Origin of the sequence: Micromonospora peucetia, from assembly GCF_900091625.1 — a bacterium.
GTDB classification, from domain to species: Bacteria; Actinomycetota; Actinomycetes; order Mycobacteriales; family Micromonosporaceae; genus Micromonospora; species Micromonospora peucetia.
Genome location: NZ_FMIC01000002.1, coordinates 4,793,357 through 4,908,699 on the forward strand (window position 1 = coordinate 4,793,357; position 115,343 = coordinate 4,908,699).

Annotated in this window: 80 protein-coding genes (2 of these 80 running past the window's edge); 52 read left to right on the plus strand and 28 right to left on the minus strand. The window is 73.1% G+C overall.

All coding sequences use genetic code 11. From position 1 onward, the window contains the following. From GA0070608_RS21830 to GA0070608_RS21850, 5 genes are all read left to right on the plus strand, one after another. A protein-coding gene (locus GA0070608_RS21830) for an AfsR/SARP family transcriptional regulator (RefSeq protein WP_091630388.1) crosses the window boundary here: on the plus strand, nucleotides 1-1,302 show its 3' portion. 522 nt of this gene lie to the left of the window's left edge; only the last 1,302 of its 1,824 coding nucleotides appear in the window; its start codon lies beyond the left edge, outside the window; it ends in the stop codon at nucleotides 1,300-1,302. Nucleotides 1,303-1,380: 78 nt separating this feature from the next. Then, entirely contained in the window at nucleotides 1,381-1,815 is a 435-nt protein-coding gene (locus tag GA0070608_RS21835; protein WP_091630389.1) for a VOC family protein, read from the plus strand. A 91-nt stretch (nucleotides 1,816-1,906) separates the two neighbouring features. After that, complete coding sequence (locus tag GA0070608_RS21840) at nucleotides 1,907-2,272, plus strand: ApeI family dehydratase (protein ID WP_091630390.1); 366 nt, start codon at nucleotides 1,907-1,909, stop codon at nucleotides 2,270-2,272. Between the two features lie 5 nt (nucleotides 2,273-2,277). Continuing rightward, nucleotides 2,278-2,811 (plus strand): 3-hydroxyacyl-ACP dehydratase FabZ family protein, encoded by a 534-nt coding sequence (locus tag GA0070608_RS21845; protein WP_091630391.1) that lies wholly within the window; start codon nucleotides 2,278-2,280, stop codon nucleotides 2,809-2,811. Then, the gene (locus GA0070608_RS21850; RefSeq protein WP_091630392.1) at nucleotides 2,808-3,554 is read left to right on the plus strand and encodes an SDR family oxidoreductase; all 747 of its coding nucleotides are present in this window, start codon (nucleotides 2,808-2,810) and stop codon (nucleotides 3,552-3,554) included. The genes GA0070608_RS21845 and GA0070608_RS21850 overlap by 4 nt, the downstream gene beginning before the upstream one ends. Here the strand turns inward: GA0070608_RS21850 and GA0070608_RS21855 are convergent. Continuing rightward, the gene (locus tag GA0070608_RS21855; RefSeq protein WP_091630393.1) at nucleotides 3,526-4,362 is read right to left on the minus strand and encodes an SDR family NAD(P)-dependent oxidoreductase; all 837 of its coding nucleotides are present in this window, start codon (nucleotides 4,360-4,362) and stop codon (nucleotides 3,526-3,528) included. The genes GA0070608_RS21850 and GA0070608_RS21855 overlap by 29 nt on opposite strands. 179 nt (nucleotides 4,363-4,541) lie before the next feature. On the opposite strand from GA0070608_RS21855, the gene GA0070608_RS21860 reads away from it, so the two are divergent. The 14 genes from GA0070608_RS21860 (at nucleotide 4,542) to GA0070608_RS21925 (ending at nucleotide 44,292) form a co-directional block, all read left to right on the plus strand. Further along, nucleotides 4,542-5,498 carry a beta-ketoacyl-ACP synthase III gene (locus GA0070608_RS21860; RefSeq protein WP_091630394.1) on the plus strand — a complete coding sequence of 319 codons (957 nt, stop codon included), beginning with the start codon at nucleotides 4,542-4,544 and terminating at the stop codon, nucleotides 5,496-5,498. A 23-nt stretch (nucleotides 5,499-5,521) separates the two neighbouring features. Continuing rightward, on the plus strand, nucleotides 5,522-5,761 hold the full coding sequence (locus GA0070608_RS21865) for an acyl carrier protein (protein WP_091630395.1): 240 nt from the start codon (nucleotides 5,522-5,524) through the stop codon (nucleotides 5,759-5,761). Continuing rightward, nucleotides 5,758-7,119 (plus strand): condensation domain-containing protein, encoded by a 1,362-nt coding sequence (locus tag GA0070608_RS21870; RefSeq protein WP_091630396.1) that lies wholly within the window; start codon nucleotides 5,758-5,760, stop codon nucleotides 7,117-7,119. Before GA0070608_RS21865 ends, GA0070608_RS21870 begins: the two co-directional genes overlap by 4 nt. A 97-nt stretch (nucleotides 7,120-7,216) precedes the next feature. Next, entirely contained in the window at nucleotides 7,217-8,197 is a 981-nt protein-coding gene (sbnA, locus tag GA0070608_RS21875; protein ID WP_091630397.1) for a 2,3-diaminopropionate biosynthesis protein SbnA, read from the plus strand. Continuing rightward, nucleotides 8,191-9,228, plus strand: a complete 1,038-nt coding sequence (gene sbnB, locus GA0070608_RS21880) for a 2,3-diaminopropionate biosynthesis protein SbnB (RefSeq protein WP_091630398.1) — start codon at nucleotides 8,191-8,193, stop codon at nucleotides 9,226-9,228. Before sbnA ends, sbnB begins: the two co-directional genes overlap by 7 nt. Then, a complete protein-coding gene (locus tag GA0070608_RS21885; protein WP_091630399.1) occupies nucleotides 9,225-9,431 on the plus strand; it encodes an MbtH family protein in 207 nt (68 codons plus the stop codon). The genes sbnB and GA0070608_RS21885 overlap by 4 nt, the downstream gene beginning before the upstream one ends. Before the next feature lie 62 nt (nucleotides 9,432-9,493). Next, a complete protein-coding gene (locus GA0070608_RS21890) occupies nucleotides 9,494-14,506 on the plus strand; it encodes a non-ribosomal peptide synthetase (RefSeq protein WP_091630400.1) in 5,013 nt (1,670 codons plus the stop codon). Continuing rightward, nucleotides 14,503-37,824 (plus strand): non-ribosomal peptide synthetase, encoded by a 23,322-nt coding sequence (locus GA0070608_RS21895; RefSeq protein WP_091630401.1) that lies wholly within the window; start codon nucleotides 14,503-14,505, stop codon nucleotides 37,822-37,824. The genes GA0070608_RS21890 and GA0070608_RS21895 overlap by 4 nt, the downstream gene beginning before the upstream one ends. Then, a complete protein-coding gene (locus tag GA0070608_RS21900) occupies nucleotides 37,824-38,807 on the plus strand; it encodes an ornithine carbamoyltransferase (protein WP_091630402.1) in 984 nt (327 codons plus the stop codon). The genes GA0070608_RS21895 and GA0070608_RS21900 overlap by 1 nt, the downstream gene beginning before the upstream one ends. Beyond that, complete coding sequence (locus GA0070608_RS21905; RefSeq protein WP_176733795.1) at nucleotides 38,804-40,165, plus strand: MFS transporter; 1,362 nt, start codon at nucleotides 38,804-38,806, stop codon at nucleotides 40,163-40,165. The genes GA0070608_RS21900 and GA0070608_RS21905 overlap by 4 nt, the downstream gene beginning before the upstream one ends. A 97-nt stretch (nucleotides 40,166-40,262) precedes the next feature. Continuing rightward, nucleotides 40,263-41,198, plus strand: a complete 936-nt coding sequence (locus GA0070608_RS21910) for a TauD/TfdA family dioxygenase (protein WP_091630404.1) — start codon at nucleotides 40,263-40,265, stop codon at nucleotides 41,196-41,198. Nucleotides 41,199-41,225: 27 nt separating this feature from the next. Next, nucleotides 41,226-42,020, plus strand: coding sequence for a thioesterase II family protein (locus GA0070608_RS21915; protein WP_091630405.1), 795 nt, complete (start codon nucleotides 41,226-41,228; stop codon nucleotides 42,018-42,020). A gap of 53 nt (nucleotides 42,021-42,073) precedes the next feature. Next, on the plus strand, nucleotides 42,074-43,252 hold the full coding sequence (locus GA0070608_RS21920) for a class I SAM-dependent methyltransferase (protein ID WP_091630406.1): 1,179 nt from the start codon (nucleotides 42,074-42,076) through the stop codon (nucleotides 43,250-43,252). 236 nt (nucleotides 43,253-43,488) lie between these two features. Beyond that, nucleotides 43,489-44,292 carry an SGNH/GDSL hydrolase family protein gene (locus tag GA0070608_RS21925; RefSeq protein WP_091630407.1) on the plus strand — a complete coding sequence of 268 codons (804 nt, stop codon included), beginning with the start codon at nucleotides 43,489-43,491 and terminating at the stop codon, nucleotides 44,290-44,292. Nucleotides 44,293-44,475: 183 nt separating this feature from the next. Here GA0070608_RS21925 and GA0070608_RS21930 read toward each other — a convergent pair whose 3' ends face one another. Further along, nucleotides 44,476-46,086 carry an RICIN domain-containing protein gene (locus GA0070608_RS21930; protein WP_091630408.1) on the minus strand — a complete coding sequence of 537 codons (1,611 nt, stop codon included), beginning with the start codon at nucleotides 46,084-46,086 and terminating at the stop codon, nucleotides 44,476-44,478. A 245-nt stretch (nucleotides 46,087-46,331) separates the two neighbouring features. On the opposite strand from GA0070608_RS21930, the gene GA0070608_RS21935 reads away from it, so the two are divergent. After that, on the plus strand, nucleotides 46,332-47,507 hold the full coding sequence (locus tag GA0070608_RS21935; RefSeq protein ID WP_091630409.1) for a trans-sulfuration enzyme family protein: 1,176 nt from the start codon (nucleotides 46,332-46,334) through the stop codon (nucleotides 47,505-47,507). Between the two features lie 66 nt (nucleotides 47,508-47,573). Here the strand turns inward: GA0070608_RS21935 and GA0070608_RS21940 are convergent, their stop codons facing one another. After that, entirely contained in the window at nucleotides 47,574-48,503 is a 930-nt protein-coding gene (locus GA0070608_RS21940; RefSeq protein WP_091630410.1) for a diacylglycerol/lipid kinase family protein, read from the minus strand. A gap of 171 nt (nucleotides 48,504-48,674) precedes the next feature. On the opposite strand from GA0070608_RS21940, the gene GA0070608_RS21945 reads away from it, so the two are divergent. The 3 genes from GA0070608_RS21945 (at nucleotide 48,675) to GA0070608_RS21955 (ending at nucleotide 52,238) form a co-directional block, all read left to right on the plus strand. Further along, the gene (locus GA0070608_RS21945) at nucleotides 48,675-49,916 is read left to right on the plus strand and encodes an ROK family transcriptional regulator (protein WP_091630411.1); all 1,242 of its coding nucleotides are present in this window, start codon (nucleotides 48,675-48,677) and stop codon (nucleotides 49,914-49,916) included. 40 nt (nucleotides 49,917-49,956) lie between these two features. Next, nucleotides 49,957-50,577 (plus strand): acyl-CoA-like ligand-binding transcription factor, encoded by a 621-nt coding sequence (locus tag GA0070608_RS21950; protein ID WP_091630412.1) that lies wholly within the window; start codon nucleotides 49,957-49,959, stop codon nucleotides 50,575-50,577. Between the two features lie 68 nt (nucleotides 50,578-50,645). Beyond that, the gene (locus GA0070608_RS21955; RefSeq protein ID WP_091630413.1) at nucleotides 50,646-52,238 is read left to right on the plus strand and encodes an MDR family MFS transporter; all 1,593 of its coding nucleotides are present in this window, start codon (nucleotides 50,646-50,648) and stop codon (nucleotides 52,236-52,238) included. Nucleotides 52,239-52,383: 145 nt separating this feature from the next. On the opposite strand, the gene GA0070608_RS21960 is transcribed toward GA0070608_RS21955, so the two are convergent. From GA0070608_RS21960 to GA0070608_RS21995, 8 genes are all read right to left on the minus strand, one after another. After that, nucleotides 52,384-53,283, minus strand: a complete 900-nt coding sequence (locus GA0070608_RS21960) for an STM4011 family radical SAM protein (protein ID WP_091635782.1) — start codon at nucleotides 53,281-53,283, stop codon at nucleotides 52,384-52,386. Further along, on the minus strand, nucleotides 53,280-54,602 hold the full coding sequence (locus GA0070608_RS21965; RefSeq protein ID WP_245715878.1) for an STM4012 family radical SAM protein: 1,323 nt from the start codon (nucleotides 54,600-54,602) through the stop codon (nucleotides 53,280-53,282). Before GA0070608_RS21965 ends, GA0070608_RS21960 begins: the two co-directional genes overlap by 4 nt. Further along, complete coding sequence (locus GA0070608_RS21970; protein WP_091630415.1) at nucleotides 54,599-55,402, minus strand: STM4013/SEN3800 family hydrolase; 804 nt, start codon at nucleotides 55,400-55,402, stop codon at nucleotides 54,599-54,601. The genes GA0070608_RS21965 and GA0070608_RS21970 overlap by 4 nt, the downstream gene beginning before the upstream one ends. Further along, nucleotides 55,390-56,571, minus strand: coding sequence for an STM4014 family protein (locus tag GA0070608_RS21975; protein WP_176733796.1), 1,182 nt, complete (start codon nucleotides 56,569-56,571; stop codon nucleotides 55,390-55,392). Before GA0070608_RS21975 ends, GA0070608_RS21970 begins: the two co-directional genes overlap by 13 nt. Before the next feature lies 1 nt (nucleotide 56,572). Continuing rightward, nucleotides 56,573-57,523, minus strand: a complete 951-nt coding sequence (locus GA0070608_RS21980; protein ID WP_091630416.1) for an STM4015 family protein — start codon at nucleotides 57,521-57,523, stop codon at nucleotides 56,573-56,575. A gap of 6 nt (nucleotides 57,524-57,529) precedes the next feature. Next, nucleotides 57,530-58,402: an STM4015 family protein gene (locus GA0070608_RS21985; RefSeq protein ID WP_176733797.1), complete on the minus strand. Its 873-nt coding sequence runs from the start codon at nucleotides 58,400-58,402 to the stop codon at nucleotides 57,530-57,532. A gap of 234 nt (nucleotides 58,403-58,636) precedes the next feature. Then, nucleotides 58,637-59,428, minus strand: a complete 792-nt coding sequence (locus tag GA0070608_RS21990) for a shikimate dehydrogenase family protein (protein ID WP_091630418.1) — start codon at nucleotides 59,426-59,428, stop codon at nucleotides 58,637-58,639. A 147-nt stretch (nucleotides 59,429-59,575) separates the two neighbouring features. Further along, nucleotides 59,576-60,049, minus strand: coding sequence for an aromatic ring-opening dioxygenase LigA (locus GA0070608_RS21995; RefSeq protein ID WP_091630419.1), 474 nt, complete (start codon nucleotides 60,047-60,049; stop codon nucleotides 59,576-59,578). A gap of 209 nt (nucleotides 60,050-60,258) precedes the next feature. Here GA0070608_RS21995 and GA0070608_RS22000 point away from each other — a divergent pair, with 209 nt between their 5' ends. The 8 genes from GA0070608_RS22000 (at nucleotide 60,259) to GA0070608_RS22040 (ending at nucleotide 69,977) form a co-directional block, all read left to right on the plus strand. Then, nucleotides 60,259-61,161, plus strand: coding sequence for an alpha/beta hydrolase family protein (locus tag GA0070608_RS22000; protein WP_091635785.1), 903 nt, complete (start codon nucleotides 60,259-60,261; stop codon nucleotides 61,159-61,161). A 198-nt stretch (nucleotides 61,162-61,359) separates the two neighbouring features. Beyond that, a complete protein-coding gene (locus GA0070608_RS22005; protein ID WP_091630420.1) occupies nucleotides 61,360-62,145 on the plus strand; it encodes an ABC transporter ATP-binding protein in 786 nt (261 codons plus the stop codon). Next, nucleotides 62,142-62,864, plus strand: coding sequence for an ABC transporter ATP-binding protein (locus tag GA0070608_RS22010; protein ID WP_091630421.1), 723 nt, complete (start codon nucleotides 62,142-62,144; stop codon nucleotides 62,862-62,864). The genes GA0070608_RS22005 and GA0070608_RS22010 overlap by 4 nt, the downstream gene beginning before the upstream one ends. A gap of 26 nt (nucleotides 62,865-62,890) precedes the next feature. Continuing rightward, on the plus strand, nucleotides 62,891-63,769 hold the full coding sequence (locus GA0070608_RS22015) for a branched-chain amino acid ABC transporter permease (RefSeq protein WP_091630422.1): 879 nt from the start codon (nucleotides 62,891-62,893) through the stop codon (nucleotides 63,767-63,769). Next, on the plus strand, nucleotides 63,766-64,911 hold the full coding sequence (locus GA0070608_RS22020; RefSeq protein WP_411970724.1) for a branched-chain amino acid ABC transporter permease: 1,146 nt from the start codon (nucleotides 63,766-63,768) through the stop codon (nucleotides 64,909-64,911). The genes GA0070608_RS22015 and GA0070608_RS22020 overlap by 4 nt, the downstream gene beginning before the upstream one ends. 117 nt (nucleotides 64,912-65,028) lie before the next feature. Further along, nucleotides 65,029-66,309 carry an ABC transporter substrate-binding protein gene (locus tag GA0070608_RS22025; protein WP_091630423.1) on the plus strand — a complete coding sequence of 427 codons (1,281 nt, stop codon included), beginning with the start codon at nucleotides 65,029-65,031 and terminating at the stop codon, nucleotides 66,307-66,309. Between the two features lie 217 nt (nucleotides 66,310-66,526). Beyond that, nucleotides 66,527-67,138, plus strand: a complete 612-nt coding sequence (locus tag GA0070608_RS22035) for a TetR/AcrR family transcriptional regulator (protein WP_091630425.1) — start codon at nucleotides 66,527-66,529, stop codon at nucleotides 67,136-67,138. 85 nt (nucleotides 67,139-67,223) lie between these two features. Beyond that, nucleotides 67,224-69,977, plus strand: coding sequence for a helix-turn-helix transcriptional regulator (locus tag GA0070608_RS22040; RefSeq protein ID WP_245715879.1), 2,754 nt, complete (start codon nucleotides 67,224-67,226; stop codon nucleotides 69,975-69,977). Between the two features lie 6 nt (nucleotides 69,978-69,983). Here GA0070608_RS22040 and GA0070608_RS22045 read toward each other — a convergent pair whose 3' ends face one another. From GA0070608_RS22045 to GA0070608_RS22055, 3 genes are read right to left on the minus strand one after another with little or no spacing between them, the layout of a single operon-like run. Next, nucleotides 69,984-71,057: an alcohol dehydrogenase catalytic domain-containing protein gene (locus GA0070608_RS22045; protein WP_091630427.1), complete on the minus strand. Its 1,074-nt coding sequence runs from the start codon at nucleotides 71,055-71,057 to the stop codon at nucleotides 69,984-69,986. After that, nucleotides 71,054-72,472 carry an aldehyde dehydrogenase family protein gene (locus tag GA0070608_RS22050; protein ID WP_091630428.1) on the minus strand — a complete coding sequence of 473 codons (1,419 nt, stop codon included), beginning with the start codon at nucleotides 72,470-72,472 and terminating at the stop codon, nucleotides 71,054-71,056. Before GA0070608_RS22050 ends, GA0070608_RS22045 begins: the two co-directional genes overlap by 4 nt. A gap of 48 nt (nucleotides 72,473-72,520) precedes the next feature. Then, nucleotides 72,521-73,186 (minus strand): TetR/AcrR family transcriptional regulator, encoded by a 666-nt coding sequence (locus tag GA0070608_RS22055; RefSeq protein WP_091630429.1) that lies wholly within the window; start codon nucleotides 73,184-73,186, stop codon nucleotides 72,521-72,523. An 89-nt stretch (nucleotides 73,187-73,275) separates the two neighbouring features. Here GA0070608_RS22055 and GA0070608_RS22060 point away from each other — a divergent pair, with 89 nt between their 5' ends. The 7 genes from GA0070608_RS22060 to GA0070608_RS22090 all read left to right on the plus strand — a co-directional run bounded on the left by GA0070608_RS22060 (nucleotide 73,276) and on the right by GA0070608_RS22090 (nucleotide 80,045). After that, nucleotides 73,276-74,424 (plus strand): acyl-CoA dehydrogenase family protein, encoded by a 1,149-nt coding sequence (locus tag GA0070608_RS22060; RefSeq protein WP_091630430.1) that lies wholly within the window; start codon nucleotides 73,276-73,278, stop codon nucleotides 74,422-74,424. A gap of 14 nt (nucleotides 74,425-74,438) precedes the next feature. Next, nucleotides 74,439-75,197: a 3-oxoacyl-ACP reductase FabG gene (gene fabG, locus GA0070608_RS22065; RefSeq protein ID WP_091630431.1), complete on the plus strand. Its 759-nt coding sequence runs from the start codon at nucleotides 74,439-74,441 to the stop codon at nucleotides 75,195-75,197. A 34-nt stretch (nucleotides 75,198-75,231) separates the two neighbouring features. Further along, complete coding sequence (locus GA0070608_RS22070; RefSeq protein WP_091630432.1) at nucleotides 75,232-76,404, plus strand: acyl-CoA dehydrogenase family protein; 1,173 nt, start codon at nucleotides 75,232-75,234, stop codon at nucleotides 76,402-76,404. Further along, complete coding sequence (locus tag GA0070608_RS22075) at nucleotides 76,401-76,868, plus strand: MaoC family dehydratase (RefSeq protein WP_091630433.1); 468 nt, start codon at nucleotides 76,401-76,403, stop codon at nucleotides 76,866-76,868. Before GA0070608_RS22070 ends, GA0070608_RS22075 begins: the two co-directional genes overlap by 4 nt. Before the next feature lie 185 nt (nucleotides 76,869-77,053). Beyond that, nucleotides 77,054-77,869, plus strand: a complete 816-nt coding sequence (locus tag GA0070608_RS22080) for a SigB/SigF/SigG family RNA polymerase sigma factor (protein WP_091630434.1) — start codon at nucleotides 77,054-77,056, stop codon at nucleotides 77,867-77,869. Between the two features lie 201 nt (nucleotides 77,870-78,070). After that, nucleotides 78,071-79,264 (plus strand): M20/M25/M40 family metallo-hydrolase, encoded by a 1,194-nt coding sequence (locus tag GA0070608_RS22085; RefSeq protein ID WP_245715880.1) that lies wholly within the window; start codon nucleotides 78,071-78,073, stop codon nucleotides 79,262-79,264. Between the two features lie 139 nt (nucleotides 79,265-79,403). Then, a complete protein-coding gene (locus GA0070608_RS22090; protein WP_281186182.1) occupies nucleotides 79,404-80,045 on the plus strand; it encodes a nitroreductase family protein in 642 nt (213 codons plus the stop codon). A 53-nt stretch (nucleotides 80,046-80,098) separates the two neighbouring features. Here GA0070608_RS22090 and GA0070608_RS32760 read toward each other — a convergent pair whose 3' ends face one another. From GA0070608_RS32760 to GA0070608_RS22120, 7 genes are all read right to left on the minus strand, one after another. Next, entirely contained in the window at nucleotides 80,099-80,254 is a 156-nt protein-coding gene (locus GA0070608_RS32760) for a hypothetical protein (protein ID WP_176733799.1), read from the minus strand. A 164-nt stretch (nucleotides 80,255-80,418) separates the two neighbouring features. Continuing rightward, nucleotides 80,419-81,213 (minus strand): TIGR03084 family metal-binding protein, encoded by a 795-nt coding sequence (locus tag GA0070608_RS22095; RefSeq protein ID WP_245715881.1) that lies wholly within the window; start codon nucleotides 81,211-81,213, stop codon nucleotides 80,419-80,421. A 163-nt stretch (nucleotides 81,214-81,376) separates the two neighbouring features. Next, on the minus strand, nucleotides 81,377-83,065 hold the full coding sequence (locus GA0070608_RS22100) for a DHA2 family efflux MFS transporter permease subunit (RefSeq protein ID WP_091630437.1): 1,689 nt from the start codon (nucleotides 83,063-83,065) through the stop codon (nucleotides 81,377-81,379). Beyond that, nucleotides 83,049-84,143, minus strand: coding sequence for a carboxymuconolactone decarboxylase family protein (locus GA0070608_RS22105; protein WP_091630438.1), 1,095 nt, complete (start codon nucleotides 84,141-84,143; stop codon nucleotides 83,049-83,051). The genes GA0070608_RS22100 and GA0070608_RS22105 overlap by 17 nt, the downstream gene beginning before the upstream one ends. A 101-nt stretch (nucleotides 84,144-84,244) precedes the next feature. Continuing rightward, nucleotides 84,245-85,879 carry an FAD-dependent oxidoreductase gene (locus tag GA0070608_RS22110; protein WP_091630439.1) on the minus strand — a complete coding sequence of 545 codons (1,635 nt, stop codon included), beginning with the start codon at nucleotides 85,877-85,879 and terminating at the stop codon, nucleotides 84,245-84,247. Further along, a complete protein-coding gene (locus tag GA0070608_RS22115; protein WP_091630440.1) occupies nucleotides 85,876-86,445 on the minus strand; it encodes a DUF5987 family protein in 570 nt (189 codons plus the stop codon). Before GA0070608_RS22115 ends, GA0070608_RS22110 begins: the two co-directional genes overlap by 4 nt. A gap of 228 nt (nucleotides 86,446-86,673) precedes the next feature. Then, on the minus strand, nucleotides 86,674-87,744 hold the full coding sequence (locus GA0070608_RS22120) for an SDR family NAD(P)-dependent oxidoreductase (RefSeq protein WP_091635797.1): 1,071 nt from the start codon (nucleotides 87,742-87,744) through the stop codon (nucleotides 86,674-86,676). Nucleotides 87,745-87,939: 195 nt separating this feature from the next. On the opposite strand from GA0070608_RS22120, the gene GA0070608_RS22125 reads away from it, so the two are divergent. The 9 genes from GA0070608_RS22125 to GA0070608_RS22165 all read left to right on the plus strand — a co-directional run bounded on the left by GA0070608_RS22125 (nucleotide 87,940) and on the right by GA0070608_RS22165 (nucleotide 100,843). Then, a complete protein-coding gene (locus GA0070608_RS22125; protein WP_091630441.1) occupies nucleotides 87,940-89,013 on the plus strand; it encodes a carboxymuconolactone decarboxylase family protein in 1,074 nt (357 codons plus the stop codon). 115 nt (nucleotides 89,014-89,128) lie between these two features. Next, nucleotides 89,129-89,707 (plus strand): hypothetical protein, encoded by a 579-nt coding sequence (locus GA0070608_RS22130; RefSeq protein ID WP_245715882.1) that lies wholly within the window; start codon nucleotides 89,129-89,131, stop codon nucleotides 89,705-89,707. After that, nucleotides 89,704-90,300: a copper resistance CopC family protein gene (locus tag GA0070608_RS22135; RefSeq protein WP_176733800.1), complete on the plus strand. Its 597-nt coding sequence runs from the start codon at nucleotides 89,704-89,706 to the stop codon at nucleotides 90,298-90,300. The genes GA0070608_RS22130 and GA0070608_RS22135 overlap by 4 nt, the downstream gene beginning before the upstream one ends. Nucleotides 90,301-90,456: 156 nt before the next feature. Beyond that, nucleotides 90,457-91,452 (plus strand): DUF1702 family protein, encoded by a 996-nt coding sequence (locus tag GA0070608_RS22140; RefSeq protein WP_091630443.1) that lies wholly within the window; start codon nucleotides 90,457-90,459, stop codon nucleotides 91,450-91,452. 172 nt (nucleotides 91,453-91,624) lie between these two features. Further along, entirely contained in the window at nucleotides 91,625-92,587 is a 963-nt protein-coding gene (locus GA0070608_RS22145; protein ID WP_091630444.1) for a DUF1702 family protein, read from the plus strand. 77 nt (nucleotides 92,588-92,664) lie between these two features. Continuing rightward, nucleotides 92,665-98,487, plus strand: coding sequence for a type I polyketide synthase (locus GA0070608_RS22150; RefSeq protein WP_091630445.1), 5,823 nt, complete (start codon nucleotides 92,665-92,667; stop codon nucleotides 98,485-98,487). Between the two features lie 3 nt (nucleotides 98,488-98,490). Then, on the plus strand, nucleotides 98,491-98,931 hold the full coding sequence (locus GA0070608_RS22155; protein ID WP_091630446.1) for an acyl-CoA thioesterase: 441 nt from the start codon (nucleotides 98,491-98,493) through the stop codon (nucleotides 98,929-98,931). Nucleotides 98,932-98,951: 20 nt separating this feature from the next. Then, entirely contained in the window at nucleotides 98,952-99,485 is a 534-nt protein-coding gene (locus GA0070608_RS22160) for a flavin reductase family protein (protein WP_091630447.1), read from the plus strand. Then, entirely contained in the window at nucleotides 99,482-100,843 is a 1,362-nt protein-coding gene (locus GA0070608_RS22165; RefSeq protein ID WP_091630448.1) for a cytochrome P450, read from the plus strand. The genes GA0070608_RS22160 and GA0070608_RS22165 overlap by 4 nt, the downstream gene beginning before the upstream one ends. 798 nt (nucleotides 100,844-101,641) lie before the next feature. On the opposite strand, the gene GA0070608_RS22170 is transcribed toward GA0070608_RS22165, so the two are convergent. After that, nucleotides 101,642-102,418 carry a helix-turn-helix domain-containing protein gene (locus GA0070608_RS22170; protein ID WP_091630449.1) on the minus strand — a complete coding sequence of 259 codons (777 nt, stop codon included), beginning with the start codon at nucleotides 102,416-102,418 and terminating at the stop codon, nucleotides 101,642-101,644. A gap of 459 nt (nucleotides 102,419-102,877) precedes the next feature. Here GA0070608_RS22170 and GA0070608_RS22175 point away from each other — a divergent pair, with 459 nt between their 5' ends. The 4 genes from GA0070608_RS22175 to GA0070608_RS22190 all read left to right on the plus strand — a co-directional run bounded on the left by GA0070608_RS22175 (nucleotide 102,878) and on the right by GA0070608_RS22190 (nucleotide 108,159). After that, nucleotides 102,878-103,531, plus strand: a complete 654-nt coding sequence (locus GA0070608_RS22175; RefSeq protein ID WP_091630450.1) for a MerR family transcriptional regulator — start codon at nucleotides 102,878-102,880, stop codon at nucleotides 103,529-103,531. A gap of 436 nt (nucleotides 103,532-103,967) precedes the next feature. Then, nucleotides 103,968-105,875 carry a CRTAC1 family protein gene (locus tag GA0070608_RS22180; RefSeq protein WP_091635804.1) on the plus strand — a complete coding sequence of 636 codons (1,908 nt, stop codon included), beginning with the start codon at nucleotides 103,968-103,970 and terminating at the stop codon, nucleotides 105,873-105,875. Continuing rightward, the gene (locus GA0070608_RS22185) at nucleotides 105,872-106,927 is read left to right on the plus strand and encodes an enediyne biosynthesis protein (protein ID WP_091630451.1); all 1,056 of its coding nucleotides are present in this window, start codon (nucleotides 105,872-105,874) and stop codon (nucleotides 106,925-106,927) included. Before GA0070608_RS22180 ends, GA0070608_RS22185 begins: the two co-directional genes overlap by 4 nt. A 296-nt stretch (nucleotides 106,928-107,223) precedes the next feature. After that, nucleotides 107,224-108,159: a hypothetical protein gene (locus GA0070608_RS22190; RefSeq protein WP_218107559.1), complete on the plus strand. Its 936-nt coding sequence runs from the start codon at nucleotides 107,224-107,226 to the stop codon at nucleotides 108,157-108,159. 57 nt (nucleotides 108,160-108,216) lie between these two features. On the opposite strand, the gene GA0070608_RS22195 is transcribed toward GA0070608_RS22190, so the two are convergent. The 6 genes from GA0070608_RS22195 to GA0070608_RS22220 all read right to left on the minus strand — a co-directional run bounded on the left by GA0070608_RS22195 (nucleotide 108,217) and on the right by GA0070608_RS22220 (nucleotide 113,832). Further along, nucleotides 108,217-109,815, minus strand: a complete 1,599-nt coding sequence (locus GA0070608_RS22195) for a CotH kinase family protein (RefSeq protein WP_091630452.1) — start codon at nucleotides 109,813-109,815, stop codon at nucleotides 108,217-108,219. Then, nucleotides 109,815-110,492 (minus strand): DUF4956 domain-containing protein, encoded by a 678-nt coding sequence (locus GA0070608_RS22200; RefSeq protein WP_091630453.1) that lies wholly within the window; start codon nucleotides 110,490-110,492, stop codon nucleotides 109,815-109,817. Before GA0070608_RS22200 ends, GA0070608_RS22195 begins: the two co-directional genes overlap by 1 nt. Nucleotides 110,493-110,497: 5 nt before the next feature. Then, entirely contained in the window at nucleotides 110,498-111,424 is a 927-nt protein-coding gene (locus GA0070608_RS22205; protein WP_091630454.1) for a polyphosphate polymerase domain-containing protein, read from the minus strand. A 175-nt stretch (nucleotides 111,425-111,599) separates the two neighbouring features. After that, nucleotides 111,600-112,262, minus strand: a complete 663-nt coding sequence (locus tag GA0070608_RS22210) for a lysoplasmalogenase (protein WP_091630455.1) — start codon at nucleotides 112,260-112,262, stop codon at nucleotides 111,600-111,602. Then, nucleotides 112,259-113,110 carry a sterol desaturase family protein gene (locus tag GA0070608_RS22215; RefSeq protein ID WP_091630456.1) on the minus strand — a complete coding sequence of 284 codons (852 nt, stop codon included), beginning with the start codon at nucleotides 113,108-113,110 and terminating at the stop codon, nucleotides 112,259-112,261. Before GA0070608_RS22215 ends, GA0070608_RS22210 begins: the two co-directional genes overlap by 4 nt. Continuing rightward, entirely contained in the window at nucleotides 113,107-113,832 is a 726-nt protein-coding gene (locus tag GA0070608_RS22220) for a FadR/GntR family transcriptional regulator (protein WP_091630457.1), read from the minus strand. Before GA0070608_RS22220 ends, GA0070608_RS22215 begins: the two co-directional genes overlap by 4 nt. Nucleotides 113,833-114,000: 168 nt before the next feature. Here GA0070608_RS22220 and GA0070608_RS22225 point away from each other — a divergent pair, with 168 nt between their 5' ends. Further along, on the plus strand, nucleotides 114,001-115,343 hold the 5' portion of the coding sequence (locus GA0070608_RS22225) for a beta-N-acetylhexosaminidase (RefSeq protein ID WP_245715883.1). Its footprint extends 253 nt past the window's final position; only the first 1,343 of its 1,596 coding nucleotides appear in the window; the start codon lies at nucleotides 114,001-114,003; its stop codon lies beyond the right edge, outside the window.

Consider the following 115,343-nt stretch of genomic DNA (forward strand, 5'->3'; position numbering starts at 1 on the left):
GTTCCCGAGATCACCCAGCTCGTCGCCGAACACCCGCTGCACGAGGGGCTGCGAGGGCAGCTGATGACCGCCCTGGTCCGCTGCGACCGGCAGGCCGACGCGCTGGCCACCTACCACGAGGGGCGACGGGCGCTCGCCGACGAGCTGGGTGTCGACCCGGGGCCGTTGCTCACCGAGGCGTACCGGGCGATCCTCGCCGGCCCATCGGCCCCGGCCCCGGCAGTCGTCGCGGAGCCGAGCTGGCACGGTGTGCGGCCCGCGATGCTCCCGCCCGGTGTCGGCGACTTCGCCGGTCGGGACGAGGAACTGGGCCGGCTGATCCGGGCGCTGACCGCCGCGCCGGCGGCCCGCCAGTCGGTCGCGGTGATCACCGGGATGGCCGGGGTCGGCAAGAGCACGCTCGCCCTGCACGCCGCCCATTTGTCCCGGGCCACCTTCCCCGACGGCCAGCTCTACGCCGACCTCGGCGGCGCCCGGGGCAACGCCGTCGAGCCGTACGACGTGCTCGGCTGGTTCCTGCGCAGCCTCGGCCACGCCGAGTCGACGATTCCGAAAGGGCTCGACGAGCGGGTCCGGCTCTACCGCAGCCAACTCGCCGGCCGGCGGCTGCTGGTCATGCTCGACGGCACCGCGGACTACGCGCAGGTGGCTCCGCTGCTGCCCGGCGACCCCGGCTGTCAGGTCGTCGTCACCAGCCGGCTGCGGATGCCCGAACTGACCGGCGCCACGTCGATCGAGGTCGGCACCCTGAACCGGGAACAGGCGCTCGCGCTGCTGGGCCGCATCATCGGGGCGGATCGGGTCGCCGAGGAGGCCGACGCGGCCGACCGGATCGTCGAGCTGTGCGGTCGGCTCTCGCTCGGCGTACGGGTCACCGGTTCCCGGCTTCTGGCCCGCCCGCACTGGTCGCTCGGGTACCTGGCGGACCGGCTCGCCGACGAGCGGTACCGGCTCGACGAGCTGCGCCTGGGCTCGATGGACGTCCGGGAACGACTGGACAGCAGCTACCACCAACTGGCCGACCTGGGACAGCTCGCCCTGCGCCGGCTGGCGCTGCTGCGGGCGCCGGCCTTCCCGAGCTGGTGCACGGCCGAGGTGCTGGGAGTGTCCCGGCATGCCGGCGAGGAGGTCGGGGAGAACCTGGTCGACGCCCGGCTGCTGGAGATCGTCGAGTCCGACGGCGGCCGGCGACAGCGGTTCCGCTTCCACGACCTGGTCCGCGTCTTCGCGCGGGAGAAGGCCGACCAGGCGGACCGGATGCTGGTGGCCGGTGCCGGTGCGCTGAGCGGGGTGGGCAGCTGAGCCGGTGCGGAACTGCTCGCCGTGGGCCGGCCGGGCACCGCTGACCGCCAGCATTCGACGTTCAGGTATAGATGCTCCATGACTGTCGTCTGGGGCATGACTGTGGACTGTGCCGATCCGGCCCGCCTGGCCGCGTTCTGGCGCGAGGCCCTCGGCTACGTGGACGCCCCGGTGCCGGGAGGCTTCGCGAGCTGGGAGGAGTGGCTGGTCCGCTGGGAGGTGCCGCGCGAGGAGTGGAACGACGGCGCCTACCTGGTCGACCCGCGGGGGGTGGGACCGAGTGTCTCGTTCCTGAGGGTGCCGGAACCGAAGGTCGTCAAGAACCGGTTGCACATCGACATCAAGGCAGGCGGCCGGGACGAGCCGCAGGAGGTCCGGTGGCCCCGCGTCACCGAGACCGTGCGGCGGCTGACCGAGGCGGGCGCGACGGTGGTGAGTCAGGACGTGGTGGACGGCGTCCCCAGCCACGTCGTGATGGCCGATCCCGAGGGCAACGAGTTCTGCGTCGTGTGAACCGGCGCGGCAGCCGCTCGCCCGGGTGCCGTGCCTGATGTGACCCGCCGTGTTGTAGAGAAGATATAGCTGGTCGCCGCATGGTGACCGGGTGAACACCCTGACAACGGCCGACTGCGCGACGACGGTACCCGTCGACGTGGAGCATATCGCCCCTGACACGATCGTGGCCCGAATCCGCCCCGACCTTGACGATCCGGTCTTCGCCGGCCACTACCCCGGATTCCCGCTGCTGCCGGGGGTGCACATCTTCGAGTTCGTGCACCGGGCGGTCCGCGCGGTGGCCCCCGAGCTGGTGCTGACCGAGATCGTCAGCTGCCGCTTCCTGCTGCCCTTCCGGGGCGACGACGAACTCGTCGTGACGATCCGCCGGACCGGCGACCTGTGGCGCGGCGAGGTCGCGGTCGCGGCCGTACCGGTCGCCGAGGTGCTGCTGCGCTACGGGAACGAGGAGTGAGCCCCATGATGGGTATCGAGGAGATCAGAAAGATCATCCCCCACCGGCCGCCGATGCTGCTGGTGGACCGGGTCACCGAGCTGGTGCCCCGGCGGCGGCTGGTGGGTTCGCTCACCGTCACCGGTGACCGGCCGCTGCCGATGTCGCTGCTTCTGGAGTCCTGGGGGCAGGCGGCGTTGGTGCTTATCCGCCACGACCGGCCGATGCCGGACGTGCTCACCGACGGCGTGCCGGTGGCCGGGGTGTTCGAGCACATCCGGTTCGGTCGGCCGGTGCTGCCCGGGGAGACGGTGGAGCACCACGTCACCATGAACAGGCTGGTCGCCGACACCGCCTTCGTCACCGGTGAGAGCTTCGTCGGGGCCACCGTGGTGCTGCGGGTCGGTCGGCTGGTCGGGGCGATGCGGTCGGTGGAGTCGCTGCGCGCGTCCCTGGACGCGGCGGCCCTGGAACGGCAGGCAGCCGCGGATCGGGAGGCGGCCCCGGGACACCCGGCGGCGGTTGTCTCCGGGACAGCGACGTCCGGGGTGGCGCGGTGAGCGCCGGTGGGCGTCCGGTCGCCCTGGTCACCGGTGGCTCGCGGGGCATCGGCCGGGCGGTGGTGCAGCAGCTCGTCCGGGACGGCTACGACGTGGCCATGTGCTACCAGTCCAGCAAGGACGCCGCCGACGAGGTGGTCGCGGAGGCGGCCCTGGCCGGCGGGCGCGTGCTCGCGATGATGGTCGACGTCGCCGACCCCGCGGCCGTTCGGGAGTTCGTGTCGACCGCCGAGCGGGAACTGGGCGACGCCGACGCGGTGGTCAGCGTCGCCGGCATCATCCGGGACAAGCCGCTGGCCCTGATGTCCGACGCCGACTGGCGCTCGGTCATGGAGGTGAACCTGGACGGCACCTACCACCTCTGCCGCGCCGTGGTCCGCCGGATGATGCGCCGCCGCGCCGGGGCGATCGTCACGGTCTCCTCGGTGTCCGGGGTGGCCGGAAACCCGATGCAGACCAACTACTCCGCCTCCAAGGCCGGCGTCATCGGCTTCACCAAGGCGCTCGCGAAGGAGGTCGGCCGGTACGGCATCCGGGCGAACGTGGTCGCGCCGGGCTACATCGACACCGACATGATCGCCGCCCTCTCCGGCGAGCTGGGTGCCATCGCCCGGGACCGGGTGGCCCTGGGCCGGCTCGGACGCAGCGAGGAGATTGCCGAGGTGGTCTCGTTCCTGCTCTCGTCCCGCGCGTCGTACCTGACCGGACAGGTGATCACCGTGGACGGCGGCCTGTCGATGTGACCGGCCGCCGGCCACCACCGGCGACGACCCTCAGATACCAGGGGCCGAGCAGCCGGGTCAGGATGTCGGTGCGGTACGCGTCCGCCCCGATCAGGATCCGGGCCCGGTTGCGCGCCACCCCGCGCAGGATGGCCCGGGCGGCGTACTCCGCCGAGATGTCGACCGTCCGATCGAACTGCTCCCGGACGGCCTGGTAGTCCCGCTGCCCGTCGTTGCGGGCGTTGTGCATGATGTTCGTCCTGATCCGGCCGGGGTGCACGCAGCTCACCCCGACCGGCACCCCGTCGGCCCGCAGCTCCTGCGCCACCGCCTCCGTGAAGCCCCGGACGGCGAACTTGGCGGCGTTGTACCCGCTCTGCATCGGCGCGCCGGCCAGCCCCAGCACGCTGGAGACGTTGACCAGGTGACCGCGCGACTCGGTCAGCAGCGGCAGGAACGCCCGGGTGCCGTGCACGACACCCCAGAAGTCGACGTTCATCACCCATTCGAGGTCTTCCCAGGACCCGTCCGCGACCGAGGCGAGCAGGGTCACCCCGGCGTTGTTGACGAGCAGGTCGACGCGGCCGAAGTCGGCGCCCACCTGCTCGGCGTGCGCCAGCACCGCCACCCGGTCCGCGACGTCCAACCGGTACCCGTGCACCTGGCCCCCGTGACCCGCGCAGCCCCGCACGGTCTCCCGCAGCCCCTCGTCGTCCACGTCGGAGAGGGCGAGCCGGGCACCCCGGGCGGCAAGCTCGACGGCGAGCGCCCGGCCGATGCCGGACCCGGCGCCGGTGATCACGGCCACCTTGTCAGTGAAGTCTCTCATTATGGACCTTTCCGATCGCCTTCGGGCCTCGGCGGTCCGTGCCCGGCGCAGAGTTCCCCGGCCGGCTATGGCTTTCCTATGTCGGGTCGATATGTAGAGAAGCTATGAGGCGGATGCCCGAGCCTTTCTCCCGGCAGTCCTCGACCTGGCTGCCGGCCGGGTTGACGAAAGGGAGAACGATGTCGGACACCTTCGGTTCGGCGATCACCGGGCTCGGCGCCTACCGGCCCACCCGCGTGGTCACCAACCCGGACATCGCACTGCGTACGGAGGTGACCCCGGAATGGATCGAGGAGCGCACCGGGATCAAGACCCGGCACAGCGCCGGTCCGGGGGAGACCGTGCCGGTGATGTCGGCCGAGGCCGGCGCGAAGGCGCTGGCCATGGCGAACGTCGACCCCTCCGAGGTTGACCTGCTCATCCTGGCCACCGCCACCAAGCGGGACCGGATCCCGGGCGGCGCGCCGGAGGTCGCGCACCGGATCGGCATCCCGGCCACCGGCGCGTTCGACCTGAACGCCGCCTGCGCCGGGTTCGCCTACTCGGTCTCGGTCGCGTCCAACGCGGTCCGCCTCGGCGAGGCGCGCAACGTGCTGGTCATCGGCGCCGAACACCTCACCGAGTTCATCGACCCCGAGGACCCCGCGACCTACGTCATCTTCGGCGACGGCGCCGGCGCCGCGGTCATCTCCCGCTCCGAGACCCAGGGCATCGGCCCCGTGGTGTGGGGCAGCGACGGCCGCCGGGCCCCGATCCTCGGCACGAAGTGGGCGAAGGACGGCAAGGAGTACGCCTCGATGAACGGGCCGCTGGTCTACCGGTGGTCCACCAAGAACATCCCCCCGGTCGCGCGGGAGGTTTGCGCCCGCGCGGGAATCGACCTGTCGGAGATCGACTGGTTCGTGCCACACCAGGCGAACCTGCGGATCATCGAGCAGCTCGCCGAGATCCTGGAGATCCCGGAGGAGAAGGTCGCCCGGGACGTGGTCGACACGGGGAACACCTCGGCGGCCTCGGTGCCGCTGGCCCTGAGCCGGCTGCACGAGAGCGGCCGTACCAAGCCCGGCGACAAGGCGCTGCTGCTCGGGTTCGGTGCCGGCCTCGCCTACGCCGGCCAGATCGTCCGGATGCCCTGAACACCCTTCGAAAGGACACTGACATGACCGTTGACCAGGTGGCCGCCGACATCGAGCAGCTGACCCGCAAGCTGATGACCGAGGACCCGGAGCGGCCGATCTCCGCCGACGACACCTTCGTGGACCTGGGCCTCGACTCGCTCAAGCTGGTCGACCTTCTCGGCGCCGCGGAGGTCCACTTCGACATCGAGGTCCCGGACGAGGAGGTCGGCAACTTCGTCCGCGTCCAGGACCTGACCGACTTCGTGCTCGCCGCCAAGTGAGCGCCGGCGACGGGGACGCCCGGGAGCTGTCCGTCGGTCAGGCCGCGCAGTGGGCGCTGTACCGACTCGCGCCCGAGAGCTCGACCAGCAACGTGGTGACGGCCGTGCTCGCCGAGCCGGCTTTCGACCTCGATGTGCTGCGGGCCGCCCTCGTCGCCGTGCAGGATCGGCACGATCTGCTCCGGTCCCGGTTCACCGAGACCGGCGTGGAGCCGGTGCGGCTGGTCGACAAGGCCGGCTCGGGCGCACTCGAGGTACGTGACGTCGGCGACGTGGACGACGAAGCCCTGCGGACGTTGATCCGTGCCGTCGGCGAGCAGCCGCTCCGGCTCGGATCCGACGGCCCGCTGCGGGCGGTGTTGCTGCGCCGTCGCACGGACTGCGCGCTGGTGCTGGTGATCCACCACATCGCCACCGACGGGCTGTCCCAGCGGCTGATCTGGCGGGATCTCAGCGACGCGTACCAGGTGCTGCGGGGTGGCGGCGCGGTGGACTGGCCGACGCGGCCCAGCTACGACGAGTTCGTCGCGCGTGAGCAGGCCATGCTGGCCGGCCCCCGGCGCGCCGAACTGGCCGAGCACTGGGCAGGCACCTGCGCCGGGGCCACGGCCGCCACCCTGTCCACCGACCGGCCCCGCCCCGCCCTCCGGTCCTACCGGGGCGCGGCCGTCGCCCGGATGCTGCCGGACGAGGTCGCCCGGCAGGTGCGCGCCACGGCCGCCGACCTGGCGGTGACCCCGTTCAGCGTCCTGGTCGGCGTCTTCGAGGCGCTGCTGCACCGCTGCACCGGGCAGGGCGAGTTCACCATCGGCTGCCCGGTGTCGGTGCGGCGGGGGCGGGCGCTGCGGGAGGTGGTAGGGATACTGGTGAACCTGGTCGTGCTGCGGTCGTCGTTCGTTCCCGGCACCACCTTCGCGTCGGCGATCGCCGACGCGGGACGCCAGCTCTCCGACGGCGTGGCACGGGCCGCCTACCCGTTCTCCCTGGTCCAGGCGGCCCGCCGGGACCGGGACCCGCTGGTGCGGGTCACCATCACCCTGCTCACCCGGCAGCACGACGACACCATGTCCGACACCAGCAACGGTTTCGTCGGGCACCGGACCCGTCAGCTGATGGTGCCCTACGACGAGGGCCAGTTCGACCTCGCCGTGACGATCCACCAGCTGCCGGACCTGGCCCTGCGCACCGAGTTCAACTACGACACGGACCTGCTCGACCGGGCCACCGTCGAGCGGCTCTTCGACCAGTACCTGGCCCTGCTCGGCGCCGCCTGCGCCGACCCGGCCGCGATCGTCGCCGACGCCCCCATGGCGGGCGACTCCGAGCAGCGGATGCTGCTCGAACTCGGCATGAGCTGAGCACCTGGCAGACCCGGCACCCGTCTCGCGGCGCCGGCGACACAGCGCCCGCACGTGACTGCGGGCGGCATTCCGTCAGCCCGGAGAGGGGGTTGAAATGGATCAGGGAATTCTCTCCACGGTCGGCAATACGCCTCTGGTACGACTGGACCGGTTGTTTCCCGAGTTTCCCGCCCGGGCGTACGCGAAACTCGAACAGTTCAATCCGGGTGGGAGCATCAAGGACCGGGCGGCGCTGAACATGCTGCGCGGAAAGATCGAATCCGGTGAACTGGCGCCGGGACGTTCCGTGGTGGTGGAGTCCAGCTCCGGCAACCTCGCCATCGGCCTGGCCCAGATCTGCGCGTACTTCGGTATCCGGTTCATCTGCGTGGTGGACCCGAAGACGACCCGGCAGAACCTGGCGGTGCTTGCCGCGTACCAGGCCGAGATCGACATGATCGAGCACCCCGACCCGGTGACCGGCGAGTACCTCGCGGTCCGGCGGCGCCGGGTGCGCGAGCTGGTCGAGACGGTGCCCGGCGCCTACCGCCCGGACCAGTACACGAACCCGCTCAACGCCCAGGCCCAGCGGCAGACCATGGCCGAGATCATGACCGAACTGGACGGCCGGGTCGACTATCTGTTCTGCTCCACCGGCACCTGCGGCACCCTGGTCGGCTGCGCCGACTACCTGCGCGAGGGCGGACACCACACCCGGATCATCGCGGTCGACGCGGTCGGCAGCGCGATCTTCGGTCATCCGCCCGCCCCCCGGCTGATCCCCGGGCACGGCGCCTCGGTCGTGCCACCGCTGGCCGCCAGCGCCAGGCCGGACGAGGTGCTGCACGTGTCCGACCTGGACTGCGTGGTCGGGTGCCGGCTGCTGGCCGTCCGGGAGGCCATTCTCGCCGGCGGGTCGTCCGGGGCGACGGTGGCCGCGCTGCGCCGCCGGATGGCGGACCTTCCCGCCGGGAGCACCAGCGTCCTGATCTTCCCGGACAACGGCGACCGCTACCTCGACACCATCTACTCCGATCGCTGGGTGACCGAACAGTTCGGCGAGGTCAGCCACCTGTGGAAAGGCGACAAATGCTGATCATCGGCCATGCCGTGGTCCGGGACGTGCTCGACGGCGACGAGGCGCGGGTCATCGACATCGTCCGACAGGCGTACCTCCTGCACGAGCAGGGCCGCACGAGTGTGCCCCACTCGGTCTTCCTGCGCTTCCCCGACAACGCCCGCAACCGGATCATCGGACTGCCCGCGTACCTGGGCGCCGACCCGCCGGCCGCGGGCATGAAGTGGATCTCCTCGTTCCCGGCGAACATCGAGCGGGGCCTGGACCGTGCCAGCGCCGCCATCGTGCTCAACTCGCTCGACACCGGTCAGCCCGACGCGGTGATCGAGGGGTCGGTCATTTCCGCCGCGAGGACCGCGGCCGGCGCGGCCCTCGCCGCGCAACTGCTGACCGCCGACCGTCGCCCCGACGGCCTGGCGCTGATCGGCTGTGGGCTGATCAACCAGCAGGTGCTGCGCTTCCTGACCGTGGCTCTGGCGCCGCCGGCCTCGCTCGTGCTGCACGACTCCGACCCGCGACGGGCCGAGGCGTTCGCCACCAGGGCGGCAGCCCTGCTGCCGGCCACGACGATCAGTGTGGTGGGCAGCGCCGAGGAGGCTCTGGCCGCCCACCGGCTGGTCTCGATCGCCACCACCGCCAGCGATCCGCACCTGGAGCTGACCGCCTGCCAGCCGGAGAGCGTGGTGCTGCACCTGTCGCTGCGCGACCTGCACCCCCGGGCGGTCCTGTCGGCTCGCAACGTCGTCGACGACCCCGACCACGTGTGCCGCGAGCGCACCTCGCTGCACCTCGCCGAACAGCTCACCGGCGGCCGGGACTTCATCCACACCACCATCGGCCGGCTGGCCGGCGGTGCGGCGCTGCCCTCCGCCGACGTTCCCGGCCCGGTGGTGGTCTCGCCGTTCGGGCTGGGCGTCCTGGACATCGCGCTGGCCCAACACGTCCGCGACACGGCGGCCCGGCGGGGCCTCGGCGTGCGGATCGACGACTTCACACCCGTACCGGCCGCCGCCGTGGCGACCGCGGAACCTACGAGGGAGAAACCATGAGCGACGACGACCGCAGCTACCTGGTGGTGCTCAACGACGAGGAGCAGTACTCGATCTGGTGGAGCGACCGGGCGCTGCCGGCCGGCTGGCGGGCCGAGGGCACCGAGGGCACCAGGGAGCAGTGCCTCAGCCGGATCAACGAGCTCTGGACCGACATGCGGCCGAAGAGCCTGCGCTTGCGGATGGACGGCGCGTCCGTCTGACGGGCCCGCCGGAGGTGTGACTCCGGCCGTCCGCGCTCAAACCCCACCCCGGAGGAGCACCGATGAGCACCCCTCTGTCCACCCTGCCGGCCGCCGGAGCGGGCGCGGTCGATCCGATCGTCCTACCCGGACTGATCGCCCGTCAGGCCGCGGCGACGCCCGACGCGACCGCGGTGCTCGCCGGCGACGTGCGGGTCGGCTACGCCGAACTCGACCGCCGCGCCAACCAGCTCGCCCAGCACCTGGTCGGGCTCGGTGTCGGACCGGAGTCGACGGTCGGCGTGTACCTGCGCCGGGGGGTCGACCTCGTGGTCGCCCTGCTCGGGGTGTGGCGGGCCGGCGGCGCGTACCTGCCGCTGGACCCGGCGCACCCGGTGGACCGGCGACGGTGGATCGTCGCGGACACCGGGGTGGACGTCGTGCTCACCCAGGCCGACCTGCTCGACGACAGCCTGGCCGGGCCGTCGCACGTGGTCTGCCTGGACGCCGACCGGTCCCGGATCGCGGCCGGGCCGGACACCGCGCCGCCGGTGCGGATCGACCCCGACAACGCCGCGTACGTCATCTACACCTCCGGTTCCACCGGCCGGCCGAAGGGCGTGGTCGTCACCCATCGGGCCATCGGGAACCGGGTGGCCTGGACGGTCCGGCAGCACGGCCTGTCGGCGGCGGACCGGGTGTTGCAGAAGACCGCGGTGAGCTTCGACGCCGCCGGCTGGGAGTTCTTCGCCCCGCTGATCTGCGGGGCGACGGTGGCGCTCGCGCCGGACGGCGCCGAACGCGATCCCGCCGCCCTGGTGGCGGCGGTCATCTGGTCCGGGGCGACCGTGCTCCAGGGCGTCCCGTCGGTGCTGCAGCTGGTGACGGAGGAGCCGGACTGGCCGCGGTGCACCTCGCTGCGGCTGGTCTTCTCCGCTGGCGAGCCGCTGCACGCCGAGCTGTGTCAGCGGCTGGCGGCGGTGCCCGGGGTGCGGGTGTGGAACACGTACGGCCCGACCGAGTGTGCCATCGACGTCACCGCCCAGCCGGTCGACCTCGACCAGCGCACCGGCGCGGTGCCGATCGGCCGGCCGCTGGAGAACCTCCGCCTCCAGGTGCTGGACGCGAACCGGCGACCGGTGCCGATCGGCGTGGTCGGCGATCTCTACGTAGGTGGGGCGGGGCTCGGCCGCGGGTACGTCAACCGGCCCGACCTGACCGCCGAACGGTTCGTGCCGGACGAGTACGGGCCGGCCGGCGCACGGCTCTACCGCACCGGTGACCAGGTCCGGTGGCGCTCCGACCGGAGCCTGGAGTTCGTCGGCCGCGCCGACGACCAACTCAAGATCAACGGAGTGCGGATCGAGCCGGGCGAGGTGGAGGCCGCGCTGGCCGCCCACCCCGACGTCCGGCGGGCGGTGGTCGTCAGCTTCGCCGAGCCCGCCGGCCGTCCCCGGCTGGCCGCGTACGTCTCCAGCCGGCGCCCGCTGACCACCGTGATGCTGCGCTCCTTCCTGACCGACCGGCTGCCCGACGCCCTGGTGCCGGCCGTGTTCGTCCCGGTGGCGGAGTTCCCGCTCACCACCGGCGGCAAGGTCGACCGGGCCGCGCTGCCGCCGGTCGAGACCGTCGACGGCTCGGCCTACCTGGCCCCGCGCACGGATGCCGAACGCCTGGTCGCCCGGCTCTGGCAGGAGCTGCTCGACGTCGACCGGGTGGGGGCGCACGACGACCTCTTCCAACTCGGCGGCTCGTCGCTGGTGACCATCAGGCTCGCCAGCCGCCTCGCCGCCGAGTCCGGCGTGCGGATCGAGCTCAGGGAACTGCTCACCGCGAGCACCGTCGAGGCGCAGGCCGCCCTGCTGACCGGCGGAGCCCCCGCGACGTCGCCGGTGGTCCCGACACCCCGGACCGGAGCACTGCCGCTCTCTCCGGCCCAGCGGCGGCTGTGGCTGCTGGACCAACTGCACCCGAACAGCCCCGAGTGGGTGGTGCCGCTCTACCTCCGCCTACCCGGCTCGCTGACGCCGGACACCGTACGGTCGGCGCTGACCGCGCTCGAAGCCCGGCACGAGGCGTTGCGTACCCGCTACCTGACCCGCGACGGCGAGCCGCAGCAGCGGATCGCCCCGCCCGGCCCGGTCGACCTCACGGTCCGCGACGCGGCCGAGGTCCCGCTCGTCGACCTCGTCGACGAGCAGCTCGGCCAGGGCTTCGACCTGCGCACCGGGCCGCTGTGGCGGGCCACCCTGGTCACCTCGGCCGGGGCGGACCACCTGCTGCTGGTGGCGCTGCACCACATCGCCTCCGACGCCACCACCGCCGCCGTCCTGGAGCGCGACCTGCGGGAACTCTGCGCGGCCCGCGCCGCCGGCCGGGAGCCCGACCTGCCGGAGCTGACGGTGCACTACGCCGACTACGCGGCCTGGCAGCACCGGCACCTCACCGACGACCGGGTCGAGCGGGAACTCGGCTTCTGGCGCGAGCAACTGGCCGGGGTGCCCGAGCTGGCCCTCCCGCTGGACCGGCCACGGCCGGCCGAACGCGATCCGCGCGGCGCGCACGTCGAGTTCGAGGTGCCGGCGGAGCTGGCGGAGCAGCTGACCGCACTGGGCCGGCGCTGCTCGGCGACCCCGTTCATGACCATGCTGGCGGGCTTCGCCACGCTGCTGGCCCGCTACAGCGGACAGTGGGACGTCGCGGTCGGCGCGCCCACCTCCGGGCGACGGCCACTGGAGACGGAACAGATCGCCGGGGTCTTCCTCAACCCCGTGGTGGTGCGCTGCACCCTGGACCCGTCCGCCCCCTTCGAGGATGCCCTGCGGGCGGTCCGGTCCCGCACCCTGACCGCCCTCGCCCACCAGGACCTGCCCTTCGAGCGGGTGGTCAACGACCTCGTCGACGTCCGGGACCTTTCCCGCACCCCGCTCTACCAGGTGATGCTCAACGCCCAGGAGGGCGGCATCACCGGCCAGTCAACCGACGACGGGACCCTGCTGGACGCCCTGCGCCGGGCGGCCCGGATCGCCAAGACCGACCTCACCATGCACGTCTGGCCCCGCCCGGACGGCACGCTGGCCGGCAGCCTGGAGTACGCCACCGCTCTCTTCGACGAGCGGACCGTCCGGCGGATGGCCGACCACTTCGTCCGGCTGCTCGCCGCGGCGGTGGCCGAGCCGCGGACCCCGCTCGACGACCTCGACCTGCTCGCGCCGGCCGAGCGCCACCAACTCCTGCACGAGGTCCACGGGCCGACCGTGCCCCGCCCCGCCGCGACCGTCTGCGACCTCTTCGAGGCCCAGCGGCACCGTACGCCGGACGCGGTCGCGCTGCGGCACGGCGACCTCACCACGAGCTACGCGGCGCTGGACAACCGGGCCAACCAGTTCGCCCAACACCTGCGGCGCTCCGGCGTGAGCCGGGGCGCGGTGGTGGCCGTGCTGCTGGACCGGGGCGTCGACCTGGTCGCGGCGATCCTCGGCATCTGGAAGGCGGGGGCGGCCGTGCTGCCGCTCGACCCGTCGTACCCCGCCGAGCGGATCGGGCACATGCTCGCCACCGCCGGCGTGGAGCTGGGCGTCACCCAGGCGACGCACGCCCCGCGGTTCACCGTGCCGACCCTGCACGTGGACACCCACCGGCTGATGATCTGCGCCGGCCCCGGCAGCCGGCCGGACCGGGACACCGACCCGCTGGAGACGGCTTACGTGCTGTTCACCTCCGGCTCGACCGGCCGCCCCAAGGGCGTGGCCCTGCCGCACCGCGCGGTGTCCAACTTCCTCGCCTGCGCCGTGGAGACCGAGGCCCTGGGCGACCGGGGCGCACGGGCCGGGCAGGGTGACGGCGCACCGCTGTTCACCACCATCGCCTTCGACCTGTCCATCCCCAACCTGTTCAGCCCGTTGGTCTCCGGCCAGGCGGTGACCCTGCTGCCCGCCGCCCTCGACGTCGCCGAGCTGGGCGGCCTGCTCGCCAAGGCCGGTCCGTTCGACCGGTTCATCATGACCCCGCCGCACCTGGAGCTGCTCACCGAGCAGCTCGACGACGAGCAGGCGGGCCAGCTCTCCGGTCTGATCTGGACAGCGGGGGCGGCGCTGCACAGGGACCTCGCCAACCGGTGGCTGGACCGGCTCGGGCCGGGCGGCCTCACCAACAGCTACGGGCCGACCGAGACCACCGTGATCATGACGGCCCACCCGGTCGACACGCCGCAGACCACCGACATCGTGCCGATCGGCCGCGCGATGGCCAACACCACCGTCCGGGTGCTCGACGACACGCAGCGCCTGCTGCCCGTCGGGGTCGTCGGTGAGCTGTACATCGGAGGAGACTGCCTGGCCACCGGCTACGCCGGTCGACCGGACCTCACCGCCGAGAAGTTCGTGCCCGACCCGTACGGGCCGCCGGGCAGCCGGCTGTACCGCAGCGGGGATCTGGTCCGGATGCGCCCGGACGGGGTGATGGACTTCGTCGGCCGGGCCGACGACCAGGTCAAGATTCGCGGCTACCGGATCGAACTCGGCGAGATCCGGGCGGTCGTCGAGGAGCACCCCGGGGTGGACCGGTGCGTGGTCATCGTCCACGAGGACCGGCTGGTCGCCTTCCACCGGGGCGAGGCGCCCGACCTGGCCGCCCACTGCGCCCGGCTGCTGCCCGACTACATGACGCCGAGCCTGCTCGTACCGGTGTCCGAGATCCCACTCAACACGAACGGCAAGGTGGACCGGGCGGCGCTGCTCGACCTGCTCTCCCGCGCCGTGTCGACGGGTGTCGCCGGCACCGAGGACGCCCTCGTCGCGCCGCGCACGGTCGTCGAGGAACGCCTCTGCGCGATCTGGAGCGATCTGCTGGGCGTGCCCGTCGGCGTGCGGCACAACTTCTTCGCCATGGGCGGGCACTCCGTGCTGGCGGGCCGGCTGGCCGCCGGCATACAGGAGGAGTTCGACCTCGACGTGTCGCTGCGGCTCGTCTTCGAGCACCCGACCGTCGAGGCGATGGCGGGTGCGGTGGAGGACCTCATCCGGGCCGAGGTGGACGCACTCTCCGACGCCGAGCTGACCGACGACCTGCGCCAGACCAAGGAGCACCAGGCATGACCTCCACCGCGAACCAGCCGAACCTGCGCGAGTCGCTCATCCAACGCCGGCTGGCGGGCAGGGCCGCCGGTCGGCGCAACGTGATCCCGGCCGTCGACCGCTCGGGTGATCTGCCGCTCTCCTTCGGCCAGCAGCAGATGTGGTTCCTCAACCGGCTGGACACCACCAGCCCGGAGTACCTGGTCTCCTCGGCGCTGCGCCTGCGCGGCCCGCTGGACCGGGCCGCGCTGACCCGGGCGTGGGACGCCCTGATCGCCCGGCACGAGATCCTGCGCACCCGGTACGAGCTGGCCGACCTGACGCCGGTGCAGGTCATCGACGAGCCCCGCCCGCAGGAGCTGCCGCTGGTCGACCTGGCCGCCGTGCCGCAGGCCGAGCGGGAGGAGCGCGCCGCCGCGCTGCTGGCCGAGCTGGCCGCCACCGGCTTCGACCTGGCAGCCGAGTGGCCGGTACGGGCGACGCTGCTGCGACTGGGCCCGGCCGAGCACCTCCTGGTGCTGGTGATCCACCACATCGCCTGCGACGCGCCCTCCACGGCGGTGCTCCTCGGCGACCTGGCCGAGTTGTACGGCGCGTTCGTCCGCGACGAGCCGTCACCGCTGACGCCGCCGGCCGTGCAGTTCGCCGACTTCGCGGCCTGGCAGCGCGACCGGCTCCGCGGCGACCTGCTGGAGCGGCACCTGGAGCACTGGCGCGACCGGCTCGCCGGCATCGCCCCGTTGGAGCTGCCCGCCGACCGGCCCCGGCCCCGGGTACGCGACTGGCGGGGCGCGTCGGTTCCCTTCGCGCTCCCGGCCGACGTCTCGGCCGCGCTGCGCGAGATCGCCCGTGGCGCGGAGACCACTCTCTTCGTCACCCTGCTGACCGCCTTCCAGGCGCTGCTGTCGCGCTACACCGGCCGCACCGACATCCCCGTGGGCAGTGTGACGTCCGTGCGTGACCGCGCCGAGCTGCGCAACCTGGTCGGGTACGGGATCGACAATATGGTCGTCCGGGGCAGCTGGACGGGGGATCCGGCCTTCGCCGACCTGCTGCGCGCCAGCCGAGCCACCGTGCGGGACGCCTTCGCACACGCCGACGTGCCCTTCGCGCTGCTGGTTGACGAGTTCGAGCCGGAGCGGGACCTGTCCCGTACGCCGCTCTACCAGGTCGCCTTCACGCTGGGCGACGACACTCCCACCGGCACCTGGCCGGCCGGCCTCACCGCCGAGCCGCTCTGGCTGCCCACCCAGGTCGCCAAGGTCGACCTGCAACTGCACGTAGTCGAGGGCGCCGACGGCCAGCTGCGCGGGCACCTGGAGTACGCGACCGCGCTGTTCGACCCGGCCACCGTGCGGCGGATGGCCGACCACCTCGGCCGGCTGCTGCACCACGTGGCCGCTCACCCGGACGCCCGGATCTCCGAGCTGCGTATCCTCGACGACGCCGAGCTGGCGGCCGTCACCCCCGCGCCGGCCCGCCCCGCCGCCGCGGTGACCCGGACGGTGCACGGCGTCTTCGCCGCCACCGCCGCCGCCCACCCCGGCGCGACCGCTGTCGTGGCCGGCGCGCGACGCCTCACGTACGCCGAACTGGACGCCACCGCGAACCGGCTGGCGCACCACCTGCGGGCCCTCGGCGCCGGCCCGGAGCGGCTGGTCGCGGTCTGCCTGGACCGTGGCGCGGAGCTGGTCTGCACCCTGCTGGGCGTGCTCAAGTCCGGATCGGCGTACCTGCCGGTGGAGCCCGGCGTCCCGGCCGACCGGGTCGACTTCATGCTGGCCGACGCCGGCGCGCGGATCGTGGTGACCACCGAGGCCCACCGGGCGCGGTTCGCCGACTTCGACGGCGTCCTGGTGGTGCTGGACGACCCCGCGCACGCCGGGGAGATCGCCGGACGCCCCGGCACCGACCCGGGCGTCGCCGTCGACCCCGAGAACCTGATCTACGTCATCTACACCTCCGGGTCGACCGGCCGCCCCAAGGGCGTCTTCCTGACCCACGCCAACGTGCTGCGGCTGATGACCGTGGCGCAGGACGACCTGAAGTTCGGCCCCGCCGACGTGTGGCCGCTGTTCCACTCGTACGCCTTCGACGTGTCGGTGTGGGAGCTGTGGGGCGCGTTGCTGCACGGCGGTCGGCTGGTGGTGGTGCCCCGCGAGGTCACCCGTTCCCCCGGGGACCTGCTCGACCTGCTGGTCGAGGAGCAGGTCACCGTGCTCAACCAGACCCCGACGGCGTTCCGCGGCCTGGTGGGGCTGGCCCGCGACGGCGACCCGCGCATCGACCGGCTCGCGCTACGCGCGGTCATCTTCGCCGGGGAGAAGCTGGAGTACGGCGACCTCGGCCCCTGGGTGGCCCGTCGAGGGCTGGCCGCGCCCCGGCTGCTCAACCTCTACGGGATCACCGAGATCACGGTGCACGCCACCTACTACGAGGTGGGCCCGGACGACCTGGCCGGCACCGCCGCCAACCCGATCGGCGTCCCGCTGGCCGACCTGAGCATCCACCTGCTCGACCCGTACGGCAATCCGGTGCCGGTCGGCGTCACCGGCGAGATCCACGTCGGCGGCCCCGGCGTGGCCCGCGGCTACCTGAACCGGCCCGAGCTGACCGCCCAGCGGTTCGTGCCCGACCCGTTCGGCCCGGCCGGCGCCCGGCTGTACCGCAGCGGCGACCTGGCCCGCCGGCGCGCCGACGGCAGCCTGGAGTTCGTCGGCCGGATCGACGACCAGGTGAAGATCCGGGGCTACCGGGTCGAGCTGGGCGAGATCGAGGCCGCCATCTCGGCCCTGCCCGGGGTCCGGGAGGCGGTGGTCGTCGTCCGTGAGGACACCCCCGGCGACCGGCGGCTGGTGGCGTACTCGGTCGTCGACGAGCAGGTGGAGCTGCCCCGGCCGGGGCAGGTGCGCGCGGCGCTGGCCCGCACCCTGCCCGAGTACATGATCCCGTCGGCGTTCGTCCCGCTGGCCCGGCTGCCGTTGACCGTCAACGGCAAGCTCGACAAGCGGGCGTTGCCGGCGCCCGACCGCACGGTGACCGCCACCGACCGGCCGTACCTGGCGCCGCGTACCGAGGTGGAGGAGCGGCTCGCCGCGATCTGGGCCGAGCTGCTCGGCCTGGAACGGATCGGCGTCGAGGACGGCTTCTTCGACGTCGGCGGCGACTCGATCCGCGCCGTGGCGCTCGCCGGGGCCATCCGGGCCGCCGGCCTCGACGTGCAGGTGCGCGACCTCTTCGAGCGTCGCAGCATCGCCGAGCTGGCGGAGTTCCTCACCGGCCGCCCCGCACCGGCCGACCCGGAGCCGGCCGTCGCCCCGTTCGCGCTGATCGCCGAGGCCGACCGGACCACGCTGCCGGACGGCGTCGTCGACGCGTACCCGTGCACCCAGGTGCAGCTCGGCATGCTGGCGGAAATGCTCGCCGGGGAGCACAACCACTACCTCAACGCCACCACCTACCGGGTCCCCGACCGGGGCGAGTTCTCGTTCGACGCGTTCCGGGAGGCCGCCGCGCTGCTGGTACGGCGCCACGAGGTGCTGCGTACCTCGTTCGACCTGACCGGCTACTCGGTGCCGATGCAGCTCGTGCACGCGACCGCCGAGATGCGGGTCGGCATGGACCGGGCCCGCGCCGAGGACCGGGACGGCCTGGAGCGGGAGCTGCGCGACTTCATCGCCGCCGAGCGGGCCGAGATGTTCGACCTCGGCCAGCCGGCGCTGTTCCGGCTGCACGCGCGGGTCTGCGCGGACGGCAGCTGGTGGCTGACCCTCACCGAGTGCCACCCGATCATGGACGGCTGGAGCTACCACTCGCTGATGATGGAGCTGGTCGGCGCGTACCACCGGATCCGCGACGGGCTGGCGGTCGAGCCCCGCCCCGCCCCGCCGGTGCGGTTCGCCGACGCCGTCGCCGCCGAGCTGCGCTCGACCGGCGACGGGTCGGACCGCGCCTTCTGGCACGACAGGGTCGCCGGCCGGGACCGGTTCGTCCTGCCCGAGGGCTGGGGCGACCCGACCGCCGAGGAGGGCGCGCAGTACGACCACTGGGTGCCGCTGCACGACCTGGAGCCCGGACTGCGGGCGTTGGCCCGGGAGACCGGGGTGCCGTTCAAGTCGGTGATGCTGGCCGCGCACCTGAAGGTGATGAGCCAGCTCACCGGGTCGCAGTCCTTCTTCAGCGGGCTGGTGTCCAACATCCGTCCGGAGGTCGCCGGCGCGGACCGCGTCTACGGGATGCACCTGAACACGGTGCCGTTCGTGCACGACGTGGACGCCCGGACCTGGCGGGAGCTGATCGGCCGGACGTTCGCCGGGGAACTGGAGCTGTGGCCGCACCGCCGGTACCCGCTGCCGGTGCTGCAGCGGGAGGTCGGCGACGGTGGCCGGATGCTGGACGTCCGGTTCAGCTTCCACGACTTCCACCAGATCGACACCGACGAGATCGACTACACCGACTCCATCGACGACAGCCCGAACGAGTTCCCGCTGGGCGTGATCAGCCGGCTCGGCTTCATCACGCTGGAGGCCAACCTGCGCCACCTCGGCGTGCCGCAGGTGGCCCGCCTGGGTGGCATGTACCGGGCGGTGTTGGAGGCGATGGTCGCCGATGTGGATGGTGACGCGTCGGTGGTGTGTCTGCCGGCGGGTGAGGTGTCGGTGGTGTTGGCGGACGGGGTGTCGGCGGTGCAGCCGGTGTCGCGTTCGGTGTTGGTGGAGTTCGAGGCGCGGGTGGCGGAGACGCCGTCGGCGGAGGCGGTGTCGGTCCCGGGCGATCGGGGGGTGGACTTCGCCGAGTTGGACTCGCGGGCTGGGCAGGTCGCCCGGTGGTTGGCTGCCCGGGGTGTGGGTGCCGGTGCGGTGGTGGGTGTGCTGCTGGATCGGGGTGTGGATCTGGTGGCGTCGATGTTGGGGGTGTGGAAGGCGGGTGCGGCGTTCGTGCCGGTGGATCCGTCGTATCCGCCGGGTCGGATCGCCGCCATGTTGGCCGACGCGGGTGCCCGCGTCGCGGTGACCTCGGGCCGGTACGCCGACCGGTTCGCTCCCGTCGGGGTGGAGGTGGTGCGCGTCGAGGAGATCGGCGAGACCGACTCGCCCCTACCGGCCCGCGCCACGGATCTCGACGAGTTGGCGTATGTGATTTTCACGTCGGGTTCGACGGGGCGTCCGAAGGGTGTGCAGGTTACGCATCGGGGTTTGGCGAATCATGTGCGGTGGGCGGCGGGTGAGTTGGCGTCGCGTGGTGCGGGTGGTTGTGCGGTGTTTTCGTCGGTGGCGTTTGATTTGCAGGTGCCGAATTTGTGGGCGCCGTTGGTTGCGGGTCAGCGGGTGGTGATGGTGGGTCAGGATGTGGATCTGGCTGAGTTGGGTGTGGTGTTGGCGGGTGCGGGGCCGTTCAGTTTCTTGAAGTTGACGCCGGGTCATCTGGAGATTCTGGGTCGGCAGTTGTCGGATGAGGCGTTGGCGTCGTTGGCGTCGGTGGTGGTGGTTGCGGGTGAGGCGTTGCCGGCGGCGTTGGCGAACCGGTGGCTGACGTTGTTGGGTCCGGGTGGTCTGGTCAACGAGTACGGGCCGACTGAGGCGAGTGTGGGCACGTGCATCTTCCCGATCGAGGGGGAGCAGCCGGGTCCGGTGGTGCCGATCGGTCGCGCCCTGCCGGGCATGACGATGTACGTGCTCAACCGGGATCTGCAGCTGTCCCCGGTCGGTGTCGTGGGTGAGTTGTACGTGGGCGGCGTGGGTGTCGCCCGTGGCTATGCGAACCAGCCGGGTTTGACGGCGGAGCGGTTCGTGCCGGACCCGTTCGCCGGAACCGGAACCGCGGCCGGAACCGGAACCGGGGCGCGGTTGTATCGGACCGGGGACCTGGTGCGCCGGATGGCGGACGGGGCGGTGGAGTTCGTCGGCCGCGTCGACCACCAGGTGAAGATCCGGGGTTACCGGATCGAGCTGGGCGAGATCGAGTCGGTCGTCGAGGGCACCGACGGTGTCGCGGACGCGGTCGCCCTGGTCGGCGAGTCGGACCGGCTGGTGGTGTTCTACCGGCCGACCGCGCCGGGCACGGAGCTGGCGGAGCGGCTGCGGCAGCGGTGTGCGGAGCAACTGCCGGAATACATGATTCCGGCCGAGTTCGTCGCGGTCGAGGCGATCCCGCTGAACGCCAACGGCAAGGTCGACCGGGCTGCCCTGTGGGACACCTCGGTGCCGACGCACCGGGCGTACGTCGCCCCGGCGACCGAGTTGGAGACGCAGCTCGCCGGGATCTGGGGCCAGGTGCTCAACCTGGAACAGGTCAGCACCCAGGAGAGCTTCTTCGACCTCGGCGGGCACTCCATCAGCGCCATCGCGCTCGTCGGCGCGCTGCGCGGCGCCGGGCACGCGGTCTCGGTGCGTGACGTCTTCGTACACCGCACCGTCGCCGCCCTGGCCGCGCACCTCACCGCCGGGGACGGCGTCGAGGCGGCGCCCGCCTTCCAGGCGGTCGCCCCGTTCGGCCTGCTCGACGACGCCGACCGGGCCGCCCTGCCCGCCGGGATCGCCGACGCGTACCCGTGTGCGCAGGTGCAGCTCGCCATGCTCGTGGTCACCCTCTCCGACTCCGATCGACGCACCTACCACAACGTGTCCGCGTTCCCGATCCGCGACGAGCGCGCCTTTGACGGCGACGCACTGCGCGGGGCCGTGCAGACCGTGGTGGCGCGGCACGAGATCCTGCGTACCTCGTTCGACCTGACCGGCTACTCGGTGCCCATGCAGCTCGTGCACACCGAGGTGCCCGTCGACGTCACCGTGCTCGACCTGGGCGACGGCACGGACGAGGAGGCCGAGAACCAGCTGCGGGCATACCTGGCCGCCGAGCGGACTCGGCCGTTCACCCCCGACCAGGTCCCGCAGATGCGGGTCGCCGGAGCGGCCGGCCGCAACGACACGTGGTGGTTCGTGCTGACCATGTCGCACGGCATCCTCGAGGGCTGGAGCCACCACTCGCTGCTGATGGAGATCCTCGACAACTACCGCAGTCTGCGGGACACCGGCGCACCGGCCGCGTTCGAGGCCACGCCGGTCCGCTACGCCGACTTCGTCGCGGGCGAGCTCGAGGCGCTGTCGTCGACCGAGGACCGCGACTACTGGCAGGGCGTCGTGGCGCAGCCGATCTTCGAGCTGCCCGCCGGCTGGGGCGAGGACGAGTCCGTCCCCGAGTACGAGTGCGGCACCCAGGTCCCGCTGCACGACCTGATGGACGACCTGCGCGAGCTGGCCAGCCGGACCGACACGTCGCTGAAGAGCGTGCTGCTGGCCGCGCACCTGAAGGTGATGAGCCAGCTCACCGCCGAGCCGGTGTTCACCAGCGGGCTGGTCAGCCACGGCCGGCCCGAGGTGACCGGCGCCGACCGGGTGTACGGGATGCACCTGAACACGCTGCCGTTCGTGCACGACGCCGGCGCGCGGACCTGGCGGGAGCTGATCCGGGGGACGTTCGCCGGGGAGTTGGAGCTGTGGCCGCACCGCCGGTACCCGCTGCCGGCCGTGCAGCGCCTCGGCGACGGCCGACGGCCGATCGAGATCCTCTTCAACTACCTCGACTTCGAGCAGGTCGACACCGAGCGGGTCGACTTCGACGACGCCATCTACGAGGCCAGCGGCGAGTTCGGCCTGCACGTCTCCACGCTCGGCGGCGTACTCAACATCCTGGCCCGGCCGCACCAGGTCAGCTACCCCAACGTCCTGCGGCTCGGTGGCATGTACCGGGTGGTGTTGGAGGCGATGGTCGCCGATGTGGATGGTGACGCGTCGGTGGTGTGTCTGCCGGCGGGTGAGGTGTCGGTGGTGTTGGCGGACGGGGTGTCGGCGGTGCAGCCGGTGTCGCGTTCGGTGTTGGTGGAGTTCGAGGCGCGGGTGGCGGAGACGCCGTCGGCGGAGGCGGTGTCCGTGCCGGGCGGCCGGGGAGCCGGCTTTGCGGAGCTCGACGCCCGTGCGGCGGCGATCGGGCGGCGTCTGGTCGGCCGGGGTGTGGGTGCCGGTGCGGTGGTGGGTGTGCTGCTGGATCGGGGTGTGGATCTGGTGGCGTCGATGTTGGGGGTGTGGAAGGCGGGTGCGGCGTTCGTGCCGGTGGATCCGTCGTATCCGCCGGGTCGGATCGCCGCCATGTTGGCCGACGCGGGTGCCCGCGTCGCGGTGACCTCGGGCCGCTATGCCGACCGGTTCACCGGCGCCGGGGTCGACGTGCTCCGGGTCGAGGACGTCGAGGACGACGGTGACGTGCGTGCGGCCCTGCCCGGGCCAGCCGACCTCGACGAGTTGGCGTATGTGATTTTCACGTCGGGTTCGACGGGGCGTCCGAAGGGTGTGCAGGTTACGCATCGGGGTTTGGCGAATCATGTGCGGTGGGCGGCGGGTGAGTTGGCGTCGCGTGGTGCGGGTGGTTGTGCGGTGTTTTCGTCGGTGGCGTTTGATTTGCAGGTGCCGAATTTGTGGGCGCCGTTGGTTGCGGGTCAGCGGGTGGTGATGGTGGGTCAGGATGTGGATCTGGCTGAGTTGGGTGTGGTGTTGGCGGGTGCGGGGCCGTTCAGTTTCTTGAAGTTGACGCCGGGTCATCTGGAGATTCTGGGTCGGCAGTTGTCGGATGAGGCGTTGGCGTCGTTGGCGTCGGTGGTGGTGGTTGCGGGTGAGGCGTTGCCGGCGGCGTTGGCGAACCGGTGGCTGACGTTGTTGGGTCCGGGTGGTCTGGTCAACGAGTACGGGCCGACTGAGGCGAGTGTGGGCACCTGTATCTTCCCGATCGAGGGGGAGCAGCCGGGTCCGGTGGTGCCGATCGGTCGCGCCCTGCCGGGCATGACGATGTACGTGCTGAACCGCGACGGTGAACTGTCGCCGGTGGGCGTCGTCGGCGAGTTGTACGTCGGTGGAGTCGGCGTCGCCCGTGGGTACGCGAACCAGCCCGGTTTGACCGCGGAGCGGTTCGTGCCGGATCCGTTCGGGGCGGCCGGGGCGCGGTTGTATCGGACCGGGGACCTGGTGCGCCGGATGGCGGACGGGGCGGTGGAGTTCGTCGGCCGCGTCGACCACCAGGTGAAGATCCGGGGTTACCGGATCGAGCTGGGCGAGATCGAGTCGGCCCTGGAGGCAACCGAGGGCGTCGGCGACGCGGTCGCCCTGGTCTCGGGCTCGGCCGCCGACGGCGACGCCCGACTGGTGGCCTTCTACCGGCCGACCCCGCCGGCGACCCCCGGCCTGCTGGACCGGATCCGGTCGCGATGCGCGGAGCAGCTGCCGGAGTACATGATCCCGGCCGAGTTCGTCGCGGTCGAGGCGATCCCGCTGAACGCCAACGGCAAGGTCGACCGGGCTGCCCTGTGGGACAGCGCGGTACCGGTCGAGCGGGTGCACGTCGCCCCGGCGACCGAGTTGGAGACGCAACTGGCCGGGATCTGGGGCCAGGTGCTCAACCTGGAACAGGTCAGCACCGACGCCAGCTTCTTCGACCTCGGCGGTGACTCGCTGCGTGCGGTCGCCCTGGTCGGCGCGCTGCGCGCGGCCGGCCTCGGGGTGGCCGTGCGGGACGTCTTCCTGCACCGCACCGTCGCCGCCCTGGCCGCGCACCTCTCCGGCAAGGACGCCGCGCCGGCGGCACCGGCCTTCCAGGCAGTCGCGCCCTTCTCCCTGCTGTCGGCCGCCGACCGGGCCGCCCTGCCCGCCGGCCTCGTGGACGCCTACCCGGCTGTGCAGGCGCAGGTCGGCATGACCGTGGAGATCCAGAAGGATCCCGACAAGTCGCTGTACCACATCGTCCGCTGCTTCCGGGTGAACAGTGGACGGCCGTTCTCGGCCGACGCGCTACGGGCCGCCGTGCGGGACGTGGTCGGCCGGCACGAGACGCTGCGCACCTCGTTCGACTTCACCAGCTACTCGGTGCCGATGCAGCTCGTGCACGCCGAGGCGCCGCTCGACGTACGGGTGACGGAGCTGACCGGCGGGGACGTCGAGGCCCGGCTGCGGGCGTACGTCGACACCGAGCGGGCCCGGCCCTTCGAGCTGGACCAGCCGGCGCCGCTGCTGCGGGTCGCCGCGCACCGCACCGACGGCCACGGCTGGTGGCTCACCGTCGCGGTGAGTCACCTGGTCACCGGCGGCTGGGACCTGAACACCCTCCTGGTCGAGTTGATCGGCTGCTACGAGCGGCGCAGTGCCGGCATGGTGCCCGAGTCGCCGGAGCCGACCGCCGTCCGGTACGCCGACTTCGTCGCCGCCGAACTGACGGCGCTGAAGGCGGGCGAGGACGAGGCGTACTGGCGGGGCGTCGTCGACGGGTACGCCAGCTTCACCACGCCGGACGGCTGGGGCCGGACCGACGGCCCACGGGAGAGCCTGCGGACCCGGGTCAGCTACCAGGACCTGGAGCCGAAGCTGCGCGCGCTCGCGTCGACCCTCGACGTGTCACCCAAGTCGGTGCTGCACGCCGCGCACCTGAAGGTGATGAGCCAGCTCACCGACCAGGGGCGCTTCTACACCGGCCTGGTGTGTGACGCGCGTCCGGAGGTGCGGGGCGCGGAGCGGGTGCACGGGATGTACATCAACGTGCTGCCGTTCGCGTACGCCCGTGGTGCGGGCACCTGGCGGGAACTGGTGCGGTCGGTCTTCGACCGTGAGGTGGAGCTGTGGCCGCACCGGCGTTACCCGTTGCCGGCGGTGCAGCGGATGGCCGGTGCCGGGTCCCGCCCGATCGACGTCGTCTTCGACTACACCGAGTTCCGCCGGGCCGGGGCGGTCGCCGACGAGTCCGTCGACTTCGAGGCCATCGGCGGTGAGGGCGGCACCGAGTTCGCCCTCCAGGTGACCGCCGCCGGCGGCTTCCTCGACCTGGTCGGCGACAGCCACCTCTTCGGTTCCGCCGCGCTGGCCCGGGTGGGGGCGATGTTCCGTCAGGTGCTCACGGCGATGGTGGCCGACCCGGACGGCGACGCGGTCGCCGTCCGGCTGCCGGAGGCCGAGCGCGCCGAGATCGAGGGCTGGTCGGCCGGCGACACCGCCGAGGTCGGCGGGTACGTGCCGGCGGCGTTCGAGGCGCAGGCGGCCCGGCGGCCGGACGCGGTGGCGATCACCTGCGACGACATCCGGGTCAGCTACCGGGACCTGAACGGTCGGGCGAACCGGTTGGCGCATCACCTGCGTGAGCTGGGGGTGGGGCCGGAGGTCCTGGTCGGGGTGTGTGCGCACCGGTCGGTCGAGCAGGTCGTGGCGATGTTGGCGGTGCACAAGGCGGGTGGGGTGTATCTGCCGTTGGATCCGTCGTATCCGGCGGAGCGGTTGGCGTTCATGCTGGCCGACGCGGCGGCACCGGTGCTGCTCACCACCGCCGAGCTGCGCGGTCAACTCCCGGCGGCCGAGGCGGTCACCGTGCTGCTGGACGGCCCGGACACCTGGGCCGGCCTGCCGGCCACCGACCCGGCGCAGCTCACCGGGGCGGACAGCGGCTGCTACGTCATCTACACCTCCGGCTCGACCGGGCAGCCCAAGGGCGTCGTCGTACCGCACCGGGCCCTGGTCAACCGCTCGGCGTACGCCGGCCGGCAGATCAACCGCCTCGACGAGCAGGCGGTGCTGCTCCAGAAGACCGAGATCGGCTTCGACGTCTCCCCGGCCGAGGTCTACGCGGCCCTGTCGGCGGGCGCCCGGATCGTGGTGGCCCGCCCCGGCGGGCACCGCGACCCCGCGTACCTGCGCGACCTGATCGTCCGCGAGGGCGTCACCGCCGTGGAACTGGTGCCGAGCATGCTGTCGGCGTTGCTGGCCGAGGGGATCGGCGGCTGCCGGTCGCTGCGGTCGGTGGCGGTCGGCGGCGAGGAGATCGCCCTCGACGTGGCCCGGTCCTTCCTGGCCGCGCTGCCCGGTTGCGAGCTGCACAACACGTACGGTCCGGCTGAGACCACCGTCGACGTCACCAGTTGGCTGTGCAGCACCGACGCCCTGCGCGGGCTGTCCCGGGTGCCGCTCGGCACCCCGTTCACCAACCTCACCGTCCGGGTGCTCGACGAGCACCTGCAACCGGTGCCGGTCGGGGTGCGCGGCGAGCTGTGCATCGGCGGAGTGGGGCTGGCCCGGGGCTACCTCGGGGCGCCCGGACTGACCGCGCAGCGGTTCGTGCCGGACCCGTACGGCGCACCCGGGTCGCGGTTGTACCGCACCGGGGACGCGGCGGCGTGGCGGGCCGACGGCACGGTCGACTTCCTGGGCCGCATCGACTCGCAGGTCAAGCTGCACGGCGTACGGATCGAGCTGGGGGAGATCGAGACGGCCCTGCGGGCCTGCCCCGGGGTGACCGACGCGGTCGCCGCCATCCGCGAGCAGGACGGCCGGCGCACCCTGGTCGGCTACCTCGTCACCGACGGCGGGCCCGCGCCCACCCCCGGTGAGCTGCGGGAACGGCTGCTGGCCGAGCTGCCCGAGGCGATGGTGCCGGCCGCCTACGTCAGCATCGACGCCATCCCCGTGGATCCGCACGGCAAGGTCGACCGGCGGCAACTGCCGGCACCGGACGCGCGGTCCTACGCCCGGGGCCGCTACGAGCGGCCCAACGGCCCGGTGGAGTCGGCGATGGCCGGCGTCTGGTCGTGGGTGCTCGACCTCGACCGGGTCAGCGTCACCGAGAGCTTCTTCGACCTGGGCGGCGACTCGATGACGGCGGTGACCCTGGTCGGGTCGCTGCGGGCCGCCGGCCACGAGGTCACCGTGCGGGACATCTTCGCGCACCGCACGATCCGCCGCCTGGTCACCGCGCTCGCCGAGGCCGACACCGCCAAGGAGGGGGCCTTTCGCCCCGTCGAGCCGTACGCGCTGATCGGTGCCGCCGACCGGGCCGCCCTGCCGGCCGGGCTGGTCGACGCGTACCCGGCGACGCAGGCCCAGGTCGGCATGGCAGTGGAGATCCAGAAGGATCCCGGCAAGTCGCTGTACCACATCGTGCAGTCGATCCGGGTCGACGACGGCCGGCCGTTCGACGCCGACGCGCTCCAGGCGACGGTCGACGCGCTGGTCGCCCGGCACGAGACGCTGCGCACCTCGGTCGACCTGACCGGCTATTCGGTGCCGATGCAACTGGTGCGCGTGAGCACCGTCGTGCCGGTCGCCGTGCATCCGGCCGCCGGTTACGCCGAGCACCTGGCCGCCGAGCGGCGTACCCCGTTCGACCTGGAGTCGGACTCCCCGCTGCTGCGGGTGGCCGCGCACGTCGACGGCGCCGGAGCCTGGTGGCTGACCCTCGCGGTGAGCCACCTGGTCACCGGCGGCTGGGACCTCAACGCCCTGCTCGCCGAGCTGCTCGGCGGGTACGGGCGGCGCAGCCGCGGCGAGGCGCCGACGCAGGTCGAGCCCCCTGCCGTCCGGTACGCCGACCACGTCGCCGGCGAGTTGGAGGCGCTGCGTTCACCGGAGACCGCCGAGCACTGGCGGGCGGTGGTGACCGGCCGGCCGAAGCTGACCCTCCCGGACACCTTCGGCGACCGGTCCGGCGCGGCGGCGGTCTGCCGGTACACGGTGGACGTGCATGACCTGGACGCGGCGGTCCGACGCCTCGCCAGCGACACCGGCACCTCGGTCAAGGCGGTGCTGCACGCCGCGCACCTGAAGGTGATGAGCCAGCTCACCAACGAGTCCGCCTTCTACACGGGCCTGGTGTGTGACGCGCGTCCGGAGGTGCGGGGCGCGGAGCGGGTGCACGGCATGTACATCAACGTGTTGCCGTTCGCACACGCCCGGTCGGCGGGCACGTGGCGGGAGCTGGTGCGGTCGGTGTTCGACCGTGAGGTGGAGCTGTGGCCGCACCGGCGGTATCCGTTGCCGGCGGTGGCACGGATGGCCGACGCCGGGTCCCGTCCGATCGACGTCGTCTTCGGCTACGTCGAGACCCGGCAGGACGGCGGCGGGGCCGTCGAGGCGTCCGACGCCGTCGAGGTAGGCGGCCCCGGGGCCACCGAGTTCGGCCTGTCGGTCGGGGCCGGCGGCGGTACCGTCCGCCTGGTCAGCGACAGCCGGACCGCCGACCCGACCGCCCTGGTACGGATCGGGGCGATGTTCCGCGAGGTGCTGGCGGCGATGGTGACCGACCCGGGCGGGGACGCGGCGGCGCTGCGTCTGCCGGCCGGGGAGCGGGCCGACCTCGCCCGGTTCACCCCGGGCCGCACCGCCGAGGTCGGCGGGTACCTGCCGGCGGCGTTCGAGGCGCAGGCGGCCCGGCGGCCGGACGCGGTGGCGGTCACCTCCGAGGGCGTGTCGTTCTCGTACGGGCAGTTGAACGGTCGGGCGAACCGGTTGGCGCATCACCTTCGGGAGCTGGGGGTGGGGCCGGAGGTCCTGGTCGGGGTGTGCGCACATCGGTCGGTCGAGCAGGTCGTGGCGATGTTGGCGGTGCACAAGGCGGGTGGGGTGTATCTGCCGTTGGATCCGTCGTACCCGGCGGAGCGGTTGGCGTTCATGCTGGCCGACGCGGCGGCCCCGGTGCTGCTCACCACCGCCGAACTGCGGGCGCAACTGCCCCCGGTCGAGGCCACGGTGGTGCTGCTGGACGACCCGGACGCCTGGGCCGGCCAGCCGCCGACCGACCCGGAACCGCTCACCGACCCGGACAACGGCAGCGTGGTCATCTACACGTCCGGCTCCACCGGGCGCCCCAAGGGCTCGCTGATGTCCCACCGGGCCCTGGTCAACCGCACCGACCACGTCGGCGCGCAGGTCTACCGGTTGGCCGCCGACGCCGTCGTGCTCCAGAAGACCGAGATCGGCTTCGACGTCTCCCCGGCCGAGGTCTACGCGGCCCTGTCGGCGGGCGCCCGGATCGTGGTGGCCCGCCCCGGCGGGCACCGCGACCCCGCGTACCTGCGCGAGCTGATGGCCCGCGAGGGCGTCACCACCGTCCACTTCGTGCCGTCGATGCTCCCGGCGCTGCTGGCCGAGGGGCTGGCCGGGTGCCGGTCGCTGCGGTCGGTGGCGGTGGGCGGCGAGGAGATCGCCCTCGACGTGGCGCGGGCGTTCCTGGCCGCGCTGCCCGGCTGCGAGCTGCACAACACGTACGGCCCGGCCGAGGCCACCGTCGACGTGAGCAGCTGGCGGTGCACCACCGAGGCGCTGGCCGGGCTGTCCCGGGTGCCGCTCGGCACGCCCCACCCGAACCTGCGCCTGTACGTCCTCGACGAGCGCCTCGGCCTCGTACCGGTCGGCGTGCCCGGTGAGCTGTGCATCGGCGGGACGGGGCTGGCCCGGGGCTACCTGGGGCGACCCGGACTGACCGCCGAGAGGTTCGTGCCGGACCCGTACGGCTCGCCCGGCTCACGGCTCTACCGCACCGGGGACGCGGCGGCGTGGCGGGCCGACGGCACCGTGGACTTCCTGGGCCGGCTCGACTCGCAGGTCAAGCTGCACGGCGTACGGATCGAGCTGGGGGAGATCGAGACGGCCCTGCGGGCCTGCCCCGGCGTGACCGACGCGGTCGCCGCGGTCCGCGAGCACGACGGCCGACGCACCCTCGTCGGGTACGTGCTGCCGGCCACCGGCGACGCGCCGACCCCGGCCAGGCTGCGGGAACGGCTGCTGGCCGAGCTGCCCGAGGCGATGGTGCCGGCCGCCTACGTCACCGTCGACGCCATCCCGAAGGACCCGAACGGCAAGGTCGACCGCCGGCAGTTGCCGGCCCCCGACGCCAGCTCGTACGCCACCGGGGCCTACCAGGCGCCGGCCGGCGACGTGGAGGCGGAGATCGCCGCTATCTGGGCGCGGGTGCTCGGCGTCGCGCAGGTCAGCGTCACCGACAGCTTCTTCGACCTGGGCGGCGACTCGATGCTCGCGGTCACCCTGGTCGGCACCCTGCGGGCCGCCGGCCACCCGACCAGCGTGCGGGACGTCTTCGCGCACCGCACCGTACGCCGGCTGGCCGCCGCACTGGCCGACGCCGACGCCGAGGTCTTCCGGCCGGTCGCGCCGTACGCGCTGATCGGCGCCGCCGACCGGGCCAGGCTCCCGGCCGGCGTGGTCGACGCCTACCCGGCGTCGCGCACCCAGCTCGGCATGCTGGTGGAGTCGGCGGTCAGCGGGGACCGCGCCGTCTACCACAGTGTCCTCGCCCACCAGGTCCGCGACGGGCGGCCGTTCGACGCCGAGGCGCTGCGCGGCGCGGTCCGGGCCGTGGTCGCCCGGCACGAGATCCTGCGCACCTCGTTCGACCTGGTCAGCTACTCGGTGCCGATGCAGCTGGTGCACGCCGACGTCGCACCCGACGTGCACGTCGAGGACGGCCGGGGCATCCCGGCACAGCGGCACGCCGCGCTCTTCGCGGAGTTCGTCGCCGCCGAGCGGGCCCGCCCGTTCGACGTCTCCACCGCGCCGCTGCTGCGGGTCACGGCGCACGTGGACGGCGCCGAGAGCTGGTGGTTCACCTTCACCATCAGCCACGTCGTCACCGAGGGCTGGAGCAGCGCCCGGCTGGTCACCGAGGTGCTCAACGGCTACGCCGCGCTGGCCGACGGCCGCGCCCCGTCGTCGGCCGACCTGCCGGCCGTGCGCTACGCCGACTTCATCGCCGCCGAGATCGCCGCGCTGGAGTCGACCACCGACCGGGAGCACTGGCGGTCGGTGTGGGACGGGCGCGCGCCGTTCGCCCTGCCCGCCGGCTGGGGTGAGGCGGACACGCCGGACGCCACGGTCGACGCGACGGTCGACTTCACCGACCTGGACGAGGCGCTGCGGGCCCTGGCCCGTGACGGTGACGTGTCGGTGAAGGCGGTGCTGCACGCCGCGCACCTGAAGGTGCTCAGCCAGCTCACCGGTGAGCCGGGCTTCCACGCCGGTCTCGTCTGCGACGCCCGGCCCGAGGTGCTCGGCGCCGACGAGGTGCACGGCATGTACCTCAACACCGTGCCGTTCCCGTACGACCGGTCGGCCCGCAGCTGGCGGGACCTCGTCGCCGCGGTGTTCGACCGGGAGGTCGAGCTGTGGCCGCACCGGCGGTTCCCGCTGGCCGAGATGCAGCGCGAGGCCGGGCACCGGCTGCTGCACGTCCTGTTCAACTACCAGGACTTCACCCGCGCGGCGCAGGGCGACGGGTCCGCTCCGGTGGTCACCGGCGCCGCCGGCGAGGGGGCGACCGAGTTCGACCTCTCCTGCTTCGCCCAGCGGGGCCGCTACGCGCTCTCCGCCCGGGCGGGGCTGGTCAGCCAGGCCAACCTGGACCGGATCGCCGGCATGTACCGGGCGGTGCTGGAGGCGATGGTCGCCGACCCCGACGGCGACTGCCAGGCGGTCTGCGTGCCCGGCGGGGAACGCGACCGACTGCTCGGCGTCACCGACACCGGCGCGGACGAGCCGGTCACCGGCAGCATGGTCGCGCTGTTCCAGGCCCAACTGGCCCGGGACCCGCGGGCGGTGGCGGTGGTGGCCGGTGGGGTCGAGCTGACGTACGCCCAGGTCGACGCGGCGGCCAACCGGCTGGCGCACCACCTGCGGGCGGCCGGCGTTGGCCGGGAGACCGTGGTCGGGGTCTGCCTCGACCGGGACGCCGACCTGGTGCCCGCGCTGCTCGGCGTGCTCAAGGCGGGAGCGGCGTACCTGCCGCTGGACCCGGCCCAGCCCGCCGAGCGGATCAGCTACATGCTGGCCGACGCCGGGGTGCGGACCGTGGTCACCACCTGCGCGCAGGCGGACCCGCTCGCCGACTTCGACGGGCTGCGGGTGCTGCTGGACGCCGGCGACCTGGACGGGCACCCGGAGACCGATCCAGGGATCGTCCGTGACCCGGACGACCTGGTGTACGTCATCTACACCTCCGGCTCGACCGGCCGCCCCAAGGGCGTGTGCGTGAGCGACGCCAACGTGCTGCGCCTGCTCGACGCCGCGCAGGAGCACTACGCGGTGGACGAGACCGACGTGTGGGCGCTGTTCCACTCGTACGCCTTCGACGTCTCCGTCTGGGAGCTGTGGGGTGCGCTGCTGCACGGCAGCCGGCTGGTGCTGGTGCCCCGCGAGGTGGCCCGGGTGCCGCAGGACCTGCTGGACCTGCTGGTGACGCAGCGGGTCACCATGCTGGCGCAGACCCCGACGGCGTTGCGCGGGCTCGTCCGGCTCGCCGCCGAGGACGCCCCCGGCATCCGGGACCTGTCGCTGCGCGCGGTGGTGATCGCGGGGGAGAAGCTCGACTTCACCGAGCTCGCGCCGTGGGCAACCCGCCTCGGGCTGGCCCGGGTGGCGCTGGTCAACATGTACGGGATCACCGAGACCACCGTCTACTCCACCTACCACCGGATCACCCGGGCCGACCTGGCGCCCGGGGTGGGCAGCCGGATCGGCCGGCCGCTGTCCGGGGTCCGGATGTACGTGCTCGACCAGTACGGCCACCCGGCGCCCATCGGGGTGCCCGGCGAGGTCTACCTGGCCGGCCACGGGGTGGCGAGGGGCTACCTCAACCAGCCCGAGCTGACCGCGACGCGGTTCCTGCCCGACCCGTACGGCCCGCCCGGCAGCCGGATGTACCGCACCGGTGACCTGGCCAGCCGGCTGCCCGACGGCAGCGTGGAGTTCCTTGGCCGCCTTGACGACCAGGTGAAGGTCCGTGGCTACCGGATCGAGCCAGGCGAGATCGAGGCGGCGCTGACCGCCGTGCCCGGCGTCGAGGAGGCGGTCGTCGTGCTCCGCGCCGACGACCCGGCCGACCCTCGACTGACCGCGTACCTGGTGACCGGTGACGGGCACCTGCCGGAGGTCGGGCCGCTGCGCGCGCGGCTGGCGCTCGGCCTGCCGGAGTACATGATCCCGGCGGCGTTCGTGGTGCTGGACCAGTTGCCCCGCAACAACAGCGGCAAGCTGGACCGGCGGGCCCTGCCCGCGCCGACGGGCGGCACCCCGGTCTCCGGCCGGGACCTCGTCGGACCGGCCGGGCCGCTGGAAGAGCGGGTCGCCGGCATCTGGGCCGACGTGCTGGGCCTGCCGGCGGTCAGCGTCTGCGACGGCTTCTTCGACCTCGGCGGGCACTCGATCACGGCGCTCGTGCTGGCCAGCACGATGCGCGCGGCCGGGCTGGACGTGACGGTGGCGGACATCTTCCGGCACCCGACCGTCCGGGCGCTCTGCGAGGTGCTGGCGAGCCGGGACGCGCCGGAGCCGACCGAACGCCCGGTCGAGCCCTTCGAGCTGGTCGCCCCCGCCGACCTTCCGCTGCTGCCGGACGGGCTGGGCGACGCGTACCCGCTGTCGCGGGTGCAGCTCGGGATGCTGCTGGAGATGCTGGCGGACAACGGCCAGAACCACTACCACAACGTCGTCTCGTTCCTCATCCCCGACGGCGAGCCGTTCGACCTGGTGACGCTGCGGGCCGCCGTCAACGAGGTGGTGGCCCGGCACGACGTGCTACGTACCTCGGTGGACACCACCAGCTACTCGGTGCCCATGCAACTGGTGCACCGCACGGTGGACGTCCCGGTCCGCACCAGCGACCTGCGCGGGCTGGCCGAGGCGGACCGGGTGTCCCTGGTGCGCCGGCTCGTCGGTGAGGAGTACAACGAGCTGTTCGACGTCGAGCGGGCGCCGTTGCTGCGGTTCACCGTGTGCCTGGAGACGGACCGGAGCTGGCGGCTGGTGCTCACCATCTGCCACGTGATCATCGAGGGCTGGAGCCTGCACGCCCTGGTGATGGAGATCCTCGACCGGTACCACGCCCGACGGGCGGGCGCCGGCCCCGACGCCACCACCACCCCGCCCGGGGTGCGGTTCGCCGACTTCGTCGCCGGCGAGCTGAGCGCCCTGGCCTCGGCGGACGACCAGCGGTACTGGCAGGACGTGGTGGAACGCCACCCGAGGTTCCTGCTTCCCGCAGGCTGGACGCCGTCGGCGCCGGCCACCCGGGAGCCGTACACCGAGGTGGTGTCCTACGCGGACCTGGAGCCTCGGCTGCGGGCCCTGGCCTCGGCGGCCCGGGTGTCGCTCAAGGCGGTGCTGCACGCCGCGCACCTGAAGGTGCTCAGCCAGCTCACCGACGAGCCGGTCTTCTACAGCGGGCTGGTCTGCAACACCCGGCCCGACGTGGTGGGCAGCGAGCGGGTCTACGCCATGTCGCTGAACACCCTGCCGTTCCCGCACGACCGGCGGGCGACCAGCTGGCGGGAGCTGGTCCAGCGGGTACACGCCCGGGAGGCCGACCTGTGGCCGCACCGGCGCTACCCGGCGCCGGCCATCCGCACCCCCGGCCGCGGCGCCCGCCTCACCGACGTCTACTTCAGCTACCTGGACTTCACGCAGGTGGACGGCGGGCGCACCGCGCCGGTGCAGCGGATCGGCGCGAGCACCTCCGAGTTCGCGCTCGCCGTCGCCGCGGGCGCCGGCCGGCTCGAACTGAGCACCGACAGCCACGCCATGGGCCGGGCCGACGCGGCGCGGCTGGCCGGCATGTACCGGCTGGTGCTGGAGGCCATGGTGGCCGACCCCGACGGCGACCCCCGCGAGGCGTACCTGCCCGCCGGGGAGCGCGACGACATGCTGGTGGGCTGGAACTACTCGGCCACTCCGGGGTGCGTCGACCTGGTGCCGGCCCGGGTGGCGGCGCGGGCCGCGGCGACCCCCGACGCCGAGGCCGTCGACGGCACGACCTACGCCGAACTGGACGCGGCGGCCAACCGGATCGGCCACCACCTGCGCGGCGCCGGGGTCGGCCCGGAGCGGGTCGTGGGGGTGCTGCTGGAGAGGGGCGTCGACCTCGTCGCCGCCCTGCTCGGGGTCTGGCGGGCCGGCGGCGCGTACCTGCCGATCGATCCGGCACACCCGGCCGAGCGGGTGGCCGCGATGCTCGCCGACGCCGGGGCGACGGTGGTGGTGACCTCGGCCGGCTACGCCGACCGGTTCGCCGGGGTGGAGCTGGTGCTGCTCGACCGCGACGCCGACAAGATCGCGGGGCTGCCCGTCGACCCGCCGGCCGGCCGGCCCGACCCGGACCACCTCGCGTACGTCATCTTCACCTCCGGCTCGACCGGCCGGCCCAACGGGGTGCAGATCAGCCACCGGAGCCTCGCCAACTATCTCGGCTGGGCGGCGGAGGAACTGGTCGGGGACCGCACCGGCGGCGCCGCGCTCTTCTCGTCGGTGGCGTACGACATGGTGGTGACCAGCATCTGGGCGCCGCTGGTCACCGGGCAGCGGCTGTGGCTGCTGCCGCCCGACGCCGACCTGGACGAGCTGGGCCCACGGTTGGCCGACGCCGGCCCATTCAGCTTCGTCAAGCTGACCCCCGGCCACCTCGACCTGCTGACCAGCCAGCTCGGCGCGGAACAGGCCGCCGCCCTGACCCCGCTGCTGGTGCTGGGGGGCGAGGCGCTGACCCGGCAGGTCTGCGACCGCTGGCACGCGCTCGCGCCGGGCAGCGTGCTGCTCAACGAGTACGGGCCGACCGAGGCGACCGTGGCGGTCAGCCGGTACCCGGTCACCGGGCCGCTGCCCGGCGACGTCGCGCCGATCGGCCGGCCGCTGGGCGGGATGCGGACCTACGTCCTCGACGCCGACCTGCGACCGGTGCCGGTGGGCGTGGTCGGCCACGTCCACCTCGGCGGTCCTGGTCTCGCCCGGGGCTACGCCGGCCGGCCGGCCCTGACCGCCGACCGGTTCGTGCCCGATCCGTTCGACGCGGACGGTGGGCGGCTGTACCGCACCGGCGACCTGGGCCGCTGGTTGCCCGACGGGCAGCTGGACCTGCTCGGCCGGGTCGACGACCAGGTGAAGATCCGTGGTCACCGGGTGGAACCCGGAGAGGTCAGGGCGGTACTGGTCGCGCATCCGGCCGTACGGGACGCGGTGGTGACCGTCGAGTCGACGGGCCCGGGCGGGCCCCGGCTGGTGGCCTACCACGTCGGCGACGCGCCGGACCTGGCCGAGCACTGCGCCCGGTGGCTGCCGAGCCAACTGGTCCCGAGCGTCTTCATCCCGGTGCCGGCCATCCCGCTCAACGCCAACGGCAAGGTCGACCGTGGGGCGCTGCCCCCGGTGGACCTCGCCGGGGCGGCCGGCCACACCCCGCCCCGCCCGGGGCCGGAGCAGCTGATCGCCGACATCTGGGCCGGGGTCCTGGAGATCGACAGGGTCGGCCGGCACGACCGGTTCTTCGCCCTGGGCGGGCACTCGCTGCTGGTCGTACCGGTGGTCACGGCGGCCCGGCAGGCCGGTGTCCCGCTGACGCTGCGGGCGGCGATGCTCGACCGGACCCTGGCCGAGCTGGCCGCATCGCTCACCCCGGCCGATCCGGCGGCGTCCGTCGACCCGCCGACACCGGCCGATCCGGCGGTACGGTCCGGCGCGGCGCGTACGGCGGCGGTGCTGCCGCCGATCGAGCCGATGCTCGCCGCCCACCGGGTGCCCGGCGCGTCGCTGGCCCTGCTCAGGGACGGTGAGCTGGTGGAGGTCCGTGCCGCCGGGCACTGCACGGCCGGCGGCGGCGCTCCGGTGACTCCGGCGACCATCTTCCAGGTCGGCTCGGTCAGCAAGCTGGTCACCGCGGTGGGTGCGCTGGCCCTGGTCCGGCGGGGGCAGCTCCAGCTCGACGCGGACGTCAACGCGTACCTGAAGGGCTGGCAGTTGCCCACCGACCGGCCGGTGAGCCTGCGCCAACTGCTCTGCCACGTCGCCGGACTGACCCCGACGGGCAGCACCGGCCACCCGCGGGGCGGTCCCGTGCCGACGTTGTCGGACCTGCTGCACGGCCGTGGCGTGCCCACCGCCCCGATCCGGGCGCAGGACGGGCCCGACCCGGTCGCGGTGGAACGCAACAGCCACTTCGTGGTGGTGCAGCAGCTCATGGAGGACGCCACCGCGACGCCCTTCGCCGCCCTGATGGCCGAGCTGGTCTTCGAACCGTTGGGCATGACCGGCAGCAGCTTCGACCAGGGCTTCCCGGAGACATCCGGCCGGCCGGTGGCCGTCGGGCACGACGAGCGGGGCGAATCGCTCCCGGGCGGCTGGGAGGTGCGGGCGGATCCGGCGGCGGCCGGTCTCTGGACCACCGCGACCGACCTGGCCCAGCTCACCAGGGAGATCCATACCGCCTACCAGGGGCGCTCGGCCCTGCTGAACCAGGAGTTGGCCGTGGCGCAACTGACCGCCGGCCCGGGCGGGACCTTCGGTCTCGGCTGCATGGTGGACCGCATCGAGGGGCCGGCCGGAGCGCGGGTGGAGTTCACCCACCGGGGCCGGACCACCGGCTACCGGGCGCTCACCGCCGGCCGGGTCCCCGACGGGTCCGGGCTGGTGCTGCTGACCAACGGCGACGCGGGCTACGAGGTCATGTCCCGGCTGGCGTCTGACACCGGACTCACGGAGGAAATGTGATGACGACCGTATCGAGCACTCCCGCAGCGGTCACCGACCCGCCGGCCCGGCAGGTGCGGCACCTGGTGTCGATCCGCGACCTGGCCGACGACGATCTCTACTCGATCGTGGCCCGGGGGGCGAGGTTCGCCGCCGGCGAGTCCGCCAACTCGCTGGCCGACCGGGTGGTGGGCACCTATTTCGTGAAGACGTCGACCCGGACCCGGACCGCGTTCACCGTCGCCGCGCTGCGGCTCGGCGCGAAGACCATCCAGTACGGGCCGAACGACCTCCAGGTCAACACGGGGGAGTCCAGCGCGGACACCGGCCGGGTGCTGTCCGGCATGCTCGACGTGCTGGTGGCGCGTACCGCCGCCGACCCGGGGGAGATGCGCGACTGGTCGCAGCAGGACCGGATGGCCGTGGTCAACGCGATGAGCGCCGAGGAACACCCGACGCAGGCGCTGGCCGACCTGACCACGCTGCTGCGGCGCTTCGGCCGGATCGAGCACCTGCGGCTGCTCTACCTGGGCGAGGCGAACAACACCGCGACCGCGCTGGCCCTGGCGCTGACCCGCTTCCCCGGCGTGGAGCTGGAGCTGCGCACCCCGGCGGGGTACGGGCTGCCGGCCGACATCGCGGCTGACGCGCGGACGCAGGCGCAGCGCTGCGGTGCCCGGATCGTCGAACGGCACGACATGGACGACCTGCCGGGCGACGTGGACGCCATCTACACCACCCGCTGGCAGACCACCGGCACCAGCAAGCCCGACCCGGACTGGCGGGCGCACTTCGCCCCGTTCCAGGTGGACCTGGAGCTGTGGCGGCGTAGCCCGCACGCGGTCTTCATGCACGACCTCCCGGCACACCGGGGGGAGGAGGTGACCGCCGAGGTGCTCGACGGGCCGGCCAGCATCGCCTTCCAACAGGCGGAGAACAAGCTCTACAGTGCGATGGCCGTGCTCGACTGGTGCCTGGCCACGCCCGCCGGACATTCGTCGTGAGCGCGGTCGGGCACCCGACGGCCACGTCCGGGCAGCCGGGCCGCCTGACCGGCAACCGTGACTTCCTGCTGCTCTGGGTCGGCTCGGGGGTCTCCGCGCTGGGTTCCCGGGCCACCTCGATCGGCTACACCCTGCTGGTCTTCTGGTCCACCGGATCGGCCACGGCGGCCAGTCTGGTCACCTTCGCCGCGCTGCTGCCCAACCTGGTCACCCAACTGCCGGCGGGGGCGCTGGTCGACCGCTGGGACCGCCGCCGGACGATGGTGCTCTGCAACGTCGGGCGGATCATCGCGATCGGCAGCGTCGCGGTCGCCGTCGCCCGGGACTCGGTGTGGCTGCCGCACCTGATGGTGGTCGCGTTCGTGGAGGCCAGCCTGGGCATCTGTTACGCCCTGGCCGAACGCGCCGCGGTGTTCAACGTGGTGCCGTCCGACCAGTACGGCGCCGCCACGGCGGCCAACGAGTCGCGGGCCAACGCGGCCAGCATCCTCGGCCAGCCGGCCGGCACCCTGCTGTACGCGCTGACCCGCTGGGCGCCGTTCGGCTTCGCCGTGCTGATGCACGTGATCTCGCTGGTCACCCTGCTGTTCGTGCGGCGGGACCTGCAGGCGCCGAAGGCGCGCGCGGACGAGCCCGGTGGCCTGCTGGCCCGGGTGCGGGAGGGCTTCGTCTTCGTCTGGAGCCAGGTCTACCTGCGCCGCGCCCTCGGTCTCTTCGCGGCGAGCAACATCCTGTTCCAGGTGCTGGGCCTGGGCCTCGTGGTGATCGTCAAGAATCAGGGCGGCTCGCCACCCACGGTCGGCATCCTGCTGGTGGTGAACAGCGTCTTCGGCATGGCCGGCGCGATGACCAGCAACTTCTACCTGGGACGCTGGGGGATCCGCCGGATCATCATGGGGGTCAACATCGCCTGGGCGGTGCTGATGCCGCTGCTCGCGCTGGCACCGGGACTCGTCGTCATCGGTGCGATCTTCGCGTTGATCCACTACGGCGCCGGCATCAGCAACGTGGCCGGGATGTTGTACGTGCTCCAGGCCGCGCCGGACCACCTGCGCGGGCGGGCCGGCTCGATCGTCATGCTGCTCAGCTCGGGAGCCAACTCGCTGGGGGCGCTGTTCGCGGGCTTCCTGCTCGACTCGACAAGCATCACCAAGGCCATGCTGATCGTGGGCGGGGCGATGGGGGTGATCGCGGTGCTCGCGGTGCTCGGCTTCGGCGGTCGCGCCCGTGCCGAGGAGGAGCGGGCCGACGCCGAGCGGGCTGCGACTGAGCGGGCTGAAGCCGAGCGGGCCGAAGCCGCCGCCGAGGCTGGGCGGGCCGAGGCCGAGCCTGCGGTGGGGAAGACGCCCGCCGGGTGAGCCGGGCGGCCCCGGTGGCTGGCGATATCGACGAAATATAGCGACATGGCAGAGCCTGGGAGAGATCGTGGAGCCTGGGACGGTGAGGAGCGCTGGAATGAACGAGCACGCGAGCTGGAAGCCGTTGGAGATCACCCCGGAGAGCGCGGGCTGTGCGCCGAGCGCCGACGGCCTGGTCGGCCACCTGCGCGAGTTGAACCTGGCGGAGGTGCTCACCGCGGAGAAGGCGCTCGTCTTCCGTGGCTTCGGCGTCCGGCCGGAGACCCTGGACCCGGTGATGGACCTGCTGCTGCCGAGGCGACTGGCCTATGTGCACGGCAACTCGCCCCGCACCAAGGTGGGGCGCAACGTCTACACCTCCACCGAGTACCCGGCTCGGTACACCATCTCCATGCACAACGAGCTGTCGTACGCCGCGCAGTGGCCGGCCCGGCTGCTCTTCTTCTGCCAGATCGCCGCCGAGACGGGCGGCGCCACCCCGGTCGTCGACGCCGAGTTGTGGCTCAACTCGCTGGACCCGCAGCTGCGCGCCGACTTCGCCGGTGGACTGCGTTACCAGCAGAACCTGCATGACGGCATGGGGCTGGGCAAGAGCTGGCGGGACACCTTCGAGACCGACAGCCGCGACGAGGTCGAGGAGTTCCTCGCCGGCGCCGGTGCCACCTGGGAGTGGACCGCCGACGGGCTGCGCGTGATCCAGCTCCGCCCGGCCACCCTGCGGCACCCGGTCACCGGGGTCGAGGTGTGGTTCAACCAGGCGGACCAGTGGCACCCGGCCGGCCTGGACGACGACATCGCCCGGGTGATGACGCAGGTGATGGGCCCGGACGAGCTTCCCCAGTCGGTGACCTTCGCCGACGGCTCACCGATCCCCGACGAGTACGTCACCCAGATCCGCGACCGTGGTCTGGAGGCCGCGGTCGACGTCGACTGGCGGGTCGGCGACCTGCTGCTGATCGACAACGTGCTCACCGCGCACGGCCGGCGCCCGTACACGGGTGACCGTCGGGTGCTGGTGGCGATGTCGGACTGACGGGCGGGGCCGAGAGAGGTGACCCAGATGTCCCTGCTCCGCCGCCCGGTCGGCGGCGATCCGTGGCTGCGGGTGTTCCGGGGCGGCGGTGACGCCGGGGTGCGGTTGGTGTGTGTGCCGCACGCCGGCGGGGCGGCCGGCTTCTTCCAGTCGTGGGCGGCCCGGCTGCCGGACTCCGTCGACCTGCTCGCCGTCCGCTACCCCGGCCGGCAGGACCGGCTCTCCGAGCCGTGCGTCGAGCGGATGGACCCACTCGCCGACCGGATCACCGAATCGCTCACCCCGTACCTGGACCGCCCGCTCGCGCTGTTCGGGCACAGCATGGGCGCGTCGGTCGCCTACGAGGTGGCCATCCGGCTCGAGGAGCGGTTCGGGATCGTGCCGACCGTCCTGTTCGTCTCGGGGCACGGCGCACCACACGTCACGCGCATCGACCAGGATCCGGACGACTTCGACGACGAGGAGTTCCTCGCCCGGATCGCCGCGCTCGGCGAGGTGGACGCGGCGGTCTTCCGCTCGGCGAAGCTGCGGGAACTGGTGGTGCCGGCGCTCCGCGCGGACCTGCGGCTGATCCACGGCTACCTGCCGCGCGCGCCGCGAAAGGTGTCCGCGCCGATCGCGGCGTACCTCGGCACCGGGGACCCGGCCTGCGACCGGGAGTCGGTCTCCGCCTGGGCGGAGCTGACCACCGGCGGCTTCCGGCTGCGGGCGTTTCCCGGTGACCACTTCTACCTGGTGCCGGCGCAGGCGGACCTGCTCGCGGATCTGACCGCGCAGCTCGGCGGCCTGCTGACCGCACCACGGGCGGCGGCGCCTTGGTGACCGCCCGCCTGACCTGACCGGCACCACCGTAGTCGCACCATGGAGGGCACACCGTGACCGAACTGGACGTCGAGGCGACGCCGTCGCCGCTCGTTGACCTGGACCAGGATCGCTACGCGCGGTTCCGGATCTCCTTCGAGGCGGTGACAAACTTCGGCCGCCAGCTGCTGGCAGCCCGGTTGGCGGCGATGGACGTCCTGCCCGCTCACGGCGCCACAGCCGGCCGGGGTGAGATCCTGGCCCGGCTCGCGGTGGCTCCCGAATACCAGCGGCTCGGCGACGCCCTGCTCGACATCCTGGAGCGCGCCGACCTCCTGCGCCGGCACGGCGACCGGCTCGCCGTGACGGACCGGGTCGCCGAGGTGGCCGGGCTCGCCGAGGACGATGCGGTCGACGCGGCGGCGACGGCGCTGCGGCGGGAGCATCCGGAGGCGGCCGGGTACGTGCCGCTGCTGGTCGCCTGCCAGACGCAGCTGGTCGAGGTGGTCCGGGGCGAGCGGCCGGCGAACGAGGTGCTCTTCCCGGGCGGCTCGGCGGACCTGGTCTCCGCGATCTACCAGGACAACATCCAACTGGACTTCTACAACCGGCTCTGCGCGGCGCGGGTGCACGAACACGTGGGGCAGTTCCTCCGGCGCTACCCCCGCTCCTACGCCCAGGTCCTGGAGGTGGGGGCGGGGACCGGTGGCACCACCGGCCCGGTGCTGGACGCACTGGCTGACCGGGCCGAGCGGTTGCGCTACTTCTACACCGACGTGGGCCCGGCGTTCCTGCGGCTGGGGCGGAGGAGCCTCGGCGCCACCCGGCCCTACCTGGACTTCGCCCGGTACAACGTGGAGAGCGCGCCCGAGGAGCAGGGCTTCGAACCCGGCTCCATGGAGGTCGTCCTGGCCAGCAACGTCCTGCACGCCACCCTGCGGATCTCCACCGCGCTGCGGCACTGCCACTCGCTGCTCAAGCCGGGCGGCATCCTGGTGGTCAACGAGATGACCAGCCGCCTCGACTACAACACGTCGACCTTCGGGCTGGCCGAGGGCTGGTGGCGGCACGCCGACGACGAGCCGCGCGTCGAGTCGTCCCCACTGCTGGACGTGGCCGGCTGGCAGGCCGCCCTGCGCGAGGCGGGCTTCGTCGACGTGCGGGCGCACGGTGTGCCGGGACTGGACGACGGCGAGCAGGTGCAGACCGTGTTCGTGGCGACGGCCACCGGCCAGGCGGGGCCGCCCCGCTGACGTTCCGACCGCTTCGCACGCCCCGGACCCGGGCCGCGTCCGTCGCGCCGTGACCGCTGGTCGGCGTACGGTCGGGGCCCCGGGCCGGGGCGCGCGCAACCCCTGCCCAGGGACCTACCGGTACGGGAACCGGTAAGTCGTTGCCAGCACCCCTAACTTACTCGGCAAGATCTTTCGCTCGTTGATATTTAGTGATATCAATCTCGCACTCGATTCCCCAACCCCCGGAGTGCGACGTGCGGAAGACCCGTCTCGTTTCCCTCGCCCTGAGCCTGGCCACGGCTCTCGGCGTCAGCCTCACCCTGGCCGCGCCCGCCCAGGCCGCGCCCGCCGACCGCTACGTGGCGCTCGGCGACTCGTACGCCTCGGGCGTGGGTGCTGGCAGCTACACCAGCGAGAGCGGCTCCTGCCAGCGCAGCACCAACGCCTACCCGGCGCTGTACGCCGCCGCCGTCAAGCCCGCGTCGTACCGTTCGGTCGCCTGCTCCGGCGCCACCACCACCAGCCTGATCAACACGCAGCTCTCGGCGCTCAGCTCCACCACCACCCTGGTCAGCGTCACGGTCGGCGGCAACGACGTCGGCTTCTCCAGCATCCTGAGCACCTGCGTGCTCCAGGGCACCACCCAGTGTGTCGCCGCCGTGCAGGCCGCCCAGGACAAGGCCCGCGCCCAGCTTCCCGGCCTGCTGCGCAACGTCTACAACGGAATCAAGACCCGGTCGCCCAACGCCCGCGTCGTGGTGGTCGGTTACCCCGTCTTCTACCAGCTCGGCACCGTCTGCGTCGGGCTGAGCGCCACCTCGCGCGCGAAGATCAACGAGGGCATCAACCTGATCGACAACCTCACCCGCACCGCCGCCGTCTCCGCCGGCTTCACCTTCGCCGACGTGCGTTCCTCCTTCGTCGGGCACCAGCTGTGCAGCTACGGCGAGAAGTGGATGCACGCCCTCAACTTCGCCACCCTCGGCGTCTCCTACCACCCCACCGCGGCCGGCCAGGTCGGCGGCTACCTCCCGGTCTTCCGCGCCGCCGCGGACTGACCGGCGCGCTCCGCGTCCGGGTGGACCTCGCCCCGCCCCTCGGGCCGGGACCGCCCGGGCGAAAGGACGGGGCGCGGTTCGCCCGCCCGGCGTCCGCGCCCCGTCCGATCGTCTGGCACCCTGGTCGACCGAGATGCCGGACGATCGGCCGCCCCGCCGGACGACAGCGCCGGGACGGCCCGGTCAGCAGCGGCTGATCGTGGAGTTGCTCAGGCCGACGTTGCTGATGGTCAGGTTGTCCGCGCAGGGGTTCTCCACGATCCGGCTGTTCACCAGGGTGAAGTTGCGCAGGGTGATGTCCCGGTTGCCGGGGAACTCGGTGCGCTCGGCCAGCCGCACCTCACCGCCGCGGCTGATCGTGCCCCCGCCGGCCGCGATGTCGACCCCCTGGCAGTTCTCGATCAGGATCGCGTTGTTGCCGGTGTCGGCGATGTCCACCCGGTCGATGACGGCGCCGCCGGACTCGGAGACGCAGAAGATCCCCCGGCCCCCGCCGCGCGCCCGGACGGTGCCGACCCGGATGTTGGTCGGGTAGCCGGAGCCGACGCGCCCGTTGCGGTTGGCCATCCGGAATGCGGCGTACCCGGTGCCGGTGCCGGCGTTCTCGGCGTCGACCGTGCTGACCGTGGCGTTGATGGTCTGGTTGAGCAGCAGGCCCGACTCGCCCACGTCGCGGGCGGTGACGGTGCCGACGGTCAGCCCGTCCACGCCGTACGTCTCGACCGCGTGGGAACTGGCGCCGGAGACGTACGCGTTGTCGATCCGGACGTTGCGGCTCCACTGGCTGGTGTCCCCGCGGTTGTCGATCCGGATGCCCAGTCCGCCGTCGAGCCGCATGTCGATCCGGCCGAGCACGACGTCCGTGACGTTGCGCAGGAAGATCCCGTAGAGCGGGGTGCCGGTGACGGTGAGGTGCCCGACCTCGACGTGGCTGGTGCCGCGGGAGTAGATCGGCGCCTGGTCGCCGCTGCCCGAGCCGGTGACGTCGATGGTGCCGCACACGTCGATCGCGGTGTAGCTCGGCAGCGAGATCCGCGAGCCGGCGCTGATCGAGCCGGAGCCGCGTACGACGACGCGCTGCTTGCTGGTCCGCCCGGCGCTGAGGCTGTTCACGGCGGCCTGGACGGCGGCGCGCATGTCGCTGCCGGTGTGCACCGTGCTGCCGCCGTTGCGGGCGGTCCAGGTGCCGCCGCTGAAGACCGCCTCGGCGTGGAACGCGCCGCTGCCGCAGCCGCCGCCCGAGCCGAGGCTGATCAACCGCCACTGCTGGTTGGCGCCGCCGAGGTCCTGGTACTGGGAGATCATCGCGCCGTCGGCGGTCGACCACTGCCACACGTCCAGCGCCTTGTTCGAGTGCCGGTTGACGAGGCGGACGTGACCACCGTCGGAGTCGGCGAGCCGGAAGTGCTGCCGGGTGTTGCCGCTGGCGGCGGTGTTCTGCACGAGTTGTGCCCCGTCGTCGGCGTTCGGCAGTTCCAGCACCTTGCCGCTGTGTACCGAGCGGATCTGGTGGTAGCCGCCGCCCACGTCGACGAACCGCCACTGCTGCACGGCCAGGTCGTTGCGGGTGAACTGGTTGACCGGCGTGCCGTCGGCGGTGGACCGGCCCCACAGGTCCATCGCCTTGCCGCTGTGCCGGTTGACGAGAACGTAGTTGGCGCCGGGGTCGACCGTGGCCGCCAGGGCGGGTCGTGGGCCGACGGCCACGGCGGCGCCGAGGAGCGCCAGGACGGCCACGACCACCAGCGGGAGGTGCCGGCGGTGGAGGAGTATGTTGCTGGTGGAGGGGATCATGGGGCTCCTTCGAAAGAGCGCTGTCCGGCGGGGATGGCGCGACCGAGCCGCCTCGTCGAGGCCCGTCCACAATTCACGGACATCGATGTCAATGGCTATGGTAAGCGCTTTCCTTCGCCGTCCGGAAGGTCGTCCCGACGTCGGGATCCCGTCCGACCCCGGCGTCGCCGCCGCCGGGGCGCGCCGGCCCGCGCTCGCTTTGACCCGCCGGCCCCGGCGGACGCCCAGTACGTGAGGAGAACTCTGTGACCGGCACCAGCACGATCGCTGTCCACGGCGACGACGGGTTGAATCCGGGCGGGGCGGTGTCGCCGCCGATCGTGCAGAGCGCCACCTTCAGCGCCGAGTCGGACGAGCGGTTCACCGCCGTCGCCACCGAGACCCGGGGGCAGGCCTTCTACACCCGCTACGGCAACCCGAACCACGCGCAGGTCGCCGCCGTGGTCGCCGAGCTGGAGGGCGCCGAGGCGGGCCTGGTCACCGCCTCCGGGATGGGCGCGATCAGCACGATCGCCCTGGCCCTGCTCTCCGCCGGGGACCACGTCATCGTCCAGCGCAGCACGTACGGCGGCACGACGTCCCTGGTCACCGGCCTGCTGGCCCGGTTCGGGGTGGCCTTCACCCAGGTGGACCAGACCGACACCGACGCCTTCGCCCGGGCGTTGCGCCCGCAGACCCGGCTGGTCCTGGTGGAGACCCCGAGCAACCCCCTGCTCGAACTGACCGACCTGGCCGCCGTCGTCGAGCTGGCGCACGCCAACGACGCGCTGGTGGCGGTCGACAACACCTTCGCCACCCCGGTCAACCAGCGACCGGCCGACTTCGGCGCCGACCTGGTGTGGCACAGCGGGACGAAGTACCTCGGCGGGCATTCCGACGTCTCGGCCGGGGTGATCGTCGGCTCCGCCGACCTGGTCGACCGGGTCTGGCAGACCGCCATCGTCACCGGCAGCACCCTCGGCCCGATCGACGCCTGGCTGCTGCTGCGGGGCATCCGGACCCTGTCGCTGCGGGTGGACCGGCACAACGCCAACGCGCTGGCCCTGGCCCGGGCGGCCGAGGGCCACCCGGCCGTGCGGCGGGTGCGCTACCCGGGGCTGCCGACGCATCCCCAGCACGAGCTGGCCGGCCGGCAGATGACCGGCTTCGGCGGGGTGCTCGGCATCGAGCTGCGCGACGGCCGGGCGGCGGCCGGGCTGCTGACCGGCCTTCGCCTGGCCAAGCGGGCGGCCAGCCTGGGCAGCGTCAGCACTCTCGTGGTGCACCCGCGCTCGATGTGGGCCGGGATCGTGGACGCCGAACAGTTGGCCGCCACCGGCATCGGCGAGGGCCTCGTCCGGGTCTCCACCGGCATCGAGGACACGAAGGACCTCGTCGCCGACTTCCTGGCGGCCCTCGACGCGGCGGACCGGCCGGAGTAGCTCCCGGACCGGTCGCAGCGGCGTCGCGGACCGGCCGGCCTGACGATCCGGCCGGCCGCGCCGGTGTCAGCGGTCCAGGCTCCCGGCCGGCGCCATCACCCGCAGGGCGTTGGCGTCCAGGCCGATCCGGATCGGCGTGCGGCCGCACAGCTCGCCGTCGACCTCGACGCGCGCCGGCCGGTCGGTCTCCAGCCACAGCTCCCCGACGGCGAGGAACGGCTCGTCGCCGACGGAGCGCCGGTGCCCGGTCGCCGCGTTGCGGGCGGTGTCCCGCACCAGCCCCCGGCGGTTCGCGCCGCCGACCGGGTACGCGACCAGCAGCTGGTCGTCGGCGTCGGCGTCGGCGGCGATCGGTCGGCCGGCGTGGAAGCCGCCGTTGGCCACGTACACCTGGTGGGTGACGAACTCGTGCCGGGCGTCCCCGGCGCGGACGGTGACGCGTAACGGGCGGTGCCGGGTGAGCAGGGCCAGGGCGGTGAGCGGGTACGCCAGCCGGCCGATGACCCGTTTCAGGCGCGGCGGCGTCCGGAGCATGATGTCGGCGGAGAGGCCGATGCCGACGTGGTTGGTGAACGGCATGTCGCCGGCCATGCCGAGGTCGACGTCGATCACCGTGCCGTCGGTCAGCACGTCGACGGCCCGGTCGAGGTCGAGCGGGACGCCGACGGTGCGCGCGAAGTTGTTGGTGGTGCCCAGCGGCAGCAGGCCGAGCGCCATGTCACGGTGGGCGAGCAGCCGCGCGGCGGTGCTGAGGGTGCCGTCCCCGCCCCCGGCCACGAGCAGGTCCGGCCCGAGGTCGACGGCCGCGGTGAGGACGCGTTCGAGCTGGCCGGGCTGGTCGACGGGGTGGTCGCCGAGCAGCTGGAAACCGGCGGCCGTCAGCCGTTCCCGGGCCCGCTCGTGCAGGTGGCGGCCCCGGCGGGAGTGGGCGTTGACGACGAGGACGGCCCGGCGGTCCCGCCGGATGGCCGCGCCCAGTTCCTGCTTCGTCCGCATGGGCCCGAACCCTATCGGCATCCCGGGCGGTGACACGACGACCGGGAGACCGTAGGGCAGACCCCAGCGACCAGACGAAGTAGCCGGCCAGCGGCACGCCCCGGCCGACCGTGGTCGTCAAGCACGGCGTCGTACAGTCGCTCCGGACGGCCGAGTGGATCGAGGTGGCAGGTGGAGTTGGGGCGCGCTACCAACCGGGGCGTCCGGCTGCGCAACCGGTCCGCCCTGCTGTCGAAGGTCTTCCTGGACGGTCCGCTCACCCGGCAGGACCTGGTCCGCAGCACGGGGTTGAGTCAGCCGGCGGTGAGCAACGTGGTCGGCGACCTGATCGACGAGGGGCTGGTCGTCGAGGCGGGCGCCGCCGAGTCCGACGGTGGCCGGCCCAGCATGATGCTGCGGGTCGCACCGCGGTTCGCGTTCGCCGTCGGGGTGGACGTCGGGGAGACCCGGGTCCGGGTGGAGCTGTTCGACTTCGCGATGACCCAGCTGGCCAGCGCCGCGTACCCGCTCGACCCGCGCCGGACGGAGCCGGCGGAGGTGGCCGGGCACGTGCTGGCCGGGATCGACGCGGTCACCGCCCGGGCCGGGGTGGCCGCCGACCAGGTGCTCGGCGTCGGCATCGGCGTCTCCGGGGTGGTCGAGCAGGGCCGGGAGGCGGTGGTGCACGCCCAGTCGCTCGGCTGGGACCGGGTGCCGTTGCAGCGGCTGATCGCCGCGGGCACCGACCTGCCGCTGCACATCGACAACGGGGCCAAGACGCTCGGCCAGGCGGAGATGTGGTTCGGCGCCGGCCGGGGGGCCCGGCACGCCGTCTTCGCGCTGGTCGGCTCCGGGATCGGCGCCGCCGTGGTGACCAACGGGGTGACCTACCGGGGCGCCTCCAGCAGCGCGGGGGAGTGGGGACACACCACCCTCGTCTACGGCGGCCGGCCCTGCCGGTGCGGGGTCCGGGGCTGCCTGGAGGCGTACGTCGGGGCGGAGGCGGTCATCGAGCGCTTCCGGGAGGCCAGGGGTGGCCAGCCGGTGCCGGGCGAGGACGAGGAGTCCCAGCTCTCCGCCCTGCTCGACGCGGCCGGCACCTCGGCCGCCGCCCGGCGGGTGCTGGCCGAGACGGCCGAGTACCTCGGCGCCGGGGTGGCCAACCTGATCAACCTGTTCAACCCGGAGCGGGTCGTGCTCGGGGGCTGGGCCGGCATGGCGCTGGGCGGCCTGCTGCCGGCCGTACGGGAGTCCGCCGGCCGCCAGGCGCTGCGGCAGCCGTACGAGCAGGCCTCGATCGAACTGGGTCTGCTCGGCGTCGACGCGGTGGCGCTCGGCGCGTCGACGCTCCCGATCGCCCGGCTGCTCACGGCTGGCGGGGTCCGGATCGGCGAACCGGCGCCGCCGGATGGCCCGCGTCACTTCACCCGATAAAACATTGCAGAAGCTGCAAGATCGCTTGTAGCGTCTCCGCGTGACATCCGCCGGAACCGAACCCGCCCCCGGTCGGCGCGACCGCAAGAAGCGCCGCACCCGGGCCGCGCTGGCCGAGGCGGCGCTGCGCCTGGTGGCTGAGCGCGGCCTGGCCCAGGTGACGGTGGAGGAGATCAGCGAGGCGGCCGACGTCTCCCCGCGCACCTTCTTCAACTACTTCGCGTGCAAGGACGAGGCACTGGTCGGCGACCATGCGGGCGATGCGAAGCGGCTGGTGGCACGGCTGGCCGCGGTGCCGCCCGAGGTGCCGGTGCTGACCGCGCTGCGGACCGCGCTCGACGAGGTGGTCGACGAGGTGCGCGCCGAGCGCGAGCTGTGGTGCCTGCGGATGGACGTGGTGACGCGCAACCCCGCGCTGCTGCCCCGCCTGTTGACCGGCAACGCCGAGGCGGAGCGGGCCATCGTCGAGGTCGTCGCGGCGCGGGTCGGCGTCGACCCCGACCACGGCTATCCGGCGCTCGTCACCGCCGTGACGGGTGCGGCGCTGCGCACCGCGATGGCCAGGTGGGCCGCCCAGCCCGACCGGCCGGACCTGGCCGACCTCGTCGACGAGGCGTTCGCCGCCCTCGCCGCGGGGCTGCCGCAACCCGAGAAGCCCTGACCCCGCAAGCCCCTTCTGGGAAGGTATGCCCGGAAGGCCGTGAACCCCGTACCCGGTAAGGAAGGTCAATGACCGCCACCGTGCCCGCCGCGACCCCCGAGGTCGGCGCCGGCCGCATGTCCCGCCGTGAGGTGCTGCAGGCACTCTCCGGCCTGATGGTCGGCATGTTCGTGTCGATTCTCGCCTCCACGGTCGTGGCGAACGCGCTGCCGCGCATCATCGCCGACCTGAACGGCACCCAGACCGTCTACACCTGGATCGTCACCACCGAACTGCTTGCCATGACGGCGACCGTGCCGCTGTGGGGCAAGATGGCCGACCTCTACAGCAAGAAGCTGCTGATCCAGCTCTCCCTCGGCCTCTTCGCGGTCGGCTCGGTGATCGCCGGGTTCACCCCGAACGTCGAGGTGCTGCTGGCCAGCCGGGTCGTGCAGGGCATCGGCGCCGGCGGCATGACCGCCCTGGCCACCATCGTGATGGCGGCCATGATCCCGCCCCGCGAGCTGGGCCGCTACGCCGGCATCTTCGGCGCCGTGTTCGGCGTCGGCACCATCGCCGGGCCGCTGATCGGTGGCGTGCTCGTGGACACCTCCTGGCTCGGCTGGCGCTGGTGCTTCCTGATCGGTGTCCCGTTCAGCCTGCTCTCCATCGTCCTGCTCCAGCGCACCCTGCACCTGCCGGTGATCCGCCGGAAGGTGAAGATCGACTGGCTCGGCGCGCTGCTCATCATCACCGGGGTCTCCACCGTGCTGGTCTGGTCGTCGCTGGCCGGCAACAAGTTCGCGTGGGCGTCCGGCTGGACGGCCCTGATGGTCGGTGGCGGCCTCGCCCTGCTGGCGCTGGCCGTCTGGGTGGAATCCCGGGCGGAGGAGCCGATCGTGCCGCTGGACATCTTCCGCAACCGGACGGTCTCGCTGACCACCATCGCCAGCATCCTGGTCGGCGTGGCGATGTTCGGCGGCACCGTGTTCCTGTCCCAGTACTTCCAGCTCTCGCTCGGCAAGTCGCCGACGGTGGCGGGGCTGATGAGCCTGCCGATGATCTTCGGCCTGTTGGTCTCGTCGACCGTCGCCGGCCAGCTCATCACCAAGTACGGCCGCTGGAAGCGTTACCTGGTGGCCGGCGCCGCCACAATGGTCGTCGGCATGCTGCTGCTGGCCACCATCGATGCCGGCACGAGCATGCTGCTGCTCAGCATCTACATGGCGGTGCTCGGCGTGGGCGTCGGCATGCTGATGCAGAACCTCGTGCTCGCGGCGCAGAACGACGTGCCGGCGCACGAGTTGGGCGCGGCCACCTCCGTGCTGACCTTCTTCCGCAGCATGGGCGGCACGATCGGCGTCAGCGCGCTCGGCGCGGTGCTGGCCAACCGGGTCGCCACGCTGAGCGCGGAGAAGCTCGGCCCGCTGACCGGCGGTGCCACGGGTGGGGAGGGCTCCACCGAGGTGCCCGACCTGTCCACCCTGCCCGCGCCGGTGCTGAAGATCATCCAGGATGTGTACGGGACCGCCACCGGCGAGCTGTTCCTGGTGGCCACCCCCTTCGCGGTGCTCGCCCTGGTGGTGGTGCTGTTCATCCGGGAGAAGCCGCTGCACACCCTCAGCGGTGAGGAGCGGCGGGCTAAGGAGGAAGCGGCTGCCGTTGTGCCCGGCGCGCACTGAGTCACCCGCTGTCACGGGGGCGGTCCGGCCTACGCCGGGCCGCCCCTTCTCCGTGCCCCGGCAGCAGGCGCCGGGTGGTCCGCCGACGCGCGCTACGCCGGCAGCGGCCCGGCGTCGGGACTGCCGCCGGCCGGCGTCCGCCGGGCTACGGCACCGGCCGGCGGCGCGGCGCGGCCACCGGCACCGGTCGGCGTACCGACGGCCAGGCCGCCGGGATGCGTTCCAGCACCCCGCCGGCGAAGACGTCCCGCAGGCCGAGCGGCTTGAGGTGGACGTACCCGATGTGGCAGTCGCAGACCGCGTTGCCGCACGGCCGCGGTCGCAGAGCCGAGCGCCACGACCCGTCGTAGAGATTGCCGATCGGCTCGTCGATGAAGTGGCAGCGGCGCACCGTGCCGTCGCCGCGCACCGAGATGGCCGTCTCGCCCGCGTGGCACGGCCGGTCGAGCGACAGGTGCGGGCGGACGCTGTAGCCGAACAGCGGGTCCAGCTCCGTCCAGGTCGCCTCCTCGTCCGCGTCGTAGCGTCGGCCCTCGGCGGCGTTCACCCACAGGTAGACCCCGGCGGGCAGGGCGGCCCGCAGCGCCCGCGCCTCGGTGAGGTGCTCCGGCAGGCCGACCACCCCGACGGAGTAGCGGATGCCCAGCTCGGACAGCCGGGCGCAGCGGCGCAGGAAGCGGTCCCGGTCGACCTGACCGGGGTGGAAGGTCGTCCACAGGGCGGCGGCGCGCGGGTCGGCCTCGGCCAGCCAGTCCACCCGGGCGGCGAGGTTGGTCTGGATGACCACCCGGTCGACGTGCGGCAGATGGGACAGCGACACCATCGCGTCCCGGTACCAGCTGCGGGTCAGCCCCTCACCCCACGGCGTGAACAGCACCGACAGCCGCACGTCGGTGGTGGCCGCGACCCAGCCGGCGAACCGGTCCAGCGCCGCCCGGTCGGCGCGCAGCAGCTCCGGCGGATCGCGCCGCTTGGCGAACGGGCAGTACGGGCAGTCGTAGTTGCAGCTCGCCAGCGGCCCCCGGTAGAGGATCGCCAGGTTCACCTCGGCACGTACCCGGTCATCGCGTCGCGCACCCGGGCCGAGGTCAGCCACGGGCCGATCGCGTCGGAGCGGGCCAGCCCGGCGGGGGTCAGCCGCAGCCCGCCGTCGCCGGCCCACCCCCGGTCCACCAGCCGGCCCAGCTCCGGGAAGTCGTCGCCGGGCGGGCTGCCGAAGCGGGCCCGGTAGGCCGCCGGGTCGACCCCGTCGGCGCGCAGCAGCGACTTGAGCAGCCACCTGCGGCGCTGCTCGGCGCCGTCCAGGGTGAACCCGAACTCGGCGTACCGGAAGTCGTCCGCCGGCCGGGACAGGTAGTCGTCGAGCACCGCCCGCACCTGCGACACGCCGACCGCGTAGTCGAACGAATAGTGCAGGGACGTGGTGTAGGAGCGGGCGCCACAGCCGAGGCCCACCATGCCGTCGTCCTGGCAGCAGTAGTCCGGCCCGTCCGGGGTGGGCACGTCGGCGCGGCGGAACTGCCGCATCGACTCCTGCCGGTACCCGGCCGCGCCCAGCGTCGCCACCGCCTGCTCGTAGAGCGCCAGCCGCTGGGTGTCCCAGTCCGCCCGGCCGTGCGCCCGCCGCCCGAGCCCGGTCAGCGGGCGCACGTACAGCGGGTAGAGGTACAGCTCCTCCGGCCGCCACGCCAGGGCCGCGTCGAGGCTCTCCCGCCAGGTGCCGGCGGTCTGCCCGTCGATGCCGTAGATCAGGTCGATGTTGAGCACCGGGATCCGGGCGGCGCGGATCGCGGCCAGGGCCGCCTCCACCTCGGTGCGGCGCTGCGGCCGGCCGGCGGCGCGGGCCTCGGCGTCGAGGAAGCTCTGCACGCCGATGCTCACCCGGGTGGTGCCGTGCGCGGCGAGCACCGCGAGCCGGTCCGGCGTCGCGGTGGCCGGCGAGGTCTCCACCGACAGCGGTACGCCGGGCAGCCGGGCCCCCATCCCGGTGGCGATGTCGAACAGCTCGGTCAGCTCGTCGGCGGTCAGGTAGGTGGGGGTGCCGCCGCCGAGCGCCGCGCGGGCGTACCCGGCGTCGTCGCCCAGCGCGTCGGCGACCCGGCCGGCCTGCCGGCGCAACTGCCGCAGGTAGTCGGTCACCTGCTCGGCCGGCGCGTTGGCGCGGGTGAACAGGTTGCAGAACCCGCAGCGCATCTCGCAGAACGGCAGGTGGACGTAGAGGAAGAGCGCCTCGCGCGCCTCGGCCCGCCACACCTCCGCCAGCAACGGGCGCGGTCGCATCGGCCGGTACGAGGTCTTGTGCGGGTACGCGTAGAGGTACTGCTGGTACGGCGAGCCGTCGAGGCCCGTGTCGGTGCTGGTCACCATTCTCCCGGTTGCAGGACGAAGTGGGCGTACGGGACGGTCCACACCACGTCGTGGCCGATCCGGTGGCCGGTGTGGCCGTCCTCCCCGTACGCCGTGCCGTGGTCGGAGCAGACGATCGCGAACACCGGTCGGCCCCGGCCGGTGAGCAGGGCGAACAGCCGGTCGACCCGGCCGTCCACGTATTCCAGGGCGGCGGCGTGGCTGGCCAGGTCGTCGGCCTCGGCGCCGGGCAGGTGGTGCCGGTTGGGTTGGTGCAGGGCGGCGACGTTGAGGAACGTGAACAGTGGCTGGCGGGCCGGCACCCGCGGCAGCACCTCGGCCAGCCGGTCGAGCTGGGCGTCCAGGCAGGTGGGGGAGGTGACCCCGAACCCGGGCTCCCAGTGCGCCTCGGCGAACAGGCCCGGCAGCACCGCCCCGAGCGGGCCGCTCCGGTTGAAGAACCCGACCCCGCCCAGGCAGAGCGTGTGGTAGCCGACGCCGGCGAGGGCGGTCGGCAGGTCCGCCGCGTCGAACACCCAGGTGTCGGCGCCGGACGTCTCGCTGCCGGGGAACGCCGCCGCGTACAGCCGCTCGTGCCGGCCCGGGGTGACCGGGGTGGGCAGGAAACCGGCGAAGAACGCGTGGTGCGCGGCGTAGGTGAAGCTGGCGGGGGAGTGCCGGCGTTCCCAACGGCCGCCGGGCAGCGCCCGGGCCAGGTGTGGCGTGCGCCCCCGCGCGGCCAGGTCTGCGGCGACGTCGTGGCGCAGCGTGTCGAGGGTGAGCAGGAGCAGGTCGTGGCTGCCGATCAGGCTCCGCACGCAAGCATCTCCCGCCCCGTCGTGTCGCCGCGCGCCGGCTCCGGCCCCGCAGCCTGACCGCGCGCCGGCTCCGGCCCTGCTGAGCTGCCACCCGACGGCCCTCGGACGGCCGCCGCCCGCCAGCGGTCCCACCGGCCGTCGGCCAGGGCGCGCACCTGCTCGGCGTAGGTGTCCCGACCGTCGGTGAGCACCCCCGGCAGCAGGTCGCCGAAGGCGTTGACCTCGGCCACCGCGTGCCGCTGCCAGCCGACGAGGAACATCAGGTCGATGCCGACCTGGAGCGTGCGGGGGAAGCAACCGGCGACACGTTCGCAGGTCTGCATCGCCGCCGCCCACGCCGCCGGCCCGGCCGCCGCGCGCAGCTCGGCGAGGTCGCCACGCACGTTGCCGAGGTGCAGGTTGGTCAGCGGCCCCCGGGCGGCGCGCACCACGGCGTGGGTGGGCCGCCCCGCGACCGTCACCACCCGGACGTCGACCACCCGGTCGCCGAGCCCCGCCTTGGGCAGCCACCGCTCCACGTGCAGGCCCTCTCCGGCGATCCGGTCGACGATCCCGGCGACCTCAGCCTCGTCGGTGTAGCGGCGTGGGCGCAGCGAGTTGAACAGCCCGTCCGGGGTCGCCTCGATCGTGGTGACCGCCTGCACCCGCCGCCCGGCCACCGCCAGCGCGACGACCCCGGCGGCGGACGACCCGTGGGCGGGCTTGACGAACACCCGGCTCCAGCGGGCCGCCGCCATCGCCGCCCGCAGTTGCTCCCATCCGTGCACGGCGGGCAGCGCGGCCGGCACCGGCACCCCGGCGGCGGAGAGCCGCGCGTGGCAGCGTCGCTTGTCGCACAGCACCGCCACGTCCGCCGGGTCGTTGAGCAGCTCCGCGCCGCCGGCGGCGACCCGGTCCAGGCCCCGCAGCAGTCCGGCGTACGTGTCGGCCGAGCCGACCAGCTCGCCGTGCCGGGCCGGGGCGTCGGCCCGGCGCAGCAGCCGGCCCACCTCCGGGTCCTCGCCGGGGGAGTCGACCCGGACCAGCGCGCCGGCTGCCGGTGGCGCCGCCCCGGTCAGCACGTCGGCCCAGGGCAGCATCACCGGCCGGGGCAGGCCGGCTTCGAGAACCGCCCGGGTGAACAGGTCGACCCGCCGGTTGCCGGGGTTGCCGACGACAGTCAGGCGCACGTCACTCGCCCACCGCCGTGTAGCGGTAGCTCTCGCCGTCGTACTCGTCGGGCTCCTGGCGGTCGGAGACGTCCACCCGCACGCCCGGCAGCGCGGCGGGCACCGACGCGGCCACCTCCTCGGACAGGTAGTGGTGGTGCAGGTCCAGCTCGGCCAGGTGGGTCAACGGCTGCCCGGCGAGCAGGGCCGCCACGCCTTCGTCGCCGAGGGTGCCCAGCGACAGGTCCAGGCGTTCCAGCCGCGGCACCACCGGGGCCGATGCCAACGCCCGGGCGAGGTCGTCGGCGATCTCCGCGTTGCACAGGCCGAGCCGGCGCAGGGCGGCGAACCGCTCGCCGGCCAGCAGCGGGGCCAGGTCGACCAGCTCCGCGTCGCCGCCGTAGTCGGAGGTGCCGAGCCACAGCTCCAGGTCGGTCAGCGCGGGCAGGTCGGAGTCGAGCACCGCGCCGACGAACGCCCGGGACAGCCCGCCGCTCTGCACCGTCAGCTCCCGCAGCCGCGCGTGCCGCACGGGGGAGAATGCGAGGTCCTCGCCGCCTTGGACCCGCAGTACCTCCAGCGCCGGGTACGCCGTCAGCAGTGGGCTGACGTCGCCCACCTTCATCCAGGAGACCTCGCACTCCTCGCTGGTCATGTCGCCGAGGAACAGGGCGCGCAGGGCGGGCAGCCTCGACGCCGCCGCGCAGAGCTGCGCGATCGGGGCGGGGTGGAACGCCGCGTAGCCCCAGGCGCCGATGACGAGGGACTCCACGGACGGCCCGGCCTGCGCGACGAACCGGTCGAACGCGACCCGGAACTCGTCCGAGAGCTGGTGTTCCACGGTCGTCTCGTCGAAGTGCCAGACGGAAAGCCGCCACGAGACCGAACCGTCCACGGTGGGCAGCGGGCCGTCGGCGGGGACGTCGACGACCGGTCGGCCGGCGAAGTGGCGCGCGTGGGAACCGAAGGCCATCGCCGGTTACTCCCCGACCTCGGTGTAGTAGTAGAGGGTGCCGTCGTGCTCGTCGGCGATCTGCGCGTCCGCCAGGTCGACCCGTACGCCCGGCAGCGCGGCGACCACCGACGCGGCCATCTCCTCGGATAGGTAGTGGTGGTGCAGGTCGAGCCGGGCCAGGTGGGTGAGCGGCTGGCCGGCCAGCAGCGCCTTCGCGCCCTCCTCGGTCAGCGTGCCCATCGACAGGTCGAGCACCTCCAGCCGGGGGACCACCGGCGCGGTGGCGACGGCCGCCGCCACCGCGTCGGCGATCTCGGCGTTGCACGCCGCGAGGTGCCGCAGGGCGGGCAGGCCGGCGCCGGAGAGCACCCCGGCCAGGTCCTCGGCGCTCGCGTCGCCGCCGTAGTCCTTCCGGCCGAGCCACAGGTCCAGCCGGTGCAGGGCCGGCAGGTCGCACGCGCCGACCGCGCGGACCACCCCGGCCGGCAGCCCGCCGGTCTCGAACCGCAGCTCCCGCAGCCCGGTGTGCCGGATCGGCTCCAGTCGCAGGCCCTGCGCGCCGCGCACCCGCAGCACCTCCAGCGACGGGTACGCCGCGAGCAGCCCGGTGATGTCGCCGTGGGTGAGCCAGGAGATCTCGCACTGTTCGTAGGTCAGGTCGGCGAGGAAGACCCCTCGCAGCCCGGTCCACTCCCCGGCCGCCTCGATCAGTGGCTCGATCGGCAGCGCCCGCTCGTAGGACTCGCCCCACTCGCCGATCACCAGGGCGCGTACCGTGTCGGCCGGCACCTGCTCGCGCAGCGCCGCCACCAGGTCGGTGATCTCGTCGATCCCCGCGTCGTGGTCCTCGACCTCCAGCCGCCAGGCGATCGCCGACGGATCGTCGGGAAGTGTCATTCCCGGGGTGAAGGGCACTACCGGTAATCCGACGAACGACGACACGTGCGAGCTGATCACGCCTACCTCCGGTCCGACTGGTGCAGCGGCGGCGCGACCGTAACAGGTGAGCCCGACAGGATGATCAGCGAACCGGTCGGCGGGTGCGGCGGCCGGCGACGCCCGGCTGGTGTCCGAGGCCGACCGGCGGCGCTGCCGGAGCCGAAGGGGTTCCTGATTCCGGCCGCCGGCCGGTCACAGCCCGAAGAAGGTGAGGTAGGCGTCGATCTGGTGGGCGAGCATCGGCTCGCCGGGATGCGCCAGCAGGCCCCGGGCCCGCGCCTCGGCCAGCAGGACCGTCTCCGCCGGCGTCATGATGATGTCGGCGACCACGGCGTCCGCCGGAAGCTCGGCCACCGCGAACGGCGGCGGGTCGTCGGGGCACAGCCCCAGGGGCGTGGCGTTGACCGCGAGGTCGGCGTCGGCCAGTCGCGGTAGCACCGTCGCACCGACCCGGCCGGGGTACGCGGCCCACAGCCGCCGCCGCAGCGTCTCCAGCCGGCCCGGGTCGGTGTCGCTGAGCCGCAGCTCCGCCACGCCGGCGTCGAGCAGGGCCACCGCGATCGCGCTGCCCGCCCCGCCCGCGCCCACCACGCATGCCCGCCGGCCCCGGGGATGGTGCCCGGCCTGCGCCAGCCCGCGGACGAACCCGTCACCGTCGAAGGTGTCCGCGGTCCACGTCCCGTCGGGCTCGCGCCGCAGCGCGTTGGCGCTGCCGGCCAGGCGGGCGCGGTCGCTGGCCCGGTCCGCGAGGTCCAGCACGGCGGCCTTGTGCGGCACCGTGACCAGCATCCCGTGCAGGTTCGCCACCCGTTGCAGTCCCCGCACCACCTGGGTGAGGTCGGCCGGCGCCGCGTGCACCGGGACGAGCACCGCGTCGGTGCCGCGCCGGGTCAGCACCGGGTTGAGCAGCCCGGGGGCGCGCACCTGCGCGATCGGGTCGCCGAGCAGCGCGTACACCCGGGTGGCGCCGCCTATCTCGGTCATCGGGGCGGCTCCGCGGGGGCAGGGGTCGTCCGGCGTGGCCGGACCGGGGCGGTGCCGACCCTACGCGACGGCAGCACCCGCGCCGACGCGGGCCGCCGACGGGCCGGCCGGCCACGCGGTACGGGGGCGTGGCCGGCCGGGTGTCGATCAGGACGTGGTGGACGCCGCCGAGGGGAGGGCGTCGATCCGGCGGGAGAGGGACAGCAGGGCGTACCCGATCAGGGCGAGCACCACCCCGAGGCCCATCACCATCGCCGCGATCCCGAAGGACACGACCGAGGTGAACAGGGAGGACCGGAGGAACGAGCCGGTCATGACGGTCTGCCGGGTGGGGTCCTCGCGGTCGAGCTCGGCGTAGGTCTTGCCGCCGCTGGCCTCCAGCGAGTGCTTCTCGATGACCTCGGCCTCCGCGTACGCGGTCAGCGGGCCGTCGATCTTCTCGCCGGCGAACCACTCCGCGTCGGCGGAGACGGTGATGCGTTCGTCGGCGAGTTGACTCTGCACGGTGAACCAGGTGGCGGCGCCACCGATCAGCATGATCACGCCGGCGACGATCACCAGGAGGGACAGCAGCCGGACGGTGGAGCCGACGGCTCGGGTCTGCACGGCGGTGTCGGTCATGGTGTCTCCTCTTCTGCGCCTTTGGGGTGGACATCCCGGGGGCACGAATCTGTCTTCGGTGGAAATTGCTCCTCAGTATCGGCAGGCCAGCCGCGTAGCGCACATCGCGGCCCGGGGCGCAGGACTGGTGATTTCGCCGATGCGCGGTCGCCGACCTCGCCGAAGACTGATGCATGTCGATATGCCCCGTCCCGTAGGGAGTGCCCGACGTGTCATCACCAACCATCACCGCCCGTCCCCGTCCCGCCGCCCGCGTCGTCGGGCTGGCCGTGGCTGCCGTCCTGGCCGCGGTGGGCGCGCTGGCCGCGCCGCCGGCCGCCGCTCAGGCCGCCGCCAACCCGTACGAGCGCGGTCCCGCCCCGACCGCCGCCTCGCTGGAGGCCAGCCGCGGCCCGTTCGCCACCTCGTCGCAGAACGTGTCCTCGCTCAGTGTCACCGGCTTCGGCGGGGGCGTCATCTACTACCCGACCAGCACCAGCGAGGGCACCTTCGGCGCCGTCGCCATCTCGCCCGGCTACACGGCAGCCTGGTCCAGCATCAGCTGGCTCGGGCCGCGGATCGCCTCGCACGGCTTCGTGGTGATCGGCATCGAGACCAACTCCCGCCTCGACCAGCCGGACAGCCGCGGCCGGCAGTTGCTCGCCGCGCTCGACTACCTGGTGCAACGCAGTTCGGTGCGCAGCCGCGTCGACGGCAACCGGCTCGCCGTCTCCGGTCACTCGATGGGCGGCGGCGGCAGTCTGGAGGCCGCCGTCTCCCGGCCGTCGTTGCAGGCCGCCGTGCCGCTGGCGCCGTGGAACCTGGACAAGTCCTGGTCCGACGTCCGGGTGCCGACGCTGATCATCGGCGGCGAGAGCGACAGCGTGGCGCCGGTCTCGTCGCACTCGGAGCCGTTCTACACCAGCATCCCGGCCTCGTCGGAGAAGGCCTACCTGGAGCTCAACGGGGCGAGCCACTTCTTCCCGCAGACGGTCAACACGCCCACCGCCCGCCAGGCGGTGGCCTGGTTGAAGCGGTTCGTCGACGACGACACCCGCTACGAGCAGTTCCTCTGCCCCGGTCCGAGCGGCTCCGCCATCGAGGAGTACCGCAACACCTGCCCGAGCGCCTGACGCTGTCCGGGGCGGCCGCCACGCGCGACCGCCCCGTGGTGTGTGGCTGCCTGGTCGGTGCAGAAACCCGCCGGTCGCCGTCCGGTTCGGGCGGTGATCGCCGAGCCTGTGCCTTCGATCCATCGAAGGTATTGACGACCTACGTCAGAAACGTACACTCCCAGTGTAAATACTGGCGGCTGCCGGAGGGGACGGGTGATGGAGCAAGGGCTCGCACTGCGCCACATCGGGGTCCACTTCGGCGGCCTCACCGCCCTCGACGACGTCTCGCTGCGGGTGCTACCCGGCCGGGTGGTCGGCGTGATCGGCCCCAACGGGGCAGGCAAGACCACGCTGTTCAACGTCGTCTGCGGCTTCGTCACACCGGACGAGGGCTCGCTGACCCTCGACGGCCGCCCGCTGCGCCCACGCCCGCACCGGCTGACCCGGCTCGGCATCGCCCGCACGTTGCAGGGCACCGGGCTCTTCGCCGGGCTCACCGTGCTGGAGAACGTGATGACCGGGGCCACCCACACGGCCCGCGCCGGCTTCCTCGCCGCCCTGCTGGGCCTGCCGCGCAGCGACCGCGACGAGCGGCGGCTACGCCGGCACGCCCTCGACGTCCTCGACACCCTGGGCATCGCCGGGCACGCCGACGCCGCGCCGGGCACGCTGCCCTTCGCCGTACGCCAGCGGGTCGCCCTGGCCCGCGCGCTGGCCGCGCGTCCCCGGCTGCTCCTGCTCGACGAACCCGCCGGGGGCCTGGGCGCCGACGACATCGCCGAGCTGGCGGAGCTGATCCGGGGCCTGCCCCGGCGCGACACCGACCCCTGCGCGGTGCTGCTGGTGGAGCACCACATGGACCTGGTGATGTCCGTCTGCGACGAGATCGTGGTGCTCGACTTCGGCCGGGTGATCGCCGCCGGCACCCCCGACGAGGTGCGCGACGATCCGGCGGTCGCCGACGCCTACCTCGGCGCCGAGGTCGACGAGGCCGCGGCATGACCGGCGAGAACCTGCTCGAGGTGCGCGGCCTGGTGGCCGGCTACGGCGGCGCGCCGGTGCTGCACGGGATCGACCTCACCGTCGCGCGGGGCGCCATCGCGGCGGTGGTCGGCGCCAACGGGGCCGGCAAGACCACCCTGCTGCGGGCCCTCTCCGGCATGTTGCGCCCGGCGGCCGGTCGCGTCGTCCTGGCCGGGGAGGACCTGCGCGGTGTGCCGGTGGAGCAGCTCGTGCGTCGCGGCATGGCCCACGTGCCGGAGGGACGCGGCGTGGTCGGCGAGCTGACGGTGGACGAGAACCTGCGCCTCGGCGGGCTGTGGCGGCGCGACCGGGCCGATGCCACCCGCGCCCTCGACGAGGTCTATCAGCTCTTCGAACCGCTGGCCCGGCGACGGCGACACCACGGGCACCAGCTCTCCGGCGGCGAGCGGCAGATGCTCGTCCTCGGCCGGGCCCTCGTCGCCCGGCCCCGCCTGCTGCTGCTCGACGAGCCGTCGCTCGGCCTGGCGCCGCGGGTGGTGGCGCAGACCATGGCCCTGCTGCGCCAGCTGCGCGACGACACCGGGCTGACCGTGCTGTTGGTCGAGCAGAACGTACGCAGCGCGCTCTGGATCGCCGACCAGGGCGTGGTGATGTCCCTGGGCCGGGTCGTCAGCACCGCCCCGGCCGCCCGGCTGCGCGACGACGCCGACCTGCGGCACGCCTACCTCGGCTTCTGACCCTCGTCCCCGCGAAGGAGGACCCGTTGGAGCGCTTCGTCTTCCTCACCCTCGACGGACTGTCCAGGGGCGCGGTCCTCGCCGCGTTCGCCCTGGCGCTGGTGCTCATCTGGCGGGCGGCCCGGATCGTCAACTTCGCCCAGGGCGCGATGGCCGTGGCCGCCGCGTACGTGGCCTACAGCGTCTCCGCCGCGACCGGCTCGTACTGGCTGGGCTTCCTGGCCGCGCTCGTCGCCGGGCTGCTCCTCGGCGCGGCGGTCGACCTGGCCGTCATGCGCTTCGTCGACCACGCGTCACCGCTCAACCCGGTGATCGTCGCGCTCGGGCTGGTGCTGCTGATCCAGGCCCTCCTCGGCATGGTGTACGGCAGTGAGTTCCTGCCCGCCGCGACCCCCTTCTCCCGTAACGCGCTGACCGTGGGCGGCGTCGCCGTCCTGTCACCGTACGACCTTTTCGTCTTCGTGGCGGTCGCGGTGGTGGTCGTCGGGCTCGCCTGGACCTTCACCCGCACGGCGGTGGGCCTGCGGATGCGCGCTGCGGCGTTCGCCCCCGAGGTCTCCCGGCTGCTCGGGGTGAACGTCGGCGGCATGCTCACCCTCGGCTGGGCGCTGGCCTCCGGGGTCGGCGCGCTGGCCGGCATGCTGGTCATCCCCACCGAACTGGGCCTGCACCCGCACGCGATGGACCTGGTCTTCGTCTCGGCGTTCACCGCCGCCGTGGTGGGCGGGCTGGACAGCCCACCGGGGGCGGTGGTCGGCGGCCTCGCGGTCGGCCTGCTGCTCTCCTACGTCAGCGGGTACGCCGGCAGCGACCTCACCCCGCTCGCGGTGCTGGTACTGCTGCTGGCGGTATTGCTGGTCCGCCCCGGCGGGCTGTTCGCCCCGGTCGCGGCGAGGCGGGTGTGAGCGCCACCCGGGCGGTGAGCCCGCCGGGCGCGACCCCACCAGGTGCGAGCCCGCCGGGCGCGACAGCGCGGGCCGACGGCACCGGCCCGGCCGAGCGCCGCCGCGGCTCGACCCTGCTGCGCCACCTCGGCCTCGCGGCCGTCGCCGCGCTGCTGCTGGTGGCCGCCAGCTACGGCCTGGAGCCGTTCCGCAACTTCCAACTCGCCACCGTGGCCGCCTATTTGTGCGCCACCGCCGGACTGACCGTCCTCACCGGGCTCAACGGGCAGCTCTCGCTGGGGCACGGCGCGCTGATGGCCACCGGCGCGTACACCGTCGCCCGGTGCCAGAACGCGTTCGCCGACGCCGGCATCACCGGCGGCTGGCTGCTCCCGGTCTCGCTGGGCGCGGCTGTCCTGGCCGCCCTCGTGGTGGGCGCCGTGGTCGGGGTGGCCGCAGCCCGACTGCGCGGCCCGTACCTGGCCGGCGTCACCCTTGCCGTCGCGGTCGTGGTGCCGGCGCTGACCGTCACCTTCGACGGCGTGTTCAACGGCGAGCAGGGGCTGGCGGTGCCGGTCGAGCCCCCGCCGGTGGCGCTCGGCGCGTCCTTCCCCTACGAGCGGTGGCAGCTCTGGGTCAGCGCGGCGGCGACCCTGCTCGCCCTGCTGCTGCTGGCCAACCTCGTCCGCAGCCGGTACGGCCGGACCTTCCGGGCGGTACGCGACGACGAGGTCGCCGCCCGCCTCGCCGGCATCCACGTTGCCCGCACCCAGGTCCTCGCCTTCGTGGTCAGCGCGGCCGGTGCCGGGCTCGGCGGGGCCCTGCTCGCGGTGCTCGCGCAGAGCGTGTCGCCCGGGGCGTTCTCGCTGACGCTGTCGCTGTTCCTGCTGATGGCGGTCGTCATCGGCGGGCTGGGCAGCCTCGCCGGCGCGGCGTGGGGCGCCGTCCTGCTGGTCGCCCTGCCCGATCTCACCCACGCCCTGACCGAGCAGCTCAGCCTCTCTCCGGCGGCGGCGCAACGGATGGAGGGCAACCTCCCGCTCGCCATCTTCGGAGTGACGCTCGTCGTCGTCATGATCGCCGCGCCCGGTGGCGTGCAGGGACTGGTGGCCCGGCTCGGCCGGGCCGTATCCGCGCGCCGGCCGGGCCGACGACGACCCTGAGCCGTCCCGGCCCGCCGGGAGCCCGCACCCGCACCACCCACCCGCCCGCACCCGTCACTCACCCACCCGCACCCCCGCCCCACCGCCAACCGGACCGAGGAAAGGTCGGTGTCCCACATGACACGAACGGCACGGCGCGGCCTCGCGCTCGCCACCGCCATCACCCTGCTCGTCACCTCCGCCGCCTGTAGCGAGGACGACGGCGGTGGCCGGGGGGCGGTCCCCGGCGTCACCGACACCGAGATCGTGGTCGGTACGCACATGCCGCTCACCGGGCCGGCCTCCGCCGGCTACTCGAAGATCGCCCCGGCCACGAAGGCGTACTTCGACCACGTCAACGCCAACGGGGGCGTGCACGGCCGGAAGATCACCTACAAGATCATGGACGACGGTTACAACCCGGCGAACACCCAGCAGGTGGTCCGCCAGCTCGTCCTACAGGACAAGGTCTTCGCCGTCCTGAACGGGCTCGGCACGCCGACCCACACCGGCGTGCTCGACTTCCTCAAGAGCAACCGGGTGCCCGACCTCTTCGTCGCCTCCGGCAGCCGCAGCTGGGACCAGCCCGACCGCTATCCGGGCACGTTCGGCTTCAACCCCGACTACACAGTGGAGGGAAAGATCCTGGCCCAGCACGTGAAGACCGGCCTGCCGGGACAGAAGGTCTGCTTCCTCGGCCAGGACGACGACTTCGGCCGGGACAGCCTGGTCGGCGTCGAGAAGGTTCTCGGCGCCGGCGCCGTGGTGGCGAAGCAGACCTACGTCACCAGCAACACCAACGTGGCGCCCCAGATCGGCGCGTTCAAGGCGGCCGGCTGCCAGGTCGTCATCCTCGCCACCGTGCCCGGCTTCACCGCGCTCGCCGTGGGCACCGCCGCCCGGCTCAAGTTCCAGCCCCACTGGCTGGTCTCCAACGTCGGCGGCGACCACCCGACGCTGGCCAGGCAACTCGGCGCCAACGCCGGGCTGCTGGAGGGCATGGTCGGCGCGAACTACCTGCCGATGCAGAACGACGCCGCCGACCCGTGGATCCAGCTCTTCACCAAGGTGAACAAGGAGTACAACGGGGATGCTCCGTTCGACGGCAACACCGTCTACGGCATGGCGGTCGGCTACCTCTTCGTGCAGGTGCTCCTCGCCGCCGGCAAGGACCTCACCCGGGAGGCGGTGACCGAGGCCGTCCGCAAGGGCGGCTACCAGGGGCCCGGGCTGGCCCCGCTGCGATACTCCGACTCGGACCACTCCGGTTACGGCGGTCAGCGGCTGACCCGGGTGAGCGGGGGCACGCAGGCCTACTTCGGGCCGACGTACGAGACGGACGAGGGCGACGGGCCGGTGCGCGAGCACACCAGCGCGCCGGTGCCGCCGCCCGCCAACGGGGTGCCGTCGGCATCATGAACGCAGCTTCGAGGATGGCCCGGATCGTCGGACGGGCCCTCGTCCTCGACGGTGTGGTCGGCCGAGTCGGCCGGCTGGCCGCGCCGGTCCCGGGCCTGGGCCGGGACGGAGGCGTGGGCCGGAACGGAGGCCTGGGCCGGTCGGTCGCCGGGTCGGCCGCGGCTAGACTCGGCGCGGCGGTGCGGGCGACGTGACGGCGATGAGGAGGCGGGCGCGGATGGGCGGTACCGAGGCGCCGGTCCGGGTCGACGGCCGGACCGCCCGGGCCGAACGCACCCGGGCGGCGATCGTCGAGGCGCACCTGGCGCTCATCTCCGAGGGGGACCTGCGACCGACCGGTGAGCGCATCGCCGAGCGGGCCGGCATCTCGCTGCGGACGCTCTGGACCAACTTCAAGGACATGGAGACGCTGTTCGAGGCCAGCGGCGCGGAGTTGCTCCGGCAGCAGGACGCCGCCCACCGGCCGATCTCGTCCGCGCTGCCGCTGGCCCGCCGGGTCGACGCGTACTGCCGGCAGCGGGCGCGGCTGCTCCAGCTCATCGCGCCGACGGCCCGTGCCGCCCAGATGCGCGAGCCGGTCTCCGGGCAGTTGCGCCGCAATCGCCTCAAGCACATCGAGCGGGTCCGCGACGAGGTCGAGCAGCTTTTCGCCGCCGAGCTGGAACAGGCCGGTCCGGACCGGGCGCAGGTGGTGAACGCCCTGGTGGCCGCGAGCATGTGGCCGGCCTGGTCGATGCTGCGCGACGGGCTGGGGCTGGGTGTGGACCAGGCCCGTGCGGTGATGGTCCGGACGGTCGCCGCCCTGCTCGCCGACTTCGCCCCGCGCTGACGCGCGACCTGGGAAAGGCGGTGCCGGCGGTCTTTCCAACGCGGCATCGATAGGTGACACTCGATGCATGGTTGCTGCATCGTCAGTGCAATTAACCGTGTTGCGTGGCCGGACCGACGAGTGTGCCGCGATCCGGCGCCTGCTGGTTGACCTGCCCACCGGCGGGGGAGCGCTGCTGCTCCAGGGCGAGCCGGGATCCGGCCGCAGCGCGCTCGTCGACTACGCGCACCGGCACGTCGAGGGCTGTACCGTCCTGGCCGGCACCGGGCTGCCCGAGGAGGCGGGCCTGCCGTACGCGGGGCTGCAACGGTTGCTGGACCCGGTGCTCGACCGGGCCGGGGCGCTGCCGGAACAGCAGCGGCGGGTGCTGCTGCGGGCGCTGGCCGGCGCGGGCTGCCCCGCCCACCGGCGCCTGGCCCTGTGCCTGGCCGTTCTCGGCCTGCTCACCGCCGCCGCGCGGGACCGTCCGCTGCTGTGCACGATGGACGACGTGGATCGGGGCGACCAGCCCACCGCCGACGCGCTGGCGTTCGTCGCCCGCCGGCTGCGCCGGTCGCGGGTGGCGGTCCTGCTCACCACGGCCACGGACGTCCCGTTCGGTGGGATATCCCGCCACCGGCTCCGTCCGCTCGACGACCGGGACAGCACCGCCCTGCTCGCCGACCGGCTGGCCGGACGGCCACCCGCGCCGCCGGTGGCCGCCGCGCTCGGTGCGGCTGCCGGGGGCAACCCGCAGGCCCTGGTCGACCTGGTCGAGGCGCTCACCCCCGGCCAGCGCCGAGGGGAGGAACCGCTGCCCGAGACGCCCCCGCCCGACGGCAGGCTGGGCCGGGCCTACCGGGCCCGGCTGGACCGGTTGCCGGCCGACACCCGGCACGTCCTGCTGCTCGCCGCGCTCGACGAGGACGGGGAGCCGGCCACCCTGGTCCGGGCCGCCCGGGTCGCCGGCACGGCGGTCGAGGCGCTCACCCCGGCCGAACTCGCCGGCCTGGTCCGCGTCGAGCCGCGCCGGGTCACGTTCCCGCAGCCCCTCGTCCGGACCGTGGTCCGGGCCGCCGCGCCGCTGGCCGCGCGGCGCGCGGCGCACCTGCTGCTCGCCGACGTGCTCGACGGGGCCGGGCACCGGCTGCGCCGGGCCGGGCACCTCGCCGCCGCCGCCCAGGGCCCCGACCCGGCCCTGGCCGCCGAGCTGGAGCAGGCGGCGGCCGGGCACGAGGACGGTGCGGCAGCCTCGGCGGCGCTGCAACGGGCCGCCGAACTCAGCGACGACCCGGCGCGCGCCGCCGCCCGGCTGGTGGCCGCCGCCCGGTACGCCTGGTCGGCCGGCCGGGCGCACCGGGCCCGACTGCTGCTGGGAAGCCTGCCCGCCGACGCCACCGTGGCGGGCCGGGCCGGGCTGCTGCGCGGGGAGTTGGAGCTGCGCGCCGGCCGGCCCCGCTCCGCGCTCACCACGCTGCTGGCCGCCGCGGAGGCGCTGGCCGGCACCGACCGCGCGCTGGCGCTCGGCGCGCTGGTACGGGCGGGCGAGGCCGTCTGCTTCGCCGGCGACCAGTACCGCTACGCGGATGTCGGCCGCCGGGCGGAGCTGTTGCGCCGAAGCGACGACCCGCCCGCGACCGAGCTGCTGAGCGCCTACGTCGCCGGGACGGCGGCGACCCTGCGGGGCGAGCACGAGCAGGCCGGACCCGCCCTGCGCCGGGCCGTCGTCCTGGGCGGACAGCTGACCGGGTCGGCGCTGACCCCCACGACCCTGAGCTGCGCGGCGGCGGCCGGGCTGCTGGTGGCCGTGGACGGCGCGGCGCACCGGCTCGCCGAGCGCGCCGTCGAGCTGGCCCGCGAGCGGGGCGAGTTGTCCGCCCTGCCGCGCGCCCTGGAGCTGCGGGCGGCAGCCGAGTACTGGCTGGGCCGGCACGACGCCGCGACGGAGAGCTCCCGGGAGGGGCTGCGGACCGCCCGGGACACCGGCCAGGACAACTGGGCCGGCGTACACCTGGGCATGCTGGCGGTGCTGGCCGCCGTCCGGGCCGACCGCGACACCAGCCTGCGCCGGATCCGGGAGATCGGCGAGGACCCGGGCGCGCACAGCCGGCCGCGGGCCCTCGCCCAGTGGGCGTTGGCCGTGCTCGACCTGGTCGACAACCGGCCGGCCGCCGCCGCCGCGCGACTGGCCGCGCTGGCCTGCCCCGGCACCGGGCGGGGGCAGGTGCTGGTCCTGGTGATGGCCACCCCGTACCTGGTGGAGGCTGCCGCCGCCGTCGCGGACCGGCCGGCGGCCGGGGCTGCCCTCGCTGTCTTCGACCGGTGGGCCAGCAGTACGACGAGCCCGTCGCGCCGAGCCCTCTCCGCACGCTGCCACGGACTGCTCGCACCCCGGGGCAGCGCCGAGGCGGAGCGGGAACTCCGGACCGCCCTGCGGCTGCACCCGACGGATGCCGGCACGTTCGAGCGGGCCCGCACCGAGCTGCTGCTCGGCCGGGAACTGCGCCGCAGCCGTCGACCCCGGGCGGCCCGCGAGCACCTGCACACCGCCCGGGAGGCGTTCACCCTGCTCGGGGCGGCCAGCTGGGCGGAGCAGGCCACCACGGAGCTGCGGGCGGCCGGGGAGTCGGTCGGCCCGCCGGAGGAGTCGGCGGCGCGACTGCTGACCGGCCAGCAGCTGCGGATCGCGCAACTGGTCGCCGAGGGCGCCACCAACCGCGAGATCGCCGCCCGGATGTTCCTCTCCACCCGCACCGTCGACCATCACCTGCGCAACATCTTCCACCGGCTCGGCATCCGCTCACGCACCGAGCTGGCCCGCGCCCTTGCCCTGACGGACGCCCCGAGGGGTAGCGGGTAGCGGGTGTCAGGGCAGCACGACGGTGCGGGCGCCCTCGCCGCGGGCCATCCGGGCGAACGCCTCGGGGGCGCCGTCCAGGGTGGTCCGGTCGGTGATCAAATAGGAGAGGTCGAGGCTGCCGTCCAGCACCGCCCGGGCGAGTTCGGGCACGTCCCGGTCCGGGTCGGACGAGCCGTAGACCGAGGAACGCAGGGTCCGGGCCGAGTGGAAGATGTCCAGCGCGGCCAGCCCGACGATGTCGTCCCTGGCACCCATGCCGACGACGGTCACCTGTCCACCCCGGCGGGTCGCCCGCCAGGCGGCGCGGATCGTGGCCGCCCGCCCGACGCACTCCAGCGCGTGGTCGACACCCCGGCCCCCGGTCCGCTCCCGGACCGCCCGGTTGAGCGTCTCGTCGGCCAGCAGGAAGTCGGTGGCGCCGGCCGTGGCGGCCAATGCCGCCTTGGCCGGGGAGATGTCGACGGCGAGCACCGGGTCGGCGCCGGCGGCCCGCGCGGCGGAGACCACCGACAGCCCCACCCCGCCGAGGCCGATCACGGCCACCGACTCGCCGGGGGCCACTTTCGCCGTACGGCGGACCGCGCCGACGCCGGTGAGCACGGCGCAGCCCAGCAGCGCCGCCGCCTCGAAGGGCAGCTCCGCCGGGACTCCGATGACCGCTTCCTGCGGCACCACCACCTGCTCGGCGAGGGCACCGAGGCCGAGTGTGACGTGCAGCGGTTCGCCGGTCGGTGTCCGGCCCCGGGGGGCCGAGGGCGACCCGGTGCGTTCGCACAGCCACGGCTCGCCCCGCCCGCAGTACCAGCAGTCGCGGCACGGCGGGGCCCAGTTCAGCACCACGTGCGCGCCGGGCGCGACCCGCGTGACGGCGTGCCCGACCTCGAGGACCACCCCCGCCGCCTCGTGCCCCAGCACCAGCGGGTACGGCGGCCCGAGCGTGCCGTTGACCATGGACAGGTCGGAGTGGCAGACGCCGGCCGCCCGGACGCTCACCCGTACCTCGTCCGGACCGGGGGCCGGCAGCTCGATCTCCTCCACCCGCAGCGGGGCGTCGACGGCCCGCACGACCAGTGCCCTCACCGCTGGATCGCCTTGACCTGGAGGAACTCCTCAAGCCCGTGCCGGCCCAGCTCCCGGCCGAGGCCGGACTGCTTGTAGCCGCCGAACGGGGCGAGCGGGTTGAACGGGGCGCCGTTGACGTCGACGGCGCCGGTGCGCATCCGCCGGGCCACCCGCAGCGCCCGTTCCCCGTCGGCCGACCAGACCGCGCCAGCCAGCCCGTAGCGGGAGTTGTTGGCGATGGCCACCGCCTCGTCCTCGTCGTCGAACCCGATGACCGCGAGCACCGGGCCGAAGATCTCCTCCTGGGCCAGGGCGCTGTCGGGGTCGACGTCGGCGATCACCGTCGGCGCGACGAAGAACCCCCGCTCGGGCAGCGGGGCGTCCGGCCCGCCGGCGACCAGTCGGCCCCCGTCGGCCAGGCCCCGGGCGACGTGGCCGAGGACCCGCTCCCGCTGCGCCGCCGAGACCAGCGGGCCGAGTCGGGTGGCCGGGTCGAACGGGTCGCCGAGCCGGTAGCCCTCGGCGGCCCTGGCGGCCAGGCCGAGGGCCTCGTCGTAGCGGTCGCGGTGCACCAGCAGGCGGGTCCAGGCGGTGCAGGTCTGGCCGGAGTTGAGGAAGGCGTTGCCGACCCCCACCTTCACGGCCGTGGCCAGGTCGGCGTCGTCGAGGACGATGTTGGCGGACTTGCCGCCGAGTTCCAGGGCGACCCGGGCGATCCGGTCGGCGGCGAGGTGGGAGATCCGCCGGCCGGTGGCCGTCGAGCCGGTGAAGGAGACCATGTCGACGTCGGGGTGCGCGGCGATGGCCTCGCCGACGACCGGGCCGGTGCCGGTGACCAGGTTGACCACCCCGGGCGGGAAGCCGGCCTCGTGGATCGCGTCGAAGAGCAGGTACGCCGTCAGCGGGGTCAGCTCGCTCGGCTTGAGCACCACCGTGCAGCCGGCGGCGAGGGCGGGGGCCAGTTTCGCGACGACCTGGTGCAGCGGGTAGTTCCACGGGGTGATCGCCCCGACCACGCCGACCGGTTCGCGGACCACCAGCGAATTGCCGACGGTCTCGTCGGCCGGGGGCCGGGCGGCCAGTTCGACGTAGCTGTGCAGGACGGTCAGCGGCAGGCCGGCCTGGATTCGGGTGGCCACCTTGAGCGGGGTGCCCAGTTCCAGGGCGACGGTGCGGGCGATCCCGTCGGCCCGGGCGCGGAGCGCGGTGTGCAGCCGGTCCAGGCGGGCGGCCCGGTCGGCGGGCGCGGCGTCGGCCCAGCCGGGGAAGGCGGCCCGGGCCGCCGCGACGGCGCGGTCGACGTCGGCAGCCGTGCCGGCCGGTACGGTCGCGATGACCTCCTCGGTCGCCGGGTTCCGCACCGCGACGGTCTCCCCGGGGCCGACGGCGACCCACTGTCCGTCGAGGTAGAAGTCGGTCCGTGCGAGATCCATCGCGCCCCTCACGTACGTCGGCCAAAACTAGCAGCGCAAGTTTTGACTTTAGTACGCGTCGCCGGCCGGCGGGAGGGGTGGCAGCGGCCCGATGCGCTCCTCGTAGGTGCGTGACAGGCCGTGGATCAGCGCGTCGAGGCCCAGGGCGAAGGCGCCCTCGTCCACCTGCTGCTGGTGCTCGGCCAGCCGGTGGGCCTGGGTCAGGTGCGGGTACTGCTCCGCGTACAGGCCCGGGTCCTCGACGAAGCCCCGGGCGAACGAGCCCAGCGCCGAGCCGGCCACGAGGTAGCGCATGAGCGCGCCGATGTGGGTCGCCCGGGCCGGCGGCCATCCGGCGTCGACCAGCCCGCCGTAGACGGCGTCGGCCATGGCCAGCGCTGCCGGCCGCCGCCCCGGGCCCCGGGCCAGGTACGGCACGATGTTCGGGTGTGCGGCCAGGGCCGCGCGATAGGAGTGGCCCCACCGGCGCAGTGCCTCGCGCCAGTCGACGCTGCCGAAGAAGGACACGTCCACCTGGCTGGTGACGCTGTCGGCCACCGCGTCGAGGATCTCGTCCTTGGTGGCGAAGTGGTTGTAGAGCGACGGCCCGCGCACCCCGAGTTCGGCGGCGAGCCGGCGGGTGGAGAAGCCCTCCAGCCCGTCGGCGTCGATCAGCGCGGCGGCGGTCTCGACGATCCGCTGCCGGCTGAGCAGTGCCTGCCGCGGCCGGGGCATCGGGTCCTCCTTCGCTCGGGTCCTGCGCGGCAGACTCTGCCACAACCGGGTCTGGACGGGATTTAACTTGCACCGCTAGTTTAAAGCGCATGGATCTGGAGCTCTCCGCCGAGCAGGCGGCGGTCCGCCGGCTCGCCGCCGACTTCGTCGACCGTGAGGTGGTGCCGCACGCGGCCACCTGGGACCGCCGGGAGTCCGTCGACCCCGACATCGTCGGCAAGCTCGGCGAGCTCGGCTTCCTGGGGCTCACCATCGGCGAGGACGACGGTGGTTCCGGCGGCGACCACCTCTCCTACTGCCTCGTGCTGGAGGAGCTCGGCCGGGGCGACTCCGCCGTGCGCGGAATCGTCTCGGTCTCCCTCGGGCTGGTCGCCAAGTCTGTCGCCGCCCACGGGACCCCGGCCCAGAAGGAACAATGGCTGCCCCGGCTCTGCTCCGGTGCCGCCCTCGGCTGCTTCGCGCTGACCGAGCCGGACAGCGGTTCCGACGCGGCGGCGCTGACCACCCGGGCGGTCCGCGACGGCGCCGACTGGCTGATCACCGGCGCGAAGATGTTCATCACCAACGGCACCACGGCCGACGTCGCGTTGGTCTTCGCCCGCACCGGCGGCCCGGGGCACCGGGGCATCAGCGCCTTCCTGGTGCCCACCGACGCGCCGGGCCTGACCCGGCGGGAGATCCACGGCAAGCTGGGCCTGCGCGGGCAGGCCACCGGGGAGCTGCGCTTCGACGGCGTACGGGTGCCGGACTCGGCCCGCCTCGGCGAGGAGGGCGCCGGCTTCCGGCTGGCGCTGGCCACCCTGGCCAAGGGCCGGATGTCGGTGGCCGCCGGCTGCGTCGGCATCGCCCAGGGCTGTCTGGACGCGGCGGTCGGCTACGCCGGCCAGCGCACCCAGTTCGGCAAGCCCATCGCCGGCCACCAGCTCGTGCAGCAACTGCTCGCGGCCATCGCCGTCGACACCGACGCCGCGCGGCTGCTGGTGTGGCGGGTGGCCGACCTGATCGACCGGGGCGAGCCGTTCGCCACCGAGGCGTCGATGGCCAAGCTCTTCGCCAGCGAGGCCGCCGTCCGCGCGGCCAACAACGCGGTCCAGGTCTTCGGCGGGTACGGCTACATCGACGAGTACCCGGTCGGCAAGTACCTGCGCGACGCCCGCGTCGCCACCCTCTACGAGGGCACCAGCCAGATCCAGCAACTGCTCATCGGACGTGCGCTCACCGGCGTCAACGCCTTCTAGAGCCAGGAGGAACCGTGACCAGATTCGCCGACCGGGTCGCCGTCGTCACCGGCGCCGCGCAGGGTATCGGCGCCGCCACCGCGCACCGGCTGGCCGCCGAGGGCGCGGCGGTCGCCGTGGTCGACCTCGACGCGCGGCGCGCCCGGGCCGTCGCCGACGAGATCACCGCCGCCGGCGGCCGGGCCGTCGGCATCGGCTGCGACGTGACCGACGCCGGGGCGGTCGCCGCCATGACCGACCAGGTGGTCCAGGCGTACGGCGGGCTGCACGTGCTCGTCAACAACGCCGGGATCACCCGCGACAACCTGCTGTTCAGGATGCCGCTGCCCGAGTGGGAGGCGGTGCTGACCACCAACCTGACCAGCATGTTCCTCTGTTGCCAGGCGGTGCAGGAGCACATGGTGGAGGCTCGCTACGGCCGGATCGTCAACCTCAGCAGCCGCTCCGCGCTGGGCAACCGGGGCCAGGTCAACTACGCGGCGGCCAAGGCCGGCGTGCAGGGCCTGACCGCCACCCTGGCCGTCGAGCTGGGCCCGTTCAACGTCACGGTGAACGCGGTCGCTCCCGGCTACGTGGCCACCGCGATGACCGCGGCCACCGCCGAGCGGGTGGGCAGCAGCCCCGAGGAGCACCAGCGGGCGGTCGCCGAGCACACCCCGCTGCGCCGGGTCGCCCAGCCGGCCGAGATCGCCTCGGTGATCGCCTTCCTGGCCAGCGACGACGCCTCGTACGTCAGCGGCCAGACCCTGTACGTCAACGGCGGCGCGCGCTGAGTCGCGCGGACCACCACACCGACCCGGAGGGGACATGGACTTCGCGCTCTCGGACACCGAGCGGGCCATCCGCGACACGGCCCGCGACTTCGTCGCCAGGGAGGTCATGCCGCTGGAGCAGGAGCTGCTCCGGCGCGAACGCGCGCACCGGCCCGGGCTGGAGCCGGACGAGCTGCGCGAGTTGCAGCTCAGGGCGCGGGCGTTCGGCTTCTGGGGGCTGGCCACCCCCGAGGCGTACGGCGGCATGGACCTGCCGGCCGTCACCCAGTCACTGATCTGGACGGAGCTCGGCCGCTCGTACGTGCCGTTCCGCTTCGGCGGCGAGGCCGACAACATCCTGTTCCGGGCAAACGACGAGCAGCAGCGGGAGTTCCTGATCCCGACGATCGAGGGGGAGCGGCGCAGCTGCTTCGCGATCACCGAGCCGGGCGCCGGGTCCGACGCCGCCAACATCAGGCTCAGCGCCCGCCGCGACGGCGGTGACTGGGTGCTCAACGGTGAGAAGACCTTCATCACCGGCGGCAACGAGGCCGACTTCGCCATCGTCATCGCGGTCACCGACCGGGAGAAGGGCGCCCGCAACGGCGGCGCCACGGCCTTCCTGGTGGACCGGGCGATGGGCTGGCGCTCGGAGTTCATCCAGACCATGGGCGAGGGTGGGCCGGCCGCGCTGGTCTTCGACGACGTACGGGTGCCGGAGCGCAACATCCTCGGCGAGCCCGGCCAGGGCTTCGCTCTCGCGATGGAATGGATCGGCAAGGGGCGCTACACCATCCCCTCGCACGCGGTCGGCATCGCCGAGCGGGCGCTGCGGATGGCGATCGACTATGCCAACACCCGGCAGACGTTCGGCCGACCGATCGGCGACAACCAGGCGATCCAGTGGATGATCGCCGACTCCGAGACCGAGCTGGAGGCGGCCCGCTGGCTGATTCTGCGGGCGGCCTGGACCGTGGACCAGGGCATGGACCCGCGGCACGCCTCCTCGATGGCGAAGCTCTACGGCGCCGGCATGGTCAACCGGGTGGTCGACCGGGTGCTACAGATCCACGGCGGCATGGGCTACACCCGGGAGTTGCCCGTCGAGCGGTGGTACCGGCAGGTGCGGCTCTACCGCATCTTCGAGGGCACCGACGAGATGCAGCGGCTGATCATCGCGCGGGACCTGCTGCGCGGCTATACCCGGCTGGGAGGGCACCTGGCATGAGGACCTTCGCCTCCGTCGACGAGCTGGCCGCCGCGGTCGGCGAGACCCTCGGCCCCGGGCCGTGGCAGCGGATCGACCAGGGTCGCGTCGACCTCTTCGCCGACGCCACCGACGACCACCAGTGGATCCACCTCGACCCGGAGCGGGCCGCCGCCGGCCCGTACGGCGGCACGATCGCCCACGGTTTCCTGACGTTGTCCCTGCTGCCGGCGCTGGTCGGCCGGCTCTACCGGGTGCGGGGCGTGCGGATGGGGGTCAACTACGGGCTCAACCGGGTGCGGTTCCCCGCCCCGCTGCGGGTCGGCAGCGCGGTCCGGGCCGTCGCCACCATCGCCGAGGTGTCCCCGGTCGACGGCGGGGTGCAAATGGTTACCGCCTCGACGGTGGAGTGCGACGCCGGTGGCAAGCCGGTCTGCGTCGCCGAGACGGTGAGTCGGCTCTATGCGGGGCCGGCGGAATCCTGAGCCACCGCCGCGCCGCGATGCCCGGCGCGTGGCGGGAACCACACTGTCGAGTCCTTGTTTGATGCTGTTTGTCGCTTTTATCCATCGGCCGTTCGGTTGATATGACGGCAGCCGTTGGTCTAGGGTGATGGCACTGCGGTCGCCGGTTCCCGGTGTCGCCGCATCTGCGGGACAGGAAGGGCAGCATGATCACTACGACGACCGCGCCGAGCACCACCACCACCGAAACCGCCACCACGGTGTCCGGTGACGAGACCCGCGCGAGTGAGCTGACCGCCGCTCTCGCCGCCCTGCCGGAGGGGCACCCCGACCGGCCGGCGTTGCGTGCGCGGGTGATCGAGGCGTGGCTGCCGCTGGCCAACCACCTCGCCTTCCGCTACAGCGGGCGTGGCGAGCCCAACGGTGACCTGGCCCAGACCGCGGCCCTCGGGCTGATCAAGGCAGTGGACCGGTTCGACGCCTCCCGTGGCGTCGACTTCGCCGGCTTCGCGATCCCGACGATCCTCGGTGAGATCAAGCGCCACTTCCGCGACCGCACCTGGAACATCCGGGTGCCGCGCCGCCTGCAGGAGCTGCGGCTGCGCATCTCCGAGGCCAACGGCACCCTCACCCAGACGCTCAACCGCGCGCCGACGGTCGCCGACATCGCCGCCCACCTCGAGATCACCGAGGAAGAGGTCCTGGAGGGGCTCGAAGGCGCCCGCGCCTACAACGCCGTCTCCCTCTCCACCCCCATCGGCAACGGCGACAGCGCCACCGAGCTCGGGGACACCCTCGGCGCCGAGGACAACGAGTTCGAGCTGGCCGAGCTGCGGGCCTCCCTCGGGCCGGCGCTCGCCACGCTTGACGAGCGGGAGCAGAAGATCCTCACCCTCCGCTTCTACGGCAACCTCACCCAGAGCGAGATCGCCACGCGGGTCGGCGTTTCCCAGATGCACGTCTCCCGCCTGCTCGCCCGCGCACTGGGCAAGCTGCGCGGCCAGCTCGAGGGCAGCCACTGACGGATTCCCAGTCTCCACTCCGGGGCACGGGCCCGACGGCAACCTCGCCGTCCGGCCGGTGCCCCGGCTCTCGCGGCCTGTCTTCCCGCTCCCGTGGCCTGTCTTCCAATGTGCCGTATCGGTTGCTGTATCACCGCATCCGTGCGGTGTCGGACGTTCTGCCCGGTGCCGGGCAGGCGGCGGTGCCACCATCAGATGATGATGGATATCGATTCATTTCGGCGCGGTGCACAAGCCCGGGCGGCGGCGATGACGGCGCGGCTGCGCCGCTTGGTGACCTGCGAGTCGCCACCGGGGGCGGCCCCGGAGCTGGCCGCCTGTGCCGACCTGCTCGAGGCGTGGGGCGACGCGGTGCTGGGCCGGCCGGTGTGCCGGGTGGTCCTCAACGGACTGCCGCACCTGCTCTGGCCGGCCGCCGACCAACGGGTGCTGCTGCTCGGCCACTACGACACGGTGTGGCCGGCGGGCACCATCCGGGAGTGGCCCTTCAGGATCACCGGGACCACCGCGACGGGACCCGGCGTCTGCGACATGAAGGCCGGGATCGTGCAGATGCTCACCGCGCTGGAGTTGCTGCCGGACACCTCACGGGTCGGGCTGCTGCTCACCTGCGACGAGGAGAGCGGGTCGACCACCTCCCGACCGCTGATCGAGGAGCAGGCCCGGCGCTCCGGGGCGGTGCTCGTCGGCGAGCCGAGCACCGAGGGCGGCGACCTGAAGGTCGCGCGTAAGGGGGGATCCGTCTACCGGATCACCGTGCAGGGCCGGGCGGCGCACGCCGGTGTCGAACCGCACCGGGGCGTCAACGCCGGGGTCGAACTCGCCCACCACGTCCTCGCGGTGCAGACCTTCGCCACGGGCGAGACGAGCGTGACCCCGACGGCGCTCTCCGCCGGCACGATGACGAACGTGGTGCCCGAATCCGCCGTCCTCTGCGTCGACGTGCGGGCCTGGACCCGGGAGGAGTTGCACCGGGTGGACCGGCTGGTCCGGGAGTTGACCCCCCGACTGCCCGAGGCGCGGTTGGTCGTCAGCGGCGGGATCAACCGGTACCCGCTGCCAGCCTCCGTGTCGACGCCGCTGCTGCGGGTCGCGCAGACGGTGGCGGCGGACCTGGGGCTGCCGGCCGTGCGCGGCGTCGCCGCCCCCGGCGCCTCCGACGCCAACTTCACCGGTGCCCTCGGCGTACCGACGCTGGACGGTCTGGGCGGGGTGGGCGGCCTGCCGCACGCGCGCGGCGAGTACGTCGACGTCGCGCGGATGCCGGAGCGGACGGCGCTGCTTGCCGCCCTGGTGACCCGGATCCTCGCCACGCCCGGGGCGGCCGACCCGGTCCGCGGATACCGGCCGGTCGACGCGGTGCCCGCCGGGCAGGGCTCGTCGTCGGACCGGTGAGCCGGCGGCGCCCAGCCGCCGTCGCGGTGTCCGGCACCGACGTGGGCCTGGCCGAAGTGCGCACACTTGCGGAAACGCGGTGCGCGTCGCTGGGCGATCCTGAATCTGTCCATCGCGCGGGGAGGCGCTCATGACTGGAATGACGGGTTACCCAAGGCACGGCTCGCTGGCGGCGGGGGAGATGGAACGGACGGCGCGCACCTTCGCCGACCGGATGGCCGCCAGACGCTCGATCCGGCACTTCTCGCCGCAGCCGGTGCCGATGGGGGTGATCGAGGAGGCGATCCGGGCGGCGGCGACCGCGCCGAGCGGCGCCAACCTGCAACCGTGGCGCTTCGTCGTGGTCACCGACGCGGCTCGCAAGCGTCGGCTGCGGGAAGCCGCCGAGGCCGAGGAGCGTGAGTTCTACGCCCGCCGCGCGTCGACGGAGTGGCTGGAGGCGCTCGCCCCGATCGGTACGGACTGGCACAAGCCCTTCCTGGAGGTGGCACCGGTCGTGATCGTGGTGTTCGAGGTGCACCAGGGCCCCCGGTCCCCGAAGCCCTACTACGTCAAGGAATCCGTGGGCATCGCCGTCGGTGTGCTGATCACCGCGCTGCACCACGCGGGCCTGGCCACCCTGACGCACACGCCGAGCCCGATGCGCTTCCTCAACGAGGTGTGCGGACGGCCGCCGGAGGAGCGCCCGTACGTGGTCATGCCGGTCGGGTACCCGGCGCCCGATGCGACGGTGCCGGACCTGGTCCGCAAGCCGCTGCCGGAGGTCCTGATCCGGCCGTGACGGCCGGCCCCCGCCGGCGAGCGACTGCCCGGCCGGAATATCACCTACACCGACTACGCCAGCCGGGCCGAGGCGTTGTTCGAGATGCCATGGTCGTCGCCGTGGGCGGCCTCCTGCTGGCCGGCGGGAACGAGGTCGCCCCCGCCGCCGGCCCCGGAGCCGGCGGCGGTTTGTCGTACGCCCGCCGTCCCGTCCGCCGCCGAGTTCACCGGCCCCGGCCAGGCGGCGTCGTGGTGCTCGCCCTGGGCCGCGTGCCGCCGCCGGCACGCCCTGAGCGACGGGGGCCGCGCACACGGAAGCGACCACGGCGCTCGGCCGTGGTCGCGGGTGGGGTCCCGTGCGCCCCGGCGGTCCGGCCGGGGCGCACGGAACGTCAGGAGGTGGCGAACTGTCCCGGCTGCCGGCCTGGGCCGGCCGGCCCCCGGTACGCCTGGGCGATGTCCAGCCAGTGGTGGGCCTCGGCGCCGGTGGCCCTCAGCGACAGGTCGTCGCGGTGCCGGCGCCGGGTCACCAGCAGGCAGAAGTCCTCAGCGGGACCGTTGACGATCTGCTCCCCGTTCGGCGGCCCGAAGTGCCAGACCGCGCCGGACGGGGCGGTGATGATGAAGCGGAGGGTGCTCGCAGGCACCTCCAGCCCTCGCGCCAGATAGCCGAAGTCCCAGGTGCGGACCGCGAACTCGACGAGGGGCCGGAGCCGGTCGGTGTGGCGGCGCCGCACGCCGAGGGCGTCTGCGATGTCCTGGCCGTGCCCGAACAGCTCCATCATTCCCGCCGCGGCGAGCACCGGCGCCGGGAGCGGCCGGACGAGCCAGGGCACCGGCTGTCCGACCGGTACGGCGGCGAGGGCCTTCTCGGCGAGGGCCCGCTCCTCGCGCCACCGGGCCAGCAGCGCCGCGGGCGCCTCGGCCAGGTACGGAGCCATCGCCGCGTTCACGTCCGCGTCGAAGTTTCCGCTCATCCGGGACATGAGGGCCTGGAAGCCGTCCGGGTCGGCGGCGGCCAGGCCGGCCATCCGGAAGGTGGCGGTCAGGTGGGCGATCTGGTGCGCGACCGTCCAGCCCTCGGCCGGGGTGGGGGTCCGCCACCCGGCCTCGTCCAGTTCGGCGACCATGCGGTCGACGTCGTCGCCCTCGGCCTCCAGGGCGGCGAACACGTCCTGTTCTGCCACGCGCTTATCCTCTCGCTGCGGTGCCGCCCCGACGCGGGCGGACGATGTGGACCCCGGGCGTCGTCGCGGGGGATGACCTCGACCGGTGCGGTGGCGCACGTCGCCGGCGCCGTGCGGCCGGCGGTTGACGAGGGAGCCGGCTGATCGGGTCGGTGCCGGCACATCAATCATCGGCGGGTGGCGTGGCAGGTGTCTTCTCGCACTGTGCGGAGCGCGACCGGTGGTCGTCGGCCGGGCGCCCGCGCAGCCTGAGCGCGAACAGGCCACCGAGCAGCAGGACGCCCACCACCACCCCCAGCGCGGGCCGGACGGCGGGCAGGAACGCGTCGGCGAACGCGCCCGCCGCCACGTCCCGGTACCGGTCGGCGAGCTCCGGTGGGGTCCCGGGCGGCACGACGAACCCGCCGGCCTGACCGGCGCCCAGCTTGACGCCCTCCCCGGCGGCCCCGCCGAACCCGTGCAAAAAGTCCGCGCGGGCCTCGGGGGGCAGCTGTGCCGCCCCCGCCCGGGCGGCCTCGGGCAGGGTGTCGGCCAGCCGGTGTTGCAGGACGGCGCCGACGACCGCCGCGCCGAGCGCGCCGCCGACCTGGCGTGCCGTGTTGAGCACGCCCGCGGCCGCGCCGGCCAGTTGGGCGGGAACGTGGCGCATCGCCTCGGTCGTGGTCGGCGCGATGGATGCCCCCATGCCGATGCCGACCGCGATCAGCGGTACGACGAAGGTGCCGGCCGTGGAGCTCGGCGTGACCAGCACCGCCATGCCCAGTACGCCGAGCGCGTACACGGTGAGCCCGCCGGTGAGCAGGCGCCGACCGCCGAGCCGGTCGGTGAGCCGCCCGGCGACCGGCGCGACGACGCTGAGCACCACCGTCCAGGGCAGCGCGGCGAGGCCCGACTCCAGCGGGCTCATGCCGAGCAGCGCCTGCGTCTCGATCACGAAGACCAGCAGGAATCCGTACAGCCCGAACGAGCTGACGAGCGTGATCAGGGTCGCCGGGGCGAAGTTGCCGAGGCGGAAGAGGCCGGGCGGGACGAGCGGCTCGCGCTGCCGGCGTTGCCCTAGCGTGAAGACCACCCCGCACACCGCCGAGGCGGCCAGGATGGCCGGGATACTCACCGGCCCGCGCACCGTCCCCCAGTCGTGCCGTTCGCCCTCGATGAGGGCGTACATGAGGCCCACCAGGGCGGCGGTGGCCAGCAGCACCCCGGCGAGGTCGAGGTGACGCGGCCGGCGAGAGCGCAGGTCGGGGACGAGCCACCAGGCCAGGGCGACGCCCGCCGCGCTGAGCGGCACGTTGAGATAGAAGATCCACTCCCAGCCGAGCCGGGTGATCACGAGACCGCCGAGGGTGGGGCCGCTGACGGCGGCCACCCCGGCGACGGCGGTGAAGATCCCGAAGGCGGCGCCCCGCCGGGCGGCCGGGAAGATGCCGGAGATGAGGACCAGCGCCTGCGGCAGCAGCGCCGCGGCGCCCACGCCCTGGACCACCCGCGCCGCGATGAGCTGCCCCGGCGACTGGGCCGCCCCGCAGAGCACCGAGGCCACCGCGAACACCGCCATGCCGGCCATGAAGACGGCACGCGGGCCGAACAGGTCGCCCAGCCGACCCGCGACGATCAGCAGGGACGCCAACGCCAGCAGGTAGCCGTTCAGCACCCAGAGCATGCTGTCGATCCCGGTGTCCAGGGACCGCATCATGTCCGGCACCGCGGTGTTGACGATGCTCGTGTCGAGCAGGATGAGGAAGTTGCCGAGGCAGAGCACCAGCAGCGCCGCCCACGGGTTGGCGGATCTCGGTCGCGGCGGCGTCGTCACCGGGGCGACACCCCGCTCGGGGTCACGGTTCGCCCGCACGCGACGTCTCCTCCTCGACGGCGACCTCGCCGCCGGGTACGCCGAGCGGGGCCGAACCGGGGTGGTCCTCGTGCAGGCCCGCGCCGATCCGGCGGGCCGTGGCCAGGCTCGTCCAGGCCGTGGCCGCGACCAGCGTGGCGTCGCCGGCCCCGCCGTCGCGGCAGGCGGCGACGGCGGCGTCGGTGACCCGGTACGGCGCGAGCGCGGTCAACAGCGCCAGCCGGGCGACGGGCCGCTCGGCCGGCGTCAGTTCGGCGACGGCGGCGTCGAACCACCGGCCGCCGCCGGGCTCCGGGGGCGGCGGGTCGGCCAGGCAGGTCAGGATCCGCCGCCGGACGTGCTCCGGCAGGGCGGCCTCCCCGGCGCGGCGGACCGCCTGGCCGGCCCGGGCGAAGGCGGCGGCCACGTGCGGCTGCCCGACGGCCCAGGCCAGGTCGGCCTCCGGCGGCGCGGGGGGCAGCAGCTCCAGGGAACGGCCGGGTGGCCGTCCGGCGCGGGCCAGCGCCCCCATGATGCGGGCGGCCGTCCGTCGGACCCCGGCGCGGACCCCGACCGGCGCCGGCGGCAACGGGGAGTCCTGAAGGAAGACGCTGACCATCCGGTTGAGGTAGTGGAAGGCCACCGCCACGCCGATCAGCTCCGGCCCGTGCTCGGCGGGGAACGGCGGTGGGCGGCGGCGCGCCGTGGTGTCGGCCCCGCTGTGCCGGGCCCACTCGGCCAGGGCCCGCAGCCGGGGGTCGCCGATCCCGCCGACCCCGGCGCTCAGCCACCCGCCCGCGTCGCCCAGCAGCCCGGCCGCCGTGGCGCCGTGCACCTCCACGCAGTACGGGCACCGGTTGCTCTCGGAGACGGCGGCGGCGACCACCTCCTTGGCCTCGCGGTCGACCAGCCCTTCGGCGAGCAGCGTTTCGCGCAGCATCAGCCAGCAGGCCCGCAGCACGTCGGGGGAGGGGGAGTGCAGCAGTACGGGGGGAGCGAGGACGCCGAAGTCCTCGGCCATCTGCCGGTAGACCCGCGCGACGGGCCCGTCGGCGGCCTCCGGGGCGACCGGCGTCACGTGTCGGACGTGGGTCAGCATGGTTCGGCTCGTCACCCGAGCCAGTCGTCTGCCCATCGGTTTCCTTCCTGGTCGGGCAGACCGGGGGCCGGGGGCGGGGTGCGCCCCCGGCCCGCCGGGTCCTAACTGGGCACGACCTGGGACACCGCGGTGACCGATCCGTCGGGCAGCGTGCCGTGGTAGCTGACCGGCACGCCACGCTCCTGCGCCGCGCGGACGATGCCGGGCACGGCCCGTTCGGCGAGCGCGGCGATGGTGAGGGCCGGGTTGACGGTGAGCGCGCCCGGCACCGCCGAGCCGTCGGTGACGAAGATGCCGGGGTGCTGCCGCAGCTCGTGCCGGTCGTCTAGGGCCGACGTCGCCGGGTCGTCGCCGATCCGGCAGGACGACAGCGGGTGCACCGTGTAAGCGCCGACCACGTCGTTGGTCCACGGCATGACCCGGGCCAGGCCGTCGCGTTCCAGGATGTCCCGGGCATCCGCGTCGGCGGCGGCCCAGCCACGCAACGTGTTCGCGGTGGGCCGGTAACTCAACGGACCCCGGCCGAGCATCTGCTGGGAGATGCGGTCGGCGTTGCCGGTCGCTGGCGGCGGCCCGAAGACCCCCTCGTTGTCGTCCTCCGACATCGTGAAGAGCGTCAGCCACGACTGCCAGCGGCGCAGCATCTCCTTCTTGGCCAGGCCGAACCAGGTCGGACCGTCCGCGTCCGGCACCTGGGCGAGGATCGTGCCCAGCCCCAGCGGGAAGAAGAGCTGCTCCAGCGAGTACCGCTCGTACTCCGGCAGGTCGGGGTCGAGTCGGTCCCAGGTCGCCACCGTCGGCCCTCGGCCGATCTGGTTTGCGGCGTAACCCTTGCCGTTGGGCCGGCTGAGGCCGAGCACCTCGCGGACCCGGTCGTCGTCGAAGACCGCCGTGTTGAGCCGCTCGCCGTTGCCGGAGAAGTACCGGCCGACGGCCGTCGGCATCGTGCCCAGGGTGGGCTCCGAGCGTTGCAGGATCACCGGGGTGGCGCCGGCCCCGGCCGCCACGATGACGATCTTGGCATCGATCGTCCCGCTGTCGTGCAGGATCCGGTAGTCCTCCGCGTCGACGATGCGGTAGTGCACCCGGTACCCGCCGTCGTCGGTGCGGGAGATGTGCTGCACCTCGTGCAGCGGCCGGATCTCGGCGCCGTGTGCCAGGGCCGCCGGCAGGTAGTTGAGCAGCAGGGAGCGCTTCGCGTCGAAGCGGCACCCGGCCATCATCCAGTTGCAGTTGGTGCACTTGTCGACGTCCACGGCGGACGGCACCGGGTTGGCCGTGCGTCCGGCGTGCGCGCAGGCCGCCCCGAACAGGCCGCCGGCGTACGGCACCTTGTCCCAGCTCTGCATCGTCACCGGCAGCGACTCGCAGACCCGGTCGTACCAGGGGTCGAGCGTGTCACGGGTGATGGCCGCCGGCCACATCCGGCGGCCGATGCTGCCCTGCCGTTCGAAGACGAACCGCGGCGCGCGCGGCATGGTGGCGAAGTAGACGACGCTGCCGCCGCCGACGCAGTTGCCGCCCAGCACGCTCATCCCGTCGCCGACGGTGAAGTCGAAGATCCGGGTGTACGACGAGCCGAGCTTGAAGTCGTGGTCGAACTCCTCCGCGGACAACCACGGTCCACGCTCCAGGACCACCACGCGTGCCCCGCCCGCGGCCAGGTGGTACGCGGGGATCGCGCCGCCGAAGCCACTGCCGATCACCACGACGTCGGCGCTTGCGCTACTGGTCATGCCGGGCTCCCTGTGGGGGTGGTGTGTGGGTGCGGTCGCGACAGCGGGCGTCCGTACGAGTACTCGGGAAACCGCCACAGCCCGTCGTCGTCGGGCTGGGTGATGCCGATCGCCAGCAGCCCCGGGTGCCCGGCGGCGAGCGCGTCGACCGTGTTCATGTGGGCGGCGCTGTCGTAGGCCATGTTGCTGAACAGGGCGAGCCCCACCCACATCTCCTTCTCCGGGTTGTCCGGGGCGAGCAGGTGGCTCAGCAGCGCGGTGCGGTGGTCGAACGCGAGCGCGACGAAGGGCGGCACCGCCGGGTCGAGGGTCAGTCCGTTCGCCTCGGCATAGCCGGTCGCGTGCGCGTTGAGAGCCTCACTGAGGGTCCCCAGCATCAGTGACAACCCGCCGGCCGGGTCCTCCATCAGGGCCAGCGCCCCGCACTCGACGGCGCCGCCGTCGGTCGAGACACCGGCGATCGCCCGGTCGTCGGCGGACCGCTTCGCCCCAGGGATGATGGTGTCGGCGAACGCTTCCAGCGTCAGCACGCGGGCCTGCTGCTCCTCGGGTGTCTCCGGTTGCACGGCGGCTACCTCCTTATGGGGCGGGCGCACCGGGTCCCGCCAAACGTTTTTCGGGCAGCCTTGACCACCGCCCGTTAAGGCGACGGAATCAAGGAATGAAATGGTGTTCCTGCCGAATGGCTCTGCGCGGTACGGATGGTGCGCGAAGCCCTGTATCATCGTGTCTACCGATGCAGGTCGGACGCATCTTCTGTTTTGCTGAGGCCGGTGTCCCGGCGACCGGGCCGATTAGCGGGAAATTGTGGGCGGCGGCGCGGCGCGCAATTTCCGGGCGACGTCGGTCGCCGCGGTCCCGGCCTGGCGGCGGCTCAGCCGTCCGGTCCGGTGCAGCCACCGCACGGTGTCGGTCATCGTCTCGTCCAGCGACCGGCTCTCCGGCCCGAGCAACTCCTCGGTGGGGGTGCCGTCCATCGGGCGGGCGGTGGCGCACAGGTAGATCGCGCCGTGCTCGGCGGGCAGGTGCACGGGCGACAGCCGCTGCGCCGCGCTGACCAGGTGGCCCACCGGCAGCAGGGCCGGGGCCGGCAGCCGGAGGGTGGGCAGGGTCCGTCCGGTGACCCGGCGCAGCGCGTCGACGAACTCGCGGGTCGTGACGTACCGGCCGGGGGCCGGGAAGCGGCGGGGACCGCGTCCCGGTTCGAGCACCGCCGCGTGCAGCCGGGCCACGTCCCGCACGTCGCCCACCGGGAAGCCGCCGGTCGGCCACAGTGGCATCAGCCCGCGCAGCACGTTGCGTACCCGGGTCGTCTGGTCGCCCAGGTGCGGGTCGTCGGGTCCGAGCGAGGCCAGCGGGTAGGTGACGACCACCGGCGCGCCGTCGTCCTGGTGCCGGCGCGCGACGTGCTCGGCGGCAGCCTTGCTGCTCAGGTACGCCTCCCGGGGCACGCCGACCGGCGAGTCGACGGTCAGCGGCGACCGCGCGGCCGGCAGCAGCGCGCCGAACGTGGAGACGTGGACGATCGGGTCGAGACCCGCCGTCCGCGCCGCCCCGAGCACCACCTCGGTGCCGCGGAGGTTGACCGCCCGCATCCGTGCCCGGTCCCGTGAGTCGAAGCTGTACACGCCGGCGGCGTGCAGCACGGCGGCGCAGCCGTCGGCGACCCGGGCCACGTCGGCGGGTTCGGTGACGTCCCCGGTGACCAGCTCGACGCGCCTGGCGTCGGCGCCCAGCGCGGCCAGCACCCGCCGGGCGCGTGCCGGGTCACGTACGAGCATCCGGACCCGGTGGCCGGCGTCGAGGATGGCCGCCGTCGAGTGGGAGCCGATGAATCCGGTGCCACCGGTTACCAGGACCAGCATCGCGACTCCCACGGGTGGGGGACAGGGTCGTCGCCCATCATCGGCGGGCGTCGCGGGGCCCTCCTTCTCCCAAGGTGCTCAACAAGCGTCGATCGCGTTGCCTGCGCCCCCGGTCTCCCAATACTGGCATTTCCGCAGTCGTGGGAGCCGTCGTCGTGACCGCCCAGCGGGGTGGCGCAGAGCAGGAGGCAGATCATGATCGCTCGTCGGGTGGCCTCGTCGGTGGTCCAACGCCAGGTCAACTACGTCACGCCGGTGCCGCAGGGATCCGCACGGGGCCTGGTGGACACCGTCTACACCCAGGTCGCGCAGGAGATGAGGCTGGTGGTGCCGCCGGCACAATTGCACTCCCCGTCGCCGGAGGTGCTGGCCGCGTACTGGATGGTCATGCGGGAGCCGCTGCTGCCGACGGAGAGCGTCGACCGGGCCACCAAGGAGGCGGTCGCCGCCGCCGTGTCGGTGGCGAACATCTGCCCGTACTGCGTCGACATGCACAGCGTCGGGCTCTACGAACTCTCCACCGAGCACGACGCGGAGGCGATCGTGGCCGACCGGCTCTCCGAGATTGCCGACCGGCGCCTGCGTACGGCGGCGGAGTGGGGTCGTACCGCGCACCAACCGCAGACCGCGCGGCCCGTCCTGCCGTTTCCGGAGCGGGACCGCCCGGAATTGGTCGGCGTGGTGGTGGGCTTCCACTACATCGCCCGTGTGGTCAACGTCTTCCTCTCCAACTTCCTGCTCCCGCCGGGGCTGTCGCCGCGGGCGCGGCGGCGCCTGAAGCGGGGCATCGGCTGGGTGTTGCAGGGGACGCTGCGCGACGCCCGGGAACCGGGCCGCTCGGTGGAGCTGCTGCCGCCGGCGCCGTTGCCGGCGGAGGCCGCCTGGGCGGTGGGTAGTCCGCACGTGGCCGGGGCGATGGCCCGGGCGTACGCGGCGTTCGAGGCCGCCGGTGAGCGGGCGGTCCCGCCGGCGGTTCGGGAACTGGTCGCGGAACGCCTCGACGGCTGGCGCGGGGAGGAGACCGGCCTGAGCCGACAGTGGTGCGAACGGCTGATCGAGCGGCTGCCCGAGGCGGACCGGGCCGCCGGCCGGCTGGCCCTGCTGACCGCGTTCGCGTCCTACCAGGTCGACGAGGAGGTGGTGACCGAGTTCCGGCGCCTCCGGCCGGGCGACGCGGCCCTGGTCGACGCGGTCGCCTGGGCCAGCTTCGCGGCGGCGCGCCGGGTCGGCGCCTGGTACGCCCCCGCCGGTCCGAGCGAGCAGAACTGACGGAATTCCGACTCGGACTGAGCAATTTTGGAGGCGCTTCGGCGTGTCCGGCTCGACACGCTGGGTGCGGGCGTGGTCGTCCCCCGCGCCCGCCACCCCTTCCCAAGGAGGCAACGTGACCAGCCACCAGGCGACCCTGCCCGGAACGTCCGGGCGTTGGGCGACACTCAACGGCACGCACCACCGGGCTGCCCTGAACGCCTTTCTCGTGATCGTGTTGGCGCACTGGGCCGAGCACCTGGTGCAGGCATACCAGATCTGGGGCCTGGGCTGGTCGCGGCCGGAGGCGCGCGGGGTGCTCGGCATGCCGTTCCCCTGGCTCGTCAGCTCGGAGTGGCTGCACTACGGCTACGCCATCCTGATGCTGGTCGGGCTGTGGATGCTGCGCCCCGGCTTCGTCGGGCGCAGCCGGAGCTGGTGGACGGCCGCCCTGGCGATCCAGTTCTGGCACCACATCGAGCACCTGCTGCTGTTGTTGCAGGCGCAGACCGGCCGGCACCTGTTCGACAGCCCCGTGCCCACCAGCCTGCTCCAGGTCGTGATCCCCCGGGTCGAGCTGCACCTGTTCTACAACACGGTGGTCTTCGTGCCGATGGTGATTGCCATGTACCTGCACCTGCGGCCCTCCGCGGCGGAGACGCGGCTGATGTCGTGTAGCTGCCGGCCGCCCGAGGCCGTCGCGCAGCCGTCGTGACCACCGTGGACGCTCCCCGCCCGCCCGCGCCCGCCGGGACGGTGCAGCGGGCGGCGATCGTCGTGGCGGCCGGCGTCGTGCTGTCGATCCTGGCGCTGCTGGCCTTCGGCAGCCCGGCTGCGAACCGGAGGCTGGTGCTGGACCCGGGCGACGGGTCGGTCGTCGGTGCCGCGCCCGCCGAGGTGACGCTCACGCTCGGCGGTGCGGAGTCGGCCGAGGACCTGCACATGGCCGTCACCGGTCCGACCGGCGCGGTCGTCTCGACCGGGAAACCGGTCATCCGCGCCGGCCGGCTGGTCGTGCCGGTGCGCGACGCCGGGCCGGGCGCCTACCGCGTCGGCTACCACGCCCGGCTGCCCGACGGTCGGCAGATCTCCGGACTGGCCGGCTTCACCGTGACCCTCGGCGTCGTCCCGGCCGGGCCCGTCGCCGCACCCATCAAGGACGCGGCCACCGCCGCCAGCCACGACCACGCCCGGCTCGACGGCATCAACGGCGTGCTCCTTCTGCTGGACCTGGGTCTCGTCGCGGTGGCCCTGCTACTGATGTTCCTCCGCCCGCAGCGGGGGCGGCAGCCGGTCTCAGGTCCGTGATCCGCCTGCGGCGCGGCCTGTCGGGTCCGCCCCGGCCACCCGCCCGTGGCGGCGGATGAGCGCACAGCAGAAGAGGCGGCCCCGGCCGGCGCGAGGTGACGATGAAGTCACCCGCCGGCCGGGGCCGGCGTCGTCGTACCGACAGGGAGAGTTGCCATGCCGACGGTACTGGGTTCCGTGCGTCGACTCCTGATGGCGCCCACGCTCGCGGACGTGACCTTCGCGCGTCGGGGATTTCCCGGCCCGGCCACGGAGGTCACCCGCCGGTTGGAGGCGGTTCCGCAGTCGGTGGTCTGCGGGTTCGAGTGGGGCATCGACACCCGCGATCCGTGGGAACTGGAACGAAGGCTCGCGCTCGTCGACCGGGAACTGCTCGGCTTCGCCTACGAGGGCGCCACGATGGCCTGCACCATCCTCGACGTGATGGGACCCCGGCGCGGCACCCGCACCCGCGACCTGCTGCGGGGCCCGGGCGCGCCGCACCTCTTCCTCGCCTACATCGGCATCGGGTTCGCGATGGCGCGCCTGCCGCGACGCCTCTGGCGGCACGTGGTCCCGGACCTCACGGGCTCCCCGTACCACCCGACGATGACCTGGCTGGCCGTGGACGGCTACGGGTTCGACCGCGCCTACTTCGACCTCGACCGGTGGGTGACCCGGCAGGAGCGGCTGGCCGCGTACCCGTGGCAGGACCACGGGGACTACTTCGTCCGCGCCACGGACCAGGGCCTCGGGCGGGCGCTGTGGTTCATCCACGGTGCCCGTACCGCCGACGTGGCCGGCGCCGTCCGGGCCTTCGCCGCCGAGCGGCACGGCGACCTGTGGAGCGGGGTGGGGCTCGCCGCCACCTTCGCCGGGGGCGCCGACGCCGATGCTCTGGTCGCACTGCGTGCCGACGCCGGCCCGTGCGCGCCGGACCTGGCCCAGGGCGCCGTCTTCGCCGCCAAGGCCCGCAGCCACGCCGGGTACGTGCCGGCGCACAGCGAGGCGGCGATGCGCGCGCTCGGCGGGCGGTCCGTGGCCACCGCCGCGGCCCTTGCCGACGACGTGGCGGTCCGCGCGGAGTCGGCCGGGCGGCTGCCCGCGTACGAGGTCTGGCGGCGCAACGTCCGCGCTCACTTCGAGCCGGCCGACACCGGCCACGGTCACTGAGGGCCGTCCGGCGCTTGTCGTGCTGTCGCGCGACCCCGCGGAAAGTGAATGTTCCGAATAGTTGCGATTAATGCGCAAGGTTGAAGAAAACGATCCTCTTCACTCTTGTCATCATCGAAATAGATGTCCATCCCTGGTAAACGGTAACATCGACCCTTTGGGGGAACGTGCGATGCAGAGCCTGCGTGATCTGCGGCGCAGAATCCTGACGCCAGATATCTCCGAGACGAAAATGGACGTGCGCGGCTTTCACGTCAAGAACGAGGAATCGAAGGCGCTGCTCGAAACTATCGGCTCGTCATTCCTGGCCGGTTTCGGATACGCCGCCGAGGCGCCGACGACGGTGGCGGCCGAACGACGTCTGGAAACGGTGCCGACGCGGTTTCGTGGCTTCGCGTACGAGGGCGCCGGGATGGGCTTCGCCGTCCGGGACGCGCTGCGGCCGGGCCGCCCCCGGCACGTGGCGAGCCTGCTCGCCGGGCGCGGCGACGCGCACGTCTACATGGTGTACGTCGGCGTGGGCTGGGCGATGGCCCGGGTACCCCGGTTCCGCTGGGGCCAGCTGTACGCCCCGGACCCGTTGCTCCGGTGGCTGGTGCTCGACGGCTACGGCTTCCACCAGGCGTACTTCCACACCGACCGGTACGTGCACGGACAGTACCGCCACCCGCGGTTCCCCTGGCCGGCCGACGGTCCCCGCGAGTACGCCGACCGGGTCATCGACCAGGGCATCGGCCGGGCCACCTGGTTCGTCGGCGGCACCGACGTGGACCGGGTCACGGAGATCTTCAGCGCGTTCTCCGCGGACCGGCGGGCCGACCTGTACGCCGGGGCTGGCCTCGCCGCCACCTACGCCGGGGGCGTCACCGAGGCGGACCTGCACCGGTTCCGCGAGCGCGCCGGCGACCATCGCCTGGACCTCGCCCAGGGCAGTGCCTTCGCGGCCGGGGCCCGGGTACGCGCCGGCCTGGTCGTCCCGCACAACGAGGTCGCCACGCAGGTCTTCTGCGGCATGTCCACCGCCGATGCAGCGAAGGTGACCGACGTGACACTGCCTCATAAACAGGACGGCCCCACGCCCGCCTACGAGCGGTGGCGCCAGGCCATCGCCGCGGAGTTCGAGGGGTGGTGCTGATCCTGGCGCCCCACGTACCCACCGGCCGGCCCCGCGCCCCGGCGGTCCACCACCGCACGCAACAAAGGAGAGACCTCGTGACCAGGATCGCTGTCGTGGGGATGGCATGCCGCTACCCGGACGCCACGTCGCCCCGAGAACTGTGGGAGAACGCCCTCGCCGGGCGGCGGGCCTTCCGCCGGCTGCCCGACGTGCGGATGAGCCTGGACGACTACTGGGACCCGGACCCGGCCGCCCCCGACCGCTTCTACGCCCGCAACGCCGCAGTCATCGAGGGCTACGAGTTCGACCGGATCGCCTACAAGATCGCCGGTAGCACCTACCGGTCGACCGACCTCACCCACTGGCTCGCCCTCGACATGGCGGCCATGGCACTGGCCGACGCCGGGTTCCCGATGGCGGAGGGTCTGCCCCGCGAGCGGACCGGCGTGGTCGTCGGCAACACTCTGACCGGCGAGTTCTCCCGGGCCAACCAGCTGCGGCTGCGCTGGCCCTACGTGCGCCGCATGGTCGCCGCCGCGCTCAAGGAACAGGACTGGGACGACGACCAGCTCACCACGTTCCTCGACGACTTCGAGGCGACGTTCAAGGGCCCGTTCCCCGAGGTGGACGAGGACACCCTCGCGGGCGGACTGTCGAACACCATCGCCGGGCGCATCTGCAACCACTTCGACTTCAAGGGCGGTGGCTACACCGTCGACGGAGCCTGCTCCTCGTCCCTGCTCTCCGTCGCCACCGCGTGCAAGACCCTCTCCGACGGGGAGGTCGACGTGGCGATCGCCGGTGGCGTGGACCTCTCCATCGACCCCTTCGAGATCATCGGCTTCGCCAAGACCGGCGCGCTGGCGCGCGGCGAGATGCGGGTCTACGACCGCGGCTCGAACGGGTTCTGGCCGGGCGAGGGCTGCGGCATGGTGGTCCTGATGCGCGAGGCGGAGGCCCGCCAGGCGGGACACCGCATCTACGCCACCATCGCCGGTTGGGGCATCTCCTCCGACGGCAAGGGTGGCATCACCCGCCCGGAGGTCGCCGGCTACCAGCTCGCCCTGCGCCGGGCGTACGACCGGGCCGGGTTCGGCATCGAGACCGTCGGGCTCTTCGAGGGCCACGGCACCGGCACGGCGGTGGGCGACGCCACCGAGCTCCAGGCGCTGTCGCTGGCCCGTCGCACCGCCGACGAGAACTCCCCGCAGGCCGCGATCAGCTCGATCAAGGGCATGATCGGGCACACCAAGGCGGCAGCCGGCGTCGCCGGCCTGATCAAGGCCGCGATGGCGGTCCACCACGAGGTCCTGCCACCCGCCATCGGCTGCGTCGACCCGCACGAGATCCTCACCGCCGAGCAGTCCGAGCTGCGGGCCCTGCGTAAGGCCGAGGCGTGGCCGCGCGGCCTGCCGGTGCGCGCCGGCGTGACGGCGATGGGCTTCGGCGGCATCAACACCCACATCGTGCTGGAGAACAGGCAGCCACGCCGGTCGTCCCGGCTGGACAGCCGCTTCCGCATCCTCGCCGCGTCCATGCAGGACGTGGAGCTCCTCCTCGTCGACGGTGGCAGCCCGCAGGACCTGCGCGAGCGGTTGCAGCGGCTTGTCGACTTCGTGCCCACGGTGTCGTACGCGCAGCTGGGCGACCTCGCCGCCACCCTGCACGGGGAACTGCGCGACCTGCCGTACCGGGCGGGCGTGGTGATCTCCTCGCCGGAGGACGCCGAACGGCAGCTGCGCCGGGTCTGCGACACCCTCGACGCCGGCGAGGTGCGCCTGTTCTCCTCCGACGGCCGCTGCTTCCTGGGCCACGTGAGCGGTCCGGGCCGCATCGGCTTCCTCTTCCCCGGGCAGGGGTCCGGTCGGGGCACCTCGGGCGGCGCGCTGCGCCGACGCTTCGCCGACGTGGAGGAGGTCTACCAGCGGGCGGCGCTGCCGAGCACCGGCGACATGGTCGCCACCGCGGTGGCCCAGCCGCGGATCGTGACCGGTTCGCTGGCCGGCCTGCGGGCGCTGTCGCTGCTCAACCTCGACGCGACCGTCGCCGTCGGGCACAGCCTCGGCGAGATCGCCGCCCTGCAGTGGGCCGGCGTGCTCGACGAGGAGGCCCTGCTCCGGGTTGCCGGCGTGCGCGGTCGGACGATGGGGGAGCACAGCGCCTCCGGCACGATGGCCAACATCGGTGCCCCGCCCGAGCGGGTGGCCGGGCTGATCGCCGGCCTGTCCGTGGTGATCGCCGCGTACAACGGGCCGGAGCAGACCGTGATCGCCGGCTCGGAGGCCGCGGTGGAGGACGCCTGCGAGCGGGCCCGCTCCGCCGGTCTGCGGACCACCCGGCTGTCGGTGTCCCACGCGTTCCACTCCCCGCTGGTGGAGCCGGCCGCGGACGCCTTCCGAGACGCGCTGGCGGGGGAGCGGTTCGGTTCCGTCACCCGGCGGGTCGTCTCCACCGTCACCGGTGAGCCGCTCGCCCACGACACCGACGTCCCCACCCTCCTGCACCGCCAGATCACCGATCCGGTGCTGTTCAGCCAGGCCGTCGCCCTCGCCGCCAAGGAGGTCGACCTGTTCGTCGAGGTCGGCCCGGGGCAGGTGCTCTCCGGCCTTGCGTCGGCCAGCACCGACCTGCCGGCGGTGGCGCTCAACACCGACGACGAGTCGCTGGCGGGTCTGCTGCGCGTCGCGGCCGCCGCGTACGTCGTCGGCGCCGGCGGCGTGGAGGGCGCGCTCTTCCACGACCGGCTGGTCCGGCCGCTCGAGGTGGGCCAGAGCTTCCGCTTCTTCGCCAGCCCCTGCGAGTCCGCCCCGGTGGTGAGCCTGCCCAGGGGCGCCGGCGTCCGGGCGGTGGATCCGTCGACGGCGAACGGGCAACGGCCGGAGCCGGAGCAGCCAGCCGGCGAGTCGAGCCTGCAACTGCTCCGCCGGTTGGCCGCCGAGCGGGCCGAGCTGCCGCTGGAGATGGTGCACGACGGCAGCCAGCTTCTCGACGACCTCCACCTCAGCTCGATCACCGTCGGCCAACTGGTCAACCAGGCGGCGCAGCGGCTCGGCGTGCCGGCCGCGCAGACTCCGACCAACTTCGCCACGGCCACCGTCGGGCAGCTCGCCGAGGCCCTGGAGCAGCTCGCCCGGACCGGTCGGGACGCCGACGCGTCCGGCCCGGCCTTCGTGCACGGCGTCGCCGACTGGTGCCGGGCCTGGTCGGTCGATCTCGACGAGGCGCCGTCCCCGGTCGTCGCCCGGGCCGGGGCCGACGGCCCGTGGCAGCTGTTCGCCCCCGCCGGCCATCCGCTCGCCGAGCCGCTCCGCGCGGCCCTGCAAACCGCCGGCGTCGGCGCGGGGGTGCTGGTGTGCCTGCCGGAGCGGTGCGCCCAGGCCGATCTCGAACTGGCTCTGCGTGGCGCGCAGGCGGCGACCGCCGCCGTCCCCGGCACCCGCTTCGTCCTCGTTCAGCAGGGCCCGGGCGCGGCCGGGCTGGCCAAGACGCTACGGCTGGAGGCGCCGCACCTGCGGACCACGATCGTGTACACCCCGCCGGTGCCGGAGGCTGTGTACCGGGTGACGGCGGAGGTCGCCGCCACCGACGGGTTCGCCGAGGTCTACCACGACGCCGCCGGGCGGCGTCGGGTGCCCACCCTGCGCGTGCTGCCGGTTCGGCCGGCCGAGACGCGGCAGCCACTGGGCGCCGAGGACCTGCTGCTGGTCACCGGAGGTGGCAAGGGCATCACCGCGGAGTGCGCCCTGGCGATGGCCGTGGACAGCGGCGCCCGCCTCGCCGTGCTCGGCCGCTCGGATCCCGCTCAGGACGACGAGCTGGCCGCGAACCTCAAGCGGATGGCGGACGCCGGGGTGCGGGTGCGCTACGCCCGCGCAGACGTGGCCGACCCGGAGCAGGTACGGCAGGCAGTCGACGGGTTCGTCGCCGAGCTGGGACCGGTCACGGCGCTGCTGCATGGCGCGGGCCGCAACGAGCCGGCGGCGTTGACGGGCCTCACGATGGACGCCTTCCGCCGCACCTTCGCACCGAAGGTCGACGGTCTGCGGGCCGTGCTCGACGCGGTCGACGCCGACCGGCTGCGCCTGCTGGTGACGTTCGGCAGCATCATCGGCCGGGCCGGCCTGCGCGGCGAGGCGCACTACGCGACGGCGAACGACTGGCTGGCCGAGCTGACCGTCGACTTCGGCCGACGCCACCCGAACTGCCGCAGCCTCTGCCTGGAGTGGTCGGTCTGGTCCGGCGTCGGCATGGGCGAGCGTCTGTCCGTGGTCGAGGCGCTTACCCGCGACGGCATCACCCCGGTAACTCCCGACCAGGGGGTGGCCATGCTCCGGCGTCTGCTCGCCGATCCGCAGGCACCGTCGGTGGTGGTCGTCAGCGGGCGGACCGAGGGCATCGACACCGTCCGGACGGACCTTCCCGAGCTGCCGCTGCTGCGGTTCGTGGACCGGCCGCTGGTCCGCCACCACGGGGTCGAGCTGGTCACCGAGTCCGATCTCAAGCCGGCCACCGACCTCTACCTGGACCACCACCGGCTGGACGGCAACCTGCTGTTCCCCGCGGTGTTCGGCATGGAGGCGATGGCCCAGGTCGCCGCCGCGGTGACCGGCCGTACGCAGACGCCGGTGGTCGAGCGGGCGGAGTTCCTGCGCCCCATCGTGGTGCCGCCGGACGGCAGCACCACCATCCGGGTCGCCACCCTCGTGGTCGACGACGGGGTCGTGGACGCGGTCATCTACAGCGCGGAGACGGACTTCAGCGCCGCCCACTTCCGGGCGCGGCTGCACTTCACCGGGGAACGACCGCCGGCGGGACCGCCCGCGCAGGTGCCCGCCGGGCTGCCGGCCGTGTCGCTGGATCCCGCCGCCGACCTGTACGGCGAGATCCTGTTCCAGGGTGGACGGTTCCAGCGGCTGCGTCGCTACCACCGGTCGGCCGCCCGGCACGTCGACGCCGACGTCGTCACGGCACCACAGACACGGTGGTTCGCCGACTACCTGCCGGCCACCCTGCTCCTCGGGGACCCCGGCGTACGGGACGCTCTCATGCACGGCAACCAGGTCTGCGTCCCCGACGCGACGCTGCTGCCGGCCGGGATCGAGCGGCTCCACCCGGCGGGGATCCGCCTGACCGAGGCGGAGGAGCTTCGCTACTGCGCCGAGGAGCGCAGCCGCGACGGCGACACCTACGTCTACGACATCGCCCTGCGCTCCGCCGACGGCACGGTCGTGGAACGGTGGGAGGGCCTGCGGCTGCGGGCGGTACGCAAGAAGGACGGCTGTGGTCCGTGGGTGGCGCCGCTGCTCGGGTCGTACCTGGAACGGGCCGTCGGTGACCTGGTCGGCGGCGACGTCGCGGTGGCGGTGGAGCCGACCCCGGCGGACCAGGCCGGGCGCGGCGAGCTGTCCGGGCAGGGCACGCCGGACGAGACCCGTCGGCGGCGGGCCTGGACCGCGACAGCCGCCGGTCGGGCCGCGGGCGGGCCGGTCGAAATCGCGTACCGGCCGGACGGCCGCCCCGAGCTGGCCGACGGCCGTTCCCTCTCCGCCGCGCACGCCGAGGACCTGACGCTGTGCGTGGTGGGGACCGGGCCGCTCGCCTGCGATGCGGAGGCGGTACGCGCCAGGGGAGAGCCGATCTGGCACGGGCTCCTCGGTGCGCACATCGACCTCGCCCGGCTCTGCTCCGCCGACGGCGCGGAGTCCCTGGACGCGGCGGCGACGCGGGTGTGGGCGGCGATCGAGTGCCTGCGCAAGGCGGGGCTCTCGCACCGGGCGCCGCTGGTCGCGGTGCCCTCGGACCGGACCGGCTGGCTGGTGTTCGCCTCCGGCGAACTGCGGATCGCCACGCTCGTCGCGACCGTGCGGGACCTGCCCCAGCCGATGGCGTTCGCGATCCTCACGGAAGGACGGGCCTAGGCGATGGACAAGTACTTCGAGTACCTGCACACGGTGGGCTTCGAGGAGACCAACCTCGTCGGCAACGTGTACTACGTCAACTATCTGCGCTGGCAGGGGCGCTGCCGGGAGATGTTCCTCAAGGAACGGGCGCCGGACGTGCTGGCGGACGTGCGGGGTGACCTGAAGTTGTTCACCCTCCGTGTCGACTGCGAGTTCTTCGCCGAGATCACCGCGTTCGACGAGCTGTCCGTCCGGATGCGCCTGGAGGAGCTGACGCAGACCCAGGTGGAGTTCAGCTTCGACTACGTCAAGCTCGAACGGGACGGCGGCGAGACGCTGGTGGCCCGGGGCCGGCAGCGGATCGCCTGCATGCGCGGCCCGAACACCCGCACCGTGCCGGCAAGGGTGCCGGAAGCACTGGTGACGGCGCTCGCGCCGTACACCTCGGCGCGGCGCTCCTGACGGCGCGAGGAGGAGACGTCGTGGACGTACAGCGCACACTCACCGTCGGGACGCCCGACGTGACGGCACTACGGCGGGCGTTCGGCGCGTTCGCGACCGGCGTCACGGTGGTGACCGTCGGCGGTGCCACCCCGCACGGGATGACCGCCAACTCGTTCACCTCGGTGTCGCTCGACCCGCCGCTGGTACTGGTGTGCGTCGACCGGAACGCGGTGATGCACGCCTGCCTCTCCAAGACCCGGGAGTTCGCGGTCTCGGTGCTGGCCGAGGACCAGGAGAAGGTGGCCCGGTACTTCGCCGACGGGCGGCGACCGCTTGGCGGCGAGCAGTTCGACCAGGTGGACTGGCGGCCGGGCCGGACGACGGGGGCGCCGCTGATCGGCGGCGCCCTCGCCCACTTCGAGTGCGAGGTGTGGCGGACCTACGACGGGGGCGACCACACCATCTTTCTCGGCCGGTTGCTCTCCCTGGAGCGCCGGGCGGGTGGGGAGGCCCTGCTCTTCCTCTCCGGACGGTTCCGTCAGGTCGAGCGGGAGCGGAGTGAGGCGGCATGACGACGATCGAGGAGCGGAACGGGCGTACGCCGCAGGGCCCCCCGCGCTACCAGGCCCTGAGCATGCTGGTCCTGATGGGCCGGGACCGGCTGCGGATGATGACCCTGGCGGCGGACCGGTACGGCGACGCCGCCCGGCTGCCGGTCGGGCACAAGAAGCTCTACTTCTTCAACCACCCCGACCACGCCAAGCATGTCCTGGCCGACAACAGCGCCAACTACGAGAAGGGCATCGGCCTGGTGCACGCCCGCCGGGCGCTCGGTGACGGCCTGCTCACCAGCGAGGGTGAGCTGTGGCGCAAGCAGCGCAAGGTCATCCAGCCGGCGTTCCAGAACCGGCGGCTCGCCCAGTACGCGGGCGTGATCGGCGAGGAGACCGCCCTGCTGGTGGAGCGGCTGTCAGCCCGGATCGGCGGCCCTCCCGTGGACGTGCTGGAGGAGCTGACGACGCTGACCCTCGGGGTGCTCGGGCGGACCCTGCTCGACGCCGAGCTGAACGGCTTCCACGGGGTCGGCGGGTCCTTCGCGGCCGTACAGGACCAGGCCATGTTCGAGCTGGAGACGTTGAGCGCCGTGCCGCACTGGATCCCGCTGCCCCGGCAGCGCAGGTTCCGGCGTGCCCGCCGGCACCTCCAGCAGGTCGTCGACGAGCTCGTCGCCGGCCGGGGCCGGGACGTGGACGGGCGGGACGACGTCCTCTCCCGCCTGATCGTCTCGACCCGGCTGGAGAACGACCCGCGGGTGGCCCGGCAGCGGCTGCGCGACGAACTGGTCACGCTGCTGCTGGCCGGGCACGAGACGACCGCGAGCACGCTGGGCTGGAGCCTGCACCTGCTCGACCGGCACCCCGAGATCAGGCAGCGGGTCCGGGAGGAGGCCGTGACGGTGCTGGGCGACCGGCTGCCCGGGTACGAGGACCTGCACCGGTTGCGGTACACGGGGATGGTGGTGGAGGAGGCAATCCGGCTCTACCCGCCGGTCTGGCTCCTGCCCCGCAAGGCCCTGGAGGACGACGAGATCGGCGGGTACCACGTGCCGGCGGGGGCGGACATCCTCATCTCCCCGTACACCCTGCACCGGCACCCCCGGTTCTGGGACGACCCGGAGCGGTTCGACCCGGACCGCTTCGACCCGTCGCGCAGCACGGAGCGTCCCCGGTACGCGTACATCCCCTTCGGCGCCGGCCCACGGTTCTGCGTGGGTAACAACCTGGGAATGATGGAGGCCACCCTCGTCCTGGCCATGCTACTCAGGGACGTGCGCCTGGCCGGGGTGCCCGGCCGTCCGGTGGTGCCCGAGCCGATGCTGTCGCTCCGGGTGCGCGGCGGCCTGCCGATGACGGTGCGCAAGGTCGACTGATCCCCGTCACCGGTCCCGCGGAGGCCACGGCGTCCGCGGGACCGGTACGTCGTCCGCCGTGGCCGGACGGCCTGGACGCCACTCGTCGACGGCTGCGTGAGTGACGCCGGAGGCCGCGTCCGTCACCCCGTTGACGGCGGGAGCATGAGCGACGCCGGAGGCCGCCACCGCCTCGACTACGAGTACGAGCCACGCCGGAGCCGGAGCCGGAGCCGGAGCCGGAGCCGAAGCCGAAGCCGCGACCGCGACTGCCACCGCGCCGGGCAGTGCAGGGCGATGACCGAGGCCGCCTCGGCGACGATGGCGCCGAGGCGCTCCGAGATGGCACGTCCGCGGGAACGTGTGACCGACGACGGTGACGAGGGACGTCAGCAACGGCGGCAGGGGCTCCCGTTTCGAGCCGGCTTCCATGAGCACAGCACCGACTCCGCCCCCGCCCACCCGCCACCCGCCCGCCACCCGCCCCCACCCGCCCCGCCCCCCGCCCCATCGATCTTGCACTTTGTGCCCGGACAAATTGCGCAAGAGATGGCAATGTGGGGGCCGAAAGTGCAAGATCGCTGGGGCTGGGGCTGGGGCTGGGGCTGGGGCTGGGGCTGGGGCTGGGGCTGGGGCTGGGGCTGGGGTGAGGGCTGGGCTGGGCTGGGCTGGGTGGGGATTTGTCGGCGGGCGGGGGAGGCACCCGACCGCCGGCGCACACAGTGGCGCGCTGGTGGTCGGGTGCCTCGTGATGACCACGGGTGGACGCGGCGCTGCGTAGCCTTGCCCGTGGGATGCGCGGTGCCTCCGCCGGTGGAGTCAGGCCGCGTACAGCTTCGCCCGATTCTCCCTGCGGGCCTGGCGCTCGCTCGCCGCCTTCCGGCTGTCAAGCAGGGCCAGGAGTACCGGCGGGTCCATCTTGGACACCTGCTTGAGGTGGGCGTCTGCCGTCAGGGTCTGACGTCCGCAGACGACCAGTGGGCCCACCGCGGACACCATCATCGTGTCCTGCTGCAGTCGGAGCACGTCCCCGGAGACCGAGTGGCACAGCAGGTACCAGGTGCCGTCGGGCACGTTCGTGAAGTGGTAGGCGCCCGGGGACTCCAGGATGGCGCAGTGCGCCGGCGGACCCTCGGGAATGCGGTGGTGGAACAGGCCCATGAAGATGAGCCCGGGCGCTGGCCCGTGGGTGGGGGCGGTGACCTGCCCGGTGATGGTGCCCTGCGTCAGACCCGTCGGGCTTTGGGTGGGAATGCGAGGAGCGAAGCCCCCCATTCGCCGGTACGTGGTGGGTGGCAGGCCGACGCTCTTGGTGAACCTGGTGCTGAACGTGCCGACGCTGTTGTAGCCCACCCGGAGGCTGATGTCCGTGACGTTGAGTCTGGTCGTGGTGAGCAGTCGCTTGGCCTCCTGCAGGCGGATCGCGGACAGGAATCGACCCGGCGAGATGCCGGTGACCCGCTGGAAGATCCGTGTGAAGTGGAATTTGCTGAACATGGCTGCGCGTGCCATGTCGTCCACCGTCAACTGCTCCGATAAATTGCTGCGCATGGTGTCGATCGCCCGTTCCACTGCCTGCTCTACGCTGTCGTGCATTTGTCTCCCCCGGATTGCGGACAATCCCAATTTGTGGATGTGGCGAATTGGGTCGAGTCATTCGGGAGCATCGACCGCCACTATTCCCCGCTAACCGCAGTCGATGCTAGCCGAGGCCGGCTGGCCGGTCAACACTTTCTGCATTCAGAGGGTAGCGCGGAGTGACGATGGTGGGCTTATCGATTCTTGCCCAGAATTGGCAAGTGCCACTGTACAGTCCGGTTGAAGATCGTCAATATTACTGATCGTATTGTGGAACTCGCCAGTATCCGCGCCGTCGACTATCAATCCTTAGCGTAATTTTTCGGACATCGGCGGCGCGTTCCGTTGCGTGACGATCAAGCGGCTGGGCGCCCGCGCCGTCGGCGCGTCGATCTTCCGTGGATGGGTATCTATCAATGGCTAGCGATCGATCTCTATGGCAAGATTGCCCAAACGTTCGCCAGGGGCGGAGGACGCGTGCGCATCTCGGAGCTCAGTCGACAGAGTGGCGTGTCGGTCCCGACGATCAAGTTCTATCTGCGTGAGGGTTTGCTCCCGGCGGGCCTGCCCACCGGTCGCAATCAGGCCGACTACAGCGAGCGGCACCTGCGACGGATCCGGCTGATCCGGACCCTGACCGGGATCGCCGGGCTCGACCTCTCCTCGGTCCGGGAGATCCTGGCCGCCATCGACGACGACGAGATCACACTGCGGGCCGCGTACCAGGTGTTGGACCGTGCCCTCTACCTGGACGGGTCGGACACCCTGGGCCGGGCCGCCGTGGACAGCGCACGGGCGGAGGTGGCCGAGTTCGCCGAGGCGCTCGGCTGGTCCCGGGAGGCCAGCGCCTCCGGTGGCGAGGTGCTGGCACAGGTCCTGGCCGGGCTGCGCAGCCTCGGCTGCGCGGCTGACGCCCCCTTCTTCACCTCCTACGCCCGCGCCGCCGAGCAGCTCGTCGTCGCGGAACTCGACCTGGTCGCCGACGACGGCGGGACCGAGAAGGGCCCGGCGATGGTTCGCAGCGTCCTGTTCGGGGTCGCCCTGTCCGCCCTGCGCCGCATGGCACACGAGCACCACGCCGCGCGGCGATTCCCACTGAATGTGGTTGAGCGAAGGCCGTCGAACGGGTGACATGCCGGATCTGGCTGGCCGGTAACGTGCGGCGCGCAGCCGTCCACTGAGCAACTTTTGAGAAGAACTCGAGCCCTGCTCCCGCGACCATAAGTGAGCCGGTGGCGACTTTCGCGGCCGGTTCACCAGGCATCGTGAAGGGACCGCACGTCATGCCTCGATCGGCTGAGAATGGGTGCCGCCGGCCACGTACGCCGTAGCGCACCGCATGGTGGAGGCCCAGTTCCGGCGGCAATGAACTGCTGACGGAGGACAGCAAGATAATTGCTTCCGGGATAGTTCACTCCATTTCTCAGCCACCGACACTGCCCGTCGCCAGACCCGGCCGAACGGCGAAATAAGCCGCTGCAGGCACGGGTGGTGGCCGAATCTGGAGGGGAACCCCTTGCCATCCCAACCCGTCGGCGCGATCCGCCGAGTCATTCCCGCCGTCTTCGTGCTGGTCCTCGTGGCCGCGTTCTTCGTCGTCGCCCGGCTGCCCAGCGCGTCGGCCGAGGAGCGTCAGACGCTGGCGTCGCGGTTCGGCTTCACCGAGCTGCCGATCGCGCTGCCGCCCGGCCTGCCCGAGCGCACCGTACGGACGGTGAACCCCGAGTACGAGCACATCCGCGCCTGGGTGTCGTCGGTCGGCGCCGCCGTCGCGGCGAACGACCTCGACGGCGACATGATCGCCAACGACCTCTGCCTGGTCGACAGCCGCAGCGACAGCGTGATCGTCACGCCGTCGCCCGACGGGCCTGCCCGGTACGCGCCCTTCGTGCTGGACCCGGCGCCGCTGCCCACCCACAAGGCGATGGCGCCGATGGGCTGCGTGCCCGGCGACTTCAACGGCGACGGCCGGACCGACCTGCTCGCCTACTACTGGGGTCGTACCCCGGTGGTGTTCCTGCACCGCGCGTCCGCGACGGCGTCACTGGCCATGGGGACCTTCCAGCCCACCGAGCTGATCGGCCAGCCGTCCTCCTCCAGCGGCGAGTACCAGGGCAAGTTCTGGAACACCAACGCGGTCTCGGTGGCGGACTTCGACGGCGACGGCCGCCCGGACATCGGCATCTTCAACTACTTCCCCGACAGTCAGGTGCTCGACCCGGCGGGCCATCCGAACGTCGAGATGAACCACTCGCTGTCCCGGGCACAGAACGCCGGCGGGGCGCACGTGCTGCGCTGGACCGGGGCCACCGGCGGCGACAACCCGTCGGTGACCTACGAGGAGCAGACCGCCATCCCGCCGCAGTACGCCACCGGCTGGACCCTCGGCGCCGGCTCCGCCGACATCGACGGCGACCTGCTGCCCGAGCTGTACCTCGCCAACGACTTCGGACGGGACCGGTTCTTCCACAACGTCTCCACGCCGGGCAAGATCCGCTTCGCGCTCGCCGAGGGGCGTCGTGGCGCGCTCACCCCGAAGTCCATGGTGGTCGGCCACGACTCGTTCAAGGGCATGTCCATCGAGTTCGGCGACCTCGGCGGCACCGGCAAGTTCGACATGTTCGTCAGCAACATCACCACCTCCTGGGGCCTGGAGGAGAGCAACTTCGTCTGGCGCAACAACTCGTCGAGCCTGGCCGACGCCCGCAAGCGGTTGAGCGAGGGCAAGGCGGTCTTCGACAACAAGGCCGCCGAACTCAACATGGCCTGGGTCGGCTGGGGCTGGGACGCCAAGATGGCGGACTTCGACAACAGCGGCGAGATGACGGTCGTCCAGACCGCCGGCTTCGTCAAGGGCAAGATCAATCGTTGGTCGTGGTTGCAGGAGCTGGCCATGAGCAACGACCTCATGCTCCGCAACCCGGCCATGTGGCCCAAGGCCGGGCCCGGTGACGACATCGCCGGATCCGAACCGTTCGCCTTCTGGGTCCGGGAGAAGAACGGGCGCTACGCGAACATCAGCGCCGAGCTCGGCATGACCGACGGCACCCCGAGCCGGGGCGTGGCCGTCGCCGACACCAACGGCGACGGGGGCCAGGACTTCGCGGTGGCCCGCCAGTGGAGCGCCCCTTCGTACTACCGCAACGACAAGCCCGGCAGCGGCAACTTCCTCGGCCTGCGCCTGTGCCGGCCGGGCGAGGATGGCCGCGGCACACCCGCGTACGGCGCCCAGGTCCGGGTGAAGACCGCGGACGGTCGCACCCGCGTCGCCCAGCTCGACGGCGGCAGCGGTCACTCGGGCAAGCGCAGCTTCGACGTCTTCTTCGGCCTCGGCGACGCCGGTGACAAGCCGGTGTCGGCGGAGATCGCCTGGCGCGACCTCAACGGTGGCGTGCACCGGCAGACCCTCGACCTCGCCGCGGGCTGGCACACGATCATGCTCACGGACAAAGCCCAGGAGATGAACGCCAAATGACCGACGTCCGAGACAGCGCCCGCACCGGCACCGACGGGAGAGGGGCGGGGGGCACCGCGGTCGCCGACGCCCCGGTCAGCCCGGTGCAGGTCGTCACCTTCGACCGCAACGCGTCGGTGGCGGCAACGCCCGGAGCGCCCCCGCGCGTCGACCGGCGGGATCCCCGATACCTGGCCCTGCGCAACTTCGCCATCTCGATGAGCATCTTCAACATCCTCGGGTACACGGTGCTCGGCTTCGAGCAGCCCTGGACCTGGCCGCTGCTCGCCCTGGCGGTCGGCTACGCCACCGAGATCGTGGTCGAGCTGGTCACCGCGCGGGCGAACAAACGCCCGCCGGCCTTCACCGGCAACGGGGCCTGGGGGATGTACACGTTCCTGCTGCCCACCCACATCACCGCGCTCGCCGCGAACATGCTGCTCTACGCCAACGACAACTTCTGGCCGATCGCCTTCGCGGTGGTCGTCGCCATCGGCCAGAAGGCGATCTTCCTGGCGCCGATCAAGGGCCGCATGCGGCACTTCATGAACCCGTCCAACTTCGGCATCACGGTGACCCTGGTCGCCTTCTCCTGGGTCAACATCGCCCCGCCGTACCACTTCACCGAGGACGTCCCGGACATGGTCCGGCTCCTCGTGCCGCTGGTCATCCTGACGGCCGGCACGGTGCTCAACGGGGTGCTGACCAAGAAGATCCCGCTCGTCGTGGGCTGGGTGGGCGGCTTCGTGATCCAGGCGCTGGTGCGGCACTTCATCTGGGACGTCGCGCTCTGGGCGGCCCTGCTGCCGATCACCGGTGTCGCGTTCGTGCTGTTCACCAACTACATGATCACCGACCCGGGCACGACGCCGACCTCGGGTCGGGCCCAGTTCATGTTCGGCGCGAGCGTCGCGACCGTGTACGGCGTGCTGATCACCTTCAACGTGGTATACACGCTCTTCTTCGCCGTGACGATCGTCTGCCTCGCCCGGGGCCTGCTCTGGTGGGGCATCTGGCTGCGCGACCGTTCCCGGCGTACGAGCACGCCGGAGGGGCAGCCCGCCGTCACCTGACAGCACCTTCCGGCCCGTCGCCGGCGGCCCCGTGCGGGCCGCCGGCGACGGTCGTGTCCGGAACCGGTGTCCGCAGCGCCCGCCGGCGCGGCGGTGGAGCCGGGTCAAGCCGAGTGGCTAACCCCTGGTCCGCCAGCCGGGCGACCGACCGGCTCGCCGAGACGGGGTCGGGGAAAGTCAGCACGTTGGAAGACGCCTGTGCTCCGCCGCGACCGGCACGCTGATGGGCGCCGGCGGATCCGGGGCACCGGACGGACGGAAGCTGCCGGCGCGGACCGAGACGGAACGAGGCGAGCGTGCACCCCACCCCGGAAGCCCCACCGCGACACGTACCGGAGAAGTCCGTCCCGCTGCCGGCTGCACGCCGCAGACGGACGGCGTTGATCAGCGCGGCGGCGGGCGTGCTGCTCGCCGTGCTCTGGTCGTTCGAGCTGGTCGACTCGGTCATCGGCGACACCGTCGCCGACGCCCTCCTCGGCCATGACGCGAAGGGCACCGCCATCAGTGGTACGGCGGCAGGGCTGCTGTTCGCCTTCGTGTCCGGCTTCGCCGGGACCTTCACCGCCTGCAACATCGCGATGGCGGCCTCGGTCGGCCCGATGAGCCAGGCCAGCGCCCCGGGCCACCGCCACGGCGTACGGTCGCTGCTGCGGCCCGTGGCCTGGCTGACGGTCGGCATGCTGGCGGTGGCGGTGACCTACGGAGCCCTCGGCGTGCTCCTCGGCGAACGACTGCCCCAACTGTCCACCGACACCGTCGGCGGGATGCCGGTCCGCCTGATCCAGTCCTCGGTGGTCTTCGGCCTGATCGGCCTGGCGCTGACCTACCTCGGGCTCGCGGCCCTCGGGCTGCTGCCCGACGTCTTCGCCGCCCGGCCGGTGGCGCGGGTGGTCGTGATGGGCGCCCTGGTCGGGGGCTTCCTGGTCGGCCGGCCCTACCCGTTGTTCAACAAGCTGTTCCACTGGGCGGTGGACACCGGCAACCCGGCGTACGGCGCGCTCGCCTTCGCCCTCCAGTCGCTGGGCAACATTCTCATCGTGGCGGCGCTCTTCGCGGTCCTCATCCTGGTGAGCCGGGGGCGCTTCCTCAGTTGGATGGCGTCGCCGCGACGTGCCGCGACCGTGACCGGCTCGCTGCTGGTCGCGCTGGGCGTCTTCACCGTCGTGTACTGGGACCTGCGCGTGCCGGCCATCTTCGGAGTGGGATGGTTCCCGACGATGCCGTACAACTGACCGGGGTGGCAGGCATCCGGCCGCTCGCCCGGGCGCCTGCCACCACGTACCGCGCCGTCAGCTCTTCGTGACCACCTCGTGCCTGGCGAGGCTCGACGTGCGTTCGCGGATCAGCGTGCGCAGCCGCTCCGTCTCGGTGGCGAGGCTCTGCGCGTGGTGCCCCTCGATGGTCGAGACCACCCCGGCGAGGTCGTCCAGGGCGGTGAGCGCCGTGGCGTCCGTATAGACCTCGCGGTACAACTCGCGGTAGGCCCGCTCGTAGACGTCCGTGAAGGCGGAGCTGGCCAGGAACCGCTCCTTGAGCTTGTGGCCGCCGCCGGGTCCGCCGCCCACCCGCTCGCCGTCACCCTGCCCGGGCGCCCGGCCCGGCGGCGCGCCTTCCGGCATCTGCCCGCCCCCCATCCGGCCCGTGTCGTGCGGCCCCTGGTCGGCGCTGCCGCTGAAGGTCAGGTTGTAGTCCCAGCCGACGACCGTGAACTTCTTCGTGGTCAGGTCGTACCAGAGGTAGTAGTTGCGCCCGGGACCCGACATGTCGTCGAAGTTGAGCAGCAGGTTCTGCCACGCCACGTAGCGGGCGAAGGAGGCCACGTCGACGTGGTCGGCCAGCTGCGCGTCGAATTCGGCGTCGCTGCTGTCGGCGACCCACCGCACCAGGTCGATGACGGGCTGGAGATCCTGGTCACCCCTGCCGGTGACCTGGCTGAAGTCGTCCTGGTACTCCGTGGGGTCGTCGCCCTGGTCGGTGAAGCTCCCGGTGGCCAGGGACTTGTAGAGCACGCCGTCGCCGTCGAGACCGTCGGCGAAGGTGCTGTCCGGGTGCTCGATCACGAGCCGGGCCGTGGCCGGCCGGTCGTTGACGACGAACCGCGAGTACGCGTACTCCGGGGCCGCCTCCCCGGCCTCGGCGAGCACGCGCAGGGACACCGCCTCGTTGAGCACCGTCGACCCGCCGCCCATCCCGCCGACCCGCACAGCGATCTCCCGGTGCCCCTGGTAGCGGCGGCCCGCCACGAACTCGTCGAACCGGATGAGCCAGGGCAGCGTCTCGGGCTCCTCGGCCTTGAGTGTCGTACGGCCGGCACCGCCGCCGGGCCGGGCCGCACCTCCGGCCGCCTCCGGCCGGTTCCCTGCTGCTCCGGGGCCGGCGGGCCGCGCCCCGCCCGGTCCGCCGGCTCCGGGTGCGCCCCTGGCGGGGCCCTCGCCGTCGGTCGGCCCGCCCTGCCCGCCGGGCCGGCCACCGATGACCTCGCCGTCGCGGGTCAGCCCGGCCAGCGTCGAGTTGCCCTTGAGTCGGATTCCCACGCTCGGCACGGTGCTGCCGTCGATCGTCAGGTCGGCCTCCAGGTACTCCTTCTCGCCCTCCTTCGCGAAGGCGTCGACCATCCGTTCGTAGTCCGGGTCCCGGAAGGTCAGGCTGATGCTGTGCGCGACGGTCGGGTCGAACAGGTCCCGGGTGCCGGCGAGGTTCTGGGTCACCTCGTCGCCGGACCGGCCGCCGCCGCTGGTGACGTACGGCTGCACCCGCACCGTGCTGAATCCCACCGTCAGGACGACGAGGAGCGCGAGACAGCCCGCCAGCAGCCGCCAGTAGTGCCGGACGCGGACCGGGATCCGGCGCAGCAAACGCCGTCCCGGGCCGGCGGGGGGCGCCGGCATCACAGGTCCGTCTGGTCGTAGCCGGTCAGCACCGTCACCCGCTGCCCGGACGTACGTTCGCTGAGCGCCGAGATCAGCTGGCCGGGCTCGTGGCCCTTGCGCAACCGCACCGTGTACATGATCTCCGTCAGCGCGCCACCACGGATGGTCTCCATGCTGACCAGCTCGAACTCGCTGGTGTGCCGGATCAGGACGTCCTGGATGGCCCCGGTGTGGTCGCCGTCCGGCGGAACCTGGACCTTGACCACCTGCCGCTGTACCTGCGAGGCGAACCAGTTGAAGCGGTACATCACCAGGATGACCATGCCGATCACGAAGGCGGCGACGATGGCGAGGGAGTAGAACCGGGTGCCGCAGGCCATGCCCACGCCCATCACCAGGAAGATGAAGCCGACGTCGCGCGTCTCCTTGATGGCGTTACGGAAGCGCACCACGGACAGCGCGCCGACCAGCGCGAAGGCCCGGGCTATGTTCGACCCGACCACCAGCATGATCAGCGAGATGAGCATGCCGAGGATGACCAGCGTCTGCACGTACGACTGGCTGTAGGACACGTTGCGGTGGGTGAACCGGTAGACCCAGCCGATGGCCGCGCTGAGCAGGAAGGACAGCGACAGGGCGATCGCGATGTCCGCGACGCTGAACGTGCCGGACAGGTCCTGGAAGGTGAAGTCCATGTTTTTCAGGCCTCGCTGGTGACGGTGACGGGGGACAGGTCGGCGGCGGGATCGTCGTCGACGACGTGAAAGACGGAGCGAGGGGCTCGGCCGAAGGCCTCGACGCTCTGGCAGTACTTGGACATCCGGACGACCGACATGTTCGACCGGGCGGCCAGGTCGGTGAGCCAGTACGGCACCCGCTCATTGGCCTTGATCTCCACCACCGACAGCCTCGCCGGTACGATCAGCCGGTTCTCCGCGTCGGCGCCCAGGTGGAAGTCCCGGTCGCGGCCCCGTACACGGTGGTCCAGGGTGACGCGCAGACCCGCGTCGGCGTCCCGGCCGACGAACGCCTCCCGCTGGTAGCCGGTCATCGCGACCGGCCGCAGGTCCAGCCCCGAGACCAGTTCGAGGACCTCCTCGACGAAGGCGCGCTGGGACTCGTCGTGCTCGACCGGCACCCGCCGGTCGCACAGCTCGCGGGCGAGCCGGTAGGGCAGGGCGATCCGGCGTTTCTGGGTGACCCGGTTGACCCGCTGCTTGATCTCGACGTACACGGTGGTGTCGTCGGTGACGGCGCAGTGGTCGCCGTAGTGCCGGATCCGCAGCTTGCGGCGGAACCGGAGACCCTCGATCTTCTCCCAGTAGAAGCGCAGCCGGGCCGTGTCGTAGTACACGCTCCACACGCCGTATCCGGCGGTGCCACCGTGGCTGTCGAGGTCCATCCGGCGCGCGAACTCGTCGCGCAGGCTCCGCACGGTGCCGCTGTCGACGAGATACTTGATCTCGTACCGGTTGAAGGCGTGCAGCCTGCTCGGCGCGCGCAGGGCGTGCCCGGCCCGGTCGGCGTCCCGGGGCGTGTCCGGTGCGCCCGGGCGAGGGCCCGGAGCCGGCGGTTCGCCGCCGACCGCGTCGGGCGGTGCAGGTCGGGCACGGAAGGGAAGACGCATGGTGGTGGCCGATCCCGTAGGTGGACGAGGTCAGGCGCCAGCCAAACCCGCCGACCTGTGAGCGGCGTGTGGATGCCTTGTGAATCCCGGGTGAACGCGCGGTGCCGCCGGGGACGGGCCCGCCGACGACAACGCCCGCCGGTCCGGGATGGACCGGCGGGCGTTGTCGGGTCAGCTACCGGGCGTTGTCGGGCACCGGTCCCGGGGTGTACGCGGGATCGCCGGCACCGCCCGCGTCCCGGGCGCGACTGGCGGCCACCCAACCGGTGGTGATGAGCAGCAGGGCCGCGATGTAGGTGGTCATCACGGCCAGGCCGTGGCCGGGCACCCGGGCGCCGGCGGCGTCCATCCCGATCAACAGGTCGGAGATCAGGAACAGCCCTCCGCCCAGGGCCACCCGCCGGGACACGCCGGCTGCGGCGGCGGCCATCAGAGTGAGGGCGAGGCTGTAGCCGAGGACCGGCAGCCGCAGCGGACCGAGGTGGTTCCACAGCACCAGGTTGGCCGCCACCCAACAGGCGAGGTAGGTGGCGACCGCGACGACCGGCGGCCGACGGTGGCGCAGGAAGGCGGTTATGAAGGCCACCTGGGTGCCGAGGAAGCACCCCATGCCGACGAGGAACGCCGTGTCGCCGGAGAGCAGCAGTGCGATGTCGCCGCCGGTCGCGAAGACCAGGCCGACGGCGACGGGGTCGACACGTCGGCGCGCCCGCAGCAGGTACACCAGCAGCACCGGCGCGAGCAGGGGCTTGGCCAGCCACTGCAGGAGGGTCGAGTCGGCCGCGACACCGATCAGTTCGACGGCGGCCACCACGCCGAACGGCCAGAGGCGCTTCACCGGACCACCGCCGGCTGCGCGTGCGGGGCGGGCTGCCAGCCGGGTCGGCCGAGTACGTGGCCGAGGCGGTGCCGCCAGGACGAGGCTGCCCGTACGTCGGTCCAGATCGCCCGGTACTCGTGGGTCGCCACCCGCAGCGGGTTGTACGTGCCGATGTTCTTGGTTAGGCCGTACCGGACGGTGGCGCGCTCGGGCTCGAAGGTGCCGAACAGCCGGTCCCAGACGATCAGGATGCCGCCGTAGTTCCGGTCGAGATATTCGGCGTTGGCGCCGTGGTGGACCCGGTGGTGCGACGGCGTGTTGAAGATCCACTCGATGGGACGGGGCAGCACGGTGACCCTCTCGGTGTGCAGGAAGAACTGGTACAGCAGGCTGACCGACTGCTGGAGGAAGATCATCCACGGCGGGATGCCGAGCAGCGCCAGACCCAGCCAGAACGGGATGGACGTCATCGGGGTCCAGCTCTGCCGCAGCGCCGTGGAGAGGTTGAAGAAGACGCTGGAGTGGTGCACCACGTGCCCGGCCCAGAGCAGCCGCACCTCGTGGTGGGACCGGTGGAACCAGTAGTAGGCGAGGTCGTCGGCGAAGAACAGCAGCACCCACGTCCAGACGCTGGTGGGGGAGAGCTGGATCGGCGTGACGGTGTACGCGGCGGCGTAGAGGCCGATCGTCAGCAGCTTCCACGGCACGCCGATGAGCTGGCTGCCGGCACCCATGGTCAGGCTGGTGGCGGTGTCGCGAAGCTCGTACCCGCGTTCGTCGTCGTCGGGTGCGAACCGGTAGGAGAATGCCTCGACGGCGATCAGGAGCAGGAACGCCGGTACGGCGTAGAGCACGGCGGGGATCATGCCCGGGCCTCCCTTCTCGGTGCGGCGGCGGGGGCGGTGAGGGGGGCGGTGAGCAGGGCCCGGGCCTCGTGGGCGGCGTCGGGGGCCCGGCCGGCGACGACGGCGTCGGCGAGCCGGTGGTGGCCCGCGACGTCGAGGAGTTCCGCGGCGCGCCGCTCCGGTGGCACCTTGCCGACGGCGAGCGCGCCGGCCACCAGGCTGTTGAAGGCCAGCAGGTAGGCGGTGTTGCCGGAGCCGGCGACGATGTGCCGCCAGAGCACGATGGTGGCCTCGCCCATCCCGGTCAGGTCCGGTGCCAGGCCCGCGTACTCCTCGACGGCCCGCAGGATCGCGGCCCGGACCGCCGGGTCGCCGCGCTCGGCGCAGAGCCGGGCCGCGTCGACGCCGATGCAGGCCCGCATCTCCAGCATGTCGCGGACCAGGGTGTCCACCGGGAGGGTGTCGTGGAACCGGGTGAGGGAGAGGGCGAGGTCGAGCCCGGCGTGCACCCGCCAGTCCAGCACCCGGGTGGCGCCGCCCTGGCTGACCCGCACCAGGCCGAGTTGCTGCAACCGGCGTAGGGCCTCCCGGACGGCGTGCCGGTTGACGCCGAAGGCTGCGGCCAGCTCCCGCTCGCCGGGCAGCGCCTCGTCCGGCCGGTAGTCGCCACTGACGATGGCGTCGCGGATCTGGCCGAAGACGTGGTCGGAGACCGAGGAGCGAGGGACGGGATCGAAGGCCATGCCGAGGAGTGTGGCGCAGCACACGTCAGCCGGTCAACTGGTTGGACCAGCCTGCTCGCCGAGAGTCGGCACAGCCTTTACCGTAAAGAAGGTTTACAGTTGCGCGCGGTGCGGGTAGCGTGCGGATCAGATCGAAAATTGTCGATCGCCACGAGGCTGGAGGTATCCGTGCGTCGCCGGAACACCATGACGCGGCTGCTGGCCATAGCCGCACTCGGACTGCCGTTCGCCCTTCCGGGAGCCGTGGCCGTCGCCGCGCCTGCCGCCCCCGCCCGACAGTTGAGCGAGGTGATCCCCGCGCCGGTGGAGACGCGCCCCGACGCTCGGGACACCTTCACGCTGCGCCCGCAGACCGTCATCCGCACGTCACTCGGCTCGGTCGCAGCCTTGCAGGTGGGGCGGCAGCTCGCCGAGACACTACGCCCCGCGACCGGCTACCAGCTTCCGGTGCTGCCGGTCCGCTCCACGCCGCTACCCGAGATCGCCCTGGTCCTCGGCGGCGCCGACGGGCGCGTCGGCCGGGAGGGGTACCAACTCGACGTCACCCGCCGCGGCGTGACGATTCGGGCGAACACGGCAGCCGGGCTGTTCGCCGGCACCCAGACGCTGCGTCAGTTGTTGCCCGCCCGGATCGAGGCGCCCGACCGGCAGCGGGTGACCTGGACGGTACCCGGCGGTCGGATCGTGGACCACCCGCGCTTCGCCTACCGGGGAGCCATGCTCGACCTGGCCCGGCACTTCCACGCCGTCGACGAGATCACCGCGTATGTGGACCTGCTCAGCCAGTACAAAATCAACTACCTGCACCTGCACCTCACCGACGACCAGGGGTGGCGGATCCAGATCGACTCCTGGCCTAGGCTCGCCCCCGTCGGCGGCGGTCCGGGCACCGGCGTCGACGGCGTCGGGCCCGGATATCTCACCAAGGCCGACTACAGGGCCGTGGTCGCCTACGCCGCCGCACGGCACATCACCGTGGTGCCCGAGATCGACATGCCGGGACACACCAACGCCGCCCAGTCGACCTACCCGGAACTGAACTGTGACGGGGTCGCACCGCCCCCGCGCACCGACATCGAGGTCGGCTACAGCTCCCTGTGCATCGACGACGAACTGACCTACCGCTTCGTCGAGGACGTCATCCGTGAGATCGCCGAGATCACGCCCGGGCCGTTCCTGCACATCGGCGGCGACGAGGCACACGCGACCACCGACGACGAATACCGGACGTTCATGCAGCGCGTGCTGCCAATGGTCGCGAAGTACGGTAAGCGCGTCTCGGGCTGGAACGAGATCCTGCAGGTCGATCCGCCCACCGACGTCGTGGCCCAGTTCTGGGGCACCGGCACCACCAACGCCGACCTGGCCGAGGCCGCCGCGCGGGGCAACAAGGTGATCATGTCGCCGGCCAGCAAGTCCTACCTCGACATGAAATACGACGCGAACACCCGCCTGGGCCTGCGGTGGGCCGGCTACATCGAGGTGAGCGACGCGTACGGCTGGGATCCGGC

Excerpts from the sequence above, each read along its gene's own strand:
- GA0070608_RS21835 (WP_091630389.1), top strand. The coding sequence starts at position 1,381 with ATGACTGTCGTCTGGGGCATGACTGTGGACTGTGCCGATCCGGCCCGC.
- GA0070608_RS21845 (WP_091630391.1), top strand. The coding sequence starts at position 2,278 with ATGATGGGTATCGAGGAGATCAGAAAGATCATCCCCCACCGGCCGCCG.
- GA0070608_RS21855 (WP_091630393.1), bottom strand. The coding sequence starts at position 4,362 with ATGAGAGACTTCACTGACAAGGTGGCCGTGATCACCGGCGCCGGGTCC.
- GA0070608_RS21860 (WP_091630394.1), top strand. The coding sequence starts at position 4,542 with ATGTCGGACACCTTCGGTTCGGCGATCACCGGGCTCGGCGCCTACCGG.
- GA0070608_RS21865 (WP_091630395.1), top strand. The coding sequence starts at position 5,522 with ATGACCGTTGACCAGGTGGCCGCCGACATCGAGCAGCTGACCCGCAAG.
- sbnA (WP_091630397.1), top strand. The coding sequence starts at position 7,217 with ATGGATCAGGGAATTCTCTCCACGGTCGGCAATACGCCTCTGGTACGA.
- sbnB (WP_091630398.1), top strand. The coding sequence starts at position 8,191 with ATGCTGATCATCGGCCATGCCGTGGTCCGGGACGTGCTCGACGGCGAC.
- GA0070608_RS21885 (WP_091630399.1), top strand. The coding sequence starts at position 9,225 with ATGAGCGACGACGACCGCAGCTACCTGGTGGTGCTCAACGACGAGGAG.
- GA0070608_RS21890 (WP_091630400.1), top strand. The coding sequence starts at position 9,494 with ATGAGCACCCCTCTGTCCACCCTGCCGGCCGCCGGAGCGGGCGCGGTC.
- GA0070608_RS21895 (WP_091630401.1), top strand. The coding sequence starts at position 14,503 with ATGACCTCCACCGCGAACCAGCCGAACCTGCGCGAGTCGCTCATCCAA.
- GA0070608_RS21900 (WP_091630402.1), top strand. The coding sequence starts at position 37,824 with ATGACGACCGTATCGAGCACTCCCGCAGCGGTCACCGACCCGCCGGCC.
- GA0070608_RS21910 (WP_091630404.1), top strand. The coding sequence starts at position 40,263 with ATGAACGAGCACGCGAGCTGGAAGCCGTTGGAGATCACCCCGGAGAGC.
- GA0070608_RS21915 (WP_091630405.1), top strand. The coding sequence starts at position 41,226 with ATGTCCCTGCTCCGCCGCCCGGTCGGCGGCGATCCGTGGCTGCGGGTG.
- GA0070608_RS21930 (WP_091630408.1), bottom strand. The coding sequence starts at position 46,086 with ATGATCCCCTCCACCAGCAACATACTCCTCCACCGCCGGCACCTCCCG.
- GA0070608_RS21940 (WP_091630410.1), bottom strand. The coding sequence starts at position 48,503 with ATGCGGACGAAGCAGGAACTGGGCGCGGCCATCCGGCGGGACCGCCGG.
- GA0070608_RS21955 (WP_091630413.1), top strand. The coding sequence starts at position 50,646 with ATGACCGCCACCGTGCCCGCCGCGACCCCCGAGGTCGGCGCCGGCCGC.
- GA0070608_RS21980 (WP_091630416.1), bottom strand. The coding sequence starts at position 57,523 with ATGGCCTTCGGTTCCCACGCGCGCCACTTCGCCGGCCGACCGGTCGTC.
- GA0070608_RS21985 (WP_176733797.1), bottom strand. The coding sequence starts at position 58,402 with ATGACACTTCCCGACGATCCGTCGGCGATCGCCTGGCGGCTGGAGGTC.
- GA0070608_RS21990 (WP_091630418.1), bottom strand. The coding sequence starts at position 59,428 with ATGACCGAGATAGGCGGCGCCACCCGGGTGTACGCGCTGCTCGGCGAC.
- GA0070608_RS21995 (WP_091630419.1), bottom strand. The coding sequence starts at position 60,049 with ATGACCGACACCGCCGTGCAGACCCGAGCCGTCGGCTCCACCGTCCGG.
- GA0070608_RS22005 (WP_091630420.1), top strand. The coding sequence starts at position 61,360 with ATGGAGCAAGGGCTCGCACTGCGCCACATCGGGGTCCACTTCGGCGGC.
- GA0070608_RS22010 (WP_091630421.1), top strand. The coding sequence starts at position 62,142 with ATGACCGGCGAGAACCTGCTCGAGGTGCGCGGCCTGGTGGCCGGCTAC.
- GA0070608_RS22025 (WP_091630423.1), top strand. The coding sequence starts at position 65,029 with ATGACACGAACGGCACGGCGCGGCCTCGCGCTCGCCACCGCCATCACC.
- GA0070608_RS22035 (WP_091630425.1), top strand. The coding sequence starts at position 66,527 with ATGGGCGGTACCGAGGCGCCGGTCCGGGTCGACGGCCGGACCGCCCGG.
- GA0070608_RS22050 (WP_091630428.1), bottom strand. The coding sequence starts at position 72,472 with ATGGATCTCGCACGGACCGACTTCTACCTCGACGGACAGTGGGTCGCC.
- GA0070608_RS22055 (WP_091630429.1), bottom strand. The coding sequence starts at position 73,186 with ATGCCCCGGCCGCGGCAGGCACTGCTCAGCCGGCAGCGGATCGTCGAG.
- GA0070608_RS22060 (WP_091630430.1), top strand. The coding sequence starts at position 73,276 with ATGGATCTGGAGCTCTCCGCCGAGCAGGCGGCGGTCCGCCGGCTCGCC.
- GA0070608_RS22070 (WP_091630432.1), top strand. The coding sequence starts at position 75,232 with ATGGACTTCGCGCTCTCGGACACCGAGCGGGCCATCCGCGACACGGCC.
- GA0070608_RS22075 (WP_091630433.1), top strand. The coding sequence starts at position 76,401 with ATGAGGACCTTCGCCTCCGTCGACGAGCTGGCCGCCGCGGTCGGCGAG.
- GA0070608_RS22080 (WP_091630434.1), top strand. The coding sequence starts at position 77,054 with ATGATCACTACGACGACCGCGCCGAGCACCACCACCACCGAAACCGCC.
- GA0070608_RS22085 (WP_245715880.1), top strand. The coding sequence starts at position 78,071 with ATGGATATCGATTCATTTCGGCGCGGTGCACAAGCCCGGGCGGCGGCG.
- GA0070608_RS22090 (WP_281186182.1), top strand. The coding sequence starts at position 79,404 with ATGACGGGTTACCCAAGGCACGGCTCGCTGGCGGCGGGGGAGATGGAA.
- GA0070608_RS22105 (WP_091630438.1), bottom strand. The coding sequence starts at position 84,143 with ATGCTGACCCACGTCCGACACGTGACGCCGGTCGCCCCGGAGGCCGCC.
- GA0070608_RS22110 (WP_091630439.1), bottom strand. The coding sequence starts at position 85,879 with ATGACCAGTAGCGCAAGCGCCGACGTCGTGGTGATCGGCAGTGGCTTC.
- GA0070608_RS22120 (WP_091635797.1), bottom strand. The coding sequence starts at position 87,744 with ATGCTGGTCCTGGTAACCGGTGGCACCGGATTCATCGGCTCCCACTCG.
- GA0070608_RS22125 (WP_091630441.1), top strand. The coding sequence starts at position 87,940 with ATGATCGCTCGTCGGGTGGCCTCGTCGGTGGTCCAACGCCAGGTCAAC.
- GA0070608_RS22140 (WP_091630443.1), top strand. The coding sequence starts at position 90,457 with ATGCCGACGGTACTGGGTTCCGTGCGTCGACTCCTGATGGCGCCCACG.
- GA0070608_RS22145 (WP_091630444.1), top strand. The coding sequence starts at position 91,625 with ATGCAGAGCCTGCGTGATCTGCGGCGCAGAATCCTGACGCCAGATATC.
- GA0070608_RS22155 (WP_091630446.1), top strand. The coding sequence starts at position 98,491 with ATGGACAAGTACTTCGAGTACCTGCACACGGTGGGCTTCGAGGAGACC.
- GA0070608_RS22165 (WP_091630448.1), top strand. The coding sequence starts at position 99,482 with ATGACGACGATCGAGGAGCGGAACGGGCGTACGCCGCAGGGCCCCCCG.
- GA0070608_RS22170 (WP_091630449.1), bottom strand. The coding sequence starts at position 102,418 with ATGCACGACAGCGTAGAGCAGGCAGTGGAACGGGCGATCGACACCATG.
- GA0070608_RS22185 (WP_091630451.1), top strand. The coding sequence starts at position 105,872 with ATGACCGACGTCCGAGACAGCGCCCGCACCGGCACCGACGGGAGAGGG.
- GA0070608_RS22195 (WP_091630452.1), bottom strand. The coding sequence starts at position 109,815 with ATGCCGGCGCCCCCCGCCGGCCCGGGACGGCGTTTGCTGCGCCGGATC.
- GA0070608_RS22200 (WP_091630453.1), bottom strand. The coding sequence starts at position 110,492 with ATGGACTTCACCTTCCAGGACCTGTCCGGCACGTTCAGCGTCGCGGAC.
- GA0070608_RS22205 (WP_091630454.1), bottom strand. The coding sequence starts at position 111,424 with ATGCGTCTTCCCTTCCGTGCCCGACCTGCACCGCCCGACGCGGTCGGC.
- GA0070608_RS22215 (WP_091630456.1), bottom strand. The coding sequence starts at position 113,110 with ATGATCCCCGCCGTGCTCTACGCCGTACCGGCGTTCCTGCTCCTGATC.
- GA0070608_RS22220 (WP_091630457.1), bottom strand. The coding sequence starts at position 113,832 with ATGGCCTTCGATCCCGTCCCTCGCTCCTCGGTCTCCGACCACGTCTTC.